This window comes from Pseudomonas corrugata (genome assembly GCF_050920615.1).
In the GTDB taxonomy this organism is placed as follows: Bacteria; Pseudomonadota; Gammaproteobacteria; order Pseudomonadales; family Pseudomonadaceae; genus Aquipseudomonas; species Aquipseudomonas corrugata.
The window spans coordinates 6,006,733-6,120,281 of the sequence record NZ_CP130434.1; the positions used below are offsets into that span (position 1 = coordinate 6,006,733).

The 113,549-nt window shown below is 59.0% G+C and carries 112 protein-coding genes, 6 tRNA genes and 3 rRNA genes (2 of these 121 only partly in view); 32 read left to right on the forward strand and 89 right to left on the reverse strand.

Translation table 11 applies throughout. The features are described 5' to 3' along the window. The 4 genes in view from ribBA to nrdR are tightly spaced (at most 46 nt apart) and all read right to left on the reverse strand, a layout consistent with a single transcriptional unit that may run on beyond the window. Nucleotides 1-678, reverse strand: partial view of a bifunctional 3,4-dihydroxy-2-butanone-4-phosphate synthase/GTP cyclohydrolase II gene (gene ribBA, locus QZH45_RS26910; RefSeq protein ID WP_024778362.1) — the 5' portion only. The gene continues 414 nt to the left of window position 1, outside the view; 678 of the gene's 1,092 nt are visible here — the first part of the coding sequence; its start codon is at nt 676-678; its stop codon lies beyond the left edge, outside the window. A 16-nt stretch (nt 679-694) separates the two neighbouring features. After that, a complete protein-coding gene (locus QZH45_RS26915) occupies nt 695-1,360 on the reverse strand; it encodes a riboflavin synthase (RefSeq protein WP_024778361.1) in 666 nt (221 codons plus the stop codon). Nucleotides 1,361-1,406: 46 nt separating this feature from the next. Then, entirely contained in the window at nt 1,407-2,540 is a 1,134-nt protein-coding gene (ribD, locus tag QZH45_RS26920) for a bifunctional diaminohydroxyphosphoribosylaminopyrimidine deaminase/5-amino-6-(5-phosphoribosylamino)uracil reductase RibD (protein ID WP_069018341.1), read from the reverse strand. Continuing rightward, a complete protein-coding gene (gene nrdR, locus QZH45_RS26925) occupies nt 2,537-3,001 on the reverse strand; it encodes a transcriptional regulator NrdR (RefSeq protein ID WP_024778359.1) in 465 nt (154 codons plus the stop codon). The genes ribD and nrdR overlap by 4 nt, the downstream gene beginning before the upstream one ends. 127 nt (nt 3,002-3,128) lie before the next feature. Between nrdR and QZH45_RS26930 the strand changes: the two genes are divergently transcribed. The 3 genes from QZH45_RS26930 to trxA all read left to right on the forward strand — a co-directional run bounded on the left by QZH45_RS26930 (nt 3,129) and on the right by trxA (nt 5,284). Next, nucleotides 3,129-3,593 carry a hypothetical protein gene (locus QZH45_RS26930; protein ID WP_024778358.1) on the forward strand — a complete coding sequence of 155 codons (465 nt, stop codon included), beginning with the start codon at nt 3,129-3,131 and terminating at the stop codon, nt 3,591-3,593. Then, nucleotides 3,590-4,249, forward strand: coding sequence for a class I SAM-dependent methyltransferase (locus tag QZH45_RS26935; protein WP_024778357.1), 660 nt, complete (start codon nt 3,590-3,592; stop codon nt 4,247-4,249). Before QZH45_RS26930 ends, QZH45_RS26935 begins: the two co-directional genes overlap by 4 nt. Nucleotides 4,250-4,411: 162 nt before the next feature. Then, nucleotides 4,412-5,284, forward strand: coding sequence for a thioredoxin (trxA, locus tag QZH45_RS26940; RefSeq protein WP_055136042.1), 873 nt, complete (start codon nt 4,412-4,414; stop codon nt 5,282-5,284). Here the strand turns inward: trxA and QZH45_RS26945 are convergent. Then, entirely contained in the window at nt 5,281-5,634 is a 354-nt protein-coding gene (locus QZH45_RS26945) for a hypothetical protein (RefSeq protein WP_024778355.1), read from the reverse strand. The two genes, trxA and QZH45_RS26945, sit on opposite strands and share 4 nt — an antisense overlap. A 132-nt stretch (nt 5,635-5,766) precedes the next feature. Between QZH45_RS26945 and QZH45_RS26950 the strand changes: the two genes are divergently transcribed. The 5 genes from QZH45_RS26950 (at nt 5,767) to QZH45_RS26970 (ending at nt 9,910) form a co-directional block, all read left to right on the forward strand. Then, entirely contained in the window at nt 5,767-6,357 is a 591-nt protein-coding gene (locus QZH45_RS26950; RefSeq protein WP_055136043.1) for a DUF2796 domain-containing protein, read from the forward strand. A 161-nt stretch (nt 6,358-6,518) separates the two neighbouring features. Next, a complete protein-coding gene (locus QZH45_RS26955; protein ID WP_055136044.1) occupies nt 6,519-7,229 on the forward strand; it encodes an ABC transporter ATP-binding protein in 711 nt (236 codons plus the stop codon). 1 nt (nt 7,230) lies between these two features. Next, the gene (locus tag QZH45_RS26960; protein WP_055136045.1) at nt 7,231-8,496 is read left to right on the forward strand and encodes an ABC transporter permease; all 1,266 of its coding nucleotides are present in this window, start codon (nt 7,231-7,233) and stop codon (nt 8,494-8,496) included. 11 nt (nt 8,497-8,507) lie between these two features. Continuing rightward, complete coding sequence (locus tag QZH45_RS26965) at nt 8,508-9,026, forward strand: DUF3299 domain-containing protein (RefSeq protein ID WP_055136046.1); 519 nt, start codon at nt 8,508-8,510, stop codon at nt 9,024-9,026. A gap of 185 nt (nt 9,027-9,211) precedes the next feature. After that, on the forward strand, nt 9,212-9,910 hold the full coding sequence (locus QZH45_RS26970; RefSeq protein WP_024778350.1) for an OmpW/AlkL family protein: 699 nt from the start codon (nt 9,212-9,214) through the stop codon (nt 9,908-9,910). Between the two features lie 137 nt (nt 9,911-10,047). On the opposite strand, the gene QZH45_RS26975 is transcribed toward QZH45_RS26970, so the two are convergent. Beyond that, a complete protein-coding gene (locus QZH45_RS26975) occupies nt 10,048-10,977 on the reverse strand; it encodes an NAD-dependent epimerase/dehydratase family protein (RefSeq protein ID WP_024778349.1) in 930 nt (309 codons plus the stop codon). Next, nucleotides 10,970-11,854: a sugar nucleotide-binding protein gene (locus QZH45_RS26980; protein WP_024778348.1), complete on the reverse strand. Its 885-nt coding sequence runs from the start codon at nt 11,852-11,854 to the stop codon at nt 10,970-10,972. Before QZH45_RS26980 ends, QZH45_RS26975 begins: the two co-directional genes overlap by 8 nt. 287 nt (nt 11,855-12,141) lie before the next feature. On the opposite strand from QZH45_RS26980, the gene QZH45_RS26985 reads away from it, so the two are divergent. The 5 genes from QZH45_RS26985 to QZH45_RS27005 all read left to right on the forward strand — a co-directional run bounded on the left by QZH45_RS26985 (nt 12,142) and on the right by QZH45_RS27005 (nt 20,703). Continuing rightward, nucleotides 12,142-16,455, forward strand: a complete 4,314-nt coding sequence (locus tag QZH45_RS26985; RefSeq protein ID WP_055135410.1) for a DEAD/DEAH box helicase — start codon at nt 12,142-12,144, stop codon at nt 16,453-16,455. A 217-nt stretch (nt 16,456-16,672) separates the two neighbouring features. Continuing rightward, complete coding sequence (locus QZH45_RS26990; RefSeq protein WP_024778346.1) at nt 16,673-17,599, forward strand: DUF72 domain-containing protein; 927 nt, start codon at nt 16,673-16,675, stop codon at nt 17,597-17,599. Further along, complete coding sequence (locus tag QZH45_RS26995) at nt 17,596-18,420, forward strand: endonuclease/exonuclease/phosphatase family protein (RefSeq protein ID WP_055135409.1); 825 nt, start codon at nt 17,596-17,598, stop codon at nt 18,418-18,420. Before QZH45_RS26990 ends, QZH45_RS26995 begins: the two co-directional genes overlap by 4 nt. Beyond that, nucleotides 18,417-19,715: a cardiolipin synthase ClsB gene (clsB, locus tag QZH45_RS27000; protein ID WP_024778344.1), complete on the forward strand. Its 1,299-nt coding sequence runs from the start codon at nt 18,417-18,419 to the stop codon at nt 19,713-19,715. Before QZH45_RS26995 ends, clsB begins: the two co-directional genes overlap by 4 nt. Further along, nucleotides 19,702-20,703 carry a lysylphosphatidylglycerol synthase domain-containing protein gene (locus QZH45_RS27005; RefSeq protein WP_024778343.1) on the forward strand — a complete coding sequence of 334 codons (1,002 nt, stop codon included), beginning with the start codon at nt 19,702-19,704 and terminating at the stop codon, nt 20,701-20,703. The genes clsB and QZH45_RS27005 overlap by 14 nt, the downstream gene beginning before the upstream one ends. 108 nt (nt 20,704-20,811) lie before the next feature. Here the strand turns inward: QZH45_RS27005 and QZH45_RS27010 are convergent, their stop codons facing one another. From QZH45_RS27010 to QZH45_RS27020, 3 genes are all read right to left on the reverse strand, one after another. Next, on the reverse strand, nt 20,812-21,570 hold the full coding sequence (locus QZH45_RS27010) for an alpha/beta hydrolase family protein (protein ID WP_024778342.1): 759 nt from the start codon (nt 21,568-21,570) through the stop codon (nt 20,812-20,814). After that, complete coding sequence (locus QZH45_RS27015) at nt 21,560-22,669, reverse strand: DUF3182 family protein (protein ID WP_024778341.1); 1,110 nt, start codon at nt 22,667-22,669, stop codon at nt 21,560-21,562. The genes QZH45_RS27010 and QZH45_RS27015 overlap by 11 nt, the downstream gene beginning before the upstream one ends. Nucleotides 22,670-22,878: 209 nt before the next feature. Beyond that, the gene (locus tag QZH45_RS27020) at nt 22,879-23,874 is read right to left on the reverse strand and encodes a GlxA family transcriptional regulator (RefSeq protein WP_024778340.1); all 996 of its coding nucleotides are present in this window, start codon (nt 23,872-23,874) and stop codon (nt 22,879-22,881) included. Nucleotides 23,875-23,969: 95 nt separating this feature from the next. Between QZH45_RS27020 and QZH45_RS27025 the strand changes: the two genes are divergently transcribed. Then, nucleotides 23,970-24,527: a cysteine hydrolase family protein gene (locus tag QZH45_RS27025; protein ID WP_024778339.1), complete on the forward strand. Its 558-nt coding sequence runs from the start codon at nt 23,970-23,972 to the stop codon at nt 24,525-24,527. Between the two features lie 71 nt (nt 24,528-24,598). Here the strand turns inward: QZH45_RS27025 and QZH45_RS27030 are convergent, their stop codons facing one another. Together QZH45_RS27030 and QZH45_RS27035 are read right to left on the reverse strand one after the other, a co-directional pair. After that, nucleotides 24,599-25,114, reverse strand: coding sequence for a single-stranded DNA-binding protein (locus QZH45_RS27030; protein WP_024778338.1), 516 nt, complete (start codon nt 25,112-25,114; stop codon nt 24,599-24,601). A gap of 9 nt (nt 25,115-25,123) precedes the next feature. Then, nucleotides 25,124-26,521: an MFS transporter gene (locus tag QZH45_RS27035; RefSeq protein WP_024778337.1), complete on the reverse strand. Its 1,398-nt coding sequence runs from the start codon at nt 26,519-26,521 to the stop codon at nt 25,124-25,126. A 179-nt stretch (nt 26,522-26,700) separates the two neighbouring features. Between QZH45_RS27035 and uvrA the strand changes: the two genes are divergently transcribed. After that, nucleotides 26,701-29,535 (forward strand): excinuclease ABC subunit UvrA, encoded by a 2,835-nt coding sequence (gene uvrA, locus QZH45_RS27040; RefSeq protein ID WP_024778336.1) that lies wholly within the window; start codon nt 26,701-26,703, stop codon nt 29,533-29,535. 159 nt (nt 29,536-29,694) lie between these two features. Here uvrA and bfr read toward each other — a convergent pair whose 3' ends face one another. From bfr to tyrS, 56 genes are all read right to left on the reverse strand, one after another. Then, complete coding sequence (gene bfr, locus QZH45_RS27045; protein WP_053191461.1) at nt 29,695-30,159, reverse strand: bacterioferritin; 465 nt, start codon at nt 30,157-30,159, stop codon at nt 29,695-29,697. 158 nt (nt 30,160-30,317) lie between these two features. Continuing rightward, nucleotides 30,318-31,766, reverse strand: a complete 1,449-nt coding sequence (locus QZH45_RS27050; RefSeq protein WP_053191463.1) for a catalase — start codon at nt 31,764-31,766, stop codon at nt 30,318-30,320. 223 nt (nt 31,767-31,989) lie between these two features. After that, nucleotides 31,990-32,376, reverse strand: coding sequence for a 50S ribosomal protein L17 (gene rplQ, locus QZH45_RS27055; protein WP_024778333.1), 387 nt, complete (start codon nt 32,374-32,376; stop codon nt 31,990-31,992). 42 nt (nt 32,377-32,418) lie between these two features. Further along, the gene (locus QZH45_RS27060) at nt 32,419-33,420 is read right to left on the reverse strand and encodes a DNA-directed RNA polymerase subunit alpha (protein ID WP_003186012.1); all 1,002 of its coding nucleotides are present in this window, start codon (nt 33,418-33,420) and stop codon (nt 32,419-32,421) included. A 22-nt stretch (nt 33,421-33,442) separates the two neighbouring features. Further along, on the reverse strand, nt 33,443-34,063 hold the full coding sequence (gene rpsD, locus QZH45_RS27065) for a 30S ribosomal protein S4 (protein ID WP_003176404.1): 621 nt from the start codon (nt 34,061-34,063) through the stop codon (nt 33,443-33,445). Between the two features lie 18 nt (nt 34,064-34,081). Further along, nucleotides 34,082-34,471, reverse strand: a complete 390-nt coding sequence (rpsK, locus tag QZH45_RS27070; RefSeq protein ID WP_002555466.1) for a 30S ribosomal protein S11 — start codon at nt 34,469-34,471, stop codon at nt 34,082-34,084. A gap of 30 nt (nt 34,472-34,501) precedes the next feature. Beyond that, nucleotides 34,502-34,858 carry a 30S ribosomal protein S13 gene (rpsM, locus tag QZH45_RS27075; RefSeq protein WP_024778332.1) on the reverse strand — a complete coding sequence of 119 codons (357 nt, stop codon included), beginning with the start codon at nt 34,856-34,858 and terminating at the stop codon, nt 34,502-34,504. A 130-nt stretch (nt 34,859-34,988) separates the two neighbouring features. Beyond that, nucleotides 34,989-35,105 carry a 50S ribosomal protein L36 gene (gene rpmJ, locus QZH45_RS27080; RefSeq protein ID WP_002555468.1) on the reverse strand — a complete coding sequence of 39 codons (117 nt, stop codon included), beginning with the start codon at nt 35,103-35,105 and terminating at the stop codon, nt 34,989-34,991. A 30-nt stretch (nt 35,106-35,135) separates the two neighbouring features. Further along, entirely contained in the window at nt 35,136-36,464 is a 1,329-nt protein-coding gene (secY, locus tag QZH45_RS27085; RefSeq protein WP_024778331.1) for a preprotein translocase subunit SecY, read from the reverse strand. Continuing rightward, entirely contained in the window at nt 36,465-36,902 is a 438-nt protein-coding gene (gene rplO, locus QZH45_RS27090; protein ID WP_003186032.1) for a 50S ribosomal protein L15, read from the reverse strand. Between the two features lie 3 nt (nt 36,903-36,905). Then, nucleotides 36,906-37,082 carry a 50S ribosomal protein L30 gene (gene rpmD, locus QZH45_RS27095; RefSeq protein ID WP_003176408.1) on the reverse strand — a complete coding sequence of 59 codons (177 nt, stop codon included), beginning with the start codon at nt 37,080-37,082 and terminating at the stop codon, nt 36,906-36,908. Nucleotides 37,083-37,084: 2 nt separating this feature from the next. Then, nucleotides 37,085-37,585, reverse strand: coding sequence for a 30S ribosomal protein S5 (gene rpsE, locus QZH45_RS27100; RefSeq protein WP_003186035.1), 501 nt, complete (start codon nt 37,583-37,585; stop codon nt 37,085-37,087). 3 nt (nt 37,586-37,588) lie between these two features. After that, nucleotides 37,589-37,939: a 50S ribosomal protein L18 gene (rplR, locus tag QZH45_RS27105; protein ID WP_003186037.1), complete on the reverse strand. Its 351-nt coding sequence runs from the start codon at nt 37,937-37,939 to the stop codon at nt 37,589-37,591. A 10-nt stretch (nt 37,940-37,949) separates the two neighbouring features. After that, nucleotides 37,950-38,483 carry a 50S ribosomal protein L6 gene (rplF, locus tag QZH45_RS27110; RefSeq protein WP_024077677.1) on the reverse strand — a complete coding sequence of 178 codons (534 nt, stop codon included), beginning with the start codon at nt 38,481-38,483 and terminating at the stop codon, nt 37,950-37,952. Between the two features lie 12 nt (nt 38,484-38,495). After that, on the reverse strand, nt 38,496-38,888 hold the full coding sequence (gene rpsH / locus QZH45_RS27115) for a 30S ribosomal protein S8 (RefSeq protein ID WP_017848802.1): 393 nt from the start codon (nt 38,886-38,888) through the stop codon (nt 38,496-38,498). Nucleotides 38,889-39,097: 209 nt separating this feature from the next. Further along, entirely contained in the window at nt 39,098-39,403 is a 306-nt protein-coding gene (gene rpsN / locus QZH45_RS27120) for a 30S ribosomal protein S14 (RefSeq protein ID WP_003186042.1), read from the reverse strand. 13 nt (nt 39,404-39,416) lie between these two features. Then, nucleotides 39,417-39,956 (reverse strand): 50S ribosomal protein L5, encoded by a 540-nt coding sequence (gene rplE / locus QZH45_RS27125; protein WP_024778330.1) that lies wholly within the window; start codon nt 39,954-39,956, stop codon nt 39,417-39,419. Between the two features lie 20 nt (nt 39,957-39,976). Further along, complete coding sequence (rplX, locus tag QZH45_RS27130; RefSeq protein ID WP_003186046.1) at nt 39,977-40,291, reverse strand: 50S ribosomal protein L24; 315 nt, start codon at nt 40,289-40,291, stop codon at nt 39,977-39,979. A gap of 11 nt (nt 40,292-40,302) precedes the next feature. Next, complete coding sequence (gene rplN / locus QZH45_RS27135) at nt 40,303-40,671, reverse strand: 50S ribosomal protein L14 (protein WP_024778329.1); 369 nt, start codon at nt 40,669-40,671, stop codon at nt 40,303-40,305. Nucleotides 40,672-40,694: 23 nt separating this feature from the next. Then, on the reverse strand, nt 40,695-40,961 hold the full coding sequence (gene rpsQ / locus QZH45_RS27140; protein WP_003194644.1) for a 30S ribosomal protein S17: 267 nt from the start codon (nt 40,959-40,961) through the stop codon (nt 40,695-40,697). 2 nt (nt 40,962-40,963) lie between these two features. Continuing rightward, nucleotides 40,964-41,155 carry a 50S ribosomal protein L29 gene (gene rpmC / locus QZH45_RS27145; protein ID WP_002555481.1) on the reverse strand — a complete coding sequence of 64 codons (192 nt, stop codon included), beginning with the start codon at nt 41,153-41,155 and terminating at the stop codon, nt 40,964-40,966. Beyond that, on the reverse strand, nt 41,155-41,568 hold the full coding sequence (gene rplP, locus QZH45_RS27150) for a 50S ribosomal protein L16 (protein ID WP_003186052.1): 414 nt from the start codon (nt 41,566-41,568) through the stop codon (nt 41,155-41,157). The genes rpmC and rplP overlap by 1 nt, the downstream gene beginning before the upstream one ends. A gap of 12 nt (nt 41,569-41,580) precedes the next feature. Next, a complete protein-coding gene (gene rpsC, locus QZH45_RS27155) occupies nt 41,581-42,267 on the reverse strand; it encodes a 30S ribosomal protein S3 (RefSeq protein ID WP_024778328.1) in 687 nt (228 codons plus the stop codon). A 13-nt stretch (nt 42,268-42,280) separates the two neighbouring features. Beyond that, nucleotides 42,281-42,613, reverse strand: coding sequence for a 50S ribosomal protein L22 (rplV, locus tag QZH45_RS27160; RefSeq protein ID WP_003103908.1), 333 nt, complete (start codon nt 42,611-42,613; stop codon nt 42,281-42,283). Nucleotides 42,614-42,624: 11 nt separating this feature from the next. After that, on the reverse strand, nt 42,625-42,900 hold the full coding sequence (rpsS, locus tag QZH45_RS27165; RefSeq protein WP_002555486.1) for a 30S ribosomal protein S19: 276 nt from the start codon (nt 42,898-42,900) through the stop codon (nt 42,625-42,627). Between the two features lie 16 nt (nt 42,901-42,916). Beyond that, nucleotides 42,917-43,741, reverse strand: a complete 825-nt coding sequence (gene rplB / locus QZH45_RS27170) for a 50S ribosomal protein L2 (RefSeq protein ID WP_007924198.1) — start codon at nt 43,739-43,741, stop codon at nt 42,917-42,919. 14 nt (nt 43,742-43,755) lie between these two features. Beyond that, a complete protein-coding gene (gene rplW / locus QZH45_RS27175) occupies nt 43,756-44,055 on the reverse strand; it encodes a 50S ribosomal protein L23 (RefSeq protein ID WP_002555488.1) in 300 nt (99 codons plus the stop codon). Then, nucleotides 44,052-44,654: a 50S ribosomal protein L4 gene (rplD, locus tag QZH45_RS27180; RefSeq protein ID WP_003186057.1), complete on the reverse strand. Its 603-nt coding sequence runs from the start codon at nt 44,652-44,654 to the stop codon at nt 44,052-44,054. The genes rplW and rplD overlap by 4 nt, the downstream gene beginning before the upstream one ends. Nucleotides 44,655-44,666: 12 nt before the next feature. Next, complete coding sequence (gene rplC, locus QZH45_RS27185; RefSeq protein WP_024778327.1) at nt 44,667-45,302, reverse strand: 50S ribosomal protein L3; 636 nt, start codon at nt 45,300-45,302, stop codon at nt 44,667-44,669. An 80-nt stretch (nt 45,303-45,382) separates the two neighbouring features. Then, nucleotides 45,383-45,694: a 30S ribosomal protein S10 gene (gene rpsJ / locus QZH45_RS27190; protein WP_003186070.1), complete on the reverse strand. Its 312-nt coding sequence runs from the start codon at nt 45,692-45,694 to the stop codon at nt 45,383-45,385. A 156-nt stretch (nt 45,695-45,850) separates the two neighbouring features. Continuing rightward, the gene (gene tuf / locus QZH45_RS27195; RefSeq protein WP_053191465.1) at nt 45,851-47,044 is read right to left on the reverse strand and encodes an elongation factor Tu; all 1,194 of its coding nucleotides are present in this window, start codon (nt 47,042-47,044) and stop codon (nt 45,851-45,853) included. A 31-nt stretch (nt 47,045-47,075) separates the two neighbouring features. Continuing rightward, a complete protein-coding gene (gene fusA, locus QZH45_RS27200; RefSeq protein ID WP_024776463.1) occupies nt 47,076-49,178 on the reverse strand; it encodes an elongation factor G in 2,103 nt (700 codons plus the stop codon). Between the two features lie 30 nt (nt 49,179-49,208). Beyond that, nucleotides 49,209-49,679, reverse strand: a complete 471-nt coding sequence (gene rpsG, locus QZH45_RS27205) for a 30S ribosomal protein S7 (RefSeq protein WP_024776462.1) — start codon at nt 49,677-49,679, stop codon at nt 49,209-49,211. Between the two features lie 103 nt (nt 49,680-49,782). Beyond that, the gene (rpsL, locus tag QZH45_RS27210) at nt 49,783-50,154 is read right to left on the reverse strand and encodes a 30S ribosomal protein S12 (RefSeq protein WP_003186084.1); all 372 of its coding nucleotides are present in this window, start codon (nt 50,152-50,154) and stop codon (nt 49,783-49,785) included. Nucleotides 50,155-50,370: 216 nt separating this feature from the next. Continuing rightward, nucleotides 50,371-54,570: a DNA-directed RNA polymerase subunit beta' gene (rpoC, locus tag QZH45_RS27215; protein WP_024776461.1), complete on the reverse strand. Its 4,200-nt coding sequence runs from the start codon at nt 54,568-54,570 to the stop codon at nt 50,371-50,373. 64 nt (nt 54,571-54,634) lie between these two features. After that, a complete protein-coding gene (gene rpoB / locus QZH45_RS27220) occupies nt 54,635-58,708 on the reverse strand; it encodes a DNA-directed RNA polymerase subunit beta (protein ID WP_024776460.1) in 4,074 nt (1,357 codons plus the stop codon). A 219-nt stretch (nt 58,709-58,927) separates the two neighbouring features. Continuing rightward, nucleotides 58,928-59,293: a 50S ribosomal protein L7/L12 gene (gene rplL / locus QZH45_RS27225; RefSeq protein WP_024776459.1), complete on the reverse strand. Its 366-nt coding sequence runs from the start codon at nt 59,291-59,293 to the stop codon at nt 58,928-58,930. Nucleotides 59,294-59,372: 79 nt separating this feature from the next. After that, nucleotides 59,373-59,873 carry a 50S ribosomal protein L10 gene (rplJ, locus tag QZH45_RS27230; protein WP_024776458.1) on the reverse strand — a complete coding sequence of 167 codons (501 nt, stop codon included), beginning with the start codon at nt 59,871-59,873 and terminating at the stop codon, nt 59,373-59,375. Between the two features lie 198 nt (nt 59,874-60,071). After that, on the reverse strand, nt 60,072-60,767 hold the full coding sequence (gene rplA, locus QZH45_RS27235) for a 50S ribosomal protein L1 (RefSeq protein WP_003186095.1): 696 nt from the start codon (nt 60,765-60,767) through the stop codon (nt 60,072-60,074). Then, a complete protein-coding gene (gene rplK / locus QZH45_RS27240; protein WP_003176435.1) occupies nt 60,767-61,198 on the reverse strand; it encodes a 50S ribosomal protein L11 in 432 nt (143 codons plus the stop codon). The genes rplA and rplK overlap by 1 nt, the downstream gene beginning before the upstream one ends. A gap of 117 nt (nt 61,199-61,315) precedes the next feature. Then, nucleotides 61,316-61,849: a transcription termination/antitermination protein NusG gene (gene nusG / locus QZH45_RS27245; protein ID WP_010443972.1), complete on the reverse strand. Its 534-nt coding sequence runs from the start codon at nt 61,847-61,849 to the stop codon at nt 61,316-61,318. A gap of 9 nt (nt 61,850-61,858) precedes the next feature. Continuing rightward, nucleotides 61,859-62,227, reverse strand: coding sequence for a preprotein translocase subunit SecE (secE, locus tag QZH45_RS27250; protein ID WP_024776457.1), 369 nt, complete (start codon nt 62,225-62,227; stop codon nt 61,859-61,861). Nucleotides 62,228-62,272: 45 nt separating this feature from the next. Then, nucleotides 62,273-62,348, reverse strand: a tRNA-Trp gene (locus tag QZH45_RS27255). 53 nt (nt 62,349-62,401) lie between these two features. Beyond that, nucleotides 62,402-63,595, reverse strand: a complete 1,194-nt coding sequence (gene tuf / locus QZH45_RS27260) for an elongation factor Tu (protein WP_053191465.1) — start codon at nt 63,593-63,595, stop codon at nt 62,402-62,404. Between the two features lie 84 nt (nt 63,596-63,679). Beyond that, a tRNA-Thr gene (locus QZH45_RS27265) sits at nt 63,680-63,755 on the reverse strand. A 26-nt stretch (nt 63,756-63,781) separates the two neighbouring features. Next, nucleotides 63,782-63,855, reverse strand: a tRNA-Gly gene (locus QZH45_RS27270). 25 nt (nt 63,856-63,880) lie between these two features. Then, a tRNA-Tyr gene (locus QZH45_RS27275) sits at nt 63,881-63,965 on the reverse strand. Between the two features lie 143 nt (nt 63,966-64,108). Beyond that, nucleotides 64,109-64,552, reverse strand: coding sequence for a hypothetical protein (locus tag QZH45_RS27280; protein WP_024776662.1), 444 nt, complete (start codon nt 64,550-64,552; stop codon nt 64,109-64,111). Between the two features lie 7 nt (nt 64,553-64,559). Continuing rightward, nucleotides 64,560-65,309, reverse strand: a complete 750-nt coding sequence (locus QZH45_RS27285; protein ID WP_024776663.1) for a pantothenate kinase — start codon at nt 65,307-65,309, stop codon at nt 64,560-64,562. Then, nucleotides 65,299-66,255 carry a bifunctional biotin--[acetyl-CoA-carboxylase] ligase/biotin operon repressor BirA gene (birA, locus tag QZH45_RS27290; RefSeq protein ID WP_024776664.1) on the reverse strand — a complete coding sequence of 319 codons (957 nt, stop codon included), beginning with the start codon at nt 66,253-66,255 and terminating at the stop codon, nt 65,299-65,301. Before birA ends, QZH45_RS27285 begins: the two co-directional genes overlap by 11 nt. Before the next feature lie 135 nt (nt 66,256-66,390). After that, nucleotides 66,391-66,506: ribosomal RNA gene (gene rrf, locus QZH45_RS27295) — 5S ribosomal RNA — on the reverse strand. 170 nt (nt 66,507-66,676) lie between these two features. Next, nucleotides 66,677-69,568: ribosomal RNA gene (locus tag QZH45_RS27300) — 23S ribosomal RNA — on the reverse strand. Nucleotides 69,569-69,820: 252 nt separating this feature from the next. Next, nucleotides 69,821-69,896 (reverse strand) — tRNA-Ala (locus QZH45_RS27305). Nucleotides 69,897-69,922: 26 nt separating this feature from the next. Further along, a tRNA-Ile gene (locus QZH45_RS27310) sits at nt 69,923-69,999 on the reverse strand. Nucleotides 70,000-70,064: 65 nt separating this feature from the next. Continuing rightward, a 16S ribosomal RNA gene (locus tag QZH45_RS27315) occupies nt 70,065-71,601 on the reverse strand. Together the 16S, 23S and 5S rRNA genes with 2 tRNA genes alongside form the textbook arrangement of a ribosomal RNA operon. A gap of 552 nt (nt 71,602-72,153) precedes the next feature. Continuing rightward, the gene (gene tyrS, locus QZH45_RS27320) at nt 72,154-73,353 is read right to left on the reverse strand and encodes a tyrosine--tRNA ligase (protein WP_055135240.1); all 1,200 of its coding nucleotides are present in this window, start codon (nt 73,351-73,353) and stop codon (nt 72,154-72,156) included. A 210-nt stretch (nt 73,354-73,563) separates the two neighbouring features. Between tyrS and QZH45_RS27325 the strand changes: the two genes are divergently transcribed. Together QZH45_RS27325 and QZH45_RS27330 are read left to right on the forward strand one after the other, a co-directional pair. Further along, on the forward strand, nt 73,564-74,973 hold the full coding sequence (locus tag QZH45_RS27325) for a peptidoglycan DD-metalloendopeptidase family protein (protein WP_055135239.1): 1,410 nt from the start codon (nt 73,564-73,566) through the stop codon (nt 74,971-74,973). A gap of 3 nt (nt 74,974-74,976) precedes the next feature. After that, nucleotides 74,977-76,068, forward strand: coding sequence for an anhydro-N-acetylmuramic acid kinase (locus tag QZH45_RS27330; RefSeq protein WP_055135238.1), 1,092 nt, complete (start codon nt 74,977-74,979; stop codon nt 76,066-76,068). Nucleotides 76,069-76,150: 82 nt separating this feature from the next. On the opposite strand, the gene erpA is transcribed toward QZH45_RS27330, so the two are convergent. Both erpA and argC read right to left on the reverse strand, forming a co-directional pair. Next, the gene (gene erpA, locus QZH45_RS27335) at nt 76,151-76,501 is read right to left on the reverse strand and encodes an iron-sulfur cluster insertion protein ErpA (protein WP_003177727.1); all 351 of its coding nucleotides are present in this window, start codon (nt 76,499-76,501) and stop codon (nt 76,151-76,153) included. Between the two features lie 155 nt (nt 76,502-76,656). Then, entirely contained in the window at nt 76,657-77,691 is a 1,035-nt protein-coding gene (gene argC / locus QZH45_RS27340) for an N-acetyl-gamma-glutamyl-phosphate reductase (RefSeq protein ID WP_024777444.1), read from the reverse strand. Between the two features lie 133 nt (nt 77,692-77,824). Here argC and hemJ point away from each other — a divergent pair, with 133 nt between their 5' ends. The 6 genes from hemJ (at nt 77,825) to coq7 (ending at nt 82,255) form a co-directional block, all read left to right on the forward strand. Continuing rightward, on the forward strand, nt 77,825-78,256 hold the full coding sequence (hemJ, locus tag QZH45_RS27345; protein WP_024777443.1) for a protoporphyrinogen oxidase HemJ: 432 nt from the start codon (nt 77,825-77,827) through the stop codon (nt 78,254-78,256). Between the two features lie 32 nt (nt 78,257-78,288). After that, on the forward strand, nt 78,289-79,257 hold the full coding sequence (locus QZH45_RS27350; protein WP_055135237.1) for an NAD(P)H-dependent flavin oxidoreductase: 969 nt from the start codon (nt 78,289-78,291) through the stop codon (nt 79,255-79,257). 50 nt (nt 79,258-79,307) lie between these two features. After that, nucleotides 79,308-80,264 carry a DUF805 domain-containing protein gene (locus QZH45_RS27355; protein ID WP_024777441.1) on the forward strand — a complete coding sequence of 319 codons (957 nt, stop codon included), beginning with the start codon at nt 79,308-79,310 and terminating at the stop codon, nt 80,262-80,264. A 62-nt stretch (nt 80,265-80,326) separates the two neighbouring features. After that, nucleotides 80,327-81,115, forward strand: a complete 789-nt coding sequence (locus tag QZH45_RS27360) for an SDR family NAD(P)-dependent oxidoreductase (RefSeq protein ID WP_024777440.1) — start codon at nt 80,327-80,329, stop codon at nt 81,113-81,115. Between the two features lie 80 nt (nt 81,116-81,195). After that, entirely contained in the window at nt 81,196-81,534 is a 339-nt protein-coding gene (locus QZH45_RS27365) for a histidine triad nucleotide-binding protein (RefSeq protein ID WP_024777439.1), read from the forward strand. A 73-nt stretch (nt 81,535-81,607) separates the two neighbouring features. Beyond that, nucleotides 81,608-82,255 (forward strand): 2-polyprenyl-3-methyl-6-methoxy-1,4-benzoquinone monooxygenase, encoded by a 648-nt coding sequence (coq7, locus tag QZH45_RS27370; RefSeq protein ID WP_024777438.1) that lies wholly within the window; start codon nt 81,608-81,610, stop codon nt 82,253-82,255. An 87-nt stretch (nt 82,256-82,342) separates the two neighbouring features. Here the strand turns inward: coq7 and speD are convergent, their stop codons facing one another. Both speD and QZH45_RS27380 read right to left on the reverse strand, forming a co-directional pair. Beyond that, a complete protein-coding gene (gene speD / locus QZH45_RS27375) occupies nt 82,343-83,137 on the reverse strand; it encodes an adenosylmethionine decarboxylase (protein ID WP_055135243.1) in 795 nt (264 codons plus the stop codon). A gap of 239 nt (nt 83,138-83,376) precedes the next feature. Beyond that, a complete protein-coding gene (locus QZH45_RS27380) occupies nt 83,377-83,799 on the reverse strand; it encodes an OsmC family protein (RefSeq protein ID WP_024777436.1) in 423 nt (140 codons plus the stop codon). A gap of 237 nt (nt 83,800-84,036) precedes the next feature. Between QZH45_RS27380 and crp the strand changes: the two genes are divergently transcribed. Then, nucleotides 84,037-84,681: a cAMP-activated global transcriptional regulator CRP gene (gene crp / locus QZH45_RS27385; RefSeq protein WP_024777435.1), complete on the forward strand. Its 645-nt coding sequence runs from the start codon at nt 84,037-84,039 to the stop codon at nt 84,679-84,681. Here the strand turns inward: crp and QZH45_RS27390 are convergent. From QZH45_RS27390 to QZH45_RS27405, 4 genes are read right to left on the reverse strand one after another with little or no spacing between them, the layout of a single operon-like run. Then, nucleotides 84,678-85,373, reverse strand: a complete 696-nt coding sequence (locus tag QZH45_RS27390) for a lipoate--protein ligase family protein (protein WP_024777434.1) — start codon at nt 85,371-85,373, stop codon at nt 84,678-84,680. The two genes, crp and QZH45_RS27390, sit on opposite strands and share 4 nt — an antisense overlap. Before the next feature lie 4 nt (nt 85,374-85,377). After that, a complete protein-coding gene (gene trpC, locus QZH45_RS27395) occupies nt 85,378-86,214 on the reverse strand; it encodes an indole-3-glycerol phosphate synthase TrpC (protein ID WP_024777433.1) in 837 nt (278 codons plus the stop codon). Then, the gene (trpD, locus tag QZH45_RS27400; RefSeq protein ID WP_024777432.1) at nt 86,211-87,260 is read right to left on the reverse strand and encodes an anthranilate phosphoribosyltransferase; all 1,050 of its coding nucleotides are present in this window, start codon (nt 87,258-87,260) and stop codon (nt 86,211-86,213) included. The genes trpC and trpD overlap by 4 nt, the downstream gene beginning before the upstream one ends. Nucleotides 87,261-87,269: 9 nt before the next feature. Beyond that, on the reverse strand, nt 87,270-87,863 hold the full coding sequence (locus tag QZH45_RS27405; protein ID WP_055135236.1) for an aminodeoxychorismate/anthranilate synthase component II: 594 nt from the start codon (nt 87,861-87,863) through the stop codon (nt 87,270-87,272). Nucleotides 87,864-88,265: 402 nt separating this feature from the next. Between QZH45_RS27405 and estP the strand changes: the two genes are divergently transcribed. Then, on the forward strand, nt 88,266-90,164 hold the full coding sequence (gene estP / locus QZH45_RS27410; RefSeq protein WP_055135242.1) for an esterase EstP: 1,899 nt from the start codon (nt 88,266-88,268) through the stop codon (nt 90,162-90,164). A gap of 131 nt (nt 90,165-90,295) precedes the next feature. Here estP and trpE read toward each other — a convergent pair whose 3' ends face one another. The 10 genes from trpE to QZH45_RS27460 all read right to left on the reverse strand — a co-directional run bounded on the left by trpE (nt 90,296) and on the right by QZH45_RS27460 (nt 102,728). Next, a complete protein-coding gene (trpE, locus tag QZH45_RS27415) occupies nt 90,296-91,777 on the reverse strand; it encodes an anthranilate synthase component I (protein ID WP_024777429.1) in 1,482 nt (493 codons plus the stop codon). A 71-nt stretch (nt 91,778-91,848) separates the two neighbouring features. Further along, nucleotides 91,849-92,667, reverse strand: a complete 819-nt coding sequence (locus tag QZH45_RS27420) for a phosphoglycolate phosphatase (protein ID WP_024777428.1) — start codon at nt 92,665-92,667, stop codon at nt 91,849-91,851. Further along, on the reverse strand, nt 92,664-93,338 hold the full coding sequence (rpe, locus tag QZH45_RS27425) for a ribulose-phosphate 3-epimerase (protein WP_024777427.1): 675 nt from the start codon (nt 93,336-93,338) through the stop codon (nt 92,664-92,666). Before rpe ends, QZH45_RS27420 begins: the two co-directional genes overlap by 4 nt. Before the next feature lie 78 nt (nt 93,339-93,416). Next, nucleotides 93,417-94,565, reverse strand: a complete 1,149-nt coding sequence (locus QZH45_RS27430) for an iron-containing alcohol dehydrogenase (protein WP_024777426.1) — start codon at nt 94,563-94,565, stop codon at nt 93,417-93,419. Between the two features lie 189 nt (nt 94,566-94,754). Continuing rightward, nucleotides 94,755-95,579 (reverse strand): ABC transporter permease, encoded by an 825-nt coding sequence (locus QZH45_RS27435; RefSeq protein WP_055135235.1) that lies wholly within the window; start codon nt 95,577-95,579, stop codon nt 94,755-94,757. Between the two features lie 12 nt (nt 95,580-95,591). After that, nucleotides 95,592-96,839, reverse strand: a complete 1,248-nt coding sequence (locus tag QZH45_RS27440; protein WP_024777424.1) for an ABC transporter permease — start codon at nt 96,837-96,839, stop codon at nt 95,592-95,594. A gap of 191 nt (nt 96,840-97,030) precedes the next feature. Next, complete coding sequence (locus QZH45_RS27445) at nt 97,031-98,074, reverse strand: ABC transporter substrate-binding protein (RefSeq protein ID WP_024777423.1); 1,044 nt, start codon at nt 98,072-98,074, stop codon at nt 97,031-97,033. Nucleotides 98,075-98,127: 53 nt separating this feature from the next. After that, on the reverse strand, nt 98,128-99,252 hold the full coding sequence (locus QZH45_RS27450) for an ABC transporter ATP-binding protein (RefSeq protein ID WP_024777422.1): 1,125 nt from the start codon (nt 99,250-99,252) through the stop codon (nt 98,128-98,130). 334 nt (nt 99,253-99,586) lie between these two features. Next, nucleotides 99,587-100,216: a response regulator gene (locus QZH45_RS27455; RefSeq protein WP_024777421.1), complete on the reverse strand. Its 630-nt coding sequence runs from the start codon at nt 100,214-100,216 to the stop codon at nt 99,587-99,589. Nucleotides 100,217-100,331: 115 nt separating this feature from the next. Continuing rightward, on the reverse strand, nt 100,332-102,728 hold the full coding sequence (locus QZH45_RS27460; RefSeq protein ID WP_053191487.1) for a PAS domain-containing sensor histidine kinase: 2,397 nt from the start codon (nt 102,726-102,728) through the stop codon (nt 100,332-100,334). Nucleotides 102,729-102,802: 74 nt separating this feature from the next. On the opposite strand from QZH45_RS27460, the gene QZH45_RS27465 reads away from it, so the two are divergent. Then, complete coding sequence (locus tag QZH45_RS27465; RefSeq protein ID WP_024777419.1) at nt 102,803-103,798, forward strand: alpha/beta hydrolase family protein; 996 nt, start codon at nt 102,803-102,805, stop codon at nt 103,796-103,798. Between the two features lie 102 nt (nt 103,799-103,900). Here QZH45_RS27465 and QZH45_RS27470 read toward each other — a convergent pair whose 3' ends face one another. The 3 genes from QZH45_RS27470 to QZH45_RS27480 are packed head-to-tail and all read right to left on the reverse strand — an operon-like array spanning nt 103,901 to nt 106,363. Next, a complete protein-coding gene (locus QZH45_RS27470) occupies nt 103,901-104,668 on the reverse strand; it encodes a TerB family tellurite resistance protein (protein ID WP_024777418.1) in 768 nt (255 codons plus the stop codon). A 1-nt stretch (nt 104,669) separates the two neighbouring features. Next, nucleotides 104,670-105,341: an N-acetylmuramate alpha-1-phosphate uridylyltransferase MurU gene (gene murU, locus QZH45_RS27475; RefSeq protein ID WP_024777417.1), complete on the reverse strand. Its 672-nt coding sequence runs from the start codon at nt 105,339-105,341 to the stop codon at nt 104,670-104,672. After that, on the reverse strand, nt 105,338-106,363 hold the full coding sequence (locus tag QZH45_RS27480) for an aminoglycoside phosphotransferase family protein (protein WP_024777416.1): 1,026 nt from the start codon (nt 106,361-106,363) through the stop codon (nt 105,338-105,340). The genes murU and QZH45_RS27480 overlap by 4 nt, the downstream gene beginning before the upstream one ends. A 130-nt stretch (nt 106,364-106,493) precedes the next feature. Here QZH45_RS27480 and QZH45_RS27485 point away from each other — a divergent pair, with 130 nt between their 5' ends. The 6 genes from QZH45_RS27485 to QZH45_RS27510 all read left to right on the forward strand — a co-directional run. Beyond that, nucleotides 106,494-109,292, forward strand: a complete 2,799-nt coding sequence (locus QZH45_RS27485; protein WP_024777415.1) for an LPS-assembly protein LptD — start codon at nt 106,494-106,496, stop codon at nt 109,290-109,292. After that, nucleotides 109,273-110,589, forward strand: a complete 1,317-nt coding sequence (gene surA, locus QZH45_RS27490) for a peptidylprolyl isomerase SurA (RefSeq protein WP_147460425.1) — start codon at nt 109,273-109,275, stop codon at nt 110,587-110,589. The genes QZH45_RS27485 and surA overlap by 20 nt, the downstream gene beginning before the upstream one ends. Then, nucleotides 110,586-111,575 carry a 4-hydroxythreonine-4-phosphate dehydrogenase PdxA gene (gene pdxA / locus QZH45_RS27495; protein WP_024777413.1) on the forward strand — a complete coding sequence of 330 codons (990 nt, stop codon included), beginning with the start codon at nt 110,586-110,588 and terminating at the stop codon, nt 111,573-111,575. Before surA ends, pdxA begins: the two co-directional genes overlap by 4 nt. Then, nucleotides 111,572-112,390, forward strand: a complete 819-nt coding sequence (rsmA, locus tag QZH45_RS27500) for a 16S rRNA (adenine(1518)-N(6)/adenine(1519)-N(6))-dimethyltransferase RsmA (protein ID WP_024777412.1) — start codon at nt 111,572-111,574, stop codon at nt 112,388-112,390. Before pdxA ends, rsmA begins: the two co-directional genes overlap by 4 nt. 107 nt (nt 112,391-112,497) lie before the next feature. Continuing rightward, on the forward strand, nt 112,498-112,878 hold the full coding sequence (gene apaG / locus QZH45_RS27505) for a Co2+/Mg2+ efflux protein ApaG (protein WP_024777411.1): 381 nt from the start codon (nt 112,498-112,500) through the stop codon (nt 112,876-112,878). Beyond that, nucleotides 112,878-113,549, forward strand: partial view of a symmetrical bis(5'-nucleosyl)-tetraphosphatase gene (locus QZH45_RS27510; RefSeq protein WP_024777410.1) — the 5' portion only. It continues 207 nt past the right edge of the window; the window shows 672 of its 879 coding nt (coding positions 1-672); its start codon is at nt 112,878-112,880; the stop codon falls past the right edge of the window. Before apaG ends, QZH45_RS27510 begins: the two co-directional genes overlap by 1 nt.

The window sequence follows — 113,549 nt, forward strand, 5'->3', positions numbered from 1 at the left end:
GTAGGTCACCAGGTTGAAATGGCCCAGTTCGCTGTCCAGCGGCTGCTCGGCGATCCGCTGAACGGTACGTTCGTGGATCATCCGGTAATGGATAAGGTCGGCGATGGTGCCGATCTTGATGTCGTGCTCAGCGGCGAAGGCTTCCAGTTCCGCGCGACGGGACATGGTGCCGTCATCGTTCATCACTTCGCAGATCACGCCGCTGGGTTCGAAACCGGCCATGCGCGCCAGGTCGCACGCCGCTTCGGTGTGGCCGGCGCGGGCCAGGGTGCCGCCGGCCTGAGCCATCAGCGGAAAGATGTGGCCGGGGCTGACGATGTCTTCGGCCTTGGCGTCCTTCGCGGCGGCAGCTTGCACGGTACGTGCGCGGTCAGCGGCGGAAATGCCGGTGGTCACGCCCTCGGCGGCCTCGATGGACACGGTGAACTTGGTGCCGAAGCCTGAACCGTTACGCGGGGCCATCAGCGGCAATTTCAGCAGCTCGCAGCGCTCGCGGCTCATCGGCATGCAGATCAGGCCACGGGCGTGCTTGGCCATGAAGTTGATGTGCTCGGCCTTGCAACATTCGGCGGCCATGATCAGGTCGCCTTCGTTCTCGCGGTCTTCGTCATCCATGAGGATGACCATCTTGCCTTGGCGGATATCTTCAACCAGCTCTTCGATGCTATTGAGCGCCACGCGGCACCCCCTTGGGTCAGGATTTGAGGTAGCCGTTGGCGGCCAGAAAGCTTTCAGTGATGTTACTGCCGGATGCAGGCTCTGCGGCCTTGTCACCGAGCAGCAGGCGCTCCAGGTAACGGGCCAGCAGGTCGACTTCCAGGTTGACCCGGCGCCCAGGCCGATACGAGGCCATGATGGTTTCGCTCAAAGTGTGCGGAATGATGGTCAGCAGGAATTCGGCGCCATCCACCGCGTTGACCGTCAGGCTGGTGCCATCGACGGTGATCGAGCCTTTGTGGGCGATGTACTTGGCCAGTTCCTTCGGCGCGCGGATGCGAAACTCTACGGCCCGCGCATTATCGCTGCGGGAAACCACTTCGCCGACGCCGTCGACGTGGCCGCTGACCAGGTGCCCGCCCAACCGTGTGGTGGGCGTCAGGGCTTTTTCCAGGTTGACCGGGCTGCCGCTCTTGAGATCGTTCATGGCAGTGCAGTCGAGGGTTTCGCGGCTGACGTCCGCCAGGAAACCATTGCCAGGCAGTTCGACGGCGGTCAGGCACACGCCATTCACGGCGATGCTGTCGCCCAGTTTGACGTCACTCAGGTCGAGCTTGCCGGTTTCGACGTAGACCCGCACGTCGCCCCCCTTGGGGGTGAGGGCACGGATGCTGCCGATGGATTCGATGATGCCGGTAAACATGGAGTCCTCCTCGAGAACAGGCCGCCGCTTGAGCGAAGGCCGGGAATTATACGCTGGCCGGCGGGATGGGGACGGCGATGACTCGCCAGTCATCGCCCACGGCACGGATTTCGGTGATTTTCAGCGCCGGGGCGTCCTTCATGTGCGCCAGTGGCCAGTCCAGCAATGGTCGCGCCGAAGATCCCAGGAACTTGCCGGCGAGGAAAATCTGGAATTCGTCCACCAGGCCTTGACGGGCAAATGCCCCTGCCAGGCGCGGACCGGCTTCCACCAGCACCTCGTTGACGCCACGGGCCGCCAGCTCGACCAGCAAGCGGCGCAGATCGACCTGGCCGTCATCACCTGCCACGATCATGCATTCGGGGCCGTTGGCGTACTGTTCTTCCACCGCCATGCACGTGGCGACCAGCGCCGGGCCGGCCTTGAAAAACGGTGCATCCAGCGGCACCCGCAGGCGACCGTCCACCAGTACCCGCAGCGGCGGACGGCTCATGATCAATGCTGTCTGGTCGGCATCCAACCCGAGTTCATCGGCGCGCACGGTCAGCCGGGCATTGTCCGCCAGCACCGTGTCCGCGCCGGTCAACACCACACTGGCCTGGGCCCGCAGCCGCTGCACGGCCGAACGTGCAGCCGGACCGGTAATCCACTGGCTTTCACCGCTTTCCATGGCGGTGCGGCCATCGAGGCTCATGGCGAGCTTGACGCGCACGAATGGCAAGCCGTGCTCCATGCGCTTGAGGAAACCCTGGTTGAGCTGACGGGCCTCGCCTTCCAGCATGCCGCTTTCGGTGGCGATACCGACCTGGGCCAGCCGCTGCAAACCGCGACCGGCGACTTCCGGGTTCGGGTCCTGCATCGCCGCCACGACCCGGGCCACACCAGCGTTGACCAGCGCATCGGCACAAGGCGGCGTACGACCATGGTGGCTGCAGGGCTCGAGGGTCACGTAGGCCGTGGCGCCCCGAGCCAGCTCACCGGCAGCGCGCAAGGCATGGACTTCGGCATGGGGTTCACCGGCGCGGATGTGCCAGCCCTCCCCGACAATTTGCCCGTCACGCACGATCACACACCCCACCCGAGGATTGGGATGGGTGGTGTAGTGGCCACGCCGAGCCAGCTCCAGGGCACGGGCCATGTAATGGGCGTCGAGGACTGCCTGTTGTGCCAGGACGCTCATTCTTTCACCGGTTCGCGGGCCAGGCGGTCGATTTCCTCGCGGAATTCGTTCAGGTCCTGGAAGCGCCGGTACACCGAGGCGAAACGGATGTAGGCGACTTCGTCGAGCTTCTGCAGCTCGGCCATCACCAGCTCGCCGACCACAAGGGATTTGACCTCCCTCTCGCCGGTCGCCCGCAGCTTGTGTTTGATGTGCACCAGCGCCGCTTCCAGGCGCTCGACGCTCACCGGGCGTTTTTCCAGGGCGCGCTGCATGCCGGCGCGCAGTTTGTCTTCGTCGAACGGCTGGCGGCTGCCGTCGGTTTTGATCAGGCGCGGCAACACCAGTTCAGCGGTCTCGAACGTAGTGAACCGTTCGCCGCAGGCCAGGCACTCGCGCCGGCGGCGGACCTGTTCGCCCTCGGCGACCAGTCGCGAGTCGATGACTTTGGTGTCGTTGGCACCGCAGAAGGGACAGTGCATGGTGGCAGGCAACAAAAAAAGGGAGGGCCATGGTAGCGCATCCCACTGGCAAGACAAGCCATAGGGTTTACGGTATACAGACGGGCTTACCGTCAGATCCATGGAATTCACCTTGCAGGAGCCGCACATGCCGCTACGATCGCTCGTTTTGCTCAGTCTTTTCAGCCTGCTGATGGCGTGCAGCAGTGACGCTCCCAAGCCCACTGCACCCGCACCGGCGCCCGCGCCGAAACAGGCCCAGGAAAAAGCCCGGCAAGCCGCCGAGCTGGGACCATTGCCGGCGTACCAACGGGAACTGAGCGGCACCCTCGAAGGCGTACCGACCGGGGCCGAAGTCGAACTGGCGCTGCTGGTGATCGACGAAAAGGGTCGCCCGCAGAAATTACTCGCCAGCTCCAGCCTGATCGGCGCCAAGCAGGCCCTGCCCTTCCGCCTGCGCTTCAACCCGGATGCCTTCCCGGTCGGCGCCCGCGTGGAGCTGCGCGGCCGCGCCAGCCAGTCGGGCCAATTGATCCTGCACCTGCCGGAACAGCGCATCGCGCAACCGACCAGCCAGGCGTTGGGCACCCTGCAATTCGTCAAAGCGCCATGAATGCACCGCAAGACCTGCAACACGCGCTGAGCGAGTTGCTGGGGGACGCGCATCTGGTGGACTGCCCGTTACCCGGCACCGGTCTGAAACTGTGGCTGATCGACGGCGATAACATGGACCGAGCCTTCAACCCGGAAGAAACCCGGCGCATCCTCCACGAGCCGCCCTACTGGAGCTTCTGCTGGGCCAGCGGCCTGGCGATGGCCCGTTACCTGGCCGAGCAACCGCAGTGGGTCGAAGGCAAGCGGGTGCTGGATTTCGGTGCCGGCTCCGGCGTGGCGGGCATCGCGGCGATCAAGGCCGGAGCGCTGGAAGTGGTGGCGTGTGACCTGGATCCGCTGGCAATCGCTGCATGCCGGGCCAACGCCCTGCTCAACGACGTGACGCTGACTTATTCGACGGATTTCTTCGCCGAGGCGGATCGCTTCGACCTGATCCTGGTCGCCGATGTGCTCTACGACCGAGCCAACCTGCCGCTGCTGGACCAGTTCCTAAGCCGCGGCCACGAGGCCCTGGTGGCCGACTCCCGGGTACGTGATTTCCAGCACCCGCTGTACCAGCGTATCGAACTGCTCGAAGCCATGACCCTGCCGGATCTGGCCGAGCCCGAGGAGTTCCGGCATGTGAGCCTGTATCACGCGCGGCGCCAGCCCTAAAAGCTTCGCGAGCAAGCCCGCTCCCACAATGAACCGGGGTGTTCGCAATTCCAGCGTCCGATCTCAGTCCCTGTGGGAGCGAGCCTGCTCGCGATAGCGGCCTACCAGGCACCCCAAGACCCCGCGTATAGTTGCACCATTCAAGCGTTCTACGAGATTCCCATGACCCAGGACACCCCCTACATCTTCGACGCCACCACCGCCGACTTCGACCAGTCGGTAATTGCCAACTCTTTTCACAAGCCGGTGCTGGTGGATTTCTGGGCCGAGTGGTGTGCGCCGTGCAAGGCACTGATGCCGATGTTGCAGGGCATTGCCGAGAGTTATCAGGGCGAATTGCTGCTGGCCAAGGTCAACTGCGACATCGAGCAGGACATCGTCTCGCGCTTCGGCATCCGCAGCCTGCCGACGGTGGTGCTGTTCAAGGACGGCCAGCCCATCGACGGGTTCGCCGGAGCCCAGCCGGAATCGGCGGTGCGGGCGATGCTCGAACCCCACGTGCAGATGCCACCTCCCGCCGCAGCTGATCCGCTCGAGCAGGCCCAGGCGCTGTTCGACGACGGGCGTTTCGCCGATGCCGAAGCCCTGCTCACCGTGCTGCTGGGTGAAGACAACACCAACGCCAAGGCGCTGATCCTGTTTGCCCGTTGCCTGGCTGAACGCGGCGAGCTGGGCGAAGCGCAGACCGTGCTGGACTCGGTGAAAAGTGACGAGCACAAGGCCGCACTGGCCGGGGCCAAGGCGCAGATCCAGTTCCTCGGCCTGGCCAAGCATCTGCCAGACGCCGCCGATCTCAAGGCCCGCCTGGCAAAAGACCCACAGGACGATGAGGCGGTGTATCAACTGGCGATCCAGCAACTGGCGCGCCAGCAATATGAACCGGCCCTCGACGCACTGCTCAAGCTGTTCACCCGCAATCGCGGCTACAGCGAAGGCCTGCCGCACAAGACCCTGCTGCAGGTGTTCGAACTGCTGGGCAACGATCACCCGCTGGTGACGACCTATCGCCGCAAGCTGTTTGCCGCGTTGTACTAAGCCTCAGCCCCCACCCAACTGTAGAGCGGCGTATCACCGCCGCTCAACACCTTGACCTCGGCGCTGTGGCGCAAGCGCACCAACAGGCGCTTGCCCGCCGGAGCACTGCCCGTCAGGCCTTCCAGTTGTTCCAGCAGGTCCGGGCCGCTCAACTGCCCGGCCTTGCGCAGCAATTCCCTGGCGATCTGCCACAGCGCATCGTCCTGGTTCACCGGTTTTGCCGCCACCATCGCCGCGCCTTCCGGCTTACCCGCCTGCAACTGCGCGCCGAGCTGCGCCCAGTCGCCTTCGTCCATTTCGATCGACAAGTCCACCGGCCAATCGCCGACGGTTCCGCGTATGCGCAACATCACCGTGCTCCTGAAGATTTAATGTTCCCATGCTCCCATGGGCCTTGCGCGACGCCAAGCAGACGGTCAAACTCTGCGCACATTCGTTATAAGATTACATAACAAAATATTCACTTTGTCTGGAGACTTGTCATGCGTCGTCTGCTTCTTGCTTTGCCGTTCGCCCTGCTGCCATTGGCCGTTGCTCACGCGGCGGTCGAGCACGACCATGACCATGAGCACGGCAGCCTGGGTGCCCATGAACACGGCGTTGGCCGCCTGAACGCTGCGCTCGACGGCCAGACCCTGGAGCTCGAGCTGGAGAGCCCGGCCATGAACCTGGTCGGCTTTGAACACGAAGCCACCAGCGATGCCGACAAGGCCAAGGTCGCGGCGACCCGCGCGCAACTTGAGAAGCCGTTGGTGCTGTTCAACCTGCCGGCCGCCGCCCAATGCACCCTGGCCCAGCAGGAATTGGAGAGCCCATTGTTCGGCGATGAACCGGATCACGAAGTCCATGACGAAGACGCCGACGCCGATGGCGACGAGCACCACCACGAGCACAGCGAAATCCACGCCCACTACCAGTTCACCTGCGCCACACCCGGTGCCTTGAAGAACCTCGACCTGGCGACGCTGTTCAAAACCTTCCCGGCCACCCAGAAAATTCAGGTACAACTGATCAGCCCGAGCGGCCAGCAAGGCGTGGAAGTGACGGCCAAGGTGCCAACCCTGAAGTTCTGAATACACTGCACATCCTGTGGTGGAGGCCTGTAGGAGCACAGCTTGCTCGCGATAGCGGTCCGACCGTCGACATCGACGTTGAATGTGACAGGCTCATCGCGAACACACTTTGCTCCCACAGGTACTCCACATGGGCCTCCGTCATCCTGATATAAGCCAACATGACCCAAGCACTCATCGAACTGTCCGACCTGGTCTTTAGCTGGCCCGGACATCCGCCACTGCTGGACATCCCGGCCTTTCGCCTCGAGGCCGGCGAGACCCTGTTCCTCAAGGGCCCCAGCGGCAGTGGCAAGACCACTTTGCTGGGGCTGCTGGGCGGCGTGCAGACGCCGGATCGCGGCAGCATCCGCCTGCTCGGACAGCCGCTCACCGAACTGGGGGCGGGCAGCCGCGACCGCTTTCGCGTGGACCACACCGGCTATATCTTCCAGCAATTCAATCTGCTGCCGTTTCTCTCGGTGCGCGAGAACGTCGAACTGCCCTGCCACTTTTCCAAACTGCGGGCGCAGCGGGCCATCCAGCGTCACGGCAGCATCGACCAGGCTGCCGCCACACTGTTGACCCACCTGGGGCTGACCGATGCGAACCTGCTGGAGCGCCGCGCCGACTCGCTGTCCATCGGCCAGCAGCAACGTGTCGCCGCCGCCCGGGCGTTGATCGGCCAGCCGGAACTGGTGATCGCCGACGAACCGACTTCGGCCCTGGACTACGACGCCCGGGAAAACTTCCTGCGGTTGCTGTTCGCCGAATGCCGCGAGGCCGGCTCAAGCCTGCTGTTCGTCAGCCATGACCAGAGTCTGGCGCCGCTGTTCGACCGCAACCTCTCGCTGGCCGATCTCAATCGTGCCGCCAAGCCACTCGAGGTCTGAGATGTATTTGTTCCGTCTAGCCATGGCCAGCCTGGCGAACCGCCGTTTCACCGCGATCCTCACCGCCTTCGCCATCGCCCTGTCGGTCTGCCTGCTGCTGGCAGTAGAGCGGGTGCGCACCGAGGCAAAAGCCAGTTTTGCCAGCACCATCAGCGGCACCGACCTGATCGTCGGCGCCCGCTCCGGCTCGGTGAACCTGTTGTTGTACTCGGTGTTTCGCATCGGCAACGCCACCAACAACATCCGCTGGGACAGCTTCGAACATTTCGCCAGCAACCCGAAAGTGAAATGGGCAATCCCCATGTCCCTCGGTGATTCCCATCGCGGCTATCGGGTAATGGGCACCACCGAGGCCTATTTCGAGCATTACCAGTACGGCCGCCAGCAACACCTGGAACTGGCCGATGGCCGGGCTTTCGCCACTGACCCGTTCGAAGTGGTGCTCGGTGCCGAAGTGGCCGAGGCGCTGCATTACAAGCTCGGCGACAAATTGGTGCTGGCCCACGGCGTGGCGACGATCAGCCTGGTCAAGCATGACGACAAACCCTTCACCGTGGTCGGCATTCTCAAGCGCACCGGCACCCCGGTGGATCGCACGCTGCACATCAGCCTCGGCGGCATGGAAGCGATCCACATCGATTGGAAGAACGGCGTGCCGGCCCAGGGCAGCGGTCGTATAAGCGCCGACCAGGCCCGCAACATGGATCTCACGCCCCAAGCCATCACCGCGTTCATGCTCGGCCTCAACAGCAAGATTTCCACCTTCGCCTTGCAACGCGAGATCAATGAATTCCGTGGCGAGCCGTTGCTGGCGATCCTGCCCGGCGTGGCCCTGCAAGAATTGTGGAGCCTGATGGGCACTGCGGAAAAAGCCTTGTTCGTGATTTCGTTGTTCGTGGTCCTGACTGGATTGATCGGCATGCTCACGGCAATCCTCACCAGCCTCAACGAGCGGCGCCGGGAGATGGCAATCCTGCGTTCGGTGGGCGCGCGGCCGTGGCACATCGCGAGCCTGCTGGTGCTGGAAGCCTTTGCCCTGGCGTTGACCGGGGTGGCCGCCGGGCTGGCCTTGCTATATATCGGCATCGGCGCGGCTCAGGGTTACGTACAGTCGGCCTATGGCCTGTATTTGCCGTTGAGTTGGCCAAGCGAATATGAATGGACGCTCATGGCTGGCATTCTGATCGCCGCCCTGCTGATGGGCAGCGTACCGGCCTGGCGCGCTTACCGCCAATCGTTGACCGACGGCCTGTCGATCCGTTTATGAGGACAATGAAGATGCACCGCGCCCTGTTTGCGCTGTTGATGATGGTTGCCCTGCCGCTGTGGGCGGCCGAGCCGAGGGACCTGGCCTGGTCGGAAATGATCCCGCCCGACGCACCGCCGGAGGTGCCGAACATGACCCCGCTGCATGACCTGTCGCAAATGGCCAATGCACTGTCCGCCGAATCCGCCCCGGCCGCCAAACAGGACCTGCCCAACGCACCGGTGGTCAAGGCGCTCGATGGCCAGCAGATTCGTTTGCCGGGCTACATCGTGCCGCTGGAAGTCAGCGAAGAAGGCCGTACCACGGACTTTCTGCTGGTACCGTATTTCGGCGCCTGCATCCATGTGCCGCCACCGCCCTCAAATCAGATCGTGCATGTGAAAAGCGAAGTCGGGGTGAAGCTCGATGAGCTGTATCAGCCGTACTGGGTCGAAGGGCCGATGCAAGTCAAACCGTCCAGCAGCGAGCTGGCCGATGCCGGGTATCAGATGGAGGCCGAAAAAATCTACGTCTATGAGCTGCCGGAGTGAGACTGGTAGAGGGACGACGCCTGCCGGCATCGCGCGAAAATGCGCGATGAACCCTCAAGTGCTTGTCGCCGCTTTATTGAGCTGAGTCAATTAATTGACCAAGACTCATTGAGCTGAGTCAAAAGACCGATCCAGACGGCTCCATACCATGAGACATCACTTTTTCGATGCCCTCTGGAGCCCTCATGCACAAGTCCTTGCTTAGCGTTTCCCTCGTCGCCCTCGCGCTCGCGGCCCCAATCGCCCAGGCCCACACGGCCGGCGATATCATCGTTCGCGCCGGCGCCATTACGGTCAATCCGGAAGCAGACAGCTCCAGTGTCAAGGTCGACCGCGGCCCGTTGGCCGGTGCCGACCTGGGCGGCAAGGCGACCATGAGCAGCGACACGCAACTGGGCTTGAACTTCGCCTACATGATGACCGACCACCTGGGCGTCGAGTTGCTGGCTGCCTCGCCCTTCGAGCACGATGTGAAGATCAAGGGCACCGCACTGGGCGCTGCCAACGGCAAGCTCGGCACCCTCAAGCACCTGCCGCCGACCCTGAGCCTGGTCTACTACCCGCTCGACACCAAATCGGCCTTCCAGCCTTATGTCGGCGCCGGCATCAACTACACCTGGATCTATGACGAGCATGTCGGCAGCGAAGCCAGCGCCAACGGCTTCAGCAACTTCCGGGCGAGCAACAGCTGGGGCATGGCGTGGCAAGTGGGCGCTGACTACATGCTGACCGACAACATCATGATCAACGGCCAGATCCGCTACATCGACATCGACACCACGGCGTATGTCGACAACAACGCCGTGGCTGGCGGCACCCGGGCCAAGGTGAATGTCGATGTGGATCCGTGGATCTACATGGTGGGGTTGGGTTACAAGTTCTAACCTAACCAGAACATATCACCGTCCCTGTGGGAGCGAGCCTGCTCGCGATGGCGGCACGACAGTCACTGAAGAGGTGAATGTCAGGGCGCTTTCGCGAGCAGGCTCGCTCCCACAGTTTTTTTGTGGCGATTGGAAACTCAGCGGCCCAACAGCCGCGCCAGCCCCACACTCATCGGCGTCTGCTGCGGGAAGTTGAAGCGCTGCAACAGCCGATGGTTATCGGCCCGGGAGTGGCGGATATCTCCCGAACGCGCCGGGCCGTAGCTGACCGGAGGCAGGTCACCGACGACCGTGGCCAGGGCCTGGAGCATCTGCTTGAGGGTCGTGGCCTGGTTCCAGCCGACGTTTACCGCCCCGACTTCCACCTCAGGCTTCTCGATGGCTTGCACCAGCAAGTCCACCAGGTCTTCCACATAGACGAAATCCCGGGTCTGCTCGCCGTCGCCGAACACGGTGATCGGCAAGCCCTTCTGTGCCCGTTCGCTGAAGATGCTGATGACCCCGGAATACGGCGAAGACGGATCCTGGCGTGGGCCATAGATGTTGAAAAAGCGGAACACCACCGGCTCCAGCGCGTGCTGGCGGCGGTAGAAGTCGAAGTAGAACTCGCTGGCCAGTTTGTCCGAGGCGTAGGGCGTGAGCGGGGCCTTGGGCGTTTCTTCATCGATGGACTGGCCTTCGCCATTGTTGCCGTACACCGCTGCGCTGGAAGCGAACAGAACCCGCTTCACACCAGCCTGGCGCATGGCTTCGCAGACATTCAGGGTGCCAATGAAATTGCTCTGGTGAGTGCGTACCGGATCGTCCACCGAGGCTTGCACAGAAGCCACTGCGGCCAGGTGCGCCACGGCGCTGCAACCTTCCATGGCCCGGGCCACCAGGGCGGCATCGGCGACGTCGCCTTCGATCAGTTCGACCGCGGGGTTCTCCAGCGGCAGGTTGCTGCGCTTGCCGGTGGACAGGTCATCGAGGATGCGCACCGAATGTCCCTTGGCGAGCAAGGCGTCGGTCAGGTGCGAGCCAATGAAGCCCGCACCGCCGGTGATTAGAACAGGGCCGTCAGCCATGGCGATAAAACCTATCCAGTAAGCCCGGGAGCGCGGCGCGCCAGGCGCGGGGCTTGATCCCGAAAGTGTGCAGAATTTTCTTGCAGGCCAGCACCGCATGTTGCGGTTCTTCCGCGGCATCCGGCCGTGCGGCGTGAGCCTGGGGCGTGGGCGATTCGATTGCCAGCGGATGCAGGGCACGGGCTTCGGTGAGGATCGCCTGGCCCAACGCCAGCGGCGTGGTCGCCTCATGTCCTGCGTAATGATAGGTGCCCCACAGTGGCGCAGCGCAGTCAAGTTGCTTGAGCACGGAGATGATCACCCGGGCCGCATCGTCCACCGGCGTCGGATTGCCACGACGGTCATCGGCCAGCAACAACTCTTCGGGCTGCTCGGCCCGGGCGAGAAAACGCCCGAGGATGCCGTCGGCGCTGTCGTCCAGCAGCCAGCCGAAGCGCAGTAGTACATGTTGCGGGCATGTGGCGCGCACGCTTTGCTCGATCCGCCACAAGGCCTGGCCGCGCAGGCCCAGGGGCACGGGCTCGTCTTTTTCGCTGTAGGCGGTGGCGCGGGAGCCGTCGAACACGCGATAGCTCGACGGTTGCAGCAAGACGATATTGTGGTGCTGGCACAATTCGGCCAGGCGCTCGACCGCGCGCTCCTGGCTGGCCAGGCGCTGCTCGCTGACGACCTCGGCCTGAAACCAGTCGAAGTAGTACGCCAGATTGATCAAGGCGTCCGGACGGGTGTCGTCGAGCAACTGTGTCAGGCTCGCGGCATCCCAGCCATCTTCGGGGGGGCGGGGGGCGAGAAAACCGATGTCTTCTTCCGCACCGAGGCGAATCAGCGCCTGCCCAAGGGCATTTCCGCCGCCCAGTAACATAAGGCGCATTCGCATAAAGTCAGCAGGCCCAGTCTGTTGGCACAAGAATTTGGTCGACAACGCCCACGGGCGTTGCCGGAATCGTTGCATTTTGCGGGTTTAGTGCGCAACCGTCATCCGTAAAGTGCAGATCAGGGATTTTGCGCCGCGCTTCAGGGCCCCATCGCGAGCAGGCTCGCTCCCACAATGGCTCTGTGGTGCTCCATCCTGTGGGAGCGAGCCTGCTCGCGATGGGGCCTGCCAGGCAACGGAGATATCAGCCAGTACTTGCATCTTCCCCATCCCACCCGCATAACTGCCCCATGAATCAGCCCCTTGCAGCCGACCACGCCATGGCAGGCTTTCACCCCGCCGTCCGTGCCTGGTTCAGCCAGACCTTCCCTGCGGTCACGGCCGCCCAGGCCCGGGCGTGGCCGTTGATCGGTCAGCGTCGTTCGACCCTCGTGGCCGCCCCCACCGGCTCGGGCAAGACCCTCACGGCGTTTCTCGCCGTGCTCGATGACCTGGTGCACCAGGGCCTGGAACAGGGCGGCCTGCCGGACCAGACCCTGGTGGTCTACGTCTCGCCGCTCAAGGCACTGAGCAACGACATCCGGATCAACCTGCAAACCCCGCTGGCCGGCATCACCGAACAATTGCGGCAGATGGGCCTGCCGGCCCTGCAAATCACCACCGCCGTGCGCACTGGCGACACACCGCAGAAAGAACGCACGGCGATGCGCAGAACCGCGCCGCACATTCTGGTGACCACGCCCGAATCGCTCTACGTGCTGCTCGGCTCCGATTCCGGCCGGCAGATGCTCGCCAGCACCCGCACGGTGATCGTCGATGAAATCCACGCCATTGCCGCCAGCAAGCGCGGCAGTCACCTGGCCTTGACCCTGGAACGCCTGCAAGCGCTGTGCAGCGAACCGCTGATGCGCATCGGCCTGTCCGCCACGCAAAAGCCCATCGAAGCAGTGTCGCGCTTTCTGGTGGGCGAAGGTCGCTCGTGCGAAATCGTCGACATCGGCCATGCCCGTCCCCGCGACCTGGACATTGAGGTGCCGCCAGTGCCGCTCTCGGCGGTGATGGCCAATGATGTGTGGGAACTGGTCTACAACCGCCTCGCCGAGCTCGCCCGGGCACACCGCACCACCCTGGTGTTCGTCAATACCCGGCGCCTGGCCGAACGCCTGAGCCGCCATTTGAGCGAGCGCCTGGGCAAGGACGCCGTGGCCGCCCACCATGGCAGCCTGGCGAAAGAATTTCGCCTCGACGCCGAGCAGCGGCTCAAACGCGGCGAATTGCAGGTGCTGATCGCCACCGCGTCCCTGGAACTGGGCATCGACATCGGCGACGTCGACCTGGTGTGCCAGATCGCCTCGCCCCGCTCGATTTCGGCGTTCCTGCAACGGGTTGGCCGCTCCGGTCACCAGGTCGGCGGCACGCCCAAGGGACGCCTGTTCGCCACCACCCGCGACGATCTGATCGAGTGCGCCGCCCTGCTCGATTGCGTACGCCGGGGTGAACTGGACATCCTGCACATCCCCAAGGCACCGCTGGACGTGCTGGCTCAGCAGATCGTCGCCGAGGTCAGTTGCCAGGAATGGCAGGAACAGGCGCTGCTGGACACCTTTCGCCGTGCTGCGCCCTACGCCGAATTGGACGAAGGGCATTACCAGTCGCTGTTGCAGATGCTCGCCGAAGGCCTCAATGGTCGCCAGGGCGTGCGCAGCGCCTACCTGCACCGCGACGCAGTCACCCGTACCCTGCGCGGACGCCGGGGCAGCAAACTGACCGCCGTGACCAGCGGCGGCACCATCCCGGACAACGCTGACTACAGCGTGCTGCTCGAACCCCAGGGCCTGAACATCGGCAGCGTCAACGAAGACTTCGCGGTGGAAAGCATCGCCGGCGACGTGTTCCAGCTCGGCAATACCTCCTACCGCATCATTCGCGTCGAGACCGGCCGCGTGCGGGTCGAGGACGCCCAGGGCCAGCCGCCAACCATTCCGTTCTGGCTCGGCGAGGCCCCGGGGCGCAGCGCCGAACTGTCCCTGGCCGTGGCCCGCCTGCAAGCACAGCTCGATCAACTGCTCGGCGCCACCCCCGGCAATCTGCAGCCGGCCCTCGACTGGCTGACCGGCACCCTGCAATTGAACCTGGCCAGCGCCGAACAACTGGTGGATTACCTGGCCCCGGCTCGCCTGGCGTTCGGTGCTCTGCCTTCCCAGGACACGCTGTTGATGGAGCGGTTCTTCGACGAGTCCGGCGGCACGCAGTTGATCATTCATACGCCGTTCGGCAGCCGCATCAACCGCGCCTGGGGGCTGGCCCTGCGCAAGCGTTTCTGCCGCACCTTCAATTTCGAATTGCAGGCCGCCGCCAGCGAAGACGCCATCGTGCTGTCGCTGTCCACCAGCCACAGCTTCGAGCTGGATGAGGTCTGGCGCTACCTCAACAGCCACTGCGCCGAACAGATCCTGGTGCAGGCGGTGCTGGATGCGCCGCTGTTCGGCGTACGCTGGCGCTGGAATGCCGGGGTAGCCCTGGCCTTGCCGCGCTACACCGGCGGACGCAAGGTCGCTCCGCAGATCCAGCGGATGAAAAGCGAAGACCTGATCGCCAGTGTCTTTCCCGACCAGATCGCCTGTGTGGAAAACCTGGCCGGCGAGAGGGAAATCCCCGACCACCCACTGGTGGAACAGACCCTTGACGACTGCCTGCACGAAGCCATGGACAGCGAAGGCTGGCTGGCGCTGTTGCGGCGCATGGAGGCGGGCGAAGTTCGCCTGGTCAGTCGCGACCTGCCCGCCCCCTCGCCCCTGGCGGCAGAAATCCTCAGCGCCCGGCCCTACACCTTTCTCGACGACGCGCCGCTGGAAGAGCGCCGAACCCAGGCGGTGATCAACCGGCGCTGGAGCGATCCGCAAGCCACCGACGATCTCGGCGCGCTGGACGCCGAGGCTATCCAGTCGGTCAGGGAGGAAGCCTGGCCGACCCCGGCCAACCTCGATGAAATGCACGAAGCGCTGATGAGCCTGGCCTGCATCGCCGACAGCGAAGCCCGCGCCCACGAATCGTGGCCGGGCTGGCTGCAGGCGTTGGCCGAACGCGGGCGAGCCAGCCATGTGCAGATCAGCGCCGAGCGCGGCCTGTGGGTGCCATTGGAGCGGCTGACCTGCCTGCAAGGGATTTATCCACAGGCCCAGTGGCAGCCCGCGCTGACACCCCTGGCCGGGTTCGATGAGGCCTGGGACAGCGACGAAGCCGTGGTGGAAGTGCTCCGCGCCCGGCTCAGCGCCTTTGGCCCGCTGCCGCTGACCGCCATCGCCTATCCGTTGGGGTTATCGACAGCGCAAGCCACCCAGGCCCTGGCGCACCTTGAACAACAAGGCTATGTGCTGCGCGGCCGCTTCACACCAGGCACCAGCCAGGAGGAATGGTGCGAACGGCATCTGCTGGCACGCATCCACCGCTACACCGTCAAGCGTCTGCGCCGGGAAATCGAACCGGTGATGCTGCAGGATTTCATGCGGTTCCTGTTCGACTGGCAACACCTGTCGCCATCTACCCAGGGCCGGGGCAGCGCCGTGCTGCCGTCGATCATCAGCCAGTTCGAAGGCTACCCGGCCGCAGCCGCGGCCTGGGACAGCGACCTGTTGCCAGCGCGGATCAAGGACTACTCCGCCAATTGGCTCGATGAATTGTGCCGCAGCGGCAAGCTGGTCTGGACTCGCCTCAGCGCCCGGCAGAAAGCCTCCGCCACGGCCCTGCGCAGCACGCCGGTGGTGTTGCTGCCGCGCAGTCAGGTCACCCTGTGGAGCAGCCTGACAGAGCAGACGCCGCTGAGCGAACTGTCCCTCAAGACGCAAAAAGTCCACCAGGCCCTGCGCGAACATGGCGCGCTGTTTTTCGACGAGTTGCTGCACGAAGCCCACCTGCTGCGCACCGAACTGGAAATCGCCTTGCAAGAACTGGTGGGCGCCGGCCTGGTTAACGCCGACAGCTTCGCCGGGCTGCGGGCGCTGATTACACCCGCCAGCAAGCGCCAGGCCCGCAGCAGCCGGCGTGGGCGCGGGGCGTTTGTCGGCGGCATGGACGATGCCGGCCGCTGGGCCTTGCTGCGCCGCAGTCAGTCCGCGCCGAGCGAAGGCAATCGACCCGCGTCGACACCGACTGAAACCCTGGAGCACATCGCCATGACCCTGCTGCGCCGTTACGGCGTGGTGTTCTGGCGTTTGCTGGAGCGGGAGGCGGATTGGCTGCCTAGTTGGCGCGAGTTGCTGCGCACGTTCCATCGCCTGGAGGCACGCGGCGAAATCCGGGGCGGGCGCTTCGTCAGCGGTTTGGCCGGAGAGCAATTCGCCCTGCCCGAAGCCATCCCGCTATTGCGCGAAGTCCGTCGCCGTCCTACCGACGGCAGCGTGATTGCGGTGTGCGGCGTCGACCCGCTGAACCTGGCCGGTACATTACTGCCAGGGACGAAAGTGCCGGCTCTGGCGAGCAATCGCCTGGTGTACCGCGATGGGATGCCGGCGGCCGCGCAGATTGCCGGGAAGCTGCACTTCTGGCTGGAACTGGATGTGCAAGCGATGGGTGAAATCCGGGGCAAGCTCATTCAGAGAAATTGACGTGTCTGGGCGGCCCCCGCCTTTGGCTCCTCCCCTCCGTTTCGATGCACTGCCGTGATGGTTACCCACATGCGCCTCCCGACACGGGATCAGCGCCCTGCTGGGCGCAAACGAGCGCCCCCTCCTCCATCGGGCACTTCGTCGAAACTTTCCGCGCCGCTCGACAGTCATCTGCAAGACACCGGCAGTACGAGGTCATCTGGCACGGGAGGGACACATGACGGCAATCCACATCGGCATTTCCGGTTGGCGATACACGCCTTGGCGGGGGGACTTCTACCCCAAGGGGCTGACCCAGAAGCGTGAATTGCAGTTCGCCTCAAGAGCGGTCAACAGCATCGAAATCAACGGCTCGTTTTACGCCCTTCAGCGTCCCGAACGCTATGCCCAGTGGTATGCCGAGACGCCGCCGGGCTTCGTGTTCAGCGTCAAGGCACCGCGTTTCATCACCCACATCAAGCGCCTGCGGGATATCCACAAGCCGTTGGCCAATTTCTTCGCGTCCGGGGTGCTGGAACTCAAGGAAAAGCTCGGCGCCATTCTCTGGCAGTTTCCCCCCACCTTCAAATTCGACCCCGAGCTGTTCGAGGACTTTCTCAAGCAATTGCCCCACGACAGCGTCAGTGCCGCCGCCCTGGCCCGGGAACACGAGCCACGCCTGGACGGCCACGCCAGCACCGAAACCGATAAGAAGCGCCCGCTGCGCCACGCAGTCGAGATTCGCCATGAAAGCTTCATCGACCCGCGTTTCGTCGCCCTGCTCAAGCGCTACGACATCGCGCTGGTGATCGCCGACACCGCCGGAAAGTGGCCCTATCGCGAAGACGTCACCAGTGACTTCGTCTACCTGCGCCTGCACGGCGCCGAAGAACTGTATGCCAGCGGCTACACCGACGAGGCTTTACAACGCTGGGGCGACCGGATCGAGGCCTGGAGCCACGGCACGCAACCGGAGGACGCCCACTTGATCGACCCGAAAAAGAAACCCAGGGCGCGTAAGAGCCGGGAAGTATTCTGCTATTTCGATAACGACATCAAAGTCCGCGCCCCTTACGACGCGCGCCACTTGCTGGAGCGCTTCGACCTGGACAAAGGCCTCGCTACCACACCGGGCGAGCGACCCGCCGAGGGAGTACTGCCATGAGCACGCCTGGCCCTACCGAAGCGACCTGCGATGCAACCACCGAAGCTCACCAGAACCTGGCCCATGGCCTCGACCGGATCAGCCGCTTCACGGTCCTGACGATCAACACCCACAAAGGGTTCACAGCCCTGAACCGGCGTTTCATCTTGCCGGAGCTGCGCGAAGCGGTGCGCAGCGTGTCCGCCGACGTGGTGTTCCTGCAGGAAGTGCATGGAGCCCACGAACAGCATCCCCAACGCTTCTCCAACTGGCCGAGCATGCCGCAATACGAATTCCTGGCCGACAGTCTCTGGCCGCAGTTCGCCTACGGACGCAACGCCGTGTATCCGGCAGGCGACCACGGTAACGCGCTGCTATCGAAGTTCCAGATCGTGCGCCACGACAACCTGGACGTCTCCATCAGCGGCCATGAGAACCGCGGCATGCTCCACAGCGTGTTGCGTCTGCCGGGTGGCGACGGCCCGCAGATCCACGCCATTTGTGTGCACCTGGGGCTACGCGAGGGTCATCGTATCGAACAGCTGAAATTGTTGTGCAAACGCCTGAGCGAGCTGCCGCCCGAGGCTCCGGTGATAGTCGCCGGGGATTTCAATGACTGGCGCGGCAAGGCCAACGACCTGCTCGAACCCTGCGGTCTGCGGGAAGTATTCGCCGAGCAATGGGGCAAGCCGGCCCGCAGCTTTCCGGCGCGGCTGCCGATCCTGCGCCTGGACCGCATCTATGTTCGCAATCTCAAGGCCTGTCAGCCCAAGGTGCTGAACGTGCGTCCCTGGTCGCACCTGTCCGACCACGCGCCGCTGTCGGTGGAGATCGAACTATGAGCGCGGCAGTGAACAAGGCAACGGTGGAGCAGGTCGAGACACCGCCCACCGAGCGCGATCCGGCGCTGGTGGACGTCGAATACGGCTGGCATGGCAACAACCGCATCACCCTGCTGGAAAATGGCGAAGCCTATTTCCCTCGGGTGTTCGAGGCTATCCGCCGCGCCGAAAATGAAATTCTCATCGAGACCTTCATTTTGTTCGAGGACAAGGTCGGCCACGAATTGCGCGATGTGTTGGTGGACGCTGCCCATCGAGGCGTGCGAGTCACCCTGAGCCTGGATGGTTTTGGTAGCGGGGAGCTGACCCCGAACTTCCTGGCCTCGTTGAGCGACGCCGGTGTACGGCTGCAAATGTTCGACCCCGCGCCCCTTCACTTGGGCATTCGTACCAACTGGTTCCGCCGCCTGCACCGTAAGGTGGTGGTGATAGACGGCGTGATCGCCTTCATCGGTGGAATCAATTTCTCCGCCGACCATCTCGGCGATTTCGGCCCCGAAGCCAAGCAGGACTATTCGGTGGAGATCAAGGGCCCGGCGGTGGTCGATATCCATCACTTCGCATTGATGCAAAGCGGTCGTCCGGCCCGGGCCAAATACTGGTGGCAACGTCGTCGCAGCCGGCGCAGCGAGCTGGCTTTCAGCGACCATGACGGCCAGGTGCGGCTGGTCTATCGCGATAACCACGAGCACCAGACGGACATCGAAGAGGTCTACCTGCAGGTGCTGCGCAGCGCCAAACGGCGCGTGGTCATCGCCAATGCCTATTTCTTCCCGGGCTATCGGTTGCTGCGGGAGATCCGCAATGCGGCGCGTCGTGGTGTGCAAGTGCGGCTGATCCTGCAGGGCCAGCCGGACATGATGATCGCCAAGCTCGCGGCGCGGATGCTGTATGACTACCTGCTCAAGGCCGGCGTGACGATCTACGAATATTGCGAGCGCCCCCTGCATGGCAAGGTCGCCCTGGTAGACGAAGACTGGAGTACCGTCGGTTCGAGCAACCTCGACCCCCTTAGCCTGTCGCTGAACCTGGAAGCCAACGTGCTGATCCGCGACCGGGGGTTCAACCGCGAACTGTTCGAGCGCCTCGAACACCTGAGCCGCGAGTACTGCACCGCCATGCCCGCCAATCACGCCCCGCGGGGCCTGATCTGGCGGATGACCATCGGTTTCATGGTGTTTCACTTCCTGCGTCACTTCCCGGCCTGGGCCGGGTGGTTGCCGGCCCATAAACCGCGCCTGAAACCTTTTTCGCCGCCAACGGCGGTTCGGAGCGAACCCCATGAACCACTCTGAGGCGCACACCGCGCCAGGCGATGCCCATGTCCGGGACGGGAGCAAGCCTAAATCACGCTGGAGCCGCTGGAAAAAACCGCTGACCCTGGCTTTCTTCCTGCTGCTGATTGCTCTGTTCACGACCCTGGCCAGGCGCATCGACTGGGCCGAAGTCTTCGACACGCTGGCCGCTTTCAAGGTACGGACCCTGATCATCGCCGCCACGCTGACCCTAGCCAGTTTCATCACCTATGCCTGCTTTGACCTGATCGGGCGCACCTACATCCGCCAGAAACTGGGTTGGCGGCAGATCTTGCCTGTGGGGGTGATCAGCTATGCCTTCAACCTCAACCTCAGCGCCTGGGTCGGCGGCATCGCCATGCGCTATCGGCTGTATTCCCGACTAGGGGTCAGCAGCGGCAATATCGCCAAGATCCTCGGCCTGAGCCTGGCCACGAACTGGTTTGGCTACATGACCTTGGCCGGGGCGGTATTCAGCAGCGGCCTGGTGACGATGCCGCCAGGCTGGAAACTGAGCAGCGATGCCCTGCAGGGCGTAGGTGCGCTGTTGCTGCTGGCAAGTGCCGGATACCTGCTGGCTTGCCGGTTTTCCAAGCGTCGTGCCTGGACGATTCGTGGCATGGAAATCAACCTGCCCTCGCTACGCATGGCTGTGCTGCAATTGGCCCTGGGGGCGCTAAACTGGTCGTTGATGGCGGCGGTGATCTTTACCTTGCTGCCCAGCAAACTGGAGTATCCGGTGGTACTCGGCGTACTGCTGATCAGCAGCATCGCCGGGGTCATTACCCATATTCCGGCGGGGCTCGGCGTACTGGAGGCGGTGTTCATCGCGCTGCTGCAGCACGACGCGTCCCGGGGCAGCCTGCTGGCGGGATTGATTGCCTATCGGGCGATCTATTTCATCTTGCCGTTGCTGATCACGGTAGTGATGTATCTGGTGATCGAGGCGAAGGCCAAGGCGTTGCGGGTCAAGCCTGGGCTCAAGTGATCATTGTTTGACCCGGCGTCATCGCGAGCAGGCTCGCTCCCATAGGATGGATGCGAGCCCATGTGGGAGCGAGCCTGCTCGCGATTGCGTCCGCATGGACAACGACCCTCAACGCTCTTGAATGATGCTCAACCGCTCGCCCACCACCATTTCCGTGATCCAATCCACCAGGATCGAGGTGTAGGCCTGCTGTGAGATGGGATCGCTCAAGGCATGGTCGGCGCCATCGATGATCCGGTGGGTCAGCGAATGGGTCTGCTGACACGCGGCGCGATAGCTCATGATGGTTGCATGGGGCACATGGTCATCGGTTTCCGATTCCACCAGCAATACGTCGCCCGTGAACTGCGAACAGGCGTGTAGTGCGCGATTGGTACCGGCGTGCACCAGCGTACTGCGATAATCCAGCAGGTCGATCTTGTCCAGGTCGCGCTTGGGCGTGTGCCATTGCTCGTCGCGGTACAGCGCCGGTACCCGCAACGCCAGCCAGCGTACCGGTCGCAGCGAGGTCAGAATCGAGGCGAGGTAACCGCCGTAGCTGGTGCCGACCACCGCAATTGCCGACGTATCCAAGGCAGGATGAGCGAGCAGCCGATCGTAGGCCGCCAGCAGATCCCGCAAGTTGTCTTCTCGCGTCACCCGGGACAGAGGTATACCCGCCCCGCCGGTGTGGCCGCGCAAGTCAAAGGTCAGACAGACGCAACCCAGGCCGGCAATGCCCTTGGCCCGCTCCAGGTCGCGCTCCTGGCTACCGCCCCAACCATGCACGAACAACACACCAGGGACTTTCGACTTGGGGCTCAGGAAGGTGCCGTTCATGTGCTCGTCGTCGATCTCGATCTGAATGGTTTCACTTCTAGCCGTCATGGGAATGAACCGTTACGTATTTGAGTAGGAAATCACCGTTGTGCGCCGGCCCGCGGTACACCTGCGTGGCGCCGGAAGGCAACGGCTGGTCAATGTAGGTTTCCACCGAGGACACACGGACCACGCTGCTCGACGGGTCCTGGACGAATATTTGCAGTGCCGCCAGTTCTGCACTGCTGGCCCCGCCCATGCGCCAGGATTGCTCCAGCACGCCGCCACGGGGCTGGCCGCCGGTATCGATGCCCTGAGCAATGTCGTAGTTGCGCCGAGACGCAAAGAAACCCGGATAGGCTTGGTTGGCCGCATCGTCGAACACTTGCGCGAGCCGCACCGCTTCGCGCATCTCGTCGGGCAGCTCAAGCTTGAGCAACTCGATGTAGCCGCCCTGCACCACCAGCAGATCCGAGCCGCCGTAAACTTCCAGTCCTTCGCTGTCCCGGGTCAGGTGCTGCACGCCGCAATAGCTCAGGCTTTTGCCATGGATAGCACTCTGGCCGACGCTCTGGGTCCTGACCTCATCAAGGTTCTGCTCCAGCACCACACCGTCGCGGAACACGGCCTGGGCATCGGGATCAGCGGCAATTTCATCGAACTGTGCAAGGTCCCTGATAACCCGCTGGTCACGCCCGGCACAGGCATGAATCGGCTTGAAGCGAATCGGCCCGGCGTACAGCAGATGTTCGGCGGCCAGACGTGCATCCTTGAGTGAAAAGACACTCACGCCATCGAGCACCACACTACGGGCGAGCTTGGCAAACAGCGGCGACCAGCCGATGGGGGCGACGGCATGCTTATTCAGGAGACCGTGGGTGATGGCCTTGGTGCAGATGAAATCATGCTCGACGTAACCGCCCCACAGATCGTCCGGCCCCAAAACCCCCAGTTGCCGCGCAGTTTCCAGGCCGATCAGGGTTTGCGTAGGCAACAGATACAGATCGTGCCCGGCATGCTGGCGGCTGTCATAGCTGCCGCCGAATTCAACTTCCAGGATCTGCGCCAACCAACGCGCCAAGGCACGATTGGTTTCCACTTCATGAAGCGGCGCGTGAGGATTGACCGAATGGGCCACCACGGTTTTGTTGCGATTGACTGGCGTCATGCGTTGCCCTTTTACCTGCGCTCATGGCTGTAGGTAGATGGGTGCAGAGATCAGGCCAACAGGCGAGGCTGTGCGGATGGTCAAGGAAACGGGCATGTTTCAGAAGGTTGATAGCACCGCGCTTGTTTCATTCTGCACGATCTGCGGTGGACATCCCGCAAATTGCACGATGCTTTGAATCTGGCATTGTCCCCTGGGCGAGGGAGCAACTACTGTTTCGGAAGGCTTGGCGGACTCACCCCGAACTTTGCCCGGTAATCACTCGGCGCCAATCCGGTGATTTTCTTGAATGTTGCCCGAAAAGCGCTCGGGTCCTGATAGCCCACGGTCCAGGCTATGTGATCGATGGTGCCGTTGGTGAACTCCAGCATTTCACGGGCCTTGCCCACTCGCAGGTGCTGGCAGTATTCGGTGGGCTTGAGCCCGGTGGCGCTACGGAACCTGCGCAGGAAAGTGCGCTCTTCCAGACCCGCCTGCTCGGCCATCGCAGCCAGGGAGACGTCTACCGCGCCGCTGCCTTGCAACCAGTGTTGCACCTTGAGAATCGCCCCGTCGCCGTGCGCGAGGATCGGCGCAAAATTGCTGCCGCATTCGCTTGCGCTATCACTGTGCTCGATCACCAGGAACCGTGCCGTGCGCGTCGCGATGCTGGGACCCAGCAAGCGACTCACCAGCCGTAGTCCCAACTCCGCCCAGGCCATCAGCCCAGCGGTGGTGATCAGGTCGCCGTCGTCGACAATCGGCTTGTCGGCGTCGAGCTTGATCTTCGGGTAACGCTCGGCAAAGGTCTTGGCCGACGTCCAGTGGGTGGTGGCGCTACGCCCATCGAGCAGGCCGCTTTCAGCCAGCAGGATCGACCCTACGCACACCCCGCCCAACACGGTGCCGCCGGCATGCTGCGCCCGTAGCCAATCCATCAGCGCCTGGGAGACAAGCCCTTCGCTGAATCCGGCGATGGAGGGTGGAATCAGCAACGCAACCAACCGGCCCGCAGTGCCGGTTTCACTGTCGAACACCCGCTGCGGCACCTCGCCTTGCTCTGCCCGCCAATGGCTCACTCGCAGCCGTGGCAACTGCGCGCCGACCTGCTCGGCCGCGATCCGCTCCGCCACGGCAAACAGATCGGTCAAACCGTGCACCGCCGCCAGTTGCGCACCGGGGTAAATCAACACTCCCAGCTCAGCGACCGCCCTTTCCTGCGCCATTGTCAGTTTTCCCTCGCTTATTGTCGTTGCGGCCAATCCTCGAATTGGCGGCAAGAGCCGATACTGGCCCCACACACCTTATCGAGGAAGCCTCCATGTCCAAGCAAGCGCTCATCGTAGTCGATATCCAGAACGACTACTTCCCCCAAGGTAAATGGCCACTGAGTGGCGTCGAAACCGCCGCGGACAACGCCGCACGAATGATCGCAGCCTTTCGCCAGGCAGGAAATCAAGTGGTGCACATCCGCCATGAATTCACCTCCGAAGATGCACCCTTCTTCACTCCGGGTTCCCTAGGCGCGCAGCTGCATCCCAAGGTCCTCAACCAGGCCAATGAACCGGTGGTGCTCAAGCACTTCGTCAATGCATTCCGCGAAACCGAACTGCAATCCCTCCTCGACCATCACGGTATTACGCAACTGGTCATCGTCGGCAGCATGAGCCACATGTGCATCGACGGTGTCGCTCGGGCGGCGGCGGACCTGGGCTATGACGTCACGGTGATCCACGACGCCTGCGCAACCCTCGACCTGGAGTTCAACGGTGTCGTCGTTCCCGCCGCCCAGGTCCATGCCGCTTTCATGTCGGCGTTGGGGTTTGCTTATGCAAAGGTGGTGAGTACGGAGCAGTTCCTGGGGCTGGCGCAGCGTTAAGCTGCAAGCAAAAAAAACCGCGCTGGAAATCCAAGCGCGGTTTTTGTTTTTCAGCTTGAAGCAGCCGTTTTTCAGAACGGAATATCGTCATCAAAGCTGTCGAAATCCGGAGCCGGTTGCGGCGCGGCCTGTTGTGGGGCCGGGCGCTCGCGCTGTGGCTGCGGCGCCGATTGCGGGCGCGGTGCCTGCTGACGTGGAGCCGACTGCTGGTAGTTGTTGCCACCCTGCTGCTGGTCACCCTGTGGACGGCCGCCCAACAGTTGCATGGTACCCTGCATGTCGACCACGATTTCAGTGGTGTAGCGCTTGATGCCGTCTTTTTCCCACTCACGCGTCTGCAGCTTGCCTTCGATGTAAACCTGCGAACCCTTGCGCAGGTATTCGCCGGCGATCTCAGCCACTTTGCCGAACATCGACACGCGGTGCCATTCGGTCTTCTCGACCTTCTGGCCGGTCTGCTTGTCGGTCCACTGCTCGCTGGTCGCCAGACTCAGGTTGGTCACGGCGTTGCCGTTAGGCAGGTAGCGAACCTCGGGATCCTGGCCGCACGTACCGACCAATATGACTTTGTTAACCCCACGGGCCATAACGTTCTCCTAGGCTTCGCACGCTGTCGGGGCCGGGTTGTTCACCAGGCGCTCGAGGGTCGCACGATCCAATAATTCGGTGTCCAGTTTGATATAAACGGCCGCCTCCTCGGCGACCACCACTGCATCGGTTACGCCAACGACGGCCCTGAGGCGCTCGGCCAGGCCTGCTTCGCGCATGGCTTCGGGCGACAACGGCAAGCGCAGGCTCGTCACATACGGCGGTTCACGCATGGTAACAGCAAAGGCCAGCCAAAGTGCAGCCAGCGCGGCGCATCCCAGGAACACAACCGACAAACCGCCATGCTGGAACAGCCAGCCACCGAGAATCCCGCCCATCGCCGAACCCAGGAACTGGCTGGTGGAGTAAACCCCCATTGCCGTGCCCTTGCCGCCCGCCGGTGAAACCTTGCTGATCAGCGACGGCAGCGACGCCTCCAGCAGATTGAACGCGGTGAAGAACACCACCGTTCCGATCACCAGGGCCCGCAGGCTGTCACCGAACTGCCAGAAGAATAGCTCAGTGAGCATCAGCGTCACGACGGCGCCGAGCAGAACTCGTTTCATTTTGCGTCGCTTCTCGCCATAGATGATGAACGGGATCATGGCGAAGAACGAAATCAGCAGCGCCGTCAGGTAGACCCACCAATGCTGCTCCTTGGGCAGACCGGCCTTCTCGACCAAGGCCAGCGGCAAGGCGACGAAACTGGACATCAGCATGGCGTGGAGCACGAAGATGCCCAGGTCCAGGCGCAGCAGGTCCGGGTGTTTCAGCGTCGGGATCAGCGCCTGGCGCGCCACCCCGGATTCACGGTGCTGCAGCGGTCCGGTGGCGCGGGGTACCATGAACACCACGATCAGGATACCCACCAGCGCCATGCCACCGGTTACCAGGAACAGCCCCGACAAGCCGAAGGCACGGGTCAGCAAGGGACCGACGACCATGGCGACGGCGAACGACAGACCGATGGTCATGCCGATCATGGCCATGGCCTTGGTCCGATGCTGCTCCCGGGTCAGATCCGAGAGCAAGGCCATGACGGCGGCGGAAATCGCCCCCGCGCCTTGCAGGATCCGTCCGGCGATCACGCCCCAGATCGAGTCGGCGTTGGCCGCCAGCACACTGCCAAGGGCAAAGACGATCAGTCCCAGGTAGATCACGGGACGCCGGCCGATGCGGTCGGAAATTATCCCGAACGGGATCTGGAAAATGGCCTGGGTCAGGCCATAAGCGCCAATCGCCAACCCGATCAGGGCCGGCGTTGCGCCCGCCAGGTCCATGCCATAGGTCGCCAGCACCGGCAACACCATGAACATGCCCAGCATACGGAAGGCGAACACCAGGGCCAGACCGCTTGCCGCCCGGGTCTCGCCGCCACTCATGCGCTCGCTGTGTGGATCGTGCATGGAAAAACCTCATCTGAACCGGCGGCGATTCTACCAGTCCCATCGATTGAGGGGGTATATCGCGACTGTTTGACGCGCAGTCTTCATGTATGGCTGCCATCGCACGCTCGATAGTGTTTATCCATCCAGTATTTGCCCGTATACTCCTACGTTTTCGACGCCCGCCGAGCGAGGCCATTTTGGACAAGATCCTGATTCGTGGGGCCCGTACCCACAACCTGAAGAACATCGACCTGACCCTGCCACGGGACAAACTGATCGTCATCACCGGCCTGTCCGGATCCGGCAAATCATCGCTGGCCTTCGATACCCTTTACGCCGAAGGCCAGCGACGCTATGTCGAATCGCTATCGGCCTACGCCCGGCAGTTCCTCTCGATGATGGAAAAACCGGACGTCGACACCATCGAAGGTCTGTCGCCGGCGATCTCCATCGAACAGAAGTCGACTTCCCATAACCCGCGCTCGACGGTCGGCACCATCACCGAAATCTACGACTACCTGCGCCTGCTGTATGCGCGGGTCGGCATTCCCCGCTGCCCCGACCACGACATTCCCCTGGAAGCCCAGACCGTCAGCCAGATGGTCGACCTGGTTCTGGCCCAGCCGGAGGGCAGCAAGTTGATGCTGCTCGCACCGGTCATTCGCGAGCGCAAGGGCGAGCACCTGCTGGTCTTCGAAGAACTGCGGGCCCAGGGCTTCGTGCGGGCCCGGGTCAATGGCAAGCTCTGCGAACTGGACGAACTGCCGAAACTGGACAAGCAGAAGAAACACTCGATCGATGTGGTGGTTGACCGCTTCAAGGTCCGCGCCGATCTGCAACAGCGGCTGGCCGAATCTTTCGAGACCGCGCTGAAACTGGCTGACGGCATCGCCCTGGTGGCGCCGATGGACGACGAGCCCGGCGAGGAAATCATCTTCTCGGCGCGCTTCGCCTGCCCGGTCTGCGGCCATGCCATCAGCGAGCTGGAACCCAAGCTGTTTTCCTTCAACAACCCGGCCGGCGCCTGTCCGACCTGTGATGGCCTGGGGGTCAAGCAATTCTTCGACACCAAGCGCCTGGTCAACGGCGAACTGACCCTGGCCGAAGGCGCGATTCGCGGCTGGGACAGGCGCAACGTCTATTACTTCCAGATGCTCGGGTCGTTGGCAGCCCATTACAAGTTCAGCCTGGACAAGCCATTCAACGAACTGCCCGCCGACCAGCAGAAATACATCCTGCATGGCAGCGGTTCGCAGAACGTCGATTTCAAATACCTGAACGACCGTGGCGACATCGTCAAGCGCTCCCATCCATTCGAAGGCATAGTGCCGAACCTTGAGCGGCGCTACCGCGAGACTGAATCGGCCAGCGTGCGCGAAGAGCTGGCCAAGTTCCTCAGCACCCAGCCCTGCCCTGATTGCCGCGGCACCCGTTTGCGTCGCGAGGCGCGGCATGTATGGGTTGGCGAGAAGACACTGCCGGCAGTGACCAACCTGCCCATCGGCGACGCCACCGATTACTTCGCCGGCCTGAAACTCACCGGCCGCCGGGGCGAAATTGCCGACAAGATCCTCAAGGAAATCAGCGAGCGCCTGCAATTCCTGGTCAACGTCGGACTGGATTACCTCACCCTCGACCGCAGCGCAGACACGCTGTCCGGCGGCGAAGCCCAGCGTATCCGCCTGGCCAGCCAGATCGGCGCAGGCCTGGTGGGGGTCATGTACATCCTCGACGAGCCGTCCATTGGCCTGCACCAACGGGACAACGACCGATTGCTCGGAACTCTCAAGCACCTGCGGGACATCGGCAACACGGTGATCGTGGTCGAGCATGACGAAGATGCGATCCGTCTGGCCGATTACGTCGTGGACATCGGCCCGGGGGCCGGTGTGCACGGTGGGCATATCGTCGCCCAGGGCACCGCCGCCGAAGTCATGGCGCACCCTGACTCCCTGACCGGCAAGTATCTGTCGGGACGAGTGAAGATCAAGGTCCCGGCCAAACGAACGCCGCGCAACAAGAAGCTGTCGCTGACCGTCAAGGGCGCCCGCGGCAACAATTTGCGCAACGTCGACCTGGAAATCCCGATTGGTCTGCTGACCTGCGTCACCGGCGTATCCGGCTCCGGTAAATCGACGCTGATCAACAACACCCTGTTTCCCCTCAGCGCCACGGCCCTGAACGGCGCGACCACCCTGGAAGCCGCCCCCCACGACAGCATCAAGGGGCTGGAGCACCTGGACAAGGTCGTCGACATCGACCAGAGCCCGATCGGCCGTACACCGCGCTCCAACCCGGCGACTTACACCGGATTGTTCACGCCGATCCGCGAATTGTTCGCCGGTGTGCCGGAATCCCGTTCCCGGGGTTACGGTCCGGGACGGTTCTCGTTCAACGTCAAGGGTGGGCGTTGCGAAGCCTGCCAGGGTGACGGCCTGATCAAGGTGGAGATGCACTTCCTGCCGGACATCTATGTGCCTTGCGATGTGTGCAAGAGCAAGCGCTACAACCGCGAGACCCTTGAGATCAAATACAAGGGCAAGAACATCCACGAAACCCTCGAGATGACCATCGAGGAGGCCCGGGAGTTCTTCGACGCAGTGCCAGCCCTGGCGCGCAAGCTGCAGACATTGATGGATGTCGGCCTGTCGTACATCAAGCTCGGCCAATCGGCAACGACGCTGTCCGGCGGCGAAGCCCAGCGGGTCAAGCTGTCCCGCGAGTTGTCCAAGCGCGACACCGGCAAAACCTTGTACATCCTCGACGAGCCGACCACCGGTCTGCACTTCGCTGATATCCAGCAATTGCTCGACGTGTTGCATCGGCTTCGCGACCACGGCAACACCGTGGTGGTCATCGAGCACAACCTGGACGTGATCAAGACGGCCGACTGGTTGGTAGACCTGGGGCCGGAAGGTGGCTCCAAGGGCGGCCAGATCATCGCAGTGGGTACGCCTGAGCAGGTGGCGGGGATGAAGCAGTCCCATACAGGACACTACCTGAAGCCGTTGCTGGAACGTGATCGGGACTGATCAATTCCCGAGCATGAAAAAGCCCCTGTCATCTCATCAATGACAGGGGCTTTTGCTTCTCTGTGGTAGCGAGCCTGCTCGCGATAGCGGTGTGTCAGCTTGCATTCATGTGACAATCAATCGCTATCGCGAGCAGGCTCGCTCCCACAATTATCTCGATCAGAACTGCGACTGCAGGTAATTCTCCAACCCGATCAACTTGATCAAACCCAACTGCTTCTCAAGCCAGTAAGTATGGTCTTCCTCGGTGTCATTGAGCTGAACACGCAGGATTTCGCGGGTGACATAGTCGTTGTGCTGCTCACACAGCTCAATACCCTTGCACAGCGCAGCCCGGACCTTGTATTCCAGGCGCAGGTCGGCAGCGAGCATGTCGGGCACCGTGGCGCCGATGTCCAAGTCGTCCGGGCGCATGCGCGGCGTACCTTCGAGCATCAGGATCCGACGCATCAACGCATCGGCATGCTGTGCTTCTTCTTCCATTTCATGGTTGATACGTTCGTAGAGCTCGGTAAAACCCCAATCCTCGTACATCCGCGAATGGATGAAATATTGATCACGGGCTGCCAGCTCACCTGTCAGCAGCGTGTTGAGGTAATCGATTACGTCCGGGTGACCTTGCATCGCCCTACATCTCCACAAGCCTTGAAAGGCTCTAGTTTGAACCAAGCGGACGGCCAGGTCACTGTGCCATTGCAATAAAAGCGAAGAAAATCTGAGAAAATAGGGCTAACTAACGCAAAAACCGCCCTAATGAGGGCGGTTCTGCTTCTCGTTTAGACTTAGTTAAGCTCTACGCCCAGCGCTTTCGCGATGCCCTCTCCATAAGCGGCGTCCGCTTTAAAGAAATGCTGCAGTTGACGGTCGACGACATCTGCCGATACACCGCCCATCGCACCAGCGATGTTGCCGATCAGCAGGGCCTGCTGCTCGCTGTTCATCAAACGGAACAGCGCACCGGCATGGCTGTAGTAATCAGTGTCTTCCCGATGATCGTAACGATCCGCCGCCCCACTGAGGGCAAGGGCTGGTTCCGCATAATGCGGGGCCTGCTTCGGGGCCTCGACGTAGCTGTTAGGCTCGTAGTTCGGTGCCGCCCCGCCGTTGCTGCCAAACGCCATGGCACCGTCGCGCTGATAGGTATTGACCGGACTGCGCGGTGCGTTCACCGGCAGTTGCTGGTGATTGGTGCCGACACGGTAGCGGTGGGCATCGGCGTATGCGAACACGCGCCCCTGGAGCATGCGATCCGGCGACAGACCTACGCCTGGCACCATGTTGCTTGGCCCAAACGCCGCCTGCTCCACTTCGGCAAAGTAGTTCAGCGGGTTGCGGTTGAGTTCGAGCTCTCCGACTTCAATCAATGGAAACTCTTTCTGCGACCAGGTCTTGGTCACGTCGAACGGATTCTCGTAATGGGCAGCGGCCTGGGCTTCGGTCATGATCTGGATGCAAACGCTCCATTTCGGGAAGTCACCGCGCTCAATAGCATCGAACAAGTCACGCTGGGCATAGTCCGGGTCAGTGCCCGCCAGACGCGCAGCCTCAGCCGGCGCCAGGTTCTTGATGCCTTGCTTGGTCTTGTAGTGCCACTTCACCCAGTGACGCTCGCCTTGGGCGTTGATCAGACTGTAGGTGTGACTGCCGAAGCCGTGCATGTGACGATAGCCGTCAGGAATGCCGCGATCGGAGAACAGAATAGTGATCTGGTGCAAAGCTTCCGGGGAATGGGACCAAAAATCCCACATCGCCTGGGCACTTTTCAGGTTGCTCTGTGGCAAACGCTTCTGGGTATGGATGAAATCCGGAAATTTCAGCGGATCACGAATGAAGAAAACCGGGGTGTTATTGCCAACAATGTCCCAGTTACCTTCCTCGGTATAGAACTTCAGGGCGAAACCACGGGGATCGCGCTCGGTGTCGGCAGATCCACGCTCACCGCCCACGGTGGAAAACCGCAGGAACGTCGGCGTCTGCTTACCGATCGAATCGAACAGCTTGGCGCTGGTGTACTGAGTGATGTCCCGGGTTACCGTGAACGTGCCGTAGGCGCCCGAGCCCTTGGCATGCACCCGGCGCTCGGGGATGTTCTCGCGGTTGAAGTGAGCAAGCTTTTCGATGAGGTGGAAATCGTCGAGCAACAGCGGGCCACGTGGGCCAGCAGAGCGAGAGTTCTGGTTATCGGCGACAGGAGCGCCGCTTGCGGTCGTAAGCGTTTTGATCTGGCTCATGCTCAATCTTCCTCGGTCGGTCTTCGAACTGCCGGCTAATCGGCTGGAAAGGAGTATCGAACATGTTAGTGACCGCATCCAAATTTATTAAATCATGGACGTCGATAGTCATTATCTAACGCCGCCCTGTTGCCAATAGCGAAACCAGGCGCAACGACCATGTCGCTTTTGCATCAGGCACAAAAAACCGGGCACTAGGCCCGGTTCTTTGTATATTGCCGTCTTACTCAGCGGATACAGCTTCACCGCCGGTAGCACGATCAACCAACTCGACGTACGCCATAGGCGCGTTGTCGCCAGCGCGGAAACCGCACTTGAGGATGCGCAGGTAGCCACCCTCACGGGTAGCGTAGCGCTTGCCCAGGTCGTTGAAGAGCTTACCAACGATAGCTTTCGAACGAGTACGGTCGAAAGCCAGGCGGCGGTTAGCCAGGCTGTCTGTCTTGGCCAGAGTGATCAGCGGCTCAGCAACGCGACGCAGTTCTTTGGCTTTCGGCAGTGTAGTTTTGATCAGCTCGTGCTCGAACAGCGACACCGCCATGTTTTGGAACATGGCCTTGCGGTGCGAGCTGGTGCGGCTCAGGTGACGACCACTTTTACGATGACGCATGGTTCATTCCTTACCAAACACAACGTTCGGTGATTACGACGATCAGGCAGTCGCCTTGTCGTCCTTCTTAAGACTTGCAGGCGGCCAGTTGTCGAGGCGCATGCCGAGGGACAGACCGCGGGAGGCCAGAACGTCCTTGATTTCAGTCAAGGATTTCTTGCCAAGGTTCGGAGTCTTCAACAGCTCTACTTCGGTGCGCTGAATCAGGTCGCCGATGTAGTAGATGTTTTCCGCCTTAAGGCAGTTAGCCGAACGTACAGTCAGTTCCAGATCGTCAACCGGGCGAAGCAGGATCGGATCGATCTCGTCTTCCTGCTCGACAACCACTGGCTCACTGTCACCCTTGAGGTCGACGAACGCAGCCAACTGCTGTTGCAGGATGGTTGCAGCGCGGCGGATAGCCTCTTCAGGATCCAGGGTACCGTTGGTTTCCAGATCAATAACCAGCTTGTCCAGGTTGGTACGCTGCTCGACACGGGCGTTTTCCACCACGTATGCGATACGGCGAACCGGGCTGAACGAAGAGTCAAGCTGCAAGCGACCGATGCTGCGGCTTTCGTCTTCATCGCTCTGACGCGAGTCTGCCGGTTCATAACCACGACCACGAGCTACGGTGAGCTTCATGTTCAGGGCGCCGTTAGACGCCAGGTTAGCGATTACGTGATCGGGATTAACGATCTCGACATCATGATCCAGCTGAATATCGGCAGCGGTAACCACCCCCGAACCCTTCTTCGACAAGGTCAGCGTAACTTCGTCACGACCGTGCAGCTTGATAGCCAGACCTTTAAGGTTCAACAGGATTTCAATGACATCTTCCTGTACGCCTTCGATGGCGCTGTACTCGTGGAGTACACCGTCAATCTCGGCCTCGACTACTGCACAGCCGGGCATTGAGGACAACAGGATGCGGCGCAGCGCGTTGCCCAGGGTGTGGCCGAAACCACGCTCGAGAGGCTCGAGAGTGATCTTGGCGCGGGTTGGACTGACAACCTGCACATCAATATGGCGGGGTGTCAGGAACTCATTTACCGAAATCTGCATGGATGCACCTATTTTCTAGCCCTTACTTGGAGTAGAGCTCGACAATCAGGCTTTCGTTGATGTCGGCGGACAGATCACTGCGAGCTGGAACGTTCTTGAAAACGCCCGACTTCTTCTCAGTGTCTACTTCTACCCATTCTACGCGGCCACGTTGGGCACACAGATCGAGAGCTTGGACAATGCGAAGTTGGTTCTTTGCTTTCTCGCGAACAGCAACCACGTCACCAGCACGAACCTGGTAGGACGGAACGTTTACGGTCTGACCGTTAACGCTGATCGACTTGTGCGATACCAGCTGGCGGGATTCGGCACGAGTAGAACCGAAACCCATACGGTATACAACGTTGTCCAGACGGCATTCGAGCAGTTGCAACAGGTTTTCACCGGTTGCGCCTTTCTTGCCAGCAGCTTCTTTGTAGTAGCCGCTGAATTGACGCTCGAGAACGCCGTAGATACGACGGACCTTCTGCTTTTCACGCAGTTGGGTGCCGTAATCGGACTGGCGACCGCGGCGTTGGCCGTGGATACCAGGTGCTGCTTCGATGTTGCACTTCGATTCGATCGCGCGCACGCCGCTCTTCAGGAAGAGATCGGTGCCTTCGCGACGAGCGAGTTTGCATTTTGGACCAATGTAACGAGCCATTCTTTACAATCTCCTGGATTACACGCGGCGCTTCTTCGGCGGACGGCACCCGTTGTGCGGGATTGGCGTCACGTCGGTGATGCTGGCGATCTTGTAGCCACAGCCGTTCAAAGCACGAACTGCGGATTCACGACCTGGACCTGGACCCTTGACGTTGACGTCGAGGTTTTTCAGGCCGTATTCCAGCGCAGCTTGACCAGCACGCTCAGCAGCTACTTGAGCAGCGAACGGGGTGGACTTGCGGGAACCGCGGAAACCCGAACCACCGGAGGTAGCCCAGGAAAGAGCGTTACCTTGACGGTCGGTAATGGTCACGATGGTGTTGTTAAAAGAAGCATGGATGTGGGCGATGCCATCAACCACTGTCTTTTTAACTTTTTTACGAGGACGAGCAGCAGGTTTTGCCATGATTAAATTCCTGTCGATTCGCTGGGGCGATTACTTGCGGATCGGCTTACGCGGACCTTTACGGGTACGCGCGTTGGTCTTGGTACGCTGACCGCGTACTGGCAGACCACGACGATGACGCAGACCGCGATAGCAACCGAGGTCCATCAAGCGCTTGATTTTCATGTTGACTTCGCGACGCAGGTCACCTTCAGTGGTGAACTTCGCCACTTCGCCGCGCAGCTGTTCAATCTGCTCGTCGCTCAGATCTTTGATCTTTGCCGCTGGGTTGACCCCAGCCACTGCACAAATTTTCTGTGCAGTAGTGCGACCAACACCATAGATGTAGGTCAGCGAGATAACAGTATGCTTGTTATCTGGAATGTTGACGCCTGCAATACGGGCCATTCAGTGGGACTCCAATTGACAGCTACCTACGCCCCGGAAGCCAAGAAATAGGGCGCGAGATAATATCGCTGTAATAACAAATAATCAACCCGGCAGCGCACTAGCTGCCGGGCTTAAAGCACAATCACACTCAGCCTTGGCGCTGTTTGTGACGCGGTTCCGCGCTGCAAATTACTCGAACAACACCTTCGCGGCGAATAATCTTGCAGTTACGGCACAGCTTTTTCACCGATGCACGAACTTTCATCACCAACTCCTCGAACCTTATGGACGCTACTCAGCGCAGCATGCCGCTGCCGTAGCCCTTCAGGTTGGCTTTCTTCATCAGGGATTCGTACTGGTGCGAAACGAGGTGCGATTGTACTTGGGACATGAAGTCCATCACAACCACGACCACGATCAGCAACGAGGTCCCGCCAAGGTAGAACGGTACGTTTGCCGCAACCACCAGGAACTGGGGCAGCAGGCAGACGGCCGTCATGTAAAGAGCACCGAACATGGTCAAGCGAGTCAGAACGCCATCAATGTAGCGCGCAGACTGCTCACCTGGACGGATACCCGGAATAAAGGCACCGGACTTCTTCAGGTTTTCCGCTACGTCTTTCGGATTGAACATCAACGCCGTATAGAAGAAGCAGAAGAAAATAATCCCTGCACTAAACAGCAGAATATTCAACGGCTGACCAGGAGCGATCGACTGCGAGATGTCCTGCAACCAGCCCATACCTTCAGACTGGCCGAACCAGGCACCCAACGAAGCCGGGAACAGCAAGATGCTGCTCGCGAAAATAGCCGGGATAACACCGGCCATGTTCACCTTCAACGGCAAGTGGCTGGTCTGCGCAGCAAACACCTTGCGGCCTTGCTGACGCTTGGCGTAGTGAACAGCAATACGACGCTGACCACGCTCAATGAACACCACGAAACCGATAATCGCTACTGCCAGCAAACCGATGGCAACCAGGGCAAAAATGTTGATATCGCCCTGACGCGCAGACTCGAAAGACTGCCCGATCGCTCTCGGAAGACCGGCGACGATACCTGCGAAGATCAACATCGAGATACCGTTGCCAACACCACGCTCAGTAATCTGCTCACCCAACCACATCATGAACATCGCACCTGCCACAAACGTGGTAACCGCGACGAAATAGAAGCTGAGGTCAGCATTGAACGAAACGCCCTGCCCCGCCAAGCCAATGGACATGCCAATTGCCTGAACGAGAGCGAGTACGACAGTGCCGTAGCGGGTGTACTGGCTGATCTTGCGACGGCCAGCTTCACCTTCCTTCTTCAACTGTTCCAGCTGCGGGCTGACGGCTGTCATCAGCTGCATGATGATCGATGCCGAAATGTACGGCATGATCCCCAGTGCAAAGATGCTCATCCGCTCCAGCGCGCCGCCGGAAAACATGTTGAACAAGCTAAGAATGGTCCCCTCATTCTGTCGAAACAGGTCTGCGAGTCGGTCCGGGTTGATACCTGGAACCGGGATGTGTGCGCCTATTCGGTAGACGATAATCGCCAGGAACAGAAAACGCAGACGAGCCCAGAGTTCAGACATACCGCCTTTGCCGAGCGCAGAGAGAGCACCTTGCTTAGCCATTTATTCCTCGAACTTGCCGCCAGCTGCTTCGATAGCCGCACGCGCACCTTTGGTGGCGCCGATTCCCTTTCCGATGGTGACAGCGCGAGCAACTTCGCCCGACAGCATGATTTTCACACGCTGTACGTTCTGGTTGATCACGTTGGCATCCTTCAGGGACTGCACGGTGACGATGTCGCCGTCCACTTTAGCCAGCTCGGACAGACGCACTTCTGCGCGGTCCATGGCTTTCAGGGAAACGAAACCGAACTTCGGCAGGCGACGATGCAGCGGCTGTTGACCGCCTTCAAAGCCTGGAGCAATGGTGCCACCGGAGCGGGAGGTCTGACCTTTGTGGCCACGGCCACCGGTCTTGCCCAAACCACTACCGATACCACGGCCCGGACGATGCTTTTCGCGACGGGAACCCGGCGCTGGACTCAGATCATTGAGTTTCATCGATTAACCCTCGACACGCAGCATGTAGTAAGCCTTGTTGATCATCCCGCGATTCTCGGGAGTATCCTGGACTTCTACAGTGTGACCGATGCGACGCAGACCCAGACCCTTAACGCACAGTTTGTGGTTAGGGATGCGGCCGGTCATGCTTTTGATCAGCGTAACTTTTACGGTAGCCATGATCAGAAGATCTCCTTGACGCTTTTGCCACGCTTGGCGGCAATGGATTCAGGAGACTGCATTGCTTTCAAACCCTTGAAAGTGGCGTGAACCACGTTTACCGGGTTAGTCGAGCCGTAGCACTTGGCCAGAACGTTCTGAACGCCAGCAACTTCGAGGACAGCACGCATAGCGCCGCCAGCGATGATACCGGTACCTTCAGAAGCAGGCTGCATGTACACCTTCGAAGCGCCATGGGCAGACTTCATTGCGTACTGCAGAGTGGTGCCGTTCAGATCAACCTGGATCATGTTGCGGCGAGCAGCTTCCATTGCCTTCTGGATCGCAGCAGGCACTTCACGCGACTTGCCACGGCCGAAGCCAACACGGCCTTTACCATCACCAACCACGGTCAACGCGGTGAAAGTGAAGATACGGCCGCCTTTAACGGTTTTGGCTACGCGGTTAACTTGAACCAGCTTCTCGATGTAGCCTTCGTCGCGCTTTTGGTCGTTATTTGACATAACTTAGAACTCCAGCCCAGCTTCACGAGCAGCATCAGCCAGCGCCTTGACGCGGCCGTGGTACTTGAAGCCAGAGCGGTCGAAAGCCACCTGCGAGACGCCAGCGGCTTTAGCACGCGTAGCGACCAGCTGGCCAACCTTAGTGGCCGCGTCGATGTTGCCGGTGGCACCATCACGCAGTTCTTTATCCAAAGTCGAGGCACTTGCCAGGACCTTGTTGCCGTCGGCCGAAATGACCTGGGCGTAGATGTGCTGCGAAGAGCGGAACACGCAGAGACGCACGACTTCGAGTTCGTGCATTTTCAGGCGTGCTTTGCGAGCGCGACGCAGTCGAGTAACTTTTTTGTCGGTCATTTGCTATGCCCTACTTCTTCTTGGCTTCTTTACGACGGACGACTTCGTCCGCGTAGCGCACACCTTTGCCTTTGTACGGCTCTGGTGGACGGAAGTCGCGGATCTCGGCGGCCACTTGACCTACCAGCTGCTTGTCGATGCCCTTGATCAGGATATCGGTCTGGCTAGGAGTCTCAGCGGTGATGCCTTCCGGCAGTTCGTAATCCACTGGGTGCGAGAAGCCAAGAGCCAGGTTCAGAACCGAGCCTTTTGCTTGCGCTTTGTAACCAACACCGACCAGCTGGAGCTTGCGCTCGAAGCCTTGGCTTACGCCTTGGACCATGTTGTTTACCAACGCACGAGTGGTACCAGCCATTGCGCGAGTCTGTTGATCGCCATTGCGAGCAGCGAAACGCAGCTCACCGGCTTCTTCAACGATCTCAACGGACGAATGGATGTTCAGTTCAAGAGTGCCCTTGGCACCCTTCACCGAAAGCTGTTGGCCTGCGAATTTGACTTCGACACCGGCTGGCAGCTTAACGGGGTTCTTAGCGACGCGAGACATGCTTATCCCCCCTTAGAACACAGTGCAAAGAACTTCGCCGCCGACACCGGCAGCGCGCGCAGCACGATCAGTCATCACACCTTTGTTGGTGGAGACGATAGACACGCCCAGACCGCCGCGAACTTTCGGCAGATCCTCGACGGACTTGTACTGACGCAGGCCTGGACGGCTAACGCGCTTCACTTCCTCGATGACCGGACGGCCTTCGAAGTATTTCAGCTCGATGGACAGCAGTGGCTTGATTTCGCTGCTGATCTGATAACCCGCGATGTAACCTTCGTCCTTCAGGACTTTTGCTACAGCCACCTTCAACGTGGAAGACGGCATGCTTACGACGGACTTTTCAGCCATCTGGGCATTACGGATTCGAGTTAGCATGTCCGCTAACGGGTCCTGCATACTCATGGGCTAGACGCTCCTAATGCAAAAAAATTAGCCTTGCGGCTACTACGTGTCGCCGAGAAACTCCGGGCATGAAAAACACGGGCTCAGGCGAGCCGGTCATTCTAGACATACACCAGAAATGAATCAAGCCCCAAAAGGGGCTTGATTCTGCTTCAAGGCCACCGGTGGTCAGGATCCTGAGATCCCGAACACCGAGACTTTGACAGTGCTTACCAGCTGGCTTTAACCAGACCTGGAACGTCACCACGCATTGCAGCTTGGCGCAGCATGTTACGGCCGAGGCCGAACTTGCGGTATACGCCGTGCGGACGACCAGTCAGGCGGCAGCGGTTACGCATGCGCGAGGCGCTTGCGTCACGTGGCTGCTTCTGCAGCGCTACGGTAGCTTCCCAACGCGCTTCCGGACTTGCGTTCAGATCAACGATGATAGCTTTCAGCGCTGCACGCTTGGTGGCGTACTTGGCAACGGTGAGCTGACGCTTCAGCTCACGGTTCTTCATGCTCTTCTTGGCCATTTTCCTACTCCAATCAGTTGCGGAACGGGAATTTGAAAGCACGCAGCAGAGCGCGACCTTCGTCATCCGATTTGGCAGTGGTGGTCAGGGTAATGTCCAGACCGCGCAGAGCATCGATCTTGTCGTAATCGATTTCCGGGAAAATGATCTGCTCTTTCACGCCCATGCTGTAGTTGCCACGACCATCAAAGGACTTGGCATTCAGGCCGCGGAAGTCGCGAACCCGAGGCAGGGAGATCGACAGCAGACGATCCAGGAACTCGTACATACGATCGCGACGCAGGGTCACTTTGACACCGATCGGCCAACCTTCGCGGACTTTGAAGCCAGCGATGGATTTGCGAGCGTGAGTCACAACGACTTTCTGGCCGGTGATCTTCTCCAGGTCAGCTACCGCGTGCTCGATGACTTTCTTGTCACCGATCGCTTCGCCCAGACCCATGTTCAGGGTGATCTTGGTAATGCGCGGAACTTCCATCACGTTCGCCAGCTTAAGTTCTTCCTTAAGCTTCGGTGCGATTTCCTTCCGGTAAATCTCTTTCAGTCGTGCCATGGTCTTCTACCTAGCAGTGTTCAAGCATCAACCGCTTTTTGGGTCGACTTGAAGACACGAATTTTTTTGCCGTCTTCTACTTTGAAACCAACGCGGTCAGCCTTGTTGGTTTCGCCGTTGAAGATGGCGACGTTGGAAGCGTGCAGTGGCGCTTCTTTCTCGACGATACCGCCCTGTACGCCCGACATCGGGTTAGGCTTGGTATGGCGCTTGACCAGGTTCAGACCACCAACAACCAGACGGTTGTCAGCGAGAACCTTGAGCACCTTACCGCGCTTGCCCTTGTCTTTGCCGGCGATCACGATGATCTCGTCGTCACGACGAATCTTTTGCATGTCGGATCTCCTTACAGCACTTCTGGGGCGAGCGAGACGATCTTCATGAACTTCTCAGTACGAAGTTCACGGGTCACTGGCCCAAAGATACGGGTGCCGATTGGCTCTTGCTTGTTGTTCAATAGAACAGCAGCGTTGCCATCAAAGCGGATGATGGAGCCGTCAGCGCGACGAACACCATGGCGAGTGCGGACTACAACAGCAGTCATCACTTGACCCTTCTTCACCTTACCGCGAGGAATTGCTTCCTTGACGGTAACTTTGATGATGTCACCAATAGCAGCGTAACGACGATGGGAGCCACCCAGCACCTTGATGCACATAACGCGGCGAGCGCCGCTGTTATCGGCCACATCAAGCATGGATTGAGTCTGAATCATATAATTTCTCCGACCCCTAGCCCTTAGACTTCCACAGCGCGTTCGAGAACATCAACCAGCGCCCAAGATTTGGTCTTGGCCATCGGACGAGTTTCACGAATAGTGACCTTGTCGCCGATGTGGCACTGATTGGTTTCGTCGTGCGCGTGCAGCTTAGTCGAACGCTTAACGTATTTACCGTAGATCGGGTGCTTAACGCGACGCTCGATCAGAACGGTGATGGTTTTGTCCATCTTGTCGCTGACAACACGGCCAGTCAGCGTACGGACAGTTTTTTCGGCTTCAGCCATGATTACTTACCTGCCTGCTGGTTGAGCACAGTTTTCACGCGAGCGATGTCACGCTTAACTTGCGAGAGCAGATGAGACTGCCCCAACTGGCCAGTTGCTTTCTGCATACGCAGATTGAACTGGTCGCGCAGCAGGCCGAGCAGTTGCTCGTTCAGCTGCTGTGCTGATTTTTCACGAAGTTCATTCGCTTTCATCACATCACCGTCCGTTTAACAAAGGAGGTGGCGAGCGGCAGCTTTGCAGCAGCCAGGGCGAAAGCCTCACGCGCCAGCTCTTCAGAAACACCCTCGATTTCATACAGGACTTTGCCTGGCTGAATCTGGGCAACCCAGTACTCCACGTTACCCTTACCTTTACCCATCCGAACTTCGAGTGGCTTCTTGGTGACAGGCTTGTCCGGGAATACACGGATCCAGATCTTGCCGCCACGTTTTACGTGACGGGTCAGAGCACGACGCGCTGACTCGATCTGACGAGCGGTGAGACGACCACGAGCAACAGACTTCAGCGCGAACTCGCCGAAGCTGACTTTGCTACCGCGCAATGCCAGGCCACGGTTGTGGCCGGTCATCTGCTTGCGGAACTTCGTACGCTTTGGTTGCAACATTTGGCGTACCCCTTACTTAGCAGCTTTTTTACGAGGCGCTGGTGCTTGTGGTTTCAGCTCTTCTTGGCGACCACCAATTACTTCGCCTTTGAAGATCCAAACCTTTACACCGATCACACCGTAGGTGGTGTGAGCTTCGTAGTTGGCATAGTCGATGTCGGCACGCAGGGTGTGCAGTGGCACACGACCTTCGCGATACCATTCAGTACGTGCGATTTCAGCACCGCCGAGACGACCGCTCACTTGGATTTTGATGCCCTTGGCACCAATGCGAATTGCGTTCTGTACAGCGCGCTTCATAGCGCGACGGAACATTACGCGACGCTCCAGCTGCTGAGCTACGCTCTGCGCAACCAGCATACCGTCGAGTTCCGGCTTGCGGATCTCTTCGATATTGATGTGCACAGGCACACCCATTTGCTTGGTCAGGTCCTGACGCAGCTTCTCAACATCTTCACCTTTCTTCCCGATAACGATACCTGGACGAGCGGTGTGGATGGTGATACGTGCAGTCTGAGCCGGACGATGGATATCGATACGGCTTACGGACGCGCTTTTTAGTTTGTCTTGGAGATACTCACGCACCTTCAGATCAGCGAACAAGTAGTCCGCATAAGTCCGACCGTCTGCGTACCAGACGGAGGTGTGCTCCTTGACGATTCCCAGGCGAATGCCAATGGGATGTACTTTCTGACCCATCTCTTCGACTCCGTTACTTGTCAGCAACCTTGACAGTGATATGGCAAGACCGCTTGACGATGCGATCAGCACGGCCTTTGGCACGTGGCATGATGCGCTTCAGCGAACGCCCTTCGTTGACGAAAACGGTGCTGACTTTCAGGTCATCAACGTCTGCGCCTTCGTTATGCTCGGCGTTGGCTACGGCCGACTCCAGCACTTTTTTCATGATCTCGGCGGCTTTCTTACTGCTGAAAGCCAACAGGTTGAGCGCTTCGCCCACCTTCTTCCCGCGGATCTGGTCGGCGACCAAGCGGGCTTTCTGGGCGGAGATTCGAGCGCCCGACAACTTAGCGGCTACTTCCATTTCCTTACCCCTTAACGCTTGGCTTTCTTGTCAGCCACGTGCCCACGGTATGTGCGGGTACCGGCGAACTCGCCCAGTTTGTGGCCGACCATGTCTTCGTTCACAAGAACTGGGACGTGCTGGCGACCGTTGTGTACTGCGATGGTCAGACCGACCATTTGTGGCAGGATCATCGAACGACGCGACCAGGTCTTAACTGGTTTGCGATCGTTCTTTTCCGCCGCCACTTCGATCTTCTTCAGTAGGTGAAGATCAATAAAAGGACCTTTTTTCAGAGAACGTGGCACTGTCGTATCCCTCTATTTACTTGCGACGACGGACGATCATTTTGTCGGTACGCTTATTACCACGAGTCTTCGCGCCCTTAGTCGGGAAGCCCCATGGCGATACCGGATGACGACCACCAGAGGTACGACCTTCACCACCACCATGTGGGTGGTCAACCGGGTTCATGGCAACACCACGAACGGTTGGGCGAACGCCACGCCAGCGCTTGGCACCAGCTTTACCCAACGAACGCAGGCTGTGCTCGGAGTTCGAGACTTCGCCCAGGGTCGCACGGCATTCAGCCAGTACTTTACGCATCTCACCAGAACGCAGACGCAGGGTCACGTAGACACCTTCACGAGCGATCAGCTGAGCCGAAGCACCAGCGGAACGAGCGATTTGCGCGCCTTTACCTGGCTTCAATTCGATGCCGTGTACGGTGCTACCAACTGGAATGTTACGCAGTTGCAGAGCGTTGCCCGGCTTGATCGGTGCCAGGGCACCTGCGATCAGCTGGTCGCCAGCACTCACGCCTTTAGGGGCGATGATGTAGCGACGCTCGCCATCTGCGTACAGCAGCAGAGCGATGTGAGCAGTACGGTTTGGATCGTATTCGATACGCTCGACGGTGGCAGCGATGCCATCCTTGTCGTTGCGACGGAAGTCGACCAGACGATAATGCTGCTTATGACCACCACCCACGTGACGTGTAGTGATACGGCCATTGTTGTTACGACCACCAGACTTCGATTTTTTCTCGAGCAGCGGTGCGTGAGGAGCGCCTTTATGCAGCTCCTGGTTGACCACCTTGACCACAAAACGGCGGCCAGGGGAAGTCGGTTTGCATTTAACGATTGCCATGATGCACCCCTTCCTTACTCAGCACTGCTGCTGAAATCGAGATCTTGGCCTGGCTGAAGGGAGATAACTGCCTTCTTCCAGTCATTACGCTTGCCCAGACCGCGAGCAGTGCGCTTGCTTTTACCCAGAACGTTCAGGGTAGTCACGCGCTCTACTTTCACGCTGAACAGGCTTTCGACGGCCTTCTTGATTTCCAGCTTGGTTGCGTCAGTAGCAACCTTGAAAACGAACTGGCCTTTCTTGTCTGCCAGAACCGTAGCCTTCTCGGAAACGTGCGGGCCAAGCAGAACTTTAAATACGCGTTCCTGGTTCATCCCAGCAGCTCCTCGAATTTCTTCACGGCCGACACGGTGATCAACACCTTGTCGTATGCGATCAGACTGACCGGATCGGAACCCTGTACGTCACGAACATCGACGTGCGGCAGGTTACGAGCAGCCAGGTACAGGTTCTGATCAACAGCGTCAGACACGATCAGGACGTCAGTCAGGCCCATGCCGTTCAGCTTGTTCAGCAGGTCTTTGGTTTTCGGTGCTTCAACAGCGAAGTCCTGAACCACGACCAGACGATCAGTACGCACCAGCTCAGCAAGGATGGAACGCATTGCTGCGCGATACATCTTCTTGTTCAGCTTCTGGGAGTGATCCTGAGGACGAGCTGCGAAAGTGGTACCGCCGCCACGCCAGATTGGGCTACGGATAGTACCGGCACGAGCACGGCCAGTACCTTTCTGACGCCATGGGCGCTTACCGCCACCGGAAACGTCGGAACGGGTCTTTTGCTGCTTGCTACCTTGACGGCCGCCGGCCATGTAGGCCACGACTGCTTGGTGAACCAGCGTCTCGTTGAATTCGCCGCCAAATGTCAGTTCGGAAACTTCGATCGCTTGAGCGTCATTTACATTTAATTGCATGTCAGCTTCCCCTTAACCGCGAGCCTTGGCTGCTGGACGTACAACCACGTTGCCGCCAGTAGCGCCAGGAACAGCGCCCTTGACCAACAACAGATTGCGTTCAGCGTCCACGCGCACTACTTCGAGGGACTGCACGGTCACGCGCTCGGCGCCCATATGACCGGACATTTTCTTGCCCTTGAATACACGACCAGGAGTCTGGCACTGGCCGATAGAGCCTGGAACGCGGTGGGATACGGAGTTACCGTGGGTGTTATCTTGCCCGCGGAAGTTCCAACGCTTGATCGTACCCTGGAAGCCTTTACCTTTGGACTGACCGGTTACATCAACCAGCTGACCAGCAGCGAAGATTTCAGCTTTGATCAGATCGCCGGCCTGGTATTCGCCTTCTTCAAGACGGAATTCCAGTACGGTACGACCAGCGGCAACGTTCGCCTTGGCGAAGTGGCCAGCTTGAGCAGCTGTTACACGCGAAGCACGACGCTCGCCGACAGTGACTTGCACTGCACGATAGCCATCGGTCTCTTCAGTTTTGAACTGGGTGACGCGATTCGGCTCGATCTCAATGACCGTGACCGGAATGGAGACACCTTCTTCGGTGAAAATACGGGTCATACCGCATTTACGACCGACTACACCAATAGTCATGTTGTAAACCTCATGAGTGTACGGGGCTTTCACCCGCTATGGCCGCCCATTTCAGAGCGTTACACGACTAAGACCGAGTCTTAGCCGAGGCTGATCTGCACTTCCACACCGGCCGCAAGATCGAGCTTCATAAGTGCATCAACGGTTTTATCCGTTGGCTGGACGATATCCAGAACGCGCTTATGAGTACGGATCTCGTACTGGTCACGCGCGTCTTTGTTGACGTGCGGGGAGACCAGAACGGTGAACCGCTCTTTACGGGTAGGCAGTGGAATTGGACCACGCACTTGAGCACCAGTACGTTTCGCGGTTTCCACGATTTCCTGGGTGGATTGGTCGATCAGGCGATGGTCAAAAGCCTTCAACCTGATACGGATTTGCTGATTTTGCATTGGATTTCAGACTCCGGCTGCTATTCCCACCGGGCGCAATACGCCCGTTAAAAGGAGGCGCAATTCTATAGACGCCCCTGATAGGTGTCAACCCAATAAAAAAGCCCCCGCTAAGCGGGGGCTTTTTCAACTCATCAGGCAGACTCTAAAAGAGACTTACTCGATGACTTTGGCTACGACGCCAGCGCCGACGGTACGACCGCCTTCACGGATAGCGAAACGCAGACCATCTTCCATCGCGATGGTTTTGATCAGAGTGACAGTCATCTGGATGTTGTCACCCGGCATTACCATTTCAACGCCTTCTGGCAGCTCGCAGTTACCGGTCACGTCAGTTGTACGGAAGTAGAACTGTGGACGGTAGCCTTTGAAGAACGGAGTATGACGGCCGCCTTCTTCCTTGCTCAGAACATAAACTTCTGCAACGAACTTGGTGTGCGGCTTGACGGTGCCTGGCTTGACCAGAACCTGGCCACGCTCAACGTCGTCACGCTTGGTGCCGCGCAGCAGCACGCCGCAGTTCTCGCCAGCACGACCTTCGTCCAGCAGCTTGCGGAACATTTCAACGCCGGTGCAGGTAGTTTTCTGAGTGTCGCGCAGACCGACGATCTCAACTTCTTCCTGGATGCGGACGATGCCACGCTCAACACGACCAGTCACAACAGTACCGCGACCGGAGATCGAGAATACGTCTTCGATTGGCATCAGGAACGGTTTGTCGATAGCACGCTCTGGCTCTGGGATGTAGCTGTCCAGAGTTTCCACCAGCTTCTTGACAGCAGTGGTGCCCATTTCGTTGTCGTCTTGGCCGTTCAGAGCCATCAGAGCCGAACCAATGATGATTGGAGTGTCATCACCTGGGAAGTCGTAAGTGCTCAGCAGGTCGCGCACTTCCATCTCAACCAGTTCCAGCAGCTCAGCGTCGTCAACCATGTCAGCCTTGTTCAGGAAGACAACGATGTACGGTACGCCTACCTGACGGGACAGCAGGATGTGCTCACGGGTTTGTGGCATCGGACCATCAGCGGCCGAGCAAACCAGGATCGCGCCGTCCATCTGGGCAGCACCGGTGATCATGTTTTTTACGTAGTCGGCGTGACCTGGGCAGTCAACGTGTGCGTAGTGACGCACGGCCGAATCGTATTCAACGTGAGCGGTGTTGATGGTGATACCGCGTGCTTTTTCTTCCGGGGCGCTGTCGATCTTGTCGAAGTCAACCTTGGCCGAACCGAAAACTTCGGAGCAGACGCGGGTCAGAGCAGCGGTCAGAGTGGTTTTACCGTGGTCAACGTGACCGATGGTGCCAACGTTGACGTGCGGTTTGTTACGTTCAAATTTTTCTTTAGCCACGACAATTAACTCCTAGCCTAAAGGGGCTGAATCAGCCTTGTTTTTTAACGATAGCTTCGACGACGTTCGACGGAGCCTCGGAGTATTTGGAGAATTCCATAGAGTAGCTCGCGCGACCCTGGGACATGGAACGAACGTCGGTTGCGTAACCGAACATCTCGCCCAGCGGAACCTCGGCACGGATAACCTTACCGGAAACCGTGTCTTCCATACCCTGGATCAGACCGCGACGACGGTTCAGGTCACCCATCACGTCGCCCATGTAGTCCTCAGGTGTTACGACTTCAACCTTCATGATCGGCTCAAGAACAACACCGCCACCCTTGGTAGCCAGTTGCTTGGTCGCCATGGAGGCCGCCACCTTGAACGCCATCTCGTTGGAGTCGACGTCGTGGTAAGAACCATCGAACACGGTAGCCTTCAGGCCGATCAGCGGATAGCCGGCGACAACGCCGTTCTTCATCTGCTCTTCGATACCCTTCTGGATAGCAGGGATGTATTCCTTCGGAACCACACCACCGACTACTTCGTTCACGAACTGCAGACCTTCCTGACCTTCGTCAGCAGGCGCAAAACGGATCCAGCAGTGGCCGAACTGACCACGACCGCCGGACTGGCGAACGAACTTGCCTTCGATCTCACAAGCCTTCGTGATCTTCTCACGATAGGAAACCTGTGGCTTACCGATGTTGGCTTCGACGTTGAACTCGCGGCGCATCCGATCAACCAGGATGTCCAGGTGCAACTCACCCATGCCGGAGATGATCGTTTGACCAGTCTCTTCATCGGTCTTGACGCGGAAAGACGGGTCTTCCTGAGCAAGTTTGCCCAGAGCGATACCCATTTTTTCCTGGTCATCCTTGGTTTTCGGCTCAACGGCAACCGAGATAACCGGCTCCGGGAAGTCCATGCGAACCAGGATGATTGGCTTGTCAGCGGAGCACAGGGTGTCACCAGTGGTGACGTCCTTCATGCCGATCAGGGCCGCGATGTCGCCAGCGCGTACTTCCTTGATCTCTTCGCGGGTGTTTGCGTGCATTTGCACCATACGACCCACGCGCTCTTTCTTGCCCTTGACCGAGTTGATCACGCCGTCGCCGGAGTTCAACACGCCCGAGTAAACGCGAGCGAATGTCAGGGTACCCACGAATGGGTCGGTAGCGATCTTGAACGCCAGAGCCGAGAACGGCTCGTTGTCGTCTGCATGACGCTCCATTTCGACAGTCTCGTCATCCGGGTCGGAACCCTTGATGGCTGGAATGTCGACCGGTGCAGGCAGGTAGTCGATAACGGCGTCGAGAACCAGGGGAACACCCTTGTTCTTGAAGGAAGAACCGCAAACAGCCAGAACGATTTCGCCAGCGATAGTACGCTGACGCAGAGCAGCCTTGATCTCTTCGATCGACAGCTCTTCGCCTTCCAGGTACTTGTTCATCAGCTCTTCGTTGGCTTCGGCAGCAGCCTCAACCATGTTGCTGCGCCACTCTTCAGCCAGCTCTTGCAGCTCGGCCGGGATCGGACCGCGAATGGCAGCCATACCCTTGTCGCCGTCGTTCCAGCGAACAGCTTCCATGGTCATCAGATCGATCTGACCTTCGAAGTTGTCTTCGGAACCGATAGCCAGCTGGATAGGCACCGGGGTGTGACCCAGACGCTGCTTGATCTGACCGATCACGCGCAGGAAGTTGGCACCAGCACGGTCCATCTTGTTCACGTAAACAAGACGCGGAACGCCGTATTTGTTGGCTTGACGCCATACGGTTTCAGACTGAGGCTCAACACCGGAAGTACCGCAGAACACAACAACAGCGCCGTCGAGTACGCGCAACGAACGCTCTACTTCAATGGTGAAGTCAACGTGGCCGGGGGTATCGATGATGTTGAAGCGGTGCTTAGGGAATTGCTTGTTCGAGCCTTCCCAGAAAGCAGTAGTAGCAGCGGAGGTAATGGTAATACCCCGCTCCTGCTCTTGTACCATCCAGTCCATGGTCGCGGCGCCATCATGCACCTCGCCCATTTTGTGGTTTACGCCCGTGTAGAACAGGACGCGCTCGGTGGTAGTGGTTTTACCCGCATCCACGTGAGCAACGATACCAATGTTACGGTAGCGTTTAATATCGGTTGTACGAGCCATAAAGCCCTCGCAAATTGAGTGACGCTAAAATTAGAAGCGGTAGTGCGAGAAAGCCTTGTTGGCCTCAGCCATACGGTGCACGTCTTCACGCTTCTTAACTGCAGCACCTTTACCTTCAGCAGCGTCCAGCAGCTCACCAGCCAAACGCAGAGCCATGGACTTCTCGCCGCGCTTGCGGGCGAAGTCTACGAGCCAGCGCATGGCCAGAGCGTTACGACGGGACGGACGAACTTCGACCGGAACCTGGTAGGTAGCACCGCCTACGCGGCGCGACTTCACTTCGACCAGCGGAGCGATGGCGTCGAGTGCTTTTTCGAAGAGTTCCAGGGGATCGGAGTTCTTACGCTCTTTAACTTTTTCCAGCGCGCCATAAACGATACGTTCGGCAACGGCTTTCTTGCCGCTTTCCATTACGTGGTTCATGAACTTGGCGAGAATCTGGCTTCCGTATTTCGGATCGTCCAGAATCTCACGTTTGGCTGCTACGCGACGTCTTGGCATTGATAAGCCCTCAAACGGTCTTCAGGTTAGCCCGGGACAGCAAACGCGTGCCCGACCTTACTCTTATCGACTCAATAAAAATGAAAAACTGCAAAACGACCGATTACTTCGGACGCTTGGTACCGTACTTCGAACGACCCTGGTTACGACCTTTAACGCCGGAGGTATCCAAGGAGCCGCGAACGGTGTGGTAACGAACACCTGGCAAGTCTTTTACACGACCGCCGCGGATCAGTACCACGCTGTGCTCTTGCAGGTTGTGGCCTTCACCGCCGATGTACGAGGAAACCTCGAAACCGTTGGTCAGACGCACACGGCATACTTTACGCAGTGCCGAGTTAGGTTTTTTCGGCGTGGTGGTATACACACGGGTGCATACGCCACGACGTTGCGGGCAGTTCTGCAGCGCAGGTACGTCGGATTTCTCGACGATACGCTTACGCGGCTGACGTACCAGCTGGTTGATAGTTGCCATCTACTAGCTCCACTGTTGTCTTGCGACGCTATTGTCTTACAAGAAAAGCAAAATGGCAGGAACGAATTCCCGCCAAATTTAGGGGATCAAGAGTCTAAAGAGGATCTTGTCCCCAGTCAAGGCAAGGCCCCGACCTCCCCCCTCGCCGGATCTCGACAATTTGTCTCGATCCGGCGAATGGGGCGACCAGGGCCAGGCACTTAATTACCGCAGAACTCAGTTACCGCTCGAGTTCAACGCTTCGGTCAGTGCAGCTTCCACTTCACTGGCGCTTACGCGCAACGGCTTGTCTGCATCACGGCGACGCTTGCGCTCGCTGTGATAGGCCAAACCGGTACCAGCCGGGATCAGACGACCCACGACTACGTTTTCCTTCAGGCCGCGCAGGTAATCGCGCTTGCCGGTAACCGCCGCCTCGGTCAGTACCCGGGTGGTTTCCTGGAAGGAAGCCGCCGAGATGAACGATTCGGTGGACAACGACGCCTTGGTGATACCCAGCAGAACGCGGGTGAACTTGGCGACAAACTTGTCTTCCGTGCTCAGGCGCTCGTTCTCTACCAGTACGTGAGTCAGTTCCATCTGGTCGCCCTTGATGAAGCTGGAGTCACCGGACTCGGAGATCTCAACTTTACGCAGCATCTGACGCAGAATGGTCTCGATATGCTTGTCGTTGATCTTCACGCCTTGCAGACGGTAAACGTCCTGGATCTCGTTCACGATGTACTTGGCCAGCGCACTCACACCCAGCAGACGCAGGATGTCGTGTGGATCGCTCGGGCCGTCGGAGATAACTTCGCCGCGGTTTACCTGTTCGCCTTCGAAGACGTTCAGGTGACGCCACTTCGGAATCAGCTCTTCATACGGATCGCTACCGTCGTTCGGGGTGATAACCAGACGGCGCTTGCCCTTGGTCTCTTTACCGAACGCGATGGTGCCGCTGACTTCAGCCAGAATCGACGCTTCTTTCGGACGACGGGCTTCGAACAGGTCGGCAACACGCGGCAGACCACCGGTGATGTCACGAGTCTTCGAAGTTTCTTGCGGGATACGAGCGATAACATCACCGATCGCGATCCGCGCACCGTCCGCTACACCGACCAGGGCGTTGGCTGGCAGGAAGTACTGAGCGATTACGTCAGTGCCTGGCAGCAACAGGTCCTTGCCGTTGTCGTCGACCATCTTCACGGCTGGACGGATGTCCTTGCCGGCAGCTGGACGATCTTTGGCGTCAAGTACTTCAATGTTGGTCATACCGGTCAATTCGTCGGTCTGACGCTTGATCGTGATGCCTTCTTCCATGCCCACGTAGGTCACGGTACCTTTCATCTCGGTGACGATCGGGTGAGTGTGCGGATCCCACTTGGCCACGATTGCGCCAGCTTCGACCTTGTCACCTTCCTTCACCGAAATCACAGCACCGTAAGGCAGCTTGTAACGCTCGCGCTCACGACCGAAGTCGTCCGCGATCGCCAGCTCACCCGAACGGGATACAGCTACCAGATGACCATCCACACGCTCAACGTGCTTCAGGTTGTGCAGACGGACAGTACCGCCGTTCTTCACCTGAACGCTGTCGGCTGCGGAGGTCCGGCTTGCCGCACCACCGATGTGGAACGTACGCATCGTCAGCTGGGTACCCGGCTCACCGATGGACTGGGCAGCGATAACGCCGACCGCTTCACCGATGTTCACCTGATGACCGCGAGCCAGGTCGCGACCGTAGCACTTGGCGCAGATGCCGTAGCGGGTTTCACAGCTGATCGGAGAACGCACGATCACTTCGTCGATGCTGTTGAGTTCGATGAACTCGACCCACTTCTCATCGACCAGGGTGCCAGCAGGAACGATCACGTCCTCGGTACCCGGCTTGAAGACGTCACGGGCAATGACACGACCCAGTACGCGCTCACCCAACGGCTCAACAACGTCACCGCCTTCAATGTGCGGCGTCATCAGCAGGCCATGTTCGGTGCCACAGTCGATCTCGGTCACGACCAGATCCTGCGCCACGTCAACCAGACGACGAGTCAGGTAACCGGAGTTCGCCGTTTTCAACGCGGTATCCGCAAGACCCTTACGAGCACCGTGCGTGGAGATGAAGTACTGGAGTACGCTCAAACCTTCACGGAAGTTCGCTGTAATCGGGGTCTCGATGATGGAACCGTCCGGCTTGGCCATCAGGCCACGCATACCGGCGAGCTGACGGATCTGCGCAGCAGAACCCCGTGCGCCCGAGTCGGCCATCATGTACATCGAGTTGAAGGATTCCTGGTCAACTTCTTCGCCATGACGGTCGATGACTTTCTCTTTCGAGAGGTTGGCCATCATCGCCTTGGAAACTTCGTCGTTCGCCTTGGACCAGAGGTCGATCACCTTGTTGTACTTCTCGCCCTGGGTTACCAGGCCGGAGGCGTACTGACTCTCGATCTCCTTCACTTCCTCGGTAGCAGTACCGATGATGCGGGCTTTTTCATCAGGGATAACGAAGTCGTTAACACCGATGGAAACGCCGGAGATGGTCGAATAGGCAAAACCGGTGTACATCAGCTGGTCAGCGAAGATCACGGTCTCTTTCAGACCCACCACGCGATAGCACTGGTTGATCAGCTTGGAGATCGCCTTTTTCTTCATCGGCAGGTTGACGACGTCGAAGGACAAACCTTTCGGCACCACCTGGAACAACAGCGCACGACCGACGGTAGTGTCGACGATACGGGTGTTGGTCACGCTGTTGCCGTCACGATCGTTCACGGTTTCGTTGATCCGCACCTTGACCTTGGCATGCAGTGCGGCTTCGCCAGCACGGAACACACGGTCAACTTCCTGCAGATCCGCGAACACACGACCTTCGCCCTTGGCGTTGATCGCTTCACGAGTCATGTAGTACAGACCCAATACAACGTCCTGCGACGGAACGATGATTGGCTCACCGTTGGCTGGCGACAGGATGTTGTTGGTAGACATCATCAACGCGCGCGCTTCGAGCTGGGCTTCCAGCGTCAGCGGCACGTGCACGGCCATTTGGTCGCCGTCGAAGTCGGCGTTGTACGCAGCACAGACCAGTGGGTGCAGCTGGATAGCCTTACCTTCGATCAGTACCGGTTCAAACGCCTGGATACCCAGACGGTGAAGGGTCGGTGCACGGTTGAGCAACACTGGGTGTTCGCGAATCACTTCGGCGAGAACGTCCCAGACCTCTGGCAGCTCGCGCTCGACCATCTTCTTCGCAGCCTTGATGGTGGTCGCCAGACCACGCATTTCCAGCTTGCCGAAAATGAACGGCTTGAACAGTTCCAGAGCCATCTTCTTAGGCAGACCGCACTGATGCAGACGCAGGGTCGGCCCCACGGTAATTACCGAACGACCGGAGTAGTCAACGCGCTTACCGAGCAAGTTCTGACGGAAACGACCCTGCTTACCCTTGATCATGTCAGCCAGGGACTTCAGAGGACGCTTGTTGGAACCGGTGATAGCACGGCCACGACGACCGTTGTCGAGCAATGCGTCGACAGCTTCCTGCAACATACGCTTTTCGTTGCGCACGATGATGTCCGGAGCGGACAGGTCGAGCAGGCGCTTCAAGCGGTTGTTACGGTTGATCACCCGACGATACAGATCGTTTAGGTCGGAAGTCGCGAAACGACCGCCATCGAGCGGAACCAGTGGACGCAGATCTGGCGGCAGAACCGGCAGAACGGTCAGCACCATCCACTCTGGCAGGTTGCCGGAGCCCTGGAAGGCCTCCATCAACTTCAGACGCTTGGACAGCTTCTTGATCTTGGTCTCGGAGTTGGTTTGCGGAATCTCTTCACGCAGACGGCCAATCTCGTGCTCTAGGTCGATCGCGTGCAGCAGTTCGCGGACAGCTTCGGCACCCATGCGGGCATCGAAATCGTCGCCGAATTCTTCCAGCGCCTCGAAATACTGCTCGTCGTTCAGCAGCTGACCTTTTTCAAGGGTGGTCATGCCTGGATCGATAACGACATAGCTCTCGAAGTAGAGAACGCGCTCGATATCACGCAGGGTCATGTCCATCAGCAGGCCGATACGGGACGGCAGCGATTTCAGGAACCAGATGTGGGCAACCGGCGACGCCAGCTCGATGTGCGCCATGCGCTCACGACGAACTTTTGCCAGTGCAACTTCAACGCCGCACTTCTCGCAGATAACACCACGATGCTTCAAGCGCTTGTACTTACCGCACAGGCACTCGTAATCCTTTACCGGGCCAAAGATCTTGGCGCAGAACAGGCCATCACGCTCAGGTTTGAACGTACGGTAGTTGATGGTTTCCGGCTTTTTTACTTCACCGAACGACCACGAACGGATCATCTCAGGCGAGGCCAATCCGATACGGATGGCGTCGAACTCTTCGACTTGACCCTGGTTTTTCAGCAAATTCAGTAGGTCTTTCAAGGCCTTTCCTCCTGGCGGAGCAGAGAGCGGGCAGGACAGCCCCGCTCTCGATTCGCGTCACGTGTTATTCGGTTTCCAGATCGATATCGATGCCGAGGGAACGAATTTCCTTGATCAACACGTTGAAGGACTCGGGCATGCCCGGCTCCATACGGTGATCGCCGTCCACGATGTTCTTGTACATCTTGGTCCGACCGTTCACATCGTCCGACTTCACTGTGAGCATTTCTTGCAGAGTGTATGCAGCACCGTATGCTTCCAGTGCCCAGACCTCCATCTCCCCGAAACGCTGACCACCGAACTGCGCCTTACCACCCAGCGGCTGCTGGGTAACCAGGCTGTAAGAACCGGTAGAACGAGCGTGCATCTTGTCGTCCACCAAGTGGTTCAGCTTCAGCATGTACATGTAGCCAACGGTAACCGGACGCTCGAACTTGTTGCCGGTACGACCATCGAACAGCTGCATCTGGCCGCTTTCTGGCAGATCTGCCAGTTTCAGCATGGCCTTGATTTCAACTTCCTTGGCACCGTCGAACACCGGAGTGGCCATTGGAACGCCGCCCTTGAGGTTCTTCGCCAGATCCAGGATTTCCTGGTCGGAGAAGCTGTCGAGCTCTTCGTTACGACCGCCGATCTCGTTGTAGATCTCGTGCAGGAACTTGCGCAGGTCAGCGACCTTGCGCTGCTCTTCGAGCATGCGGTTGATCTTCTCGCCCAGACCCTTGGCCGCGAGGCCCAGGTGGGTTTCAAGGATCTGACCGACGTTCATACGCGAAGGTACGCCCAGCGGGTTGAGGACGACGTCGACCGGAGTGCCGTTGGCATCGTGCGGCATGTCTTCAACCGGCATGATCACGGAGACCACACCCTTGTTACCGTGACGACCAGCCATCTTGTCACCCGGCTGGATGCGACGACGGATTGCCAGGTAGACCTTGACGATCTTCAGTACGCCCGGAGCCAGGTCATCGCCCTGCTGCAGCTTGCGCTTCTTGTCTTCGAACTTGTCGTCCAACAGGCGACGGCGATCAACGATGTAAGCCTGAGCCTTCTCGAGCTGCTCGTTCAACGCGTCCTCAGCCATGCGCAGTTTGAACCACTGGCCATGCTCAAGACCGTCGAGGACTTCGTCGGTGATTTCCTGACCTTTCTTCAGGCCGGCGCCGCCTTCGGCCTTGTGGCCAACCAGCGCTGCACGCAGACGTTCGAAAGTTGCACCCTCAACGATACGGAACTCTTCGTTCAGGTCCTTGCGGATTTCGTCGAGCTGAGTCTTCTCGATGGACAGTGCACGTGCATCACGCTCAACGCCGTCGCGAGTGAAGACTTGTACGTCGATGACGGTACCCTTGGTGCCAGTAGGCACGCGCAGGGAGGTGTCCTTAACGTCGCTGGCCTTCTCACCGAAGATGGCACGCAGCAGCTTTTCTTCCGGAGTCAGCTGGGTCTCGCCTTTCGGTGTGACCTTGCCGACCAGGATGTCGCCAGCGCCTACTTCGGCACCTACATAAACGATACCGGCTTCGTCCAGCTTGTTCAGCGCAGCTTCACCCACGTTCGGGATGTCCGCAGTGATTTCCTCTGGGCCAAGCTTGGTGTCACGGGCCACACAGGTCAGTTCCTGGATGTGGATCGTGGTGAAGCGGTCTTCCTGAACCACACGCTCGGACAGGCAGATGGAGTCTTCGAAGTTGAAGCCGTTCCACGCCATGAACGCGATGCGCATGTTCTGACCCAGCGCCAGCTCACCCATGTCGGTGGACGGGCCGTCAGCCATGATGTCGCTGCGCTGGACCCGATCACCCTTGCTCACCAGCGGACGCTGGTTGATGCAGGTGTTCTGGTTCGAGCGGGTGTATTTGGTCAGGTTGTAGATGTCGACACCGGCTTCGCCCGGCTCCACTTCGTCATCGGCAACACGAACCACGATACGACTGGCATCGACGGAATCGATCACGCCGCCACGACGAGCCACGACGCAAACGCCGGAGTCACGGGCAACGTTACGCTCCATGCCGGTACCTACCAGCGGCTTGTCGGCACGCAGGGTCGGTACAGCCTGACGCTGCATGTTCGAACCCATCAACGCACGGTTGGCGTCGTCGTGCTCAAGGAACGGGATCAGCGACGCTGCGACCGAAACAACCTGCTTGGGCGACACGTCCATCAGGGTGACGTCTTCCGGCGCCTTGACGGTGAACTCGTTCAGGTGACGAACAGCTACCAGCTCGTCGATCAGCACCTTCTTGTCGTTCATCGTGGCCGAGGCCTGAGCGATAACGTGATCGGCCTCTTCGATGGCGGACAGGAACACGATCTCGTCGGTGACCAGAGCGTCTTTCACCACACGGTACGGGCTCTCGAGGAAGCCGTACTGGTTGGTGCGCGCATAGGCGGCCAGGGAGTTGATCAGACCGATGTTCGGACCTTCCGGCGTTTCGATCGGGCAGACGCGACCGTAGTGGGTCGGGTGTACGTCACGAACTTCGAAGCCTGCGCGCTCACGGGTCAGACCACCTGGGCCGAGTGCGGAGACACGACGCTTGTGGGTGATCTCGGACAGCGGGTTGTTCTGGTCCATGAACTGGGACAGCTGGCTGGAACCGAAGAACTCCTTCACCGCCGCCGCTACCGGCTTGGCGTTGATCAGGTCTTGCGGCATCAGGCCTTCGCTTTCAGCCATCGACAGACGTTCCTTGACCGCGCGCTCTACACGCACCAGGCCAACACGGAACTGGTTCTCGGCCATTTCGCCTACGCAGCGAACGCGACGGTTACCCAAGTGGTCGATGTCATCGACGATGCCTTTGCCGTTACGGATGTCGACCAGGGTCTTGAGTACTGCAACGATGTCATCCTTGTTCAGCACGCCCGAACCTTCGATCTCGGTACGACCGATACGACGGTTGAACTTCATCCGGCCGACCGCAGACAGGTCATAGCGCTCAGGACTGAAGAACAGGTTGTTGAACAGCGTTTCCGCGGCATCCTTGGTTGGTGGCTCGCCAGGACGCATCATGCGATAGATCTCGACCAGCGCTTCCAGTTGGTTGCCGGTGGAGTCGATCTTCAACGTATCGGAGATGAACGGACCGCAGTCGATATCGTTGGTGTACAGAGTTTCGATACGAACGACCTGAGCCTTGACGATTTTCGCCAGGATCTCGGTGCTCAGTTCGGTGTTGCACTCTGCGAGGATTTCGCCGGTAGCCGGGTGCACGATGACCTTGGCCGTGGTGCGACCGAGGACGTAGTCCATAGGCACCTGCAGCTCTTTGATCCCGGCCTTTTCCAGCTGGTTGATGTGGCGAGCGGTGATACGACGACCCTGCTCGACAATAACCTTGCCCTTGTCGTCCTGGATATCGAGGACCGCGATTTCACCGCGCAGGCGCTGAGGCACCAGTTCCAGGCTGAGGTTTTCACCCTGCACATGGAAGACGTTGGTGGTGTAAAACGCGTCCAGAACTTCTTCCGTGGTGTAGCCGAGCGCACGCAACAATACCGATGCTGGCAGTTTGCGACGACGGTCGATACGCACGAATACGCAGTCTTTCGGGTCGAACTCGAAGTCCAACCAGGAACCGCGGTAAGGAATGATGCGCGCGGAGTAGAGCAGTTTGCCGGAGCTGTGCGTCTTGCCACGGTCGTGGTCGAAGAACACGCCCGGAGAACGGTGCAGCTGGGAAACGATTACACGCTCGGTACCGTTGATTACGAAGGTACCGTTCTCAGTCATCAGGGGGATTTCACCCATGTAGACTTCTTGCTCTTTGATGTCCTTGATCGCTTTGTTCGACGATTCTTTGTCGAAAATGATCAGGCGCACTTTCACCCGCAAAGGTACGGCGTAAGTTACACCGCGCAATACGCATTCTTTGACATCAAATGCCGGTTCGCCCAGGCGATAACCGACGTACTCCAGCGCAGCATTGCCGGAGTAGCTGATGATCGGGAAAACGGATTTGAAGGCCGCATGCAGGCCCACGTCGCGGAACTGATCTTTAGTCGCTCCCGCTTGCAAGAATTCACGATACGAATCCAGCTGGATGGCCAGGAGGTACGGCACATCCATGACGTCCGGCAACTTGCTAAAGTCCTTGCGGATACGTTTTTTCTCAGTATATGAGTAAGCCATCAGCGTTCCCCAGCTTGGTCACCTGCTTGTTTGGCTCCCCCCGACGGGAGCAGCCAGAAAATCGTGCAAACCCCATGGTTTGCGCCACCGCCTCGGGTGGTTACAGCTCGTCATCAACACCGACCCAATCGGCTGCCAATAACGGAAAAAGGCCGGTGGCAAGAGCCACCAGCCATCAGCCTTTCGCTTGACGCTCGGGCTGGAGACGCAAGGTCGAAATTACTTAACTTCGACGGAAGCGCCTGCTTCTTCCAGCTTCTTCTTCGCGTCTTCAGCAGCTTCTTTCGAAACGCCTTCAGCGATAACCTGAGGAGCGGTGTCAACCTTCTCCTTGGCTTCTTTCAGACCCAGACCGGTCAGTTCGCGAACAGCCTTGATCACGTTGACTTTCTTGTCGCCAGCGGCGGTCAGAACAACGTTGAACTCGGTTTGTTCTTCAACGACAGCAGCTGGACCAGCAGCAGCAACGGTAGCAGCAGCGGCGGTAACGCCGAACTTCTCTTCCATTGCCTTGATCAGCTCAACGATTTCCATTACGGATTTTTCGCCGATTGCTTCGATGATTTGTTCGTTAGTCAGAGACATGACTCAATTCCTGAATTGGGGGATAGCCGGCACGGCCATCGAAATAAACAAAAATACGCGAGAAAGGAAACGCTCAGCCTCAGGCCGCAGCAGCTTCTTTCTGATCGCGAATTGCCGCCAGAGTACGAGCCAACTTGCTGGTAGCGCCTTGAATCACGCTCATCAGCTGAGAAATTGCTTCGTCACGGGTCGGCAGAGTTGCCAGTACGTCGATTTGGTTAGCTGCGAGGAACTTGCCCTCGAACGCAGCTGCCTTGATCTCGAACTTATCCTGACCCTTTGCGAACTCTTTGAAGATGCGGGCAGCAGCGCCCGGATGTTCTTTCGAGAATGCAATCAGGGTCGGGCCGACGAACGCGTCGTTGAGCACGTCATATTGAGTGCCTTCAACAGCGCGCTTCAGCAGGGTGTTACGTACGACACGTACATAAACACCAGCTTCGCGGGCCTCTTTACGGAGTCCGGTCATAGCGCCTACTGTTACGCCACGGGCATCAGCCACGACAGCGGACAGAGCAACTTTGGCAGCCTCGTTGACTTCAGCGACGATGGCCTTCTTGTCTTCGAGTTTAATTGCCACGGGTTTAACTCCTGCTTGTTACCGTTTCATCCGATCGGAACCGAATGTCGTTTTGGTGTCTGATTCGGTAAGGAACCGGGAGCACCATCTGCGTAGGCTGTTGGTTTAAGACTTGCGTCGCCTACGGTCTTGGATAGCCCCCGCCAGGCAGGGACCCCAATTTTTCAATTGGCGCAATTGCTTGCGCCAATCTGTGTCTTACGCGTCGAGCGAGCTCTGGTCGATGACCAGACCTGGGCCCATGGTGGTGCTCAGGGTAACGCGCTTGACGTAGATACCTTTCGAGGAAGCCGGCTTGATACGCTTCAGATCAGCGATCAGCGCTTCAACGTTTTCCTTCAGCTTGACGGCGTCGAAACCGATCTTGCCAACGGAGGTGTGGATGATGCCGTTTTTGTCGGTGCGATAACGAACCTGACCAGCCTTGGCGTTCTTGACCGCGGTGGCTACGTCTGGCGTTACGGTGCCGACTTTCGGGTTAGGCATCAGACCACGTGGACCGAGGATCTGACCCAACTGACCCACAACGCGCATGGCATCAGGGGATGCGATTACTACGTCATAGTTCAGGTCGCCGCCTTTCATTTCAGCAGCCAGATCGTCCATGCCTACGCGATCAGCGCCGGCAGCCAGAGCAGCTTCAGCTGCTGGGCCCTGGGTGAAAACAGCAACACGGACAGTCTTGCCAGTGCCGTGTGGCAGCACGGTAGCGCTACGAACGACCTGGTCGGATTTACGTGGGTCAACGCCCAGGTTTACAGCAACGTCGAACGACTCGCTGAACTTGACAGTCGACAGCTCAGCCAGCAGGGCCGCGGCGTCTACAAAGTTGTAGGCCTTGCCTGCTTCGATTTTGCCGGCGATAGCCTTTTGACGCTTGGTCAGCTTAGCCATTACACACCCTCCACGTTAAGGCCCATGCTACGAGCAGAACCGGCGATAGTACGCACGGCTGCATCCATGTCAGCTGCAGTCAGATCCGCGTTTTTGGTTTTCGCGATTTCTTCCAGCTGAGCGCGGGTAACGGTGCCAACCTTAACGGTGTTTGGACGAGCGGAACCGCTGGTCAAACCTGCAGCCTTCTTCAGCAGAACCGAAGCAGGGGTGCTCTTTGTTTCGAAAGTGAAGCTACGGTCGCTGTAGACAGTGATAATCACTGGAGTCGGCAGACCTGGCTCAAGACCCTGAGTACGGGCGTTGAAAGCCTTGCAGAATTCCATGATGTTCACGCCGTGCTGACCCAGAGCAGGACCAACAGGTGGGCTTGGGTTAGCCTGAGCGGCCTTCACTTGCAGCTTGATGTAAGCGGTAATCTTCTTGGCCATGAGGCACTCCAATTACGGGTTCGAACGCCTCGAAAGGCTCCCCGGTTACTTGCGCGTTTATCCCAGTGACGACAAAACCCCACAGCCTTGGACTGCGGGGTTGGGATGCCTGTTCGATCAGACCTTTTCGACCTGACTGAACTCGAGCTCTACCGGAGTAGAGCGACCGAAAATGAGCACTGCGACCTGAATCCGGCTCTTTTCGTAGTTAACTTCTTCAACCGTGCCATTGAAATCAGCGAATGGACCATCAGTGACTCGCACCACCTCACCTGGCTCAAACAGTGTTTTCGGCTTCGGCTTGTCGCTACCATCAGCAACACGACGCAGAATTGCTTCTGCTTCTTTATCCGTGATTGGTGCAGGCTTATCAGCAGTACCACCGATAAAGCCCATCACCCGAGGGGTATCCTTGACCAAGTGCCAAGTCCCTTCGTTCATGTCCATCTGCACCAGCACATAACCTGGGAAGAATTTGCGTTCGCTTTTGCGTTTCTGGCCATTACGCATTTCAACCACTTCTTCAGTGGGAACCAGAATTTCGCCAAAGCCATCTTCCATGCCAGCCAGCTTCACACGCTCTATCAGCGAGCGCATAACATGCTTCTCGTAACCCGAGTAAGCATGCACAACGTACCAACGCTTAGCCACGGGACACCCTTAGCCAACAATCAAGGAAACGAGCCAACCGAGCAGGGAATCAAGCCCCCACAACAGCAACGCCATAACCAGAACGACAGCCACAACGATCAACGTGGTCTGCGTGGTTTCTTGGCGAGTCGGCCATACGACTTTACGAATCTCGGTGCGAGCTTCCTTAGCGAGTACAAAGAAAGACTTGCCCTTGGCTGTTTGCAGACCTACAAAGGCGGCAACAGCAGCGATAGCAAGCAATGCGAGTACACGGTACAGGATCGGCGAAGCAGAAAAATACTGATTGCCAACAACGCCAACAACCACCAAAGCGACTACCACTAGCCACTTGAGCAGATCGAAGCGAGAGCCTTGAGCTTCAGCTTTAGGAGTCATCTATGAAGATCCTGTGAAAAGAAAGCCAGACACACCGAGTGAATCTGGCAGGTCAGGAGGGAATCGAACCCCCAACCTACGGTTTTGGAGACCGTCGCTCTGCCAATTGAGCTACTGACCTAAAACAAAATCAGGCCGACCATTATGCCGGCCCGAAAAAGACATTACAACTATTTACTCGATGACTTTGGCTACGACGCCAGCGCCGACGGTACGACCGCCTTCACGGATAGCGAAACGCAGACCATCTTCCATCGCGATGGTTTTGATCAGAGTGACAGTCATCTGGATGTTGTCACCCGGCATTACCATTTCAACGCCTTCTGGCAGCTCGCAGTTACCGGTCACGTCAGTTGTACGGAAGTAGAACTGTGGACGGTAGCCTTTGAAGAACGGAGTATGACGGCCGCCTTCTTCCTTGCTCAGAACATAAACTTCTGCAACGAACTTGGTGTGCGGCTTGACGGTGCCTGGCTTGACCAGAACCTGGCCACGCTCAACGTCGTCACGCTTGGTGCCGCGCAGCAGCACGCCGCAGTTCTCGCCAGCACGACCTTCGTCCAGCAGCTTGCGGAACATTTCAACGCCGGTGCAGGTAGTTTTCTGAGTGTCGCGCAGACCGACGATCTCAACTTCTTCCTGGATGCGGACGATGCCACGCTCAACACGACCAGTCACAACAGTACCGCGACCGGAGATCGAGAATACGTCTTCGATTGGCATCAGGAACGGTTTGTCGATAGCACGCTCTGGCTCTGGGATGTAGCTGTCCAGAGTTTCCACCAGCTTCTTGACAGCAGTGGTGCCCATTTCGTTGTCGTCTTGGCCGTTCAGAGCCATCAGAGCCGAACCAATGATGATTGGAGTGTCATCACCTGGGAAGTCGTAAGTGCTCAGCAGGTCGCGCACTTCCATCTCAACCAGTTCCAGCAGCTCAGCGTCGTCAACCATGTCAGCCTTGTTCAGGAAGACAACGATGTACGGTACGCCTACCTGACGGGACAGCAGGATGTGCTCACGGGTTTGTGGCATCGGACCATCAGCGGCCGAGCAAACCAGGATCGCGCCGTCCATCTGGGCAGCACCGGTGATCATGTTTTTTACGTAGTCGGCGTGACCTGGGCAGTCAACGTGTGCGTAGTGACGCACGGCCGAATCGTATTCAACGTGAGCGGTGTTGATGGTGATACCGCGTGCTTTTTCTTCCGGGGCGCTGTCGATCTTGTCGAAGTCAACCTTGGCCGAACCGAAAACTTCGGAGCAGACGCGGGTCAGAGCAGCGGTCAAAGTGGTTTTACCGTGGTCGACGTGACCGATGGTACCGACGTTGACGTGCGGCTTATTACGTTCGAACTTTTCCTTAGCCATCGAAATCACCCCTAGGAGAAGAATTTAGCAAGTCACACAAGCCATTAAAACAAAGGCAGATATTTTCATATCTGCCTTGTTATATGGAGCTCTTGAGCGGATTTGAACCGCTGACCTCACCCTTACCAAGGGTGTGCTCTACCAACTGAGCTACAAGAGCGAAAAACTTTGCACAACCTGCAAACTTGGAGCGGGTAGCGGGAATCGAACCCGCATCATCAGCTTGGAAGGCTGAGGTTCTACCACTAAACTATACCCGCGGAGCTTGCAGCTCACACTAGAAACTGGTGGAGGGGGAAGGATTCGAACCTTCGAAGTCGTAGACGTCAGATTTACAGTCTGATCCCTTTGGCCGCTCGGGAACCCCTCCTAAGCGAGCCGGCATTCTACATCATGCCAGCCTTCTGTCAAGCATTTTTCTCATTAAAAACCTGAGGTTAGCTGCGTTGACTACGCTTCGTATCGTTGACCATTAAAAGTCTTCACTGCGAAGCGGGCGCCATTCTATGCAAACTACCCCGCGGGTGCAACCCCCTCACAAGGCATTATTTTATGTTTTAACTCATTGAATTCTTTAGAAAGGTTTTGAAGGAAGGTTTCATTCACCTTCCCGGCACTTTCTGGCGAAACCTGGACCCAGAATCCGGTCTCAGGCGAACCCGCAGCGGCGGCGCGAGCCACGACACCCAGCAGGGCCAGTTTTTGCTCCAGTTGCCTGTTCATTTCCGAACGGGCAAAGCCACCGAGATAAACGCACGTTTTTTGTGTCTCAGCGAGCTTCCCCGAATCGCGCCTGACAAGCGCGTCTGCCGTCTCGCTCAAGAGGTGAATATCCTGTTGCGAGCCGCGGTACAAACTTAGAGGAGTGACGTCCTTGGCACGAAGCGGGGCTTCCTGTTGATGCCAGACGTAATAGAAAGCGTTCAAGACCAGCAATAACAGGAACAGCCACCGCATAGAAACCTCAGGACAAAGGACAGGCCATCGCCAGGCCGACAAAAACCAGATCAGGCACCACCCTGGCGCCAGGGACAATACCGGAAACCAGATTAGCGTCCCCTCCCGTCAGAAACACAACGAAATCCTCTCCCCAATACTGCTGCGCCATCTCAAGCTGGGTCAGAACAAACCCCCTGAGCATCAGCATGCAACCTCGCTCTACAGCTTCGACAGTCGTCCGCCCGGGAGCGAGACTCTCATGTGCACGCTCGGCAGCCAGATCGTCATAGCGAATCCGCCGGGTATGAGTGCGCAGTTGGTTGCGCATCAACGGCATGCCCGGGCAAATGAAGCCTCCGAGGTGCCCACCGTCTGCGGCCACGAAATCGGCTGTAACGGCAGTACCAAAGTCGAGCACCAGACAGGCACCCGAGGCCAGGTGAAATCCTCCTAGCAGAGCCAACCATCGGTCCAGGCCCAGCCGCTCGTAATCCTCATAACCATTTCGAACGCCAGCCATTTCTCGGCTCGGCACAGCACGCGCCACGGACACTGCGAACGCATCAACCAGCGCAGAAACCAGCGATTCGGTTTCTTCCTGGGTACGCACGCTGACAAGACGGCATTTTACGAGCTGAAACTTTCCAGCGTCGCTCAGACAAGCCAGCAGATCGCTGTCAGAACCGACCACACCTCCGTCGACCGACGTAACACCGTCAGCGCGGAGTACGCGCCACTTGATAAAGCTGTTGCCGCAATCGAGCTCAAGAATCATCACGCAACCTCAAACTGAGCTCACCACCGCTAAAACTTCTTTCCACGCCATCCACCTTCAAACGCAGCGCGCCCTGGCAATCGATACCCAGCACAACTCCATCGACTTGATTGACACCCGCAATCAATGATACTGCCCGCCCCTGCCACAGATGATGCTGCTCCCACTCTGGCTGTATTGCGGCAAATCCCGATGCCTGGTGCAGCTTCAGATATCGCCGGAGATTCTCACCCAATCGTGCCACCAGCTCATTCCGATCGAAGTAGTGCCCCGCCACAAGACTCATGGACGTCCACTGCTGGTCAACTTCCTCGCTGGATTGCATATTCACATTGATCCCAACTCCCAGGACAACGTGGCAGACGTCAGCCGGATCCCCCACCAACTCAAGCAATATCCCCGCAATCTTTCTATCACCGACCAATACATCGTTAGGCCATTTCAGACCCGCCTGCTGAATCCCCATCTCATGCAAAGTGCGCAAGACAGCGAGCCCCACGACGAGACTCAGTCCTTCTATCTGTCGCATACCGCCATCTATACGCAACACCAGGCTGTAATAGAGATTTTCTGCAAAGGGGCTGACCCACTTTCGACCGCGACGACCCCGACCAGCAGTCTGCCGCTCAGCCAAAACCAGGAACGGCGCCGCCACCCCGCGCTCTACGGAGCGCAGCGCCTCAGCATTGGTGGAGTCGGTGGAATCGAATATATGGACAGGCCACTCGCAAGCCCCCTTGGCATCAATCTCGGTCGCGTCCAAAAGTAATAATGGCCTGGCCAATTGATACCCCCGGCCTCTGATCTTATGAACAGTTAGACCCAGTTCTGCCTCCAGGTGCTGCAATTGCTTCCACACAGCACTACGACTGACACCCAGCGCAGCGCCTAGCGCCTGCCCGGAATGAAAGCGGCCATCCTTCAGAAGTTTTAGCAACGTGAGCATGCGAACTGCGCCCTGACAATGAGGCCCGCATGATAGCCATGCGCAGGACAGTTGCATAGAAACACAGAGGAACCTTTCCTGCGGGCAAAAACAAAACCCCTACCTGCGTCAGCAGATAGGGGTTTCGGAATTTAATCTTGACGATGACCTACTCTCACATGGGGAAACCCCACACTACCATCGGCGATGCATCGTTTCACTTCTGAGTTCGGGATGGGATCAGGTGGTTCCAACGCTCTATGGTCGTCAAGAAATTCGGTAGCCAGCGCGTTGCAGGGGCAACGTTCCAGCGAATGGGTATGCGATAGTTTGTGTGTTGCTGCTGAGTCAGTTCGAACTTTCGGTTCGTTTCGTCTTCACACACCGCAATCTGGTGCCCTGTGCTTTTCAGCTCGGAGCAAGCAAATTGCTTGGGTGTTATATGGTCAAGCCTCACGGGCAATTAGTACAGGTTAGCTCAACGCCTCACAGCGCTTACACACCCTGCCTATCAACGTCGTAGTCTTCGACGGCCCTTCAGGGAGCTCAAGGCTCCAGTGAGATCTCATCTTGAGGCAAGTTTCCCGCTTAGATGCTTTCAGCGGTTATCTTTTCCGAACATAGCTACCCGGCAATGCCACTGGCGTGACAACCGGAACACCAGAGGTTCGTCCACTCCGGTCCTCTCGTACTAGGAGCAGCCCCTCTCAAATCTCAAACGTCCACGGCAGATAGGGACCGAACTGTCTCACGACGTTCTAAACCCAGCTCGCGTACCACTTTAAATGGCGAACAGCCATACCCTTGGGACCGGCTTCAGCCCCAGGATGTGATGAGCCGACATCGAGGTGCCAAACACCGCCGTCGATATGAACTCTTGGGCGGTATCAGCCTGTTATCCCCGGAGTACCTTTTATCCGTTGAGCGATGGCCCTTCCATACAGAACCACCGGATCACTAAGACCTACTTTCGTACCTGCTCGACGTGTCTGTCTCGCAGTCAAGCGCGCTTTTGCCTTTATACTCTACGACCGATTTCCGACCGGTCTGAGCGCACCTTCGTACTCCTCCGTTACTCTTTAGGAGGAGACCGCCCCAGTCAAACTACCCACCATACACTGTCCTCGATCCGGATAACGGACCTGAGTTAGAACCTCAAAGTTGCCAGGGTGGTATTTCAAGGATGGCTCCACGCAGACTGGCGTCCACGCTTCAAAGCCTCCCACCTATCCTACACAAGCAAATTCAAAGTCCAGTGCAAAGCTATAGTAAAGGTTCACGGGGTCTTTCCGTCTAGCCGCGGATACACTGCATCTTCACAGCGATTTCAATTTCACTGAGTCTCGGGTGGAGACAGCGCCGCCATCGTTACGCCATTCGTGCAGGTCGGAACTTACCCGACAAGGAATTTCGCTACCTTAGGACCGTTATAGTTACGGCCGCCGTTTACCGGGGCTTCGATCAAGAGCTTCGCGTTAGCTAACCCCATCAATTAACCTTCCGGCACCGGGCAGGCGTCACACCCTATACGTCCACTTTCGTGTTTGCAGAGTGCTGTGTTTTTAATAAACAGTCGCAGCGGCCTGGTATCTTCGACCGGCGTGGGCTTACGCAGCAAGTGCTTCACCCTCACCGGCGCACCTTCTCCCGAAGTTACGGTGCCATTTTGCCTAGTTCCTTCACCCGAGTTCTCTCAAGCGCCTTGGTATTCTCTACCCAACCACCTGTGTCGGTTTGGGGTACGGTTCCTGGTTATCTGAAGCTTAGAAGCTTTTCTTGGAAGCATGGCATCAACCACTTCGTCACCCAAAGGGTAACTCGTCATCAGCTCTCGGCCTTAAGATCCCGGATTTACCTAAGATCTCAGCCTACCACCTTAAACTTGGACAACCAACGCCAAGCTGGCCTAGCCTTCTCCGTCCCTCCATCGCAATAACCAGAAGTACAGGAATATTAACCTGTTTTCCATCGACTACGCTTTTCAGCCTCGCCTTAGGGACCGACTAACCCTGCGTCGATTAACGTTGCGCAGGAAACCTTGGTCTTTCGGCGTGGGTGTTTTTCACACCCATTGTCGTTACTCATGTCAGCATTCGCACTTCTGATACCTCCAGCAAGCTTCTCAACTCACCTTCACAGGCTTACAGAACGCTCCTCTACCGCATCACTTACGTGATACCCGTAGCTTCGGTGTATGGTTTGAGCCCCGTTACATCTTCCGCGCAGGCCGACTCGACTAGTGAGCTATTACGCTTTCTTTAAAGGGTGGCTGCTTCTAAGCCAACCTCCTAGCTGTCTAAGCCTTCCCACATCGTTTCCCACTTAACCATAACTTTGGGACCTTAGCTGACGGTCTGGGTTGTTTCCCTTTTCACGACGGACGTTAGCACCCGCCGTGTGTCTCCCATGCTCGGCACTTGTAGGTATTCGGAGTTTGCATCGGTTTGGTAAGTCGGGATGACCCCCTAGCCGAAACAGTGCTCTACCCCCTACAGTGATACATGAGGCGCTACCTAAATAGCTTTCGAGGAGAACCAGCTATCTCCGAGCTTGATTAGCCTTTCACTCCGATCCACAGGTCATCCGCTAACTTTTCAACGGTAGTCGGTTCGGTCCTCCAGTCAGTGTTACCTAACCTTCAACCTGCCCATGGATAGATCGCCCGGTTTCGGGTCTATTCCCAGCGACTAGACGCCCTATTAAGACTCGCTTTCGCTACGCCTCCCCTATTCGGTTAAGCTCGCCACTGAAAATAAGTCGCTGACCCATTATACAAAAGGTACGCAGTCACAGAACAAAGTCTGCTCCCACTGCTTGTACGCATACGGTTTCAGGATCTATTTCACTCCCCTCTCCGGGGTTCTTTTCGCCTTTCCCTCACGGTACTAGTTCACTATCGGTCAGTCAGTAGTATTTAGCCTTGGAGGATGGTCCCCCCATATTCAGACAAAGTTTCTCGTGCTCCGTCCTACTCGATTTCACTTCTAAGATCCTTTCGCGTACAGGGCTATCACCCACTATGGCCGCACTTTCCAGAGCGTTCCGCTAAAATCAAAGAAGCTTAAGGGCTAGTCCCCGTTCGCTCGCCACTACTAAGGGAATCTCGGTTGATTTCTTTTCCTCAGGGTACTTAGATGTTTCAGTTCCCCTGGTTCGCCTCTTGCACCTATGTATTCAGTGCAAGATAACCATCTTGTGATGGCTGGGTTCCCCCATTCAGACATCTCCGGATCACAGTCTGTTTGCCGACTCCCCGAAGCTTTTCGCAGGCTACCACGTCTTTCATCGCCTCTGACTGCCAAGGCATCCACCGTATGCGCTTCTTCACTTGACCATATAACCCCAAGCAATCTGGTTATACTGTGAAGACGACATTCGCCGAAAATTCGATCTTGCTCATGAGAGCAACTCACAAATTTTACCTTAGCCTGATCCGTTACCAGTGAAAGTAACGTTCAGTCTATCTTTCTATCACATACCCAAATTTTTAAAGAACGATCTAATCAAAAGACTAGAAATCAACATTCATCATCGCGTCGATGGAATGCTCATTTCTAAGCTTTAAACGAGGGTCACCAATCGGTAATGGTGGAGCCAAGCGGGATCGAACCGCTGACCTCCTGCGTGCAAGGCAGGCGCTCTCCCAGCTGAGCTATGGCCCCGTATCGCTACAGGGTGCACCAGTAATTGGTGGGTCTGGGCAGATTCGAACTGCCGACCTCACCCTTATCAGGGGTGCGCTCTAACCAACTGAGCTACAGACCCAATCGTCTTCTTCAATGAATCAAGCAATTCGTGTGGGAGCTCATGGAGCAGCTGCTGTCGTCGATTAAGGAGGTGATCCAGCCGCAGGTTCCCCTACGGCTACCTTGTTACGACTTCACCCCAGTCATGAATCACACCGTGGTAACCGTCCCCCCGAAGGTTAGACTAGCTACTTCTGGTGCAACCCACTCCCATGGTGTGACGGGCGGTGTGTACAAGGCCCGGGAACGTATTCACCGCGACATTCTGATTCGCGATTACTAGCGATTCCGACTTCACGCAGTCGAGTTGCAGACTGCGATCCGGACTACGATCGGTTTTATGGGATTAGCTCCACCTCGCGGCTTGGCAACCCTCTGTACCGACCATTGTAGCACGTGTGTAGCCCAGGCCGTAAGGGCCATGATGACTTGACGTCATCCCCACCTTCCTCCGGTTTGTCACCGGCAGTCTCCTTAGAGTGCCCACCATAACGTGCTGGTAACTAAGGACAAGGGTTGCGCTCGTTACGGGACTTAACCCAACATCTCACGACACGAGCTGACGACAGCCATGCAGCACCTGTCTCAATGTTCCCGAAGGCACCAATCCATCTCTGGAAAGTTCATTGGATGTCAAGGCCTGGTAAGGTTCTTCGCGTTGCTTCGAATTAAACCACATGCTCCACCGCTTGTGCGGGCCCCCGTCAATTCATTTGAGTTTTAACCTTGCGGCCGTACTCCCCAGGCGGTCAACTTAATGCGTTAGCTGCGCCACTAAGAGCTCAAGGCTCCCAACGGCTAGTTGACATCGTTTACGGCGTGGACTACCAGGGTATCTAATCCTGTTTGCTCCCCACGCTTTCGCACCTCAGTGTCAGTATCAGTCCAGGTGGTCGCCTTCGCCACTGGTGTTCCTTCCTATATCTACGCATTTCACCGCTACACAGGAAATTCCACCACCCTCTACCATACTCTAGCTTGTCAGTTTTGAATGCAGTTCCCAGGTTGAGCCCGGGGCTTTCACATCCAACTTAACAAACCACCTACGCGCGCTTTACGCCCAGTAATTCCGATTAACGCTTGCACCCTCTGTATTACCGCGGCTGCTGGCACAGAGTTAGCCGGTGCTTATTCTGTCGGTAACGTCAAAACACTAACGTATTAGGTTAATGCCCTTCCTCCCAACTTAAAGTGCTTTACAATCCGAAGACCTTCTTCACACACGCGGCATGGCTGGATCAGGCTTTCGCCCATTGTCCAATATTCCCCACTGCTGCCTCCCGTAGGAGTCTGGACCGTGTCTCAGTTCCAGTGTGACTGATCATCCTCTCAGACCAGTTACGGATCGTCGCCTTGGTGAGCCATTACCTCACCAACTAGCTAATCCGACCTAGGCTCATCTGATAGCGCAAGGCCCGAAGGTCCCCTGCTTTCTCCCGTAGGACGTATGCGGTATTAGCGTCCGTTTCCGAGCGTTATCCCCCACTACCAGGCAGATTCCTAGGCATTACTCACCCGTCCGCCGCTCTCAAGAGGTGCAAGCACCTCTCTACCGCTCGACTTGCATGTGTTAGGCCTGCCGCCAGCGTTCAATCTGAGCCATGATCAAACTCTTCAGTTCAAACATCTTTGGGTTTTGAGAAAACCCTAAACTTGGCTCAGCAATCGTTGGTTACATCTTTGATTTCTCGCGGAGTAACTTGTGACGCTGATAATCTGTTGACTAGCAGTCTGACTCCACAAGCACCCACACGAATTGCTTGATTCAGTTGTTAAAGAGCGGTGGGTTGAGCCTTTCGTCTCAACCGAGGCGCGCATTCTACAGCACCCCGTGTATCTGTCAAGCGATTATTTTGGAAGTTTTGCTTTTCAAAACCTCAACAACTTCAACCACTTGCGCTTTCGATCTCTCGTTAGCGGGAGGCGAATTCTACAGCGTTAGTCGCTGCTGTCAACACCTCTTTTTCACCGCTTTCGACCGAGAAGATCGAACCGTCAACCGAGCCAGACAACCTGCCCTGCCAACTCCTTCCGCGACTTCGATGAACTGAAGCCCCGCCTCGCCTGAAACCTTCTAACTCATTGAAACTCAAGGAATTTTCCGTTTCGACTGCGCCGGAAGTGGGGCGAATTATAGAGACTCAGAATCTGCCGTCAACACCTATTTACAGTCTTACTCAGATTTCAGCGTGATACGCGCAAAAGCCTTCTTGCCCGCCTGGCATACATGGGTGGAACCCAGCTCATACATATAGGTGCGATCCACGACCTCACCATCTATACGCACCCCACCCGAACCCAGAAGGTCTCGCGCCATTGCCGCATTCTTGACCAATCCAGCCTTATTAAGGACTGCTGCAATTGGCATAGACCCGGAAGCAGACAGCTCGATCTCCGGCAGGTCATCCGGAAGCTCGCCATCCTTCATGCGATTACCCGCCGCACGGTGAGCATTCGCCGCAGCCTCTTCGCCATGGAAGCGGGCAACGATTTCTTCAGCCAGCTTGATTTTGATATCCCGCGGATTGGCTCCCGCCTCGACATCTGCGCGGAAGGCATTGATCTCATCCATGGAGCGGAAGCTCAAGAGCTCGAAATAACGCCACATCAACACGTCAGGAATGGAGACCAGCTTGCTGTACATGACTCCCGGCGCTTCTTGAATGCCAACGTAGTTGCCCAACGACTTGGACATCTTCTTCACACCATCCAGGCCTTCCAGCAGGGGCATGGTCAGGATGCACTGAGCTTCCTGACCATAACCACGCTGCAGCTCACGCCCCATCAGCAGGTTGAACTTCTGATCCGTACCGCCGAGCTCAACATCTGCGCGCAATGCGACCGAGTCATAGCCCTGCACAAGCGGGTAGAGAAACTCATGGATGGCGATTGGCTGATTGGTTGTATAGCGCTTATCGAAATCATCACGCTCGAGCATGCGAGCCACAGTGTACTGGGACGTCAGGCGAATGAAGTCCGCCGGCCCCATCTTGTCCATCCAAGTGGAGTTGAAAGCCACTTCGGTCTTGGCCGGATCGAGAATCTTGAACACCTGAGTCTTATAGGTCTCGGCGTTATCGAGCACCTGTTCGCGAGTCAGCGGCGGACGCGTTGCACTCTTCCCGCTCGGATCACCAATCATCCCGGTGAAGTCACCGATGAGAAAGATAACCTGATGCCCCAGATCCTGGAACTGACGCAGCTTGTTAATCAGCACGGTATGGCCCAAGTGCAGATCGGGCGCCGTCGGATCGAAACCAGCCTTGATACGCAGCGGTTGCCCGCGCTTGAGCTTCTCCACCAGCTCGGACTCGACCAACAGTTCTTCCGCACCACGTTTGATCAGCGCTAGCTGCTCTTCAACCGACTTCATAACAGACCCGCAAGGCTCAGATTCAAAGGGCCCCAACCATACAAGATCGCGCACCAAATACAAGGTTTGCCCAGCGCGCGGACACCAATCCGCAAGCAGAGCGCGTGCGGGCTTGCTTCAAAGGGGTTTTGGTTATATTTTATACAGTTATTTCATCTTCATCATGTCATCCATCTTTTCCAATTCATATTTTCAAAAGCCAAATTACCTATGACCACCGAACCGTCTAAAGCGCCGCCGCTTTACCCAAAGACCCATCTGCTTGCCGCAAGTGGCATCGCAGCCCTCCTTAGCCTGGCGCTCCTGGTGTTTCCTTCCAGCGATGTTGAAGCCAAAAAGACGACTCTGAGCCTTGAACTGGAAAGTCCTGCTGAACAACTGACACAAGAACAAGACGCTGTCGAAACCGCTCAAGCCACAAACGAATCGGCCTCCTCTCCTTTCGCGCAGATAGACGATGGTTCCGAAGTCACATCCGAGGCCGCCCAGGGGCAGCCTCCAGCTGTGGAAGAGAAGCCGGGACACCATGAGGTGATCGTAGCCAAAGGCGACACGCTCTCTACCCTTTTCGAAAAGGTTGGCCTGCCCGCCGCATCGGTCCACGAAGTTCTGGCCAGTGACAAACAAGCCAGGGAATTCGCTCAGTTGAGACACGGCCAGAAGCTCGAATTCGAGCTCAGCCCGGAAGGACAGTTGACCAGCCTGCGCACCCGGCTGAGTGACCTGGAAACCATTACCCTGACCAAAGATGACAAGGGTTATGTGTTCAACCGCACGACCGCCAAACCTATCGTGCGCTCGGCGTACGCTCATGGCGTGATCAACAGCTCGCTCTCGCAATCGGCCGCACGCGCCGGCCTTTCCCACAGCCTGACAATGGACATGGCCAATGTTTTTGGCTACGACATCGATTTCGCCCAGGATATACGCCAGGGCGACGAATTCGATGTCATCTACGAACAGAAAATGGTCAACGGAAAGAGCGTCGGCAACGGCCCGATCCTGTCCGCGCGGTTCACCAACCGTGGCAAGACATACACGGCAGTGCGCTACATCAACAAACAAGGCAACAGCAGTTACTACACCGCCGACGGCAACAGCATGCGCAAGGCATTCATCCGTACACCGGTTGACTTCGCCCGCATCAGCTCAAAGTTCTCCGCGGGCCGCAAACACCCGATCCTGAACAAGATCCGCGCTCACAAGGGCGTCGACTATGCCGCTCCCCGTGGCACGCCCATCAAGGCCGCGGGCGATGGCAAGGTATTGTTGGCGGGACGTCGTGGCGGTTATGGCAACACGGTAATCATCCAGCACGGCAATACCTATCGCACCTTGTACGGCCACATGCAGGGCTTCGCCAAAGGCGTGAAGACAGGCAGTACCGTCAAGCAAGGCCAAGTGATCGGATATATCGGTACCACCGGCCTGTCCACCGGACCGCATCTGCACTATGAGTTCCAGGTCAATGGCGTTCACGTCGATCCACTTGGCCAGAAATTGCCGATGGCCGACCCGATCGCCAAGTCCGAGCGCGCGCGCTTCATGGCTCAAAGCCAACCCCTGATGGCTCGCATGGATCAAGAAAAAGCCACGCTGCTGGCCTCGAGCAAACGCTAAGCCATGGCGCTTTATATTGGTGTGATGTCCGGAACCAGTCTGGATGGCCTGGATATCGCACTGCTTGAATTGACCCCGGCGATCAGATTGGTCGCCACGCACTACATCCCCATGCCCGACGCGCTACGCACTGAGCTGCTTGGCTTGTGCAGCAGCGGGCCCGACGAGATCGCCCGCTCCGCCATTGCCCAGCAGAACTGGGTACGACTGGCGGCACAAGGCATTCATGCACTGCTGGACAGCCAGAAGCTCAAGCCGGAGGATGTCAGGGCGATTGGCAGCCATGGCCAGACCATTCGTCACGAGCCCGCACGGGGCTTTACCGTGCAGATCGGCAACCCCGCACTGCTGAGCGAACTGACCGGCATTACCGTCGTCAGTGACTTCCGCAGCCGCGATGTCGCTGCTGGCGGACAGGGCGCGCCGCTGGTCCCGGCCTTTCACGAAGCGCTGTTTGACGGGCGGGCCGGCCACCGTGCCGTGTTGAATGTCGGCGGCTTCAGCAATCTCAGCCTGATAGAACCTGAAAAATCCGTGGCCGGTTTCGATTGTGGCCCGGGCAACGTATTGCTGGACGCCTGGATTCACCAGCAGCGCAACGAGCATTTCGATCGCGACGGCCAGTGGGCCGCGAGCGGCAAGGTAGAGCCGACATTGCTCAAGACCCTGCTCAGCGACCCTTTCTTTCTGAGCAAGGGCCCTAAAAGTACCGGGAGGGAAGTGTTCAACCTGCCCTGGTTGACCCGGCATCTGTCGCATTTGCCCGCTTTCACTGCCGAAGACGTGCAGGCAACATTGCTTGAGTTGACGGCGCTGACCATCGTCGAATCATTGCAAAGTGCCCAACCGTATACTGATGAATTACTGGTCTGCGGCGGCGGCGTGCACAACCGCACGCTGATGAAGCGTCTGGCCGATCTCCTGCCAGGCACCAAGGTCAGCAGCACGATTGTTTACGGCGTAGATCCGGATTGGGTTGAAGCCATGGCTTTCGCGTGGCTCGCGCATTGCTGCCTGGAAAACATTCCTGCAAATCGCCCAAGCGTTACAGGCGCAAGCGGCTTGCGCGTACTCGGCGCCATCTACCCCACCTGATTTCGCCTGGCTGATTTTCGTATAGCAAAACGCCGCAGTGCCTTGGGCACCGCGGCGTCATGTTGAAGCTGCCGGGGGGCGATCAGATCGAGAACGAAGAACCGCAACCACAGGTGGTAGTAGCGTTCGGGTTCTTGATCACGAAGCGTGAGCCTTCGAGACCTTCCTGGTAGTCCACCTCAGCGCCGGCCAGATACTGGAAGCTCATTGGATCAACCACCAGACTGACGCCTTCGCGTTCGACGATAGTGTCATCTTCAGCCACCTCTTCATCGAATGTGAAGCCGTACTGAAAACCTGAACAACCGCCGCCCGTCACGAAGACGCGCAGCTTCAAACGATCATTTCCCTCTTCATCGACGAGGCTCTTCACCTTGTGCGCGGCACCGTGAGTGAATTGCAAAGCCGTGGGAGTGAAGGTTTCGACGCTCATGCTGAATATCTCCCGGCGCTGACGCCGCCATAATGCCTGATGGCGGGCATTATCCGCTTCTCCTAGAAAATTGGTCAACTATTGAAAAAGCAGCGGCAAGCTTCGAGCTTTAAGCCGCAAGCCTGAGGCTCGCAGCTTATAGCTGGAAACTGCTTCTACGGCAGCATCCCCGCATGGGACAAGCCCAGCCGCTCATCCAGGCCGAACAGGATGTTCAAATTCTGCACTGCCTGACCAGACGCGCCCTTGACCAGGTTATCAATGACCGATAACACCACGACCAGATCGCCATCCTGTGGACGATGCACCGCAATCCGGCAGACGTTGGCACCTCGTACACTGCGTGTTTCCGGGTGGCTGCCGGCCGGCATCACGTCGACGAACGGTTCGTCGGCATAACGCTTCTCGAACAGTGCCTGCAAGTCCACGGAGCGATCGGCAACGGTTGCGTACAGCGTAGAGTGAATGCCGCGGATCATTGGCGTCAGGTGTGGCACGAACGTCAGGCCGACGTCCTTGCCCGCCGCCCGGCGTAGGCCCTGGCGGATTTCCGGCAGATGACGATGACCTTTGACGGCGTAAGCTTTCAGGCTTTCCGATGTCTCGGAATACAACGAACCGACGCTGGCACCGCGACCGGCGCCACTGACACCTGATTTGCAATCGGCGATCAGACGCGAGGCATCGGCAAGGCCGGCCTCAAGCAGCGGCAGGAAGCCCAATTGCGTAGCGGTCGGATAACAACCCGGTACCGCGATCAGCCTCGCCTGCCTGATTTTTTCGCGATTGACTTCCGGCAGTCCGTAGACCGCCTCGTCCAGCAGATCAGGGGCACCGTGGGGCTGCCCGTACCATTTGGCCCACTCATCTGCGTCCTGCAGGCGGAAGTCCGCCGACAGGTCGATGACCTTGGTCCCGGCGGCCAGCAGTTCACCCGCCAGAGCGTGGGCGACACCATGAGGCGTAGCGAAGAACACTACATCGCAGGCGCCCAGAGTCTTGACGTCCGGAACGCTGAACGCCAGGCCATCGTAATGGCCTCGCAGGTTCGGATACATGTCGGCAACGGCCAGACCAGCCTCGGATCGGGAGGTAATGACCACCACCTCAGCTTGCGGATGCTGTGCCAACAGACGCAGCAGTTCGACACCGGTGTAACCCGTGCCGCCGACGATACCGACCTTGACCATAAACCTGCCCTCAACAAACCCACTGGAAAGCCGTCGATGATAGGGGCCGCGCGGCTTGCCGACAACCGCCAAGGTGACGTGTGGCCGCATGAATGACTACTATCGAACTACCGTAAACTGGGAATCACCAAAAATGCTCTATCTGTGGCTCAAAGCACTTCACATTGTCAGTCTGGTCTGCTGGTTCGCTGGCCTGTTCTATCTGCCTCGCCTGTTTGTCTATCACGCTCAAAGCGAGGACAGCGTGAGCAAGGAACGCTTCAGCATCATGGAGCGCAAGTTGTATCGCGGCATCATGGGACCCGCGATGATTGCCACCCTGGTGTTTGGTATCTGGCTGCTCAGCCTCAACGCCGGCGCCTATTTCAGCCAGGGTGGCTGGATGCATGCAAAGCTGACCCTGGTGGTGGTTCTGATCGGTTATCACCATATGTGCGGCGCCCAGGTAAAACGCTTCGCTCGCGGCGAAAACATCCGCAGTCATGTCTTCTATCGCTGGTTCAATGAAGTACCGGTATTGATATTGCTGGCTATCGTCATCCTGGTCGTCGTTCGGCCGTTCTAACCTCCAATCGCACTTCATCCGGGGCACTTTCAATGTCGCTACCCGCATTGCTTGAACAACGCTTGCGCCTGCCCGTCGTGGCGGCGCCGATGTTTCTGATCTCCAATCCACAGCTGGTGCTGGCTTGCTGTCGTAATGGCATAGTTGGCAGCTTCCCGGCACTGAACCAGCGCGAAAGCAGCGGTTTCAAGATATGGCTGGAAGAAATCGAAGCGGGGCTGGCGAGCATGGCGTACCCGGCGCCCTATGCGGTCAACCTGATCGTCCACCAAAGCAATCCGAGACTCCAGGCTGACCTCGCCATCTGCATCGAGCACAAGGTGCCGATCGTTATCACCAGCCTCGGCGCAATCAAGGAATTGGTCGACGCCGTTCATAATTACGGAGGCCTGGTATTTCACGACGTGACCACACGTCGTCATGCCGAGAAAGCCGCCGAAGCCGGTGTTGACGGGCTGATCGCCGTTGCCGCCGGTGCGGGCGGACATGCTGGGACCTGGAGCCCATTTTCGCTGGTCGCCGAAATCCGCCAGTTCTTCGACAAGACCGTGCTGCTTGCGGGATGTCTGAACCACGGCCATCAGATTCTGGCTGCGCAGATACTCGGCGCTGATTTGGCCTACCTGGGAACACGCTTTATCGGCACGACTGAAAGTCACGCGCCTGACGCCTATAAAGAGATGTTGCTCACATCCCGAGCCGCGGACATCGTGCATACTCCCGCCGTGTCCGGTGTGCCGGCGAGTTTCATGCGCCAAAGCCTGGAAAACGCAGGTTTTGACCTGACCGCCCTGCAAGGCAAAAGTGACGCAGCTTCCGGTTCGAAACTCAAACCATTGAACGATGAAGCCAAAGCCTGGAAAACCGTCTGGTCCGCAGGTCAGGGCGTTGGGGAAATAAGTGATTTGCCAAACGTCGACCAGTTGGTGGCACGCCTGGATGAAGAATACCGTAAGGCCCAGGCCCGAGCGGTACAGCTTGGCGGCCGATGGCCCCGCTGAAATCGGCCTGATCAAGCAACATTAAACTTTCAATGACAAGGATGCCCGGCATGAGCGAAACCCGTTTCAACATCGTATTCGACGGAGCCCTACTGCCGGGCGTCGATGCGACCACAGCCAAACTCAACCTCGCCAACCTGTTCAGGAGCGACATCAGCGCCATCGAGCGACTGTTCGGCGGACACAAGGTGGCCCTGAAAAGCAACCTGTCCCAAACCGAGGCGCAGAAGTATCTGGAAGCCCTCAACCAGAGCGGGATTGATGCACGCATCGAAGCCGAGCCAAGCCTCCAGCTGAATCTCGACGAAGTGCAGCAATCGTCACAGTCAACGACAGCGCGCGCCCCTGAATCGCTCATCGAGCCGAGCTCCCCTTATGCGCCACCCCGGGCCCAGGTCGGTGACGCTGTTGCCGAGTACGCCACACTCAAGCCGTTCAGCTTCGAAGGACGTATCGGGCGCCTGCGATACCTGGCCTGGACCATGGCCCTGACCCTGGTCGTGATGCTGGTGGTCGGCGTGGCCTTTGCTCTTGGGGCAGCATGGATTTTCACCTCGGGTTCGATAGCTGCAATGATCGTCGGTGGTTTGCTGGCAGCGGTCGTATTCCTCGGTTTTGCCTTCGTCAGTATCCAGTTCAACGTCCAGCGCCTGCATGATCTTGGCTGGTCCGGCTGGCTGTGGCTGCTGAACCTCATCCCGTTCGTGGGCAGCGTCTTTCCGTTTGTGCTTATTTTCGCTCCCGGCAATGAAGGCGCCAATCGCTATGGCCCTCCTCCCCCACGTAACAACACCGGGGTCAAGGTGCTCGCGTCGCTCTGGCTCGTCATGATCGTACTGATCATCTTCGCCACGGTCGCTGGCGTCTTCAGTGCCATCGAACAGGATTACGGCACCGGCTCGCTGAGCAGCTATGAGAGCAGCGAATCCATGGATGAAGATGCAGCCGAACCTGCCGAAGAACCTGCCGAGGCAGAGGCACCTTCTGTAGACTCCGAGGAACAGTAAGCGCCCTTCGTTCCAGTGACAGTCAAGTCCACAGGCGACGGGCCGTTGCGATGGAGAACTGCATGACCCGTTACGCCCTGATCACTGGTGCCTCCGGTGGCATTGGCCTGGCCATGGCCGAAGCCTTGGCCAGGCGCGGCCGCAATCTGCTGCTGGTGGCCCGACAGCGTGATCGGTTGGAAAGTATTGCAATAGAATTGACCCAGCGGTTTGGCGTGGAGGTACTTTTTCGGGCATGCGACCTGGGAGAGCCGCTACGTCTTTCAGGTTTCCTGCTGGAACTGGAGGAAAGCGAGCGGCAGATCGATCTGCTGGTCAACTGCGCGGGGATTGGTACCTGTGGCCCATTCCTGGGCCAGGACTGGATGACTGAACAGGACCTGATCGAAGTCAACATCCTCGCCCTGACACGCCTCTGTCACGCCGTCGGCAATAGCATGGCACTGCATGGGGGCGGTCAGATCCTGAACGTCGCCTCGATTGCAGCTTTCCAGCCGGGCCCCTGGATGAGCACCTACTACGCCAGCAAGGCCTTTGTGCTGCACTTCTCCGAAGCCCTGCGAGTCGAACTGAAGAAATGTGCTATCAAGGTGTCGGTCCTTTGCCCAGGCCCGACCCAAACCGGTTTCTTCGCCAAGGCACATCTCGACGAACAGAAACTCAAGGACGGTAAACTGCTGATGAGCCCGGAAGAAGTGGCGCTGTATGCCGTGCGCGCGCTCGACAGAAACCGGGCAATCATCATCCCCGGGCGCCGCAACCGCTGGCTCGCCGCGCTGCCGCGGCTAGGCTCGCGATGGATGGTGCGGAGCATCGCCGGCCTGATCAACAAGGCGTACTGCCCACGCTGAATGAAATTTGAATGGAAACCCGGGCTCAACCGCCGAACCTTCAGTACACTCGACTTCCACAACCAAAGGGAGAAACAGCTGTGGATACTTTGTTTACCAAGATCATCAACCGGGAAATCCCCGCGAATATCCTCTACGAGGATGACCAGGTCCTGGCATTCCACGACATCGCCCCACAGGCGCCAGTACATTTCCTGGTCATTCCGAAAAAGCCGATTCGCACCCTCAACGACCTGACCGAGGAAGACAAAGCACTGGCCGGGCATATCCTGTTCACAGCCCAGCGCCTCGCCAGAGAACAGGGCTGCGAGGACGGCTTCCGGGTGGTGATGAACTGCAATGAACTGGGTGGGCAGACCGTCTATCACATTCATATGCACGTACTCGGGCAGCGCCAGATGAACTGGCCACCGGGTTGATACCCTGACCCAACGCAAATCCTGAGCGGCCGATTGGGTTAAACTGGCTGCCATGATTTTTCCGGAGGTAAGCATGACTACCCAACGTCACTACTCGCCGATTGACCGCCTGCTGTTGCAAGCCGATGCCGCCATGCGCACGCTGTTGCCCTTCAGTGGTCAACCGTATCGCCCATCACCGGCCATCGTACAGCCGGATACGCAACTGAGTGACGAGCAAACCCGCCATGTTGCTGGGCTGATGCGTATAAACCATACCGGCGAAGTCTGTGCCCAGGCGCTCTATCAGGGCCAGGCGCTGACCGCAAAGCTGCCGAAGGTACGCGAAGCGATGGAGCACGCCGCCGAGGAAGAAGTCGACCATCTGGTCTGGTGCGAACAACGCATTCGCCAGCTGGGCAGCCACACCAGCGTACTGAATCCACTGTTCTACGGGATGTCATTCGGGATTGGCGCAGTGGCCGGGCTGATCAGCGATAAAGTCAGCCTCGGCTTTGTTGCGGCGACCGAGCATCAAGTGTGTAAACACCTGAATGAACACCTGGATCAATTGCCGGCGGAGGATGAAAAATCGCGGGCGATCCTGGAACAGATGCGCGAGGATGAAGAGCATCATGCCGAAAGTGCCCTGGAGGCCGGTGGTTTCCGCTTTCCAGCGCCAGTGAAATTCGGCATGAGCCTGCTGGCGAAGGTCATGACCAAGAGTACTTATCGGATCTGACGGAAGCGTCCCCGTGACAAGGTGATTTATCCCTATGCTTCAGGAACAAAAAAGGCGACTTCCGTCGCCTTTTTCAATACCCGAGATTCAGCGCGGCATGTTGCGCGCGTAGAAAATTTCCAGCATCTCATGCTTCACACGCTCTTCCACCTGATCACGCTGTTCAGCAGACAGGTTGCTGGTCGCATCGCCGAACAGGTAGTTGTCCAGCTCGAAGTTCTTGAGCAGCATCTTGGTGTGGAACAGGTTTTCCTGATACACGTTCACGTCGGTCATCTGATACGCGTCGCGGGTGTCTTCGGACAGGTAGTTCTGAATCGAATTGATCTCGTGATCGATGAAGTGCTTGTGACCTTCCACGTCGCGGGTGAAACCACGCACGCGGTAATCCACGGTCACGATATCCGAGTCGAACTGGTGGATCAGGAAGTTGAGTGCCTTGAGCGGTGAAATGACGCCACAGGTCGAAACATCGATGTCCACACGGAACGTCGCAATACCGTCCACCGGGTGTATTTCCGGGTAGGTATGTACCGTGATGTGGCTCTTGTCGAGGTGGGCCAGGATGATTTCGGGCAATGGACCCGGGGACTCTTCGATCTGGCTGTCGGTCGGTGTCACCGGCTCTTCCGAGATCAGAATGGTCACGCTGGCGCCCTGGGGTTCATAGTCCTGACTGGCGATGTTCAGGATGTTGGCACCAATGATATCGACAACTTCCGTGAGGATCTGCGTGAGGCGCTTGGCGTTGTACTCTTTATTAATGTACTCGACGTAGGCCTGCTGGTCTTGCGGGGTTTCCGCATAGCAGATGTCATAGATGTTGAAGCTCAAGGTCTTTGTCAGGTTGTTGAAACCATGGAGCTTGAGTTTGCTTTTCACCGTTTGAAAACTCTCTGTGTATTGCGGCCCGGCCGCGTGATCAAGCATGCCCGTCAGATACGAACGACGCATCTGCGTAGGACGGTTAACACCTCTTCGCGATGGCGATTTTGGTTGTCTGTCCAGGCAAGCGACCGGTCAGGAGACCGGCCACTGCCCTGAAAAAAGTGGCGCATTATGCAGACGTCGGCTTCTGACCGCCAGAGCTTGCACCGCTTTTATGATGGTTGGATGTCGATTCAACCCAATTCGATGATTTCATAATCGTGGGTGATTTCAACACCCGCTGCGCCGAGCATGATCGAAGCCGAGCAGTATTTCTCGGCCGACAGCTCAATGGCACGCTTTACCTGGGCTTCCTTCAGGCCCCGGCCCTTTACCACGAAGTGCATGTGGATCTTGGTGAACACTTTCGGGTCCTCGGTAGCGCGCTCCGCATCCAGGAAGGCCTCACAGCTTTCGACAGCCTGGCGCGACTTCTTGAGAATGCTGACGACGTCGAAGTTACTGCAACCTCCTACACCCAGCAGGAGCATTTCCATCGGCCGGACACCCAGGTTCCGACCACCGGCTTCCGGCGGGCCGTCCATGACGACCACATGACCACTGCCTGACTCACCGAGGAACATGGCTTCGCCAGCCCATTGGATGCGTGCCTTCATCGCCAAGACTCCACTGTCTAAAAAAGGGTCGCCAGCTTAGCACAGCCCCCCGGCATGACAGACCTTGCCGTAGGTCGCCTGGGCCATCTCCATCCAGGTAAATTCTCGAATCAATCGGGAGTGCCTCTGTTAAGCTTGCGCCCAACAGCTGGCGTATCGCCAGCTCGTAGCGATTTGCCATTCGCGCCCATAAGAAAAACCAGACCAACACTCCGCGCAGTATTTCGGGACACAACCATGGTTGCCATTACTCCCACATTCAAGATCAAGAACCTCGACAAACTCTTGATGCATTGCCAGCGTCGGCGCTATCCAGCCAAACACAACATCATTTGCGCAGGCGACCGTTCCGAAACGCTATTTTTTATCATCAAGGGCTCGGTCACCATCCTGATCGAGGACGATGACGGGCGGGAGATGATCATCGCGTATCTCAACTCCGGAGACTTCTTCGGTGAGCTGGGATTGTTCGAACAGGCCGGCAAGGAACAGGAACGCAGCGCCTGGGTACGGAGCAAGATCGAATGTGAGGTCGCGGAAATCAGCTATAGCAAATTCAGGGAGTTATCCCTGCAAGATCCAGACATTCTTTACGTACTTAGCGGACAAATCGCACAGCGCCTGCGCAATACCACCCGCAAGGTAGGCGACCTTGCCTTCTTCGACGTGACCGGTCGAGTCGCCCGCTGCCTGTTGGAACTGTGCAAGCAACCCGATGCCATGACGCACCCCGACGGCATGCAGATCAAGGTCACCCGGCAGGAAATCGGTCGGATTGTCGGTTGCTCTAGGGAGATGGTGGGTCGTGTACTCAAGGATCTGGAGGAACGCAACCTGGTCAACGTCAAGGGCAAGACCATGGTGGTGTTCGGAACGCGCTAGACCAGTGCGCGGAATAGATCCCGATAAAGCCCCTCAAGTCGCTCCAGCGCATGGGGGGCCGGGAATTTCTCGTGCAGGGCGATGTGACTCTCGGCACGCACGCGTTGCTCCAAACCGCAGGTTTCATTGAAGCGGTTGACTGCGGCGACCATCGACTCGCGTTCGTTTTCCAGCAAAAGTGCCCCATGCACCAGGCCTACCGGGCGTTGCCCCCCCTTGCTCTGACGCCAGCGCTGAGCGGTGCCGACCATTTTCCGGCCGTCGAGATTGACGTTGAATCGCCCGTCGCAAAACGCTCCGTCCACCTCGCCCAGCGAAGCCACACCGCCCAGCTCGTCCAGCAACTGGCAGATGGGATCGCACAATCGGCGATACGCGGTTTCGATCCGACCGTGGTCGCCTTCGCTACGGGGTGGTGCATAGACCAGCGCAATATTGACCGTCGCGGCCGATTGCGGCACCGGCTCGCCACCGGTTTCGCGCAGCAGGACAGGCCAGCCGTTGGCAGCCGAAACTTCGCAAGCGAGGTCGAACCCCGGCAGGCGACTCAAACGGCGCGGCATCACCAACGCACGGTCATTGGGTCGCCAGAACAGCAGGCCAAATTCGGCATCGCCCGCGCAGATACTGGCCAACAGCTCCTGTTCGGCTTGCAGGCCAGCTTCGACGCAAAGAGAGATCACCGACGGCATCGGATCAATCCAGCGCCGAACCCGTCACCGGAGTGCCACGCTCGGGGAAGAACAGGCGTTGCAACTCCGTACCCGGATTTTCGGCCCGCATGAACGCCTCCCCCACCAGGAACGAGTACACATCGCTGACTTCCATCAGCTCGACATCGGCCCGATTGAGAATGCCACTCTCGGTGATGACCAGGCGATCACGGGGGATACGCGGCAACAGATCCAGCGTAGTTTCCAGGCTGACTTCAAAGGTGTGCAGGTTGCGGTTGTTCACGCCGACCAGTTTGGTGTCGAGGGTCTTCAGGGCCCGCTCCAGTTCGTCGCCATCATGCACTTCCACCAGCACATCCAACCCCACATCCTTGGCGACGGAGGCCAGTTCGGCCATTTTCACGTCGTCCAGCGCGGAGACTATCAATAGCACGCAGTCGGCACCCAAGGCTCTGGCTTCCACGATCTGATAGGGATCGACCATGAAGTCCTTGCGAATCACCGGCAACCTGCACGCTGCACGCGCCTGCTTCAGATAGTCATCGTGACCCTGAAAAAAATCGATATCAGTGAGCACCGAGAGGCAAGTCGCACCGCCCTTCTCGTAGCTGCGGGCGATATCGGCTGGTACGAAATGCTCACGGATCACACCCTTGCTGGGTGAAGCCTTCTTGATTTCGGCAATCACGGCCGGATGTTTTTTCTTCGCCTGATTGATCAGTGCGTTGGCAAAGCCACGGGGAGCATCCGCTGCACGCGCCAGGCTTTCCAACTCGGCCAGACTGACCCGAGCCCTGCGCTCGGCTACTTCCTCAGCCTTGCGGGCCAGAATTTTTTCCAGAACCGTTGGCACGCTCATCCTTCGTTCTCCACTTTGAATACGGCAGTAAAGGCGCCCAGCTCTTCAAGCTTCTCCCGAGCCAGGCCGGTATGCAATGCGTCATGGGCCAGTTCCACGCCTTGCTTGAGGCTGCTGGCGTGGTCGGCAGCGTACAAAGCAGCACCGGCGTTGAGCACGATCATTTCCGCGGCCTTCTGGCCATTCTCGGTCTTGCGACGCCCCAGGGCATCACGGATCAACTCCAGCGACTCGGCCGGTCCACCCACGGCCAGGCCATGCAGACTCTGACTCTTCATACCCAGGTCCTCAGGTTCGACCCAGTATTCGCTGATCTGGTCATTTTTAAGTTCAGCCACGAAGGTCGGCGCCGCCAGGCTGAATTCGTCCAGGCCATCCTTCGAATGGACCACCAGAACGTGCTTGCTGCCCAGGCGCTGCAAGACTTCCACCAACGGCCGGCACAACGCCTGACTGAACACGCCCACCACCTGATGTTTCACGCCGGCCGGATTCGTAAGCGGGCCGAGCATGTTGAACAGGGTACGCAGGCCCAGGTCGCGACGTGGTGCGGCCGCATGCTTCATGGCGCTGTGATGGGTCTGGGCAAACATGAAGCCGATGCCCACGTTATCGATGCAGCGCGCCACCTGGACCGGCGTCAGGTTCAGGTAGATACCGGCCGCTTCCAGCAAGTCGGCACTGCCGCTCTTGCCTGAAACCGCTCGATTGCCGTGCTTGGCGACGGTGCAACCGGCGGCCGCGACGACGAAGGCCGAGGCAGTTGACACGTTGAAGATATTGGCACCATCACCGCCGGTGCCCACCACGTCCACAACGCCGTCCAGGGTCTTGAGTTCGACCTTGTCCGCCAACTCGCGCATCACCGAGACCGCGCCGACGATTTCGTCGATGCTTTCGCTCTTCATGCGCATGGCCATCATGAATGCACCAATCTGCGCATCCGTGCACTGTCCGGTCATGATTTCGCGCATCACGTCGCGCATCTCGTCGGTGCTCAGATCGAGATGACCAACGATACGCCCCAGGGCTGTCTTGATATCCATGGAAAGTCCTTAGCGCGTGCCGCCGGTTTGTTTGAGGAAGTTGGCGAACAGTTCGTGGCCCTGTTCGGTAAGAATGGACTCGGGGTGAAACTGCACACCCTCAATGTTCAACGTTTTGTGGCGCAGCCCCATGATTTCATCCACCGAACCGTCTTCCAGTTGGGTCCAGGCGGTCAGTTCCAGGCAGTCCGGCAGGGTTTCGCGCTTGACGATCAGGGAGTGATAGCGAGTGACGGTGAGCGGACGGTTCAGGCCCTCAAACACGCCCTTGTTTTCATGAAATACCGGGCTGGTCTTACCGTGCATGACCTGCCGGGCCCGCACCACGTCGCCGCCAAAGGCCTGGCCGATCGATTGATGGCCCAGGCAGACGCCGAGGATGGGCAGTTTGCCCGCGAAACACTTGATGGCCTCGATGGAGACACCCGCCTCTGTCGGCGTGCACGGCCCTGGTGACACCACAATGCGCTCAGGCTTGAGAGCTTCGATCTCGGCAATGGTCAATTCGTCGTTGCGCACGACCTTCACCTCGGAGCCCAGCTCGCCGAGGTACTGCACAACGTTGTAGGTAAAGGAGTCGTAATTATCGATCATCAGCAACATGGCGTAAGCAACCTATTGAATTCACTGACTTTAAATACAGCCTTCGAAGAGAACCCGCACGGTGCTGCGCTTGGCCGGGCAAATCGTGCGCCAGCGAAACGGCTTTCAAACGGGCAAAGAAGGCAAATCGGTACAGGTCCGGCAAGGCCGGCAGAGAACGGTCAGGCGCGCCAACGCCAACGGGCGTGAGCCTTGATCATTTGATCCAGAAGTTTGCTGACAATCGACACGGGGGAAGTCTCGTTCATACGTCCGGGCACAGTAGCTTAGCTGGGCGGAGCGCGCAATATGAGCGAGCCGAAGGGCTTGCAAACAATCACAACGTTCCGGATGGATGGCCGAACGCAAAAGGTCTGGCGCTGTCGTTATTCCAACAACGACAAGACAAAACGGACTTTGCCCATGATCAGACAAACGTTGTTCATACCTGTCACCGCTTGCTTGCTGGCGATGACCAGCATCCACACAAGCGCAGCCCCCTACTCCAGCTTCATCGTCTTCGGCGACAGCCTCAACGACGCCGGCCAGCTCACCGACCCCGACGGCCCGGCCGGAGCGACCCGGCGCTTTACCAACCGCACCGGCCCGATCTACCTGGATGGCAGCGGCGAAGTCTATTCCGCCAATGCCACCCAACTGCTGGGTGAACGGTTGGGCTACTCCGCGGATGAAACCGCCGCCTCCACCTCGGCAGCCCGTGCCAACGCGGGACTGGCGGACGGCAACAACTGGGCCGTAGGCGGCTATCGCACCGATCAGATTCTCGACTCGCTCACCACCGTTTCCGATACCGGCGAGCGTAGTCGTGCCGGCTACCTGGCCAACGGGCTGCGCGCAGACCCGAATGCGCTGTATTACATTTCCGGTGGCGGCAACGACTTTCTCCAGGGCCTGGTATTGACCCCTCGGCAGGCGCAGGACGCCGCGGACCGCCTGGCCAACAGTGTCCAGACCCTGCAAACAGCGGGCGCCCGATACCTGATGGTCTGGCTGCTGCCCGACCTGGGCCTGACGCCAGCCTTGAACGGAACCCCTTTGCAGAATGCCGTCTCGCAGCTAAGCAATCAGTTCAACCAGCAGTTGATCACCCGACTGCAAGGTATCGACGCCGAAGTCATCCCTCTGAACATTCCATTGTTGTTGCAGGAAAGCTTCGCTGATCCCGCACGGTTCGGCTTTGCCAGCGGTACGAATCTCATCGCTACTTGCTTCAGCGGCAACAGCTGCACCGAAAACACCACCTATGGCATCCACAGCGCCACACCTGACCCGAGCAAACTGGTCTACAACGACTCGGTCCACCCTACCGAAGCCGGACAGAAGCTGATCGCCGACTACGCATACTCCCTGCTCTCGGCGCCGTGGGAGCTGACATTGCTACCCGAAATGGCTCGTTCGACGCTCCGCGCCCATCAGGATGAACTGCGCAACCAATGGCAATCGGACCGGGACAGCTGGCAGGCGGTCGGCCAGTGGCGAGCGATCGTCGCGGGCGGCGGCCAGCATCTGGACCTGGACAGCCAGAGCAACAGCGCCAGCGCCGATGGCAGTGGCCAGAGCCTGAATATCGGAGGCAGTTACCGCCTCAGCGAAGCCTGGCGCGTCGGGGTGGCCGCCGGCTTCTATCGCCAGGACATGGAAGCAGGTCATAACGACTCGGACTACACGCTCAACAGCTACCTGGCCACCGCCTTTGCCCAGTTCCAGCAGAATCGCTGGTGGGCTGACGCAGCGCTGACCGGCGGCAAGCTCGACTACGACAACCTGGAACGCAAGTTCGACCTGGGCGCCAGCCAGGCACAGGAAAAAGGCGATACCGACGGTCGTCTCTGGGCGTTCAGCAGTCGCGTGGGCTACGACATTGCCCAGCCCGGCAGTGAATGGCACCTGTCACCGTTCATCAGTGCCGATTACGCGAAGGTGGAAGTCGACGGTTATTCCGAGAAGAGCAACCGTTCCACGGCCCTGACATTCGATGATCAGACCCGTGACTCGAAACGCCTGGGCATTGGCTTACAGGGCAAATACAACTTCACCCGCCAGACCCAGGTGTTTGGCGAATATGCCCACGAACGTGAGTATGAAGATGACACGCAGAAGGTGAATATTGCCCTCAACAGCCTGCCGGCCAACGACTTCACGCTTGAAGGCTATACGCCACAGAGCCACCTGAATCGCCTGAGTCTGGGGATCAGCCATAAGCTGACCAACGATCTGGCGCTGCGGGGCGGCTATACATTGCGCAAGGATGATGATTTCACCCAGCAAGGGGTGAATGTCGGGGTCAGCCTGGACTTCTGATCGACGGAACCCTGTGGGAACGAGCATGCTCGCGGTGGCGACACATCAGACATATTGTCCTTGAAAGTGCCGCCGTCAATCGCGAGCAGGCTCGCTCCCACAGTGATTGTGGCTCACAGATGCAGGCGAACTCAGTCGCGCGAAGTCTGCTCGGCCAGCGCCACGGCACGGAACATTGCCCGGCGCTTGTTCAGGGTTTCTTCCCATTCCAGCACTGGTACCGAATCGGCAACGATGCCGCCACCGGCCTGCACATGGAGTTCGCCGTTCTTGATCACGGCTGTCCGGATGGCAATGGCGGTGTCCATGTTGCCGTTCCAGGCGAAATAACCCACGGCACCACCGTATACACCACGCTTGACCGGTTCCAGTTCATCGATGATTTCCATCGCGCGGATTTTTGGCGCACCGGACAAGGTCCCCGCCGGCAGGATCGCCCGCAAGGCGTCCATGGCCGTCAGCCCGGCCTTCAACTGTCCGGTGACGTTCGACACGATGTGCATCACGTTGGAATATCGCTCGATGACCATCTTCTCGGTCAGCTTCACCGAGCCGACCTCCGAAACCCGGCCGGTATCGTTGCGTCCCAGGTCAATCAGCATCAAGTGCTCGGCGATTTCCTTGGCGTCAGACAACAGGTCCTCTTCCAGCGCCCGATCCGCTTCTTCCGTGGCGCCGCGAGGGCGAGTACCGGCAATCGGTCGCACGGTGATCAGGTTGTCCTCGACCCGCACCAACACCTCCGGCGAACTGCCCACGACGTGAAAATCACCGAAGTTGAAGAAGTACATGTAAGGCGTCGGGTTGAAGCAACGCAGTGCCCGGTACAAATCGATGGGCGCGGCCTTGAAGTCGATGGACATCCGTTGCGAAGGCACCACCTGCATGCAGTCGCCCGCCAGGATGTACTCCTTGATGGTATCGACGGCTCTTTCGTAATCGGCCTGGGTGAAGCTGGAGCGGAACACCGGGTCGGCGGCGGCTTGCTTGCCGAAGTCCAACCCCGGACGCGGGGTAATTGGCTGGCGAAGCTTTTCCAACAGCGCCTGCAGGCTTTTCTGACCTTGCTCGTAGGCATCGTCCTGAGAAGGATCCGCCAAGACAATTGCATGCATCTTGCCGGCGAGGTTGTCGAAGACTACCACCGCATCGGAAACCATCAGCAGGATGTCCGGCACGCCCAGAGGATCCGGGTTCGGACAGGTGCCCAGGCGTTTTTCCACATAGCGCACGCAGTCGTAGCCGAAATACCCCACCAGACCGCCGTTGAAACGCGGCAGGCCGGGGATGGTCGGCACGTTGTAGCGCGCCTTGAAGGTTTCGACGAAGGCCAGCGGGTCTTCGACCTCGTGGCTTTCGATCTCGACGCCGTCGTGGGTCACGCTGATGCGATGGTCATGGACTCGCAGCACCGTACGGCACGGCAGGCCGATGATGGAGTAACGGCCCCATTTTTCCCCGCCCTGCACCGACTCGAGCAGGTAGGAATTGGGCTGGTCGGCCAGCTTGAGGTAGATCGACAGCGGTGTGTCGAAGTCGGCCAGGGTTTCGCAGGCGAGCGGGATACGGTTGTAGCCGGCAGCGGCCAGGCGCAGGAATTCTTCGCGGATCATGAGGGTGCCTCGTGGCAAGAGGAGCTGACAGTCAGGTATGCAAACGCGCCGGATAACCGGCCAGGATCAAGTCAGGCGCGCCAACGCCAGCGGGCCAGGGCCTTCATGACTTTCATCCAGAGTTTGCGAGTGACCACCACGATGGCGTTTCCAGAAGAGGATTGAACAGCGTCGGGCAACGTTATCTCAGCGGCCGGGTCCAGGCAACCGGGAATTAACAGACGCAGGTCGTCGATCACCAGCGTGGGGAACTCTTCAGCGATCGGCCGGCCATGGTTGTAGCCATAACTCAGTGCCACGCACTTGACCCCTGCCGCTTTCGCCGCCAGCACATCGCTGCGCGAGTCGCCAACAAATAACGATTGGGAGGCCGGAATGTTGGCCATCTTCATGACAAAAAACAGCGCAGCCGGGTCGGGCTTCTTCTGCGGCAAGGTATCGCCGCCGATGATCCAGCGGAAGTAGCGGCCGATTTTCATCTGGTCCAGCAACGGCGCAACGAAGCGTTCCGGCTTGTTGGTGATCAGCGCCATTTCCACGCCTTGCTTGTGCAGCCACTTGAGGGTCGAGCGCACGCCGGGGTAGACCACCGTCAGCGGGTGATTGCCCTCATAGGCTTCGTTGAACAACTCCAACGCTCGCTCAGCCTCGGCGTCATCGACCCCTTGGGCGTCGATGTGGTTGGCCAGGGCCCGGCGCACCAGCATGGGCGCGCCGTTGCCGACCCAATGGCGCACCGCGTCGAGGCCGGCAGCCGGACGTCCAAGCTTGAGCAGCATGTCATCCACGGCTGCCGCAAGGTCCGGGACCGAGTCGACCAGGGTGCCATCGAGGTCGAACATCACCAGACGCGGCAGGCAGCCGGGGAACAACTGCTCGAAACCGCTCATGGGCGGGCCATAGCCAGTTCGGCGCGCATCTTCTCGATGACTTCCTTGTAGTCCGGCGCATTGAAGATCGCCGAGCCAGCCACAAAAGTGTCGGCGCCGGCAGCAGCGATCTCGCGGATGTTGCCCACGTTCACGCCGCCGTCGATTTCCAGGCGGATGTCACGTCCCGACGCATCGATCAGGGCTCGGGCTTCGCGCAGCTTGTCGAGAGTCGCCGGAATGAATTTCTGGCCGCCGAAACCGGGGTTGACGCTCATCAGCAGGATCATGTCGACCTTGTCCATCACGTACTTGAGTACGTCCAGCGGTGTCGCCGGGTTGAACACCAGACCAGCCTTGCAGCCGCCTTCACGGATCAACTGCAGGGAACGATCGACGTGCAGCGTGGCTTCGGGGTGGAAAGTGATGTAGGTGGCACCGGCTTCGATGAAGTCGCCAACGATGCGATCCACCGGGCTGACCATCAGGTGCGCGTCGATCGGCGCCGTGATGCCGTATTTGCGCAGTGCCGCGCAGACCATCGGGCCGATGGTCAGGTTGGGTACGTAGTGGTTGTCCATGACATCGAAATGCACGATGTCGGCCCCGGCGGCCAGGACGTTGTCCACTTCTTCGCCCAAGCGGGCGAAGTCGGCGGAGAGAATCGACGGAGCAATGGCGAAGGGCTGCATGACGCACCTGTTTTGAACGAAATCACGATGGCGCGCATTGTATACCTCAAGGTTTGGCGCGCCCACCGTGGCCGACGATCAATACGCTGCGCGGTAGATCTTCTCGATATCCGCAACGCTCAGTTTGCGTGGATTGTTACGCATCAACCGCTCGATCCCTGCCGCCTCTACGGCCATGGATGGGATCACACCTTCGGTGACACCCAGGCCGCTCAGGCCCTTGGGGATCTCTACGGCACTACATAACGCGGCCATGGCCTCCACGGCTTCGTTGGCGGCTTCCAGATCACTCAGGTGGCCGGTCTTTATGCCCATTGCTTCGGCAATGTCCCGCATGCGTTCCACGCAGGCCATTTTGTTCCACTGCATGACGTAGGGCAGCAGCATGGCGTTGGCAACGCCATGGGACACATGGAAGCGCCCCCCCAGCGGATAAGCCAGCGCATGCACCGCCCCGACCCCGGCGTTGCCGAATGCCATGCCGGCCATCAGACTGGCGGTTGCCATGTCCTCCCGGGCCTGCAGATGAGCAGGGTTGGCAAAGGCCTTGGGCAGTGCTCGGCTGATCAGTCTGATCGCACCGATGGCCAGGGCATCGGTGATCGGCGAGGCATTGAGCGACAGGTAGGACTCGACGGCATGAGCCAGCGCATCGACACCGCTGGCTGCGGTCACGCCGGGAGGACAGGTAAGAGTCATCTGCGGGCTGACCAGTGCCACGTCCGGCAACAGATAATCGCTGACGATGCCCTTTTTCAGCTGCGCAGCCTTGTCGGAGAGGATCGCAACGTTGGTGACCTCCGAACCGGTGCCCGCCGTGGTGGGGATGGCAATCATCGGCGGGCCCTTGCGGGGTACCTGGTCGACACCGAACATGTCTTGCAGCTCGCCGTGATAACCGGCGTAGACGCCCACGCACTTGGCGATATCGATGGCACTGCCGCCGCCCAGGCCGATCAGGCCGTCATGGCCGCCGTCGCGGTAGGCCTGCATGCAGTCTTCGACGATGGCGATTTCCGGGTCCGGCATGACCCGGTCGAAAATCTCGTAGTCGCGCCCGCCCAGGTGCTGCAGAGCCAGGTCCACGGTGCCGGACCTGACCAACGCGGCATCGGTGACGATCAGCGGGTTATCCACATCCAGCCGTGTCAGTTCAGCCGCCAGTTGCTCGATGGCAGCAGCACCGGTGATCAGTTTATGGGCGATCTTGAATGAGGAAAGACTCATGTGCGCGGCCTCTTGTTCGAGTATGGGCTGGCACAAGAATAGCTCGGTATTGCGGGTTGTTCTGCCATTCAGCGCCTGAATGCACCACAAACCCAATGTGGGAGCGAGCCTGCTCGCGATAGCGGAGGGTCAGTCAGCACTGAGGCAACTGATCCGATGCTATCGCGAGCAGGCTCGCTCCCACATTCGTCAGGCTTGGGCGGTACGCAGCTTCTCGCTACGCCCACGCAACCACTCCAGGGTCAGCAGCAGGATCACCGAGAAGACGATCAACAGCGTCGCCGCTGCCGCGATGGTAGGACTGAGGTTTTCGCGGATGCCGCTGAACATCTGCCGTGGCAAGGTTGCCTGCTCGGGGCCGGCGAGGAACAGGGTCACCACCACTTCATCGAACGAAGTCGCGAAAGCGAACAACGCCCCGGAGATCACACCCGGGGCGATCAAGGGCAAGGTCACCCGACGAAACGCCGTTAATGGCGAAGCGCCCAGGCTCGCAGCAGCCCGAACCAGGTTGTAGTTGAACCCCTGCAAGGTCGCCGAAACGGTAATGATGACAAATGGTACACCAAGCACTGCGTGGACCACGATCAGCGAGATGAAGCTGTTGCCCATCCCCAGCGGCGCGAAGAACAGGTAGCTGGCCACGCCGATGATTACCACCGGAACCACCATGGGTGAAATCACCAGAGCCATGACCAGCGCCTTGCCCGGGAAATCGCCACGGGTCAGGCCAATGGCCGCCAGCGTACCGAAGACCATCGCCAGCAATGTGGCCGCCGGGGCCACGATGATGCTGTTCTTCAGCGCTCGCATCCACTCGGCCGAGGCGAAGAAATCCTGATACCAGTGCATCGAAAAGCCTTGCAGCGGATACACCAGGAAGCTGCCGGAGTTGAACGACAGCGGGATAATCACCAGTACCGGCAGGATCAGAAACAGCAGGATCAACCCGCAGAGCGTGCGCAAGCAGTAGAACCACACCCGTTCGACGGAAGACATGTAAGGACTCAGCATTTCGATCTCCCCTTAGCTCAGGCGCAGGCGACTGGCGCCCACCAGCCAGCTGTAAATCAGATAAAGCACGATGGTCGCCAGCAACAGCAGCCCCCCGAGCGCGGTGGCCATGCCCCAGTTGATGCTGGTGTTCGTGTAGAACGCGACGAAGTAGCTGACCATCTGGTCGTTCGGGCTGCCCAGCAATGCCGGGGTGATGTAGTAGCCGATGGCGAGGATGAACACCAACAGGCAACCGGCGCCGACACCGGCATAGGTCTGTGGGAAGTACACCCGCCAGAAACTGGCAAATGGATGACAGCCCAGGGATATCGCCGCTCGCATATAGGTGGGCGAGATGCCCTTCATCACGCTGTAGATCGGCAGGATCATGAACGGCAGCAGAATGTGGACCATCGAGATGTAGACGCCGGTACGGTTGAAGACCAGCTCCAGGGGCTTGTCGATGATCCCCATGGCCAACAGGGCACTGTTGATCAGCCCACCGGACTGCAACAGCACGATCCACGCCGCCACCCGCACCAGGATCGACGTCCAGAACGGCAGCAGCACCAGGATCATCAGCAGGTTGCTCTGGCGCGACGGCAGGTTCGCCAACAGATAGGCCAATGGATAAGCCAATACCAGGCAGATTGCGGTGATGACCAGGCCCATCCAGAAAGTGCGTGCGAAAATGTCGAGGTAGATCGCCTGGTCAGGCGTGGCCGGGGCCAGTTCGCCGAGGTCGTCGATACGATGATCGACGGACGCCAGCAGGTAATAGGGGGTGATATTGCTGGTGTTGCGACGGATCACCTGCCAATACGCGGGATCGCCCCAGCGCTCATCGAAGTTTTCAAGTGCCTCTTTATAGGAGGCCGGCTCGCTGGCAAACGGCAGCGCACGAGCGGTCTTGGTCAGCAGGCTGCGATAGCCGGCCGATTCCATGTTCAGGCGTTTGGACAGGTCGCCCAGTGTCTGATTCTTGCGAGCTTCAGCCAAGTCTTCACTGGCGGCCTTGTACACCGGTTCCCCAGGTAATCCGCGTCCATCCCATGCTGCAATCGCAGCCACGGTACGCGGCATGGTACCGACCACTTCCGGGTTGCTGACGCTTTTGAACAGCAGCGCCACGATCGGCACCAGGAACACCAGCAACAGAAACAGCACCAGCGGTGCAATCAAGGCCTGGGCCTTCCAGCGGTTGACCCGCTCGGCGCGCTTGAGCCGCTGCTTCAAGGTGGGGCTGGTGCCCGCGTTCAGTGGAACGGCGATGGCCATGGCGAACTCCGCAAATCTTTTTTTATCGTTACAAGGACGGTGTGCCGTCCCTGTTCTTTTGAAACACCCGAACCTGTGGGAGCGGGCTTGCTCGCGAAAGCGGTGTATCAGTCAACATAAATGTTGGAAGTGATGACGCCTTCGCGAGCAAGCCCGCTCCCACATGGATTCCATCCAGTCTCGGATGCCGGTTACTTCGCAGCCCAGGAGTTGAAGCGCTGCTCCAGTTGCTCACCGTTGTCAGCCCAGAAGCTGACATCGATCTGCACCTGGTTGGCGATGTTTTCCGGGGTGGTCGGCATGTCTTTCAAGACATCCTTGGACAGCAACGGTACTGCCTGGGTGTTGGCCGGGCCGTAGGCGATGTTTTCCGAGTAGGTCTTCTGCTGCTGTGGCGCCACCGAGTAGGCGATGAACTTCTTCGCTGCTTCGGCACGGGTCTTGTCCAGGCCACGTGGGATGGCCCACGCGTCAAAGTCGTAGATGCCGCCGTTCCACACCACTTTCAGGTTGCTTTCTTTCTGTACCGCAGCGATCCGGCCGTTGTAGGCCGAGCTCATGACCACGTCACCGGACGCCAGATATTGCGGCGGCTGTGCGCCGGCTTCCCACCACTGAATATTCGGCTTGAGCTCGTCAAGTTTCTTGAATGCGCGGTCCTGACCATCCTTGCCGGCCAGCACCTTGTAGACGTCTTTTGGCGCGACACCGTCGGCCATCAAGGCGAATTCCAGAGTGTACTTGGCACCCTTGCGCAGGCCACGCTTACCCGGGAATTTCTTGGTATCCCAGAAATCCGCCCAGCTGGTTGGCGCGGTTTTCAGTTTGTCGGCGTTGTAAGCCAGTACGGTCGACCACACGAAGAAACCTACGCCACAAGGCTGGATAGCGCCCTTGACGTAGTCTTCGGCCTTGCCGAACAGCGCAGGGTCGAGCTGCTCGAACATGTCCTCGTCACAGCCACGGGACAACTCAGGGGACTCGACTTCCACCAAGTCCCAGGAAACGCTCTTGGTGTCGACCATGGCCTTGACCTTGGCCATTTCGCCGTTGTACTCGCCAGCCACGATCTTGCCGTTGCCGGCCGCTTCCCACGGTGCGTAAAAGGCTTTGACCTGAGCCGCCTTGTTCGCCCCGCCAAAAGACACCACGGTCAGGTCCGGGCCCGCCGCCATCGCGCTTGCCGCACCCATCATGCCCAGGGTCAGGGCGGTGAACTTCAGGGATCTCAACATTTATTGTTCTCTCCACGTGCAGGGTTGGTGTGTTGATTACAGCAGGGGGGCGATCAATTCGCCTCTAGAAGTGGGTCGAGCGCACGCACGTGCTCAACCTGCCAGCCAAGCGGAACCACGTCTCCGACGGCCAGTTCGGGGTCGAGCTCGGCAATCGGTTGTTTCACGAAGAAGTCGTTCTTGCCGCAGACTTCCAGGCGAACCCGGACGTGGTCGCCCAGATAGATGAATTCCGCCACCCTCCCTGAGAAGCGGTTGACACATTGTTCGCTTGCGCCGTTGAGGCTCACCCGCTCCGGACGGATCGACAGGGTCACCGGCTCACCAGGCTTGCCGACGTTGACCGCCAGCGCCTCGACCTTCTCCCCACGGCCCAGCTCCACCAGGCAGCGATCACCGGTTTGGCTGTGCAGGCGACCACTGAGGCGGTTGTTTTCGCCGATGAAGTTGGCGACGAACGTATTTTTGGGCTCTTCGTAGAGCGTGCGCGGCGGGGCGATCTGCTGGATTTCACCCTGATGGAACACCGCCACGCGATCGGACATGGTCAAGGCCTCGCCCTGGTCGTGGGTCACATAGACCACGGTCACGCCGAGACGCTGGTGCAGGTGTTTGATTTCCATCTGCATGTGCTCACGCAGTTGCTTGTCCAGTGCACCGAGGGGTTCGTCCATCAACACCAACTGCGGCTCGAATACCAACGCCCGGGCCAGGGCGACACGCTGCTGCTGGCCGCCGGACAACTGCGCCGGGTAGCGCTGGGCGAAAGTGTCCAGCTGGACCATGCTCAATACCCGTTTGACGCGGTCGCTGACATCGCTCTTGTTCAGGCCCCGCACGGTCAGTGGGAACGCCAGGTTCTCGGCGACGGTCATGTGGGGGAACAGGGCGTAGTTCTGGAACACCATGCCGATGTCGCGCTTGTGGGGCGGCACATGGTTAATGGCACGGCCGGCCAACTGGATCTCACCGGCGGTCGGGGTTTCAAAACCCGCGAGCATCATCAGGCTGGTGGTCTTGCCGGAGCCGGACGGCCCGAGCAAGGTCAGGAACTCGCCTTTGCGAATCTCCAGGTTGAGGTCTTTGACGATCAGGTTCTCGCCATCGTAGCTCTTTTGCACACCACGAAAGCTGACCAGCACATCACCGGCCCCCGCGCTTGAATCAACCTGGCTCATACCCGCACCTTTTGTATTGATGACTGCTTGTGACTCAAGCCTAGTGGAGCCTCGTGCCCACGCAAATCGGGGCGCAGGAGAGAATCGCCTCAGCCGGATGGAAGAGTCGGGGTAGGGATTGCCCTACAAGGACGGCGGGATTGGATAAAAGCGCCGGGCTTTTGGGGATAAACGCTGAAATTGCGTGCTCTGAGGCATGTCGCAAATGGACATGCCAACTCGAGTTCCCTGTGGGAGCGAGCCTGCTCGCGATGGCGGCGGCACATTCAGCATTGTTGCAAGCTGACCCACCGCTATCGCGAGCAGGCTCGCACACAAGGAATCTGTGGCGGGCCTAGAGCAGCTTGTGCTCCATCGCGTACTTCACCAGCTCCGCCAAGGAAGTGATGTTGAGTTTCTGCATCAGCCGTGCCTTGTGAGTGCTGATGGTTTTACTGCTCAGGGCCAGTTGCTGGGCGATGTCGTTGACGTTGGCGCCTTGAGCAAGGCGCTCGAAGACCGAGAACTCGCGCTCGGATAGCAGCGCATGCAGTGGGCGCGCATCGGTCAGGCCGACTTCGAACACCATGCGGTCGGCCAGATCCGGGTCGATGTAACGACCGCCCGCCGCAACTTTGCGAATCGCCATGAGCAGCAATGCAGGGTCGCTGTCTTTGGTCGCGTAGCCAGCCGCGCCCACCTTCAGCGCCCGAGCCGCCATCTGCGCCTCGTCATGCATCGACAACACCAGGATCGCCGGTGGATTGTTCAGCGCACGGATCCTGGGGATCGCCTCCAGACCATTGACCCCCGGCATGGAAATATCCAGCAGCACCACTTCGCAGGGCACGTGTCGCAGGGTTTCGAGCAACTGTTCGCCGTTGCTCGCCTCTCCCGCCACCACCAGGTCCTTCGCCAGGCCGATCAATTGTTTGATGCCTTCACGGACGATGGTGTGGTCTTCGGCTACCAGTACACGGATCACGTTCTTCTCCAGATTCAGAATCCAATCGCGAGCAGGCTCGCTCCCACATTAATGTCCATATAGCCCTGTGGGAGCGAGCCTGCTCGCGATTGCGCCCGCCCAGGCAACCCACCCATCAGCCCTCATGCAACGGCACCCGCACCGCCAGGGTAGTCCCCTCCCCCGGCTCACTTTCCAGGGACAATCGCCCACCCATGATCAGCACCCGCTCGCGCATCCCTACCAGCCCAAAGGATGTCGGCCGACCTGTATCGGCAATAAATCCTACACCGTCATCACTCACGATCAGACACAATTCATCACCCTGGCGAACCAGCGTCAGTTCCACGGTATGCGCCTGGGCGTGGCGCATCACGTTGGTCAGCGCTTCCTGGAGAATACGGAACAGGCCGATCGCCTTGGCATCGCTCAGGGGTGGCAGATTGTCGGGCACCTGCACCAGGCACGGAATCTGCGTACGCGCCTCGAAGCGTCGGGCCTGCCACTCGATGGCCGAGGCAATACCTGCATCGAGGATAGGCGGACGCAACGCCGTCGCCACATCTCGCACCAATTGGAACAACTGAGCGATCAGGCGCTTCATGCTGTTGAGTCGCTCCTGCAGACCGGGGTCCAGCTGCGCATAGGCCAATTCGCACATGGACGTTTCCAGCTTCAGCACCGTCAACATCTGACCCAGTTCGTCATGGACTTCCCGGGCGATACGGGCCTTTTCCTCTTCCCGTACACTTTCCAGGTGCGCCGACAATTCGCGCAATTGCTCCCGGGAGCTGGCCAGTTCCAGCTCGATACGCTTGCTTTCGGTGATGTCCCAGACGATGCCGTCCCAGACGTAGGCGCCATCCTCGAGACGACGGGTAATCGCCTTGATCTCAGCCCAGCGTTCCCGGCCTTCGCGGGTCAGGATGCGACCCTGCCACGACCAGTCACTGTCGCTGTCCAGAGCCTGATCCTGGGTGCGGTGATAATCGGCCTTGTCGTCCGGATGCACCAGGCTGCGCAAGCCGGTGTCGCTGCGAGCCAGGGTCGTTGGGGAGTAACCCACCAGGCTTTCGCTGCCTTCGCTGATATAGGCAAAATCGATCTGACCGGTCACCGGTGCCCGCTCCAGGCGAAAAACCAGGCCCGGCACGTTGGCAGCGATGCCTTGCAGGCGCGCTTCGCTTTCGCGCAACGCCGCCAGCGCACGACGACGCTCGGTCACGTCATTGAGGTAGACCACCAGGTATTCCGCATCACGAAAACGCAGAAAACTCAGGGAAACATCGGCCGGCAGGATACTGCCATCAGCCCTTACGCACTCGGTCTCGAAACTCTGGGGTCCGTCCTCGCTAGCCCGAGCACGCTTCCATAGGTTCAACCAGCGATCCATGTGCAGCCCCGGCTCGAAGTCGATCAAGGGGCGTTCGATAATCGCACCGGGTCCGTAGCCAAGCATGGCTTCGGCAGCGCGGTTGGCATAGCGCACATGGCTGTCCCAGTTGACCCAGAGAATGCCTACCGTACTTTGATCGATGGAAAACTGGGTGAGGCGCAGCGCTTCTTCGCTGGCGGCACGCTGGGCGATGTCGTCGCGTGCAGAGCGCAGACGACGCTCCAGACCACGTTGCTGGCGACGCTGCCAGAATACGATGGCGACGCTGCTCAATAGCAAGGCCAGCATCAACAGCGTCAGGTTCTGCCAGAAACCCGGGGTTTCGGTCAGGCGCGGATACTTGGGTTTGAGCCAGCGGCTGTGCAGTTGCTCCAGTTCCCTGGCGGGAATCGCCTGGAGCCCCTTGTCGACTATCTCGGCCAACTCCGGCCAGTCCCGACGCGTAGCGACCCGCAGCAGTTGCGGCAAGCCGATGTCGCCGACCACAACCAGCTCGGCGAACTCCGGCTCGATCATGAGCCTTCCCAGTTGAGCCTCGTCGACCACAGCGTACCGGGCCTGCTGACTGAGCAGCAGTTGCAGAGCCTCACGCTCCATCGGTACGCCTTGCAGATTCAACGTCGGATAGGTGCCACGCAGGTAGTCCGCCGTGGCGCTGGGCATGCGCACCGCCACCCGGACCTGAGCGTCGAGCTTTTCCAACTCCACACCCTCAGCCCCCTTTTGCTCGCCGACAATCAACTGCGGTACGCGCATGTACGGGTCGGAGAACAGCCAAAGCCTGAGTCCTGCCGGGGTCTGGGTCAGGCCCGGGGCGATATCCACCTCACCATCGCGCAGAGCGGCTTCCAGTTGCGCCACGTCCTGGAAATTGCGCCAGGTCAACTCGACATTCAGTACCTTGCCCAGCCACTGCATCAACTCGACGTTGGTGCCGGACAGGCGCTGCAAGCGTCGATCGTACTGCGCATATGGCGCCTGCAGGACCAGGCCAACCCGCAGTTGGGGATGTTCTGCCAACCATTGACGCTGCTCAGCACTCAATTGCACCCCATGGGCAGAGGGCGCGGGCGCAGCCCACGTCATCAAGGGAAGCCATAAACAGCCGATAACCCACAGGCAGCAAAAACGCATCATTGAAGTCTCACGCACTGACAAATACTGACCAACCCATTAGGCTGCCGGAAATACTTCTGGCCCTGGAATATCCGATGCCCTTTGTCCACCGCCTGGCAATGCCAGCATTGTGCCTGTCGCTGATCCTGCCGAGTGCGTTTTCTGTACAGGCTGACGAACCGGCGCCTACCGCGACGGATCAACCCTCCGAGACAAAACCGGTCGAGCGCCAGCCCCTGCTCGAGCGTAGCCAGGAAGAGGCGGCCGCGCTGGAGCGAAAAGTCCCGCCCCAGGAACAGCAACAGCTCCAGACCGGCAGCGACACCTTCCTGGCCCTCTGGAAACCGGCCAACACCAGCGACCCCAAGGGCGCGGTCATCATAGTCCCTGGTGCTGGTGAAACGGCTGACTGGCCTCAAGTCGTCGGACCATTGCGTAAAAAACTGCCCGATGTCGAATGGAACACCCTGAGTATCACGCTGCCGGACCCGCAAAGCGATGTTATCGCACCGCGCGCAGTGGAAGCCTCGCCGCAAACCAAACCAGCCGACACGGCTGCCGCTACCCCGGACGCCACGACGGCGGCTCCGATCGAGCAGGTGGCGGGTGGCGAGGCCGACGCTGTCGATCCGGTCGTCGCCGAAGCCGATGAGGAGAATGCCAGGGCCGGTGCCGAACGCATTTTCGCCCGTATCGACGCGGCACTGGCCTACGCCGAGCAACAGAGTTCGCGTCGCATTGTGCTGCTGGGCCATGGCACCGGCGCCTACTGGGCGGCGCGCTACCTCAGCGAAAAACAGCCTTCGCAGATAGAGCGCTTCGTAATGGTCGCCGCGCAGTCCCCGGTGAACACCAAGCCCGGCCTGGCCGAACTGACGCCAACCTTGAAGCTGGCAACCGCCGACGTCTTCTACATGGATAAAGCGCTGGATCGTAACGCAGCACTGGAGCGCTTGCAGGCGAGCAAACGCCTGAAGGGCTCGAATTTCAGCCAGGTTTCCCTCAAGGCCTTACCCAATGCGGCGGCGCAGCAGGAGCAGCTGTTTCGTCGGGTTCGAGGGTGGTTGAACCCGCAAAACCCGGGTGAATGAGGTTTATTCGGCTCTTTCGCCAGACACCTGTTTGTGGTGAGGCAATCTATCCCAGCGGGCGGCGACGCCGCCCAAAACCTCGCCACGATTTATTCGATGAAACTAGCGAAAATCCCGCCGCTCCCGAATCAACCGATAAGCGTTATGCAACTCCCGAGTCTTGTCCGTGGCTTCGCGCACTTGCAGGGGTGTTGCGCCACTGCCGGCAATTTTGTCCGGATGGTGACGACTGAGCAGCCGACGATAAGCCCGCTTGATCTGCGACGGCTCGGTGGTGGCTGAAACCCCCAGCAAACGCAACGCTTGCTGATAGGTCACGCCGCTGTTGGGCAGAGACGGTTTCTGTGGTTCGTAATCAATCGCCAGCGCCTGGACCTGCTGGGGTGTCCAGCCCAGCCACTTGCCCCACTGGACGAGCAACTCACGCTCGCTGGCGCCGGCGCGACCGTCAGCCCAGACCATTCGCCAGCAGGCCCGCAGCACGCCTTCAGCGGCATGGGGCTGAGTGCCAAGACGGCGCAGATAACCGCGCAAGCGGTCGTTTCCAGACTTGCCTCGGTTGAATGCCGCAATGGCTCGGCGTTGTGCCGGCTCGCTCAGGTCCAGCGCACGCATTTCCTGGCGGGCCTGCTGGATATGACCGTCGACCACCCGACCATCGATTTTCGCCAGTCGTCCCAACAGGACAAACAGCAGTTCGTCGTTGCGCAACGCCGGGCGACCGCCCAGGCGCTCACGTACCTGTGCCCAGCCTTGCAGGTTCAGGCGCCGGTCCAGCGCCTGCCCTAACAACGCACCGAGCATGGCCCCCGGAATACTGGCTATGGCAAAGCCCGCTCCGGCTCCTATCAGAGTCCCTGGCCACCACATATCAACGGCTCGCTTCTATCAAGGTTTCGACTTGCATCAAACGTTCATGGGTTCCCACATCGACCCAGTGCCCTTGCAGGCGCTCGCCACTGACCTGCCCCCCTGCCATGGCTCGGCGCAACAGCGGTGCGAGCTTGAACGCGCCATCCGAGCACCCCTCGAACAACCTTGGGTGCAGGACGGCAATGCCGCTATAGGTCAGTTTGTCGGCAGCCGGCTCCCCTTCGTGAACCTTTCCGTCGGACAGGATGAAATCCCCACCTGGGTGATGCTCGGGATTATCCACCAGCACCAGGTGCGCCAGCCCTTCAAACGAGCCACGCAGGACACTGAAATCGTAATCGGTCCAGATATCGCCATTGACCACCACGAACGCTTCATCACCCAGCAGCGGCAAGGCCCGGAAGATCCCACCGCCGGTCTCCAGCGGCTCCCCTTCGGGCGAATAACGAATCCGCACGCCAAATCGCGAACCATCCCCCAGATGATCCTCGATCTGCTGACCGAGCCAGGCATGGTTGATCACGATATCGCTGAAGCCGGCCGCGGCCAGCGCCTGCAGATGGTATTCGATCAATGGAATACCGCCGACACGGATCAGCGGCTTGGGAGTGGTCAGAGTCAGGGGGCGCATGCGCTCGCCCTTGCCCGCCGCCAGGATCATCGCCTTCATGCCGTCGCTCCCGCCGGGCGAGGCAGGCTGGACAACAAGGTCTGCAGTTGCGCCAGTTCAGGACGACGTGCGAGGACGGCTTCTATATAGGCAAAGAAGCGCGGCACATCGCCCAGGTAGCGCGGCTTGCCATCGCGGTGACAGATGCGCGCAAAAATCCCGATGACCTTGAGATGGCGCTGTACGCCCATCAGGTCGCTGGCCCGCAGGAAGTCTTCGATATCTGGCTGGACCGGTATACCCAGCGCGCCAGCTTGCCGCCAGTAATCCTCCAGCCAGCCACGCACACGCGCTTCAGGCCAACTGAGAAAGGCGTCCTTGAACAGGCACGTCACGTCGTAGGTCACCGGGCCGTAGACCGCGTCCTGGAAATCCAGCACACCCGGGTTCGGTTCGCTGATCATCAGGTTGCGCGGCATGTAGTCGCGATGCACCAGGACTTTGGGCTGGGCCAGGGCGCTATCAATCAGCAGGTCGCTGGCCTCCTGCCAGAGCTGCTGCTGTGCCGAATCGAGCTCGATGCCCAGTTCGCGCTTGACGTACCACTCGGGGAACAGCTCAAGCTCCCGGCGCAGCAACGCAACGTCGTAGCTGGGTAAAGGCGCGACCATTGGCAACTGCTGGAAAGCCAGCAGCGCTTGCAGGGCATCACGGAACAAATCGTCGGCATTTTTCCCGTCGATCACGTCCAGATAGGTCTGATTGCCCAGGTCATTGAGCAAAAGAAAGCCACGCTCGAGATCTTCTGCATAAATTTTCGGCACATTAATTCCGGATTTCGCCAGCAAAAACGCAATATCCACGAAGGGTTTGCAGTTTTCCTGGGGCGGCGGTGCATCCATCACGATCAGGCTGCGGCCCTCGCCTTCCCAGCGGAAATAACGTCGGAAACTCGCGTCGCTGCTGGCCGCGGTCAATGTGGCCGGGGGTACGACACCCCAGCCTTGTGCGGCAAAAAGGATCGGGAGTTGCTCATCGAGCCAAACTTTCAGGTGTTGCAAACGTACATCGTGGTCGGGCATTGCAAGGGTCTCCGACGGCCCTAGCCGTCAAGCGGGTCATGCTTTATTATCCAGCATCTTTTTCAGACCATCGAGAGGCGTGCGGCCCACACCGCGGGCAGATGGCACGCAGGAAGCCCGGACTAATAAGATGGCATTGAAATCCCCCGCGTTTCGTAAAAAATTTCCGTTGCTGGTCACCGGCAGTCTGCTGGCCCTGCAACCCCTGGCCTCTTCATTCGTTGTCGCGGCGCAGCAGTATGACTGCTCCGTCTCCGCCTCGGGTGCCTGGGACTGTTCCCCCAAGACCCCGGCCGCCGCATTGCCGCCACGTCCGGTGCATGAAGGCAGTGCCGTCGCCGACAGCGGCGACGCTCCGGCCGGCAGCAGCTCGGTTGAAGCAGGCGGCGACAAGCCAGTGCTGGTTACCGAAGCCAAGGGCCGCGGCCTGAAGTCGCGCAGTGCAGACTACAGCCACCTGGACTGGGTTCCGCGGGAGAACCTCACGCCTGCGCAATTGGCCGAAACCGGTCCTTATTGCTCCGGTGCCTATATCGAGCCGACCCGTCCAGGCATGAATGACAAGACAGCCAAGAGCGACGCCCCGACCTTCCTCGGCGCCAAGGCTTCACGCTACGAGCAGGAACAACAGGTGGCGACCCTGGCCGGTGACGTGGTCATGCGCCAGGGCAGTATGCAGGTCGAGGCGGACGAAGCCAGCCTTTACCAGGCCGAGAACCGCGGCGAGCTGAACGGCAATGTGCGTGTTCGCGACAACGGCGCGCTGATCGTCGGCGACCATGCCGATGTCCAGCTGGACACCGGCGAAGCCAAGGTCGACAACGCCGAATACGTGATGCACAAGTCGCGTATCCGCGGTAACGCCCTGTATGCCAAGCGTGCCGAGAACGCGATCATCCGCCTCAAGGACGGCACGTACACCACATGCGAACCGAACAGCAACGCCTGGACGCTCAAGGGCAACAACATCACCCTGAACCCGGCCACCGGCTTCGGTACCGCGACCAACGTGACGCTGCGGGTCAAGGACATCCCGATCCTCTACACGCCTTATATCTACTTCCCGATCGATGACCGTCGCCAGTCCGGTTTCCTGCCGCCGACCATTGGCAGCGGCAGCGACACCGGTTTCCTGTTGGTCACCCCGTACTACTTCAACCTGGCGCCGAACTACGACGCCACGTTGTACCCGCGCTACATGAGCAAGCGCGGCCTGTTGATGGAAGGCGAATTCCGCTACCTGACCAAATCCAGCGAAGGTCAGTTCGGCGCTGCGTACCTCAACGACGAAGAAAACGAGCGCGCCAAACAGTCCGACTACAGCAAGACCCGCTACATGTACAACTGGCAGCACAAGGGCGGGCTGGACTCACGTGTGCTGACGGAAGTCGACTACACCAAGATCAGCGACCCTTATTACTTCCAGGATTTGCAGACCGACCAGATCGGTGTCGAGTCCAAGGATTACGTGAATCAGCAGGGTGCGGTCAGCTATAGGGGCGACAACTACGTTGCACGGGTCAATGCCCAGGCGTATCAAATGGCGACGATCTCAAAGATCACGCCGTATAACCGCCTGCCGCAGATCACCTTCAATGGATCATTGCCTGACCATCCGTATGGTCTGGATTTCGCGTATAAGACGGAGCTGGTGCGGTTTGATCGTGATTTGAGAACCGGCGACTATAGCGATGAAAATGGGGACACTTCACCATTTCTGGACAACAACATTCGCGGCCTCGCACGGGCTAATGGCAATCGCCTGAACCTGGCTCCGGTCATCAGCCTGCCGATGAATGCGAGCTACGGCTACATCAAACCGTCGCTCAAGTATCAGTACACTCAGTACGATCTGGATCTGGACGGTATCGGCAAAGCGCAGGTCGCCGCGCAGAACGCGGAGGCTGATCGGCTGCGAGGCACCTACAGCAGCAGCCAGAGCCGTGGCGTGCCAATCGCCAGCATCGACAGTGGCCTGTATTTCGACCGCGACACTCAATGGTTCGGCACCAACTACCGCCAGACATTGGAGCCTCGCCTGTTCTATCTCTACGTACCCGAGAAGGACCAGAGCGACATTCCCGTGTTCGATACCAGCGAATCGACCTTCAGTTACTCCTCGCTGTTCCGGGATAACCGCTTCACCGGTTCCGACCGCGTCGGCGACGAGAACAAGCTGTCCCTGGGCGTGACCAGCCGCTGGATCGAAGAAAACGGTTTTGAACGTCAGCGCATCAGCGTCGGCCAGGCCCTGTACTTCAAGGATCGCGAAGTACAACTGCCGGGCATCGATTTCAAGACCCGCGAAGACGCCAAGTCGAACGTGTCTCCATACGCGCTGGAATACGAATTCCGCTGGAATCGCGACTGGCGTACCACTGCCACCTACAACTGGGACCCGGATACCCACAGCCCGCGTTCGGGCAGTGCGATGTTCCACTACCAGCCGGAAGACAATCCGAACAAGGTCATCAATGCCGGTTATCGCTATCGTAACGACCAGGTCCGTTACGACGAGGCAACCGGTCAATGGCAAGTGGGTGGTGGCGACTATGGCACACCGGGCACGCCTGGCTACGTGAAGGACTACTACAAGATCAAGCAGCACGATTTCTCGGTCATCTGGCCGATCGTTCCGCAGTGGAACGCTATCAGCCGCTGGCAGTATGACTACAACCGCAACCGTACCCTGGAAGCCTTCGGCGGTTTCGAATACGACAACTGCTGCTGGAAACTGCGCCTGATCAACCGTTACTGGGTCGACTACGAAGAGTTCAGTCAAGCCGCCCCGGAAAACGAAAAAGGCGACCACGGCATCTTCCTCCAAATTGTCCTGAAGGGACTCGGCGGCCTCACTGGCACCAAGGTAGAGAGCTTCCTCGACAAAGGCATCCAAGGTTATCGTGAACGTGAAGACCAAGCTTTCTGATTGTCTGCGCCCGCTGATGCTGGGCGCGCTGTTCCTGGGTACCGCGGCCAACGCCGCGGTACAGCCCATCGATAAAGTGGTGGCCATTGTCGATAACGACGTGGTCATGCAGAGCCAGCTGGACCAACGCGTCCATGAAGTGCAGCAAACCATCGCCAAGCGCGGCGGCGGCCTGCCACCGCCGGGTGTGCTGGATCAACAAGTACTCGAACGCCTGATCGTCGAAAACCTGCAATTGCAGATCGGCGAACGTTCCGGCATCCGCATTACCGACGAAGAGCTGAACCAGGCCGTCGGAACCATTGCCCAGCGCAACAACATGACCATCGACCAGTTCCGCGCTGCACTGGCTCACGACGGCCTGTCCTATGATGACGCCCGTGACCAGATCCGCCGCGAGATGATCATCAGTCGCGTACGCCAGCGTCGGGTGGCTGAACGCATCCAGGTTTCCGAACAGGAAGTGAAGAACTTCCTCGCATCCGACTTGGGCAAAATGCAGCTTTCCGAAGAGCTGCACCTGGCAAACATCCTGATTCCTACCCCGGAAAGCGCCAACTCCGAAGCGATTCAGAGCGCTTATCGCCAGGCAATGGATGTCTACCAGCAGCTCAAGCAAGGTGCCGACTTCGGTCAGATGGCCGTCGCCCGCTCCGGCAGCGAAAACGCTCTGGAAGGTGGCGATATGGGCTGGCGCAAACCTGCTCAACTGCCGCCTCCGTTCGACCGCGAGCTGAGTGCCATGGCGGTGGGTGACATTACTCAGCCTGCCCGTACTCCCGGCGGCTTCATTATCCTGAAAGTGCTGGAGAAACGGGGTGGCGGCGCGCAGGTGCGTGACGAAGTACATGTTCGCCACATCCTGATCAAACCCAGCGAAATTCGCAGCGAAGCCGAAACCAAGCGCCTGGCGGAGAAGCTCTACGACCGCATCGAAGCAGGCGAGGACTTCGGCGAACTGGCGAAGAGTTTCTCGGAAGACCCGGGATCGGCCCTCAACGGTGGCGATCTGAACTGGGTTGATCCAAACGCGCTGGTCCCCGAGTTCCGCAAGGTCATGGCCGAAACACCACAAGGCCAACTGTCCAAGCCGTTCAAGAGTCCTTATGGCTGGCATGTCCTGGAAGTCCTTGGTCGTCGCGCCACCGACAGCACCACTCAGGCCCGCGAACAACAGGCAATGACGGTACTGCGTAATCGCAAGTACGACGAAGAGCTGCAAACCTGGCTGCGCCAGATCCGCGACGAAGCCTACGTTGAAATCAAGCTCCCTGGTGCAGACCAGGCAGCGCAGTGAAACCCAAGCGTTTCGCGCTGACGCCCGGCGAGCCTGCCGGCATTGGTCCCGACCTGTGCCTGCTGCTCGCCGCGCAGCCCCAGCCATACCCTCTGATTGCCATCACCAGCCGCACCCTGCTCCTTGAGCGGGCTGCGCAACTCGGAGTGGCCGTCAATCTGCTTGCAGTGACACCGGGCGCCTGGCCGGATATCCCAGCGCCGGCCGACAGCCTGTATGTCTGGGATACCCCCTTGGGCACCCCGGTCGTCACCGGGCAGTTGGACAAGGCCAATGCCGGCTTCGTCCTGGAAACCCTGACCCGTGCTTGCCAGGGCTGCCTGGATGGCGCTTTCGCCGGCATGATCACCGCACCGGTACACAAGGGCGTGATCAACGAGTCCGGCATCGCCTTTTCGGGGCACACCGAATTCCTCGCGGACCTGACCCATACCGCACAGGTCGTGATGATGCTCGCTACCCGTGGCCTGCGCGTGGCCCTGGTGACCACTCACCTGCCCTTGCGGGAGATTGCCGACGCCATCACCCCGGAACGCCTGGAGCGTGTCACGCGGATACTGCACGCCGATCTGCAGGGAAAGTTCGGCATTGCCGACCCTCGCATCCTGGTCTGCGGGCTCAACCCCCACGCCGGTGAAGGCGGACACCTGGGTCGCGAAGAAATAGACATCATTGAACCTACATTGGAGCGCTTGCGCAGCGAAGGCATGAACCTGCATGGCCCGCTGCCTGCCGACACTCTGTTTACCCCCAAATATCTGGAGCACTGCGACGCGGTGCTGGCGATGTACCACGACCAGGGCCTGCCCGTGCTGAAGTACAAAGGCTTCGGCGCGGCGGTCAATGTGACTCTGGGCCTGCCGATCATCCGCACTTCGGTGGACCATGGCACCGCCCTGGACCTGGCCGGCAGTGGCAAGATCGATACCGGTAGCCTGCAGGTCGCACTGGAAACCGCCTACCAGATGGCCGAGACCCATTTATGACCGAGCAATACCAACACCGCGCGCGCAAGCGTTTCGGCCAGAACTTCTTGCATGACGCCGGAGTGATCGACCGCATCCTGCGCTCCATCAACGCCAAGCCCGACGACCGCATGCTGGAAATCGGCCCAGGCCAGGGCGCCCTGACCGAAGGTCTGCTCGGCAGCGGTGCACAACTGGACGTGGTGGAACTGGACAAGGACCTGGTTCCGATCCTCAATCAGCAATTCGCCGGCAAGAGCAACTTCAACCTGCACCAGGGCGACGCTCTGAAGTTCGACTTCAACAGCCTGAACGCCGCGCCGAACAGCCTGCGGGTCGTGGGTAACCTGCCGTACAACATCTCCACGCCACTGATCTTCCACCTGCTGAGTAACGCCGGCCTGATCCGCGACATGCACTTCATGCTGCAAAAAGAAGTGGTCGAACGTCTCGCCGCAGGTCCTGGCGGCGGTGATTGGGGTCGCCTCTCGATCATGGTCCAGTACCACTGCCGGGTCGAACACCTGTTCAATGTGGGCCCGGGGGCCTTCAACCCTCCACCCAAAGTCGACTCGGCCATCGTCCGCCTCGTCCCCCATGCGGTGCTACCGCACCCGGCCAAGGACCATCGCCTGCTGGAACGTGTGGTACGCGAAGCCTTCAACCAACGTCGTAAAACCCTGCGCAATACGCTGAAGTTGCTGCTCAGCAGTGCCGAAATCGAGGCCGCGGGCGTCGATGGCAGCCTGCGCCCCGAGCAGTTGGATCTGGCGGCCTTCGTGCGCCTGGCCGACAAGCTCAGCGAACAGGCCGCACCGAAAACCGAGGCCATCTGACGGACGATGGCCGTCTCGGGTGGGACGCCCACTGGTTTACTACCCGACACTTGGCCTAGACTGATCCCTTCAGCCACGCCCGCGTCCCGCTTCTAAGGCCCTTTTGCATGTCCGATCCTCGTTATCAGGTCGACGTCAGCGTCACCACCCGCTTCCTGGCAGAACAGTCGCAGCCCGAACATAACCGTTTCGCCTTCGCCTATACCATTACCGTGCGCAACAACGGTTCGCTACCCGCCCGGCTGCTGTCGCGGCACTGGATCATCACCGATGGCGATGGTCATGTCGAAGAGGTGCGTGGCGAGGGCGTTGTCGGTCAGCAACCGCTGATCGACGCCGGCAACAGTCACAGCTACAGCAGCGGCACCGTGATGACGACCCGGGTCGGCACCATGCAAGGCACCTATCAGATGCTGGCCGGGGACGGCAAACGCTTCGATGCCGTCATCAGCCCCTTTCGCCTGGCGGTTCCCGGAGCCTTGCACTGATGGCCACTTACGCGGTCGGCGATCTGCAAGGTTGCCTCAGCCCACTCAAGTGCCTGTTGGAGCGAGTCGCCTTCGACCCGCAGAAAGACACGCTGTGGCTAGTGGGTGACCTGGTCAACCGAGGCCCGCAATCACTTGAGACGTTGCGTTTTCTCTTCAGCATCCGCCAGTCGCTGGTATGCGTGCTCGGCAATCATGACCTGCACCTGCTGGCCGTCTGGCAGAACATCGAGCGCCTGAAGAAATCCGATACCTTGAAGGAAATACTCGACGCCCCCGACTGCATCGAATTGATGGAATGGCTGCGCCAGCAAAAGCTCATGCACTACGACGAGCAGCGCAACCTGGCGCTGGTACATGCCGGCATTCCACCTCAATGGTCCCTGCGCAGGGCACTCAAGTGCGCCGGCGAAGTCGAGCAGGCGCTACGCGACGACAATTTGCTCAGCCCTTACCTGGACGGCATGTATGGCAACGACCCGGTCAAATGGGACAACGACCTCACCGGTGTGACCCGCCTTCGGGTCATTACCAATTATTTCACCCGCATGCGCTTCTGTACCCGCGACGGCAAACTAGACCTCAAGGGCAAGGAAGGCATCGAGACCGCACCGCCCGGCTATGCGCCCTGGTTCAAGCACAAGGAGCGCAAGACCCGTAACCTGAAGATC

Coding starts and splice junctions, on each gene's coding strand:
- QZH45_RS26915 (WP_024778361.1), bottom strand. CDS start 1,360: ATGTTTACCGGCATCATCGAATCCATCGGCAGCATCCGTGCCCTCACC.
- ribD (WP_069018341.1), bottom strand. CDS start 2,540: ATGAGCGTCCTGGCACAACAGGCAGTCCTCGACGCCCATTACATGGCC.
- nrdR (WP_024778359.1), bottom strand. CDS start 3,001: ATGCACTGTCCCTTCTGCGGTGCCAACGACACCAAAGTCATCGACTCG.
- QZH45_RS26930 (WP_024778358.1), top strand. CDS start 3,129: ATGCCGCTACGATCGCTCGTTTTGCTCAGTCTTTTCAGCCTGCTGATG.
- QZH45_RS26935 (WP_024778357.1), top strand. CDS start 3,590: ATGAATGCACCGCAAGACCTGCAACACGCGCTGAGCGAGTTGCTGGGG.
- trxA (WP_055136042.1), top strand. CDS start 4,412: ATGACCCAGGACACCCCCTACATCTTCGACGCCACCACCGCCGACTTC.
- QZH45_RS26945 (WP_024778355.1), bottom strand. CDS start 5,634: ATGTTGCGCATACGCGGAACCGTCGGCGATTGGCCGGTGGACTTGTCG.
- QZH45_RS26950 (WP_055136043.1), top strand. CDS start 5,767: ATGCGTCGTCTGCTTCTTGCTTTGCCGTTCGCCCTGCTGCCATTGGCC.
- QZH45_RS26955 (WP_055136044.1), top strand. CDS start 6,519: ATGACCCAAGCACTCATCGAACTGTCCGACCTGGTCTTTAGCTGGCCC.
- QZH45_RS26960 (WP_055136045.1), top strand. CDS start 7,231: ATGTATTTGTTCCGTCTAGCCATGGCCAGCCTGGCGAACCGCCGTTTC.
- QZH45_RS26965 (WP_055136046.1), top strand. CDS start 8,508: ATGCACCGCGCCCTGTTTGCGCTGTTGATGATGGTTGCCCTGCCGCTG.
- QZH45_RS26970 (WP_024778350.1), top strand. CDS start 9,212: ATGCACAAGTCCTTGCTTAGCGTTTCCCTCGTCGCCCTCGCGCTCGCG.
- QZH45_RS26975 (WP_024778349.1), bottom strand. CDS start 10,977: ATGGCTGACGGCCCTGTTCTAATCACCGGCGGTGCGGGCTTCATTGGC.
- QZH45_RS26980 (WP_024778348.1), bottom strand. CDS start 11,854: ATGCGAATGCGCCTTATGTTACTGGGCGGCGGAAATGCCCTTGGGCAG.
- QZH45_RS26985 (WP_055135410.1), top strand. CDS start 12,142: ATGAATCAGCCCCTTGCAGCCGACCACGCCATGGCAGGCTTTCACCCC.
- QZH45_RS26990 (WP_024778346.1), top strand. CDS start 16,673: ATGACGGCAATCCACATCGGCATTTCCGGTTGGCGATACACGCCTTGG.
- QZH45_RS26995 (WP_055135409.1), top strand. CDS start 17,596: ATGAGCACGCCTGGCCCTACCGAAGCGACCTGCGATGCAACCACCGAA.
- clsB (WP_024778344.1), top strand. CDS start 18,417: ATGAGCGCGGCAGTGAACAAGGCAACGGTGGAGCAGGTCGAGACACCG.
- QZH45_RS27005 (WP_024778343.1), top strand. CDS start 19,702: ATGAACCACTCTGAGGCGCACACCGCGCCAGGCGATGCCCATGTCCGG.
- QZH45_RS27010 (WP_024778342.1), bottom strand. CDS start 21,570: ATGACGGCTAGAAGTGAAACCATTCAGATCGAGATCGACGACGAGCAC.
- QZH45_RS27015 (WP_024778341.1), bottom strand. CDS start 22,669: ATGACGCCAGTCAATCGCAACAAAACCGTGGTGGCCCATTCGGTCAAT.
- QZH45_RS27020 (WP_024778340.1), bottom strand. CDS start 23,874: ATGGCGCAGGAAAGGGCGGTCGCTGAGCTGGGAGTGTTGATTTACCCC.
- QZH45_RS27025 (WP_024778339.1), top strand. CDS start 23,970: ATGTCCAAGCAAGCGCTCATCGTAGTCGATATCCAGAACGACTACTTC.
- QZH45_RS27030 (WP_024778338.1), bottom strand. CDS start 25,114: ATGGCCCGTGGGGTTAACAAAGTCATATTGGTCGGTACGTGCGGCCAG.
- QZH45_RS27035 (WP_024778337.1), bottom strand. CDS start 26,521: ATGCACGATCCACACAGCGAGCGCATGAGTGGCGGCGAGACCCGGGCG.
- bfr (WP_053191461.1), bottom strand. CDS start 30,159: ATGCAAGGTCACCCGGACGTAATCGATTACCTCAACACGCTGCTGACA.
- QZH45_RS27050 (WP_053191463.1), bottom strand. CDS start 31,766: ATGAGCCAGATCAAAACGCTTACGACCGCAAGCGGCGCTCCTGTCGCC.
- rplQ (WP_024778333.1), bottom strand. CDS start 32,376: ATGCGTCATCGTAAAAGTGGTCGTCACCTGAGCCGCACCAGCTCGCAC.
- QZH45_RS27060 (WP_003186012.1), bottom strand. CDS start 33,420: ATGCAGATTTCGGTAAATGAGTTCCTGACACCCCGCCATATTGATGTG.
- rpsD (WP_003176404.1), bottom strand. CDS start 34,063: ATGGCTCGTTACATTGGTCCAAAATGCAAACTCGCTCGTCGCGAAGGC.
- rpsK (WP_002555466.1), bottom strand. CDS start 34,471: ATGGCAAAACCTGCTGCTCGTCCTCGTAAAAAAGTTAAAAAGACAGTG.
- rpsM (WP_024778332.1), bottom strand. CDS start 34,858: ATGGCCCGTATTGCAGGCGTCAACATTCCAGATAACAAGCATACTGTT.
- rpmJ (WP_002555468.1), bottom strand. CDS start 35,105: ATGAAAGTTCGTGCATCGGTGAAAAAGCTGTGCCGTAACTGCAAGATT.
- secY (WP_024778331.1), bottom strand. CDS start 36,464: ATGGCTAAGCAAGGTGCTCTCTCTGCGCTCGGCAAAGGCGGTATGTCT.
- rplO (WP_003186032.1), bottom strand. CDS start 36,902: ATGAAACTCAATGATCTGAGTCCAGCGCCGGGTTCCCGTCGCGAAAAG.
- rpmD (WP_003176408.1), bottom strand. CDS start 37,082: ATGGCTACCGTAAAAGTTACGCTGATCAAAAGCATGACCGGCCGCATC.
- rpsE (WP_003186035.1), bottom strand. CDS start 37,585: ATGTCAAATAACGACCAAAAGCGCGACGAAGGCTACATCGAGAAGCTG.
- rplR (WP_003186037.1), bottom strand. CDS start 37,939: ATGACCGACAAAAAAGTTACTCGACTGCGTCGCGCTCGCAAAGCACGC.
- rplF (WP_024077677.1), bottom strand. CDS start 38,483: ATGTCTCGCGTCGCTAAGAACCCCGTTAAGCTGCCAGCCGGTGTCGAA.
- rpsH (WP_017848802.1), bottom strand. CDS start 38,888: ATGAGTATGCAGGACCCGTTAGCGGACATGCTAACTCGAATCCGTAAT.
- rpsN (WP_003186042.1), bottom strand. CDS start 39,403: ATGGCCAAGAAGAGCATGAAGAACCGTGAGCTGAAGCGTCAGCTCACC.
- rplE (WP_024778330.1), bottom strand. CDS start 39,956: ATGGCACGACTGAAAGAGATTTACCGGAAGGAAATCGCACCGAAGCTT.
- rplX (WP_003186046.1), bottom strand. CDS start 40,291: ATGCAAAAGATTCGTCGTGACGACGAGATCATCGTGATCGCCGGCAAA.
- rplN (WP_024778329.1), bottom strand. CDS start 40,671: ATGATTCAGACTCAATCCATGCTTGATGTGGCCGATAACAGCGGCGCT.
- rpsQ (WP_003194644.1), bottom strand. CDS start 40,961: ATGGCTGAAGCCGAAAAAACTGTCCGTACGCTGACTGGCCGTGTTGTC.
- rpmC (WP_002555481.1), bottom strand. CDS start 41,155: ATGAAAGCGAATGAACTTCGTGAAAAATCAGCACAGCAGCTGAACGAG.
- rplP (WP_003186052.1), bottom strand. CDS start 41,568: ATGTTGCAACCAAAGCGTACGAAGTTCCGCAAGCAGATGACCGGCCAC.
- rpsC (WP_024778328.1), bottom strand. CDS start 42,267: ATGGGTCAGAAAGTACATCCCATTGGCATTCGCCTGGGAATCGTCAAG.
- rplV (WP_003103908.1), bottom strand. CDS start 42,613: ATGGAAGTAGCCGCTAAGTTGTCGGGCGCTCGAATCTCCGCCCAGAAA.
- rplB (WP_007924198.1), bottom strand. CDS start 43,741: ATGGCAATCGTTAAATGCAAACCGACTTCCCCTGGCCGCCGTTTTGTG.
- rplW (WP_002555488.1), bottom strand. CDS start 44,055: ATGAACCAGGAACGCGTATTTAAAGTTCTGCTTGGCCCGCACGTTTCC.
- rplD (WP_003186057.1), bottom strand. CDS start 44,654: ATGCAATTAAATGTAAATGACGCTCAAGCGATCGAAGTTTCCGAACTG.
- rplC (WP_024778327.1), bottom strand. CDS start 45,302: ATGACTATTGGTGTAGTCGGTCGTAAATGCGGTATGACCCGTATTTTC.
- rpsJ (WP_003186070.1), bottom strand. CDS start 45,694: ATGCAAAATCAGCAAATCCGTATCAGGTTGAAGGCTTTTGACCATCGC.
- fusA (WP_024776463.1), bottom strand. CDS start 49,178: ATGGCTCGTACAACCGATATTAAACGCTACCGTAACATTGGTATCGTT.
- rpsG (WP_024776462.1), bottom strand. CDS start 49,679: ATGCCAAGACGTCGCGTAGCAGCCAAACGTGAGATTCTGGACGATCCG.
- rpsL (WP_003186084.1), bottom strand. CDS start 50,154: ATGGCAACTATCAACCAGCTGGTACGTCAGCCGCGTAAGCGTATCGTC.
- rpoB (WP_024776460.1), bottom strand. CDS start 58,708: ATGGCTTACTCATATACTGAGAAAAAACGTATCCGCAAGGACTTTAGC.
- rplL (WP_024776459.1), bottom strand. CDS start 59,293: ATGTCTCTGACTAACGAACAAATCATCGAAGCAATCGGCGAAAAATCC.
- rplA (WP_003186095.1), bottom strand. CDS start 60,767: ATGGCTAAGCTGACCAAGCGTCAAAAGGCTATCGCCGGCAAAATCGAA.
- rplK (WP_003176435.1), bottom strand. CDS start 61,198: ATGGCCAAGAAGATTACCGCTTACATCAAGCTGCAAGTGAAGGCCGCT.
- secE (WP_024776457.1), bottom strand. CDS start 62,227: ATGACTCCTAAAGCTGAAGCTCAAGGCTCTCGCTTCGATCTGCTCAAG.
- tuf (WP_053191465.1), bottom strand. CDS start 63,595: ATGGCTAAGGAAAAGTTCGAACGTAATAAGCCGCACGTCAACGTCGGT.
- QZH45_RS27280 (WP_024776662.1), bottom strand. CDS start 64,552: ATGCGGTGGCTGTTCCTGTTATTGCTGGTCTTGAACGCTTTCTATTAC.
- QZH45_RS27285 (WP_024776663.1), bottom strand. CDS start 65,309: ATGATTCTTGAGCTCGATTGCGGCAACAGCTTTATCAAGTGGCGCGTA.
- birA (WP_024776664.1), bottom strand. CDS start 66,255: ATGCTCACGTTGCTAAAACTTCTGAAGGATGGCCGCTTTCATTCCGGG.
- tyrS (WP_055135240.1), bottom strand. CDS start 73,353: ATGAAGTCGGTTGAAGAGCAGCTAGCGCTGATCAAACGTGGTGCGGAA.
- QZH45_RS27325 (WP_055135239.1), top strand. CDS start 73,564: ATGACCACCGAACCGTCTAAAGCGCCGCCGCTTTACCCAAAGACCCAT.
- QZH45_RS27330 (WP_055135238.1), top strand. CDS start 74,977: ATGGCGCTTTATATTGGTGTGATGTCCGGAACCAGTCTGGATGGCCTG.
- erpA (WP_003177727.1), bottom strand. CDS start 76,501: ATGAGCGTCGAAACCTTCACTCCCACGGCTTTGCAATTCACTCACGGT.
- argC (WP_024777444.1), bottom strand. CDS start 77,691: ATGGTCAAGGTCGGTATCGTCGGCGGCACGGGTTACACCGGTGTCGAA.
- hemJ (WP_024777443.1), top strand. CDS start 77,825: ATGCTCTATCTGTGGCTCAAAGCACTTCACATTGTCAGTCTGGTCTGC.
- QZH45_RS27350 (WP_055135237.1), top strand. CDS start 78,289: ATGTCGCTACCCGCATTGCTTGAACAACGCTTGCGCCTGCCCGTCGTG.
- QZH45_RS27355 (WP_024777441.1), top strand. CDS start 79,308: ATGAGCGAAACCCGTTTCAACATCGTATTCGACGGAGCCCTACTGCCG.
- QZH45_RS27360 (WP_024777440.1), top strand. CDS start 80,327: ATGACCCGTTACGCCCTGATCACTGGTGCCTCCGGTGGCATTGGCCTG.
- coq7 (WP_024777438.1), top strand. CDS start 81,608: ATGACTACCCAACGTCACTACTCGCCGATTGACCGCCTGCTGTTGCAA.
- QZH45_RS27380 (WP_024777436.1), bottom strand. CDS start 83,799: ATGAAGGCACGCATCCAATGGGCTGGCGAAGCCATGTTCCTCGGTGAG.
- crp (WP_024777435.1), top strand. CDS start 84,037: ATGGTTGCCATTACTCCCACATTCAAGATCAAGAACCTCGACAAACTC.
- QZH45_RS27390 (WP_024777434.1), bottom strand. CDS start 85,373: ATGCCGTCGGTGATCTCTCTTTGCGTCGAAGCTGGCCTGCAAGCCGAA.
- trpC (WP_024777433.1), bottom strand. CDS start 86,214: ATGAGCGTGCCAACGGTTCTGGAAAAAATTCTGGCCCGCAAGGCTGAG.
- trpD (WP_024777432.1), bottom strand. CDS start 87,260: ATGGATATCAAGACAGCCCTGGGGCGTATCGTTGGTCATCTCGATCTG.
- QZH45_RS27405 (WP_055135236.1), bottom strand. CDS start 87,863: ATGTTGCTGATGATCGATAATTACGACTCCTTTACCTACAACGTTGTG.
- estP (WP_055135242.1), top strand. CDS start 88,266: ATGATCAGACAAACGTTGTTCATACCTGTCACCGCTTGCTTGCTGGCG.
- trpE (WP_024777429.1), bottom strand. CDS start 91,777: ATGATCCGCGAAGAATTCCTGCGCCTGGCCGCTGCCGGCTACAACCGT.
- QZH45_RS27420 (WP_024777428.1), bottom strand. CDS start 92,667: ATGAGCGGTTTCGAGCAGTTGTTCCCCGGCTGCCTGCCGCGTCTGGTG.
- rpe (WP_024777427.1), bottom strand. CDS start 93,338: ATGCAGCCCTTCGCCATTGCTCCGTCGATTCTCTCCGCCGACTTCGCC.
- QZH45_RS27430 (WP_024777426.1), bottom strand. CDS start 94,565: ATGAGTCTTTCCTCATTCAAGATCGCCCATAAACTGATCACCGGTGCT.
- QZH45_RS27435 (WP_055135235.1), bottom strand. CDS start 95,579: ATGCTGAGTCCTTACATGTCTTCCGTCGAACGGGTGTGGTTCTACTGC.
- QZH45_RS27440 (WP_024777424.1), bottom strand. CDS start 96,839: ATGGCCATCGCCGTTCCACTGAACGCGGGCACCAGCCCCACCTTGAAG.
- QZH45_RS27445 (WP_024777423.1), bottom strand. CDS start 98,074: ATGTTGAGATCCCTGAAGTTCACCGCCCTGACCCTGGGCATGATGGGT.
- QZH45_RS27450 (WP_024777422.1), bottom strand. CDS start 99,252: ATGAGCCAGGTTGATTCAAGCGCGGGGGCCGGTGATGTGCTGGTCAGC.
- QZH45_RS27460 (WP_053191487.1), bottom strand. CDS start 102,728: ATGATGCGTTTTTGCTGCCTGTGGGTTATCGGCTGTTTATGGCTTCCC.
- QZH45_RS27465 (WP_024777419.1), top strand. CDS start 102,803: ATGCCCTTTGTCCACCGCCTGGCAATGCCAGCATTGTGCCTGTCGCTG.
- QZH45_RS27470 (WP_024777418.1), bottom strand. CDS start 104,668: ATGTGGTGGCCAGGGACTCTGATAGGAGCCGGAGCGGGCTTTGCCATA.
- murU (WP_024777417.1), bottom strand. CDS start 105,341: ATGAAGGCGATGATCCTGGCGGCGGGCAAGGGCGAGCGCATGCGCCCC.
- QZH45_RS27480 (WP_024777416.1), bottom strand. CDS start 106,363: ATGCCCGACCACGATGTACGTTTGCAACACCTGAAAGTTTGGCTCGAT.
- QZH45_RS27485 (WP_024777415.1), top strand. CDS start 106,494: ATGGCATTGAAATCCCCCGCGTTTCGTAAAAAATTTCCGTTGCTGGTC.
- rsmA (WP_024777412.1), top strand. CDS start 111,572: ATGACCGAGCAATACCAACACCGCGCGCGCAAGCGTTTCGGCCAGAAC.
- apaG (WP_024777411.1), top strand. CDS start 112,498: ATGTCCGATCCTCGTTATCAGGTCGACGTCAGCGTCACCACCCGCTTC.